This is a genomic window from Paenibacillus sp. A14, from assembly GCF_036864815.1.
Classification (GTDB): Bacteria; Bacillota; Bacilli; order Paenibacillales; family Paenibacillaceae; genus Fontibacillus; species Fontibacillus sanfengchensis.
This window is the reverse complement of the sequence record NZ_JBAGJD010000009.1, coordinates 57,672-173,014: the sequence shown is the minus strand read 5'-3', so window position 1 is coordinate 173,014 and position 115,343 is coordinate 57,672. Positions and strand designations below refer to the sequence as shown.

General features: G+C 53.6%; 103 protein-coding genes (1 of these 103 only partly in view). 21 read left to right on the top strand and 82 right to left on the bottom strand.

What is annotated here, in order from left to right; all coding sequences use genetic code 11:
- Positions 1–94: 94 nt before the first annotated feature.
- Entirely contained in the window at positions 95–2,413 is a 2,319-nt protein-coding gene (gene yicI / locus V4U88_RS21315) for an alpha-xylosidase (RefSeq protein WP_334075268.1), read from the bottom strand.
- A gap of 139 nt (positions 2,414–2,552) precedes the next feature.
- On the opposite strand from yicI, the gene V4U88_RS21310 reads away from it, so the two are divergent.
- The gene (locus V4U88_RS21310) at positions 2,553–3,455 is read left to right on the top strand and encodes an AraC family transcriptional regulator (protein WP_334075267.1); all 903 of its coding nucleotides are present in this window, start codon (positions 2,553–2,555) and stop codon (positions 3,453–3,455) included.
- A gap of 62 nt (positions 3,456–3,517) precedes the next feature.
- Here the strand turns inward: V4U88_RS21310 and V4U88_RS21305 are convergent, their stop codons facing one another.
- The 6 genes from V4U88_RS21305 to arfA form a co-directional block, all read right to left on the bottom strand.
- Positions 3,518–5,065 (bottom strand): response regulator transcription factor, encoded by a 1,548-nt coding sequence (locus V4U88_RS21305; RefSeq protein WP_334075266.1) that lies wholly within the window; start codon positions 5,063–5,065, stop codon positions 3,518–3,520.
- A 320-nt stretch (positions 5,066–5,385) separates the two neighbouring features.
- Positions 5,386–6,354 carry a glycoside hydrolase family 43 protein gene (locus V4U88_RS21300; protein WP_334075265.1) on the bottom strand — a complete coding sequence of 323 codons (969 nt, stop codon included), beginning with the start codon at positions 6,352–6,354 and terminating at the stop codon, positions 5,386–5,388.
- Positions 6,355–6,409: 55 nt separating this feature from the next.
- Positions 6,410–7,243: a carbohydrate ABC transporter permease gene (locus V4U88_RS21295; protein ID WP_334075264.1), complete on the bottom strand. Its 834-nt coding sequence runs from the start codon at positions 7,241–7,243 to the stop codon at positions 6,410–6,412.
- 4 nt (positions 7,244–7,247) lie between these two features.
- Positions 7,248–8,141: a carbohydrate ABC transporter permease gene (locus V4U88_RS21290; protein WP_334075263.1), complete on the bottom strand. Its 894-nt coding sequence runs from the start codon at positions 8,139–8,141 to the stop codon at positions 7,248–7,250.
- A gap of 70 nt (positions 8,142–8,211) precedes the next feature.
- Positions 8,212–9,552 carry an ABC transporter substrate-binding protein gene (locus V4U88_RS21285; RefSeq protein WP_334075262.1) on the bottom strand — a complete coding sequence of 447 codons (1,341 nt, stop codon included), beginning with the start codon at positions 9,550–9,552 and terminating at the stop codon, positions 8,212–8,214.
- A gap of 28 nt (positions 9,553–9,580) precedes the next feature.
- A complete protein-coding gene (gene arfA / locus V4U88_RS21280; protein ID WP_334075261.1) occupies positions 9,581–11,092 on the bottom strand; it encodes an arabinosylfuranosidase ArfA in 1,512 nt (503 codons plus the stop codon).
- 371 nt (positions 11,093–11,463) lie between these two features.
- Between arfA and V4U88_RS21275 the strand changes: the two genes are divergently transcribed.
- On the top strand, positions 11,464–12,381 hold the full coding sequence (locus V4U88_RS21275) for an ArsR/SmtB family transcription factor (protein WP_334075260.1): 918 nt from the start codon (positions 11,464–11,466) through the stop codon (positions 12,379–12,381).
- A gap of 412 nt (positions 12,382–12,793) precedes the next feature.
- Here V4U88_RS21275 and V4U88_RS21270 read toward each other — a convergent pair whose 3' ends face one another.
- The gene (locus V4U88_RS21270) at positions 12,794–13,534 is read right to left on the bottom strand and encodes an SDR family NAD(P)-dependent oxidoreductase (RefSeq protein ID WP_334075259.1); all 741 of its coding nucleotides are present in this window, start codon (positions 13,532–13,534) and stop codon (positions 12,794–12,796) included.
- The gene (locus V4U88_RS21265) at positions 13,518–14,435 is read right to left on the bottom strand and encodes a DMT family transporter (RefSeq protein ID WP_334075258.1); all 918 of its coding nucleotides are present in this window, start codon (positions 14,433–14,435) and stop codon (positions 13,518–13,520) included. Before V4U88_RS21265 ends, V4U88_RS21270 begins: the two co-directional genes overlap by 17 nt.
- A 150-nt stretch (positions 14,436–14,585) precedes the next feature.
- On the opposite strand from V4U88_RS21265, the gene V4U88_RS21260 reads away from it, so the two are divergent.
- Complete coding sequence (locus tag V4U88_RS21260) at positions 14,586–15,521, top strand: LysR family transcriptional regulator (RefSeq protein WP_334075257.1); 936 nt, start codon at positions 14,586–14,588, stop codon at positions 15,519–15,521.
- A gap of 645 nt (positions 15,522–16,166) precedes the next feature.
- Here V4U88_RS21260 and V4U88_RS21255 read toward each other — a convergent pair.
- The 22 genes from V4U88_RS21255 to V4U88_RS21150 form a co-directional block, all read right to left on the bottom strand.
- Positions 16,167–17,309, bottom strand: a complete 1,143-nt coding sequence (locus tag V4U88_RS21255) for a sn-glycerol-1-phosphate dehydrogenase (RefSeq protein WP_442951905.1) — start codon at positions 17,307–17,309, stop codon at positions 16,167–16,169.
- 71 nt (positions 17,310–17,380) lie between these two features.
- Positions 17,381–19,051: a ribulokinase gene (locus tag V4U88_RS21250; RefSeq protein ID WP_334075256.1), complete on the bottom strand. Its 1,671-nt coding sequence runs from the start codon at positions 19,049–19,051 to the stop codon at positions 17,381–17,383.
- A 51-nt stretch (positions 19,052–19,102) separates the two neighbouring features.
- Positions 19,103–19,792 (bottom strand): L-ribulose-5-phosphate 4-epimerase, encoded by a 690-nt coding sequence (araD, locus tag V4U88_RS21245; protein ID WP_334075255.1) that lies wholly within the window; start codon positions 19,790–19,792, stop codon positions 19,103–19,105.
- 142 nt (positions 19,793–19,934) lie between these two features.
- On the bottom strand, positions 19,935–21,026 hold the full coding sequence (locus V4U88_RS21240; RefSeq protein WP_334075254.1) for a GntR family transcriptional regulator: 1,092 nt from the start codon (positions 21,024–21,026) through the stop codon (positions 19,935–19,937).
- Positions 21,027–21,147: 121 nt separating this feature from the next.
- Positions 21,148–22,635 carry an L-arabinose isomerase gene (gene araA, locus V4U88_RS21235; protein ID WP_334075253.1) on the bottom strand — a complete coding sequence of 496 codons (1,488 nt, stop codon included), beginning with the start codon at positions 22,633–22,635 and terminating at the stop codon, positions 21,148–21,150.
- A gap of 728 nt (positions 22,636–23,363) precedes the next feature.
- Complete coding sequence (locus V4U88_RS21230; protein ID WP_334075252.1) at positions 23,364–24,008, bottom strand: ThuA domain-containing protein; 645 nt, start codon at positions 24,006–24,008, stop codon at positions 23,364–23,366.
- Positions 24,009–24,056: 48 nt separating this feature from the next.
- Positions 24,057–24,797: an SDR family NAD(P)-dependent oxidoreductase gene (locus V4U88_RS21225; protein ID WP_334075251.1), complete on the bottom strand. Its 741-nt coding sequence runs from the start codon at positions 24,795–24,797 to the stop codon at positions 24,057–24,059.
- A 185-nt stretch (positions 24,798–24,982) separates the two neighbouring features.
- Entirely contained in the window at positions 24,983–27,295 is a 2,313-nt protein-coding gene (locus V4U88_RS21220; RefSeq protein WP_334075250.1) for a glycoside hydrolase family 3 N-terminal domain-containing protein, read from the bottom strand.
- 39 nt (positions 27,296–27,334) lie between these two features.
- Positions 27,335–28,930: a response regulator transcription factor gene (locus V4U88_RS21215; protein ID WP_334075249.1), complete on the bottom strand. Its 1,596-nt coding sequence runs from the start codon at positions 28,928–28,930 to the stop codon at positions 27,335–27,337.
- Positions 28,920–30,692 (bottom strand): sensor histidine kinase, encoded by a 1,773-nt coding sequence (locus V4U88_RS21210; RefSeq protein ID WP_334075248.1) that lies wholly within the window; start codon positions 30,690–30,692, stop codon positions 28,920–28,922. The genes V4U88_RS21215 and V4U88_RS21210 overlap by 11 nt, the downstream gene beginning before the upstream one ends.
- 32 nt (positions 30,693–30,724) lie before the next feature.
- Positions 30,725–31,555, bottom strand: coding sequence for a carbohydrate ABC transporter permease (locus V4U88_RS21205; RefSeq protein ID WP_334075247.1), 831 nt, complete (start codon positions 31,553–31,555; stop codon positions 30,725–30,727).
- Positions 31,556–31,572: 17 nt separating this feature from the next.
- Positions 31,573–32,448, bottom strand: coding sequence for a carbohydrate ABC transporter permease (locus V4U88_RS21200; protein WP_334075246.1), 876 nt, complete (start codon positions 32,446–32,448; stop codon positions 31,573–31,575).
- Between the two features lie 118 nt (positions 32,449–32,566).
- The gene (locus V4U88_RS21195) at positions 32,567–33,892 is read right to left on the bottom strand and encodes an extracellular solute-binding protein (RefSeq protein WP_334075245.1); all 1,326 of its coding nucleotides are present in this window, start codon (positions 33,890–33,892) and stop codon (positions 32,567–32,569) included.
- 530 nt (positions 33,893–34,422) lie between these two features.
- On the bottom strand, positions 34,423–35,442 hold the full coding sequence (locus V4U88_RS21190) for a glycosidase (protein ID WP_334075244.1): 1,020 nt from the start codon (positions 35,440–35,442) through the stop codon (positions 34,423–34,425).
- 186 nt (positions 35,443–35,628) lie between these two features.
- The gene (locus V4U88_RS21185) at positions 35,629–36,342 is read right to left on the bottom strand and encodes a GntR family transcriptional regulator (protein WP_334075317.1); all 714 of its coding nucleotides are present in this window, start codon (positions 36,340–36,342) and stop codon (positions 35,629–35,631) included.
- 11 nt (positions 36,343–36,353) lie between these two features.
- The gene (locus V4U88_RS21180) at positions 36,354–37,370 is read right to left on the bottom strand and encodes a sugar kinase (RefSeq protein WP_334075243.1); all 1,017 of its coding nucleotides are present in this window, start codon (positions 37,368–37,370) and stop codon (positions 36,354–36,356) included.
- Positions 37,363–38,118 (bottom strand): 2-dehydro-3-deoxy-phosphogluconate aldolase, encoded by a 756-nt coding sequence (gene dagF / locus V4U88_RS21175; protein ID WP_334075242.1) that lies wholly within the window; start codon positions 38,116–38,118, stop codon positions 37,363–37,365. Before dagF ends, V4U88_RS21180 begins: the two co-directional genes overlap by 8 nt.
- 1 nt (position 38,119) lies before the next feature.
- Entirely contained in the window at positions 38,120–39,223 is a 1,104-nt protein-coding gene (locus V4U88_RS21170) for a DgaE family pyridoxal phosphate-dependent ammonia lyase (RefSeq protein ID WP_334075241.1), read from the bottom strand.
- Complete coding sequence (locus tag V4U88_RS21165; RefSeq protein ID WP_334075240.1) at positions 39,189–40,301, bottom strand: amidohydrolase/deacetylase family metallohydrolase; 1,113 nt, start codon at positions 40,299–40,301, stop codon at positions 39,189–39,191. The genes V4U88_RS21170 and V4U88_RS21165 overlap by 35 nt, the downstream gene beginning before the upstream one ends.
- Positions 40,302–40,374: 73 nt before the next feature.
- Positions 40,375–41,940 (bottom strand): DUF4127 family protein, encoded by a 1,566-nt coding sequence (locus V4U88_RS21160; protein ID WP_334075239.1) that lies wholly within the window; start codon positions 41,938–41,940, stop codon positions 40,375–40,377.
- Between the two features lie 143 nt (positions 41,941–42,083).
- The gene (locus tag V4U88_RS21155; RefSeq protein WP_334075238.1) at positions 42,084–42,311 is read right to left on the bottom strand and encodes a hypothetical protein; all 228 of its coding nucleotides are present in this window, start codon (positions 42,309–42,311) and stop codon (positions 42,084–42,086) included.
- Positions 42,301–42,513: a hypothetical protein gene (locus V4U88_RS21150; protein ID WP_334075237.1), complete on the bottom strand. Its 213-nt coding sequence runs from the start codon at positions 42,511–42,513 to the stop codon at positions 42,301–42,303. The genes V4U88_RS21155 and V4U88_RS21150 overlap by 11 nt, the downstream gene beginning before the upstream one ends.
- A gap of 155 nt (positions 42,514–42,668) precedes the next feature.
- Here V4U88_RS21150 and V4U88_RS21145 point away from each other — a divergent pair, with 155 nt between their 5' ends.
- Complete coding sequence (locus V4U88_RS21145) at positions 42,669–42,800, top strand: hypothetical protein (protein ID WP_334075236.1); 132 nt, start codon at positions 42,669–42,671, stop codon at positions 42,798–42,800.
- Positions 42,801–42,851: 51 nt separating this feature from the next.
- On the opposite strand, the gene V4U88_RS21140 is transcribed toward V4U88_RS21145, so the two are convergent.
- From V4U88_RS21140 to V4U88_RS21020, 25 genes are all read right to left on the bottom strand, one after another.
- Positions 42,852–43,418, bottom strand: a complete 567-nt coding sequence (locus V4U88_RS21140; protein ID WP_334075235.1) for a hypothetical protein — start codon at positions 43,416–43,418, stop codon at positions 42,852–42,854.
- Between the two features lie 51 nt (positions 43,419–43,469).
- Positions 43,470–44,315, bottom strand: coding sequence for a glycoside hydrolase family 25 protein (locus V4U88_RS21135; RefSeq protein WP_334075234.1), 846 nt, complete (start codon positions 44,313–44,315; stop codon positions 43,470–43,472).
- Positions 44,293–44,742, bottom strand: coding sequence for a phage holin family protein (locus tag V4U88_RS21130; RefSeq protein WP_334075233.1), 450 nt, complete (start codon positions 44,740–44,742; stop codon positions 44,293–44,295). The genes V4U88_RS21135 and V4U88_RS21130 overlap by 23 nt, the downstream gene beginning before the upstream one ends.
- Positions 44,743–44,834: 92 nt before the next feature.
- On the bottom strand, positions 44,835–45,518 hold the full coding sequence (locus V4U88_RS21125) for a hypothetical protein (protein WP_334075232.1): 684 nt from the start codon (positions 45,516–45,518) through the stop codon (positions 44,835–44,837).
- Between the two features lie 32 nt (positions 45,519–45,550).
- Positions 45,551–47,035 carry a phage tail protein gene (locus V4U88_RS21120; protein ID WP_334075231.1) on the bottom strand — a complete coding sequence of 495 codons (1,485 nt, stop codon included), beginning with the start codon at positions 47,033–47,035 and terminating at the stop codon, positions 45,551–45,553.
- On the bottom strand, positions 47,016–47,651 hold the full coding sequence (locus tag V4U88_RS21115; RefSeq protein WP_334075230.1) for a YmfQ family protein: 636 nt from the start codon (positions 47,649–47,651) through the stop codon (positions 47,016–47,018). Before V4U88_RS21115 ends, V4U88_RS21120 begins: the two co-directional genes overlap by 20 nt.
- Positions 47,644–48,762 carry a baseplate J/gp47 family protein gene (locus V4U88_RS21110; protein ID WP_334075229.1) on the bottom strand — a complete coding sequence of 373 codons (1,119 nt, stop codon included), beginning with the start codon at positions 48,760–48,762 and terminating at the stop codon, positions 47,644–47,646. Before V4U88_RS21110 ends, V4U88_RS21115 begins: the two co-directional genes overlap by 8 nt.
- Entirely contained in the window at positions 48,762–49,220 is a 459-nt protein-coding gene (locus tag V4U88_RS21105) for a DUF2634 domain-containing protein (protein WP_334075228.1), read from the bottom strand. The genes V4U88_RS21110 and V4U88_RS21105 overlap by 1 nt, the downstream gene beginning before the upstream one ends.
- Positions 49,213–49,584 (bottom strand): hypothetical protein, encoded by a 372-nt coding sequence (locus V4U88_RS21100; protein ID WP_334075227.1) that lies wholly within the window; start codon positions 49,582–49,584, stop codon positions 49,213–49,215. Before V4U88_RS21100 ends, V4U88_RS21105 begins: the two co-directional genes overlap by 8 nt.
- Positions 49,574–50,545, bottom strand: a complete 972-nt coding sequence (locus tag V4U88_RS21095) for an XkdQ/YqbQ family protein (protein ID WP_334075226.1) — start codon at positions 50,543–50,545, stop codon at positions 49,574–49,576. Before V4U88_RS21095 ends, V4U88_RS21100 begins: the two co-directional genes overlap by 11 nt.
- Positions 50,542–51,183, bottom strand: coding sequence for a LysM peptidoglycan-binding domain-containing protein (locus tag V4U88_RS21090; RefSeq protein ID WP_334075225.1), 642 nt, complete (start codon positions 51,181–51,183; stop codon positions 50,542–50,544). The genes V4U88_RS21095 and V4U88_RS21090 overlap by 4 nt, the downstream gene beginning before the upstream one ends.
- Before the next feature lie 14 nt (positions 51,184–51,197).
- Positions 51,198–52,916, bottom strand: coding sequence for a hypothetical protein (locus V4U88_RS21085; protein WP_334075224.1), 1,719 nt, complete (start codon positions 52,914–52,916; stop codon positions 51,198–51,200).
- A gap of 44 nt (positions 52,917–52,960) precedes the next feature.
- Positions 52,961–53,104 (bottom strand): hypothetical protein, encoded by a 144-nt coding sequence (locus V4U88_RS21080; RefSeq protein WP_170287060.1) that lies wholly within the window; start codon positions 53,102–53,104, stop codon positions 52,961–52,963.
- A 14-nt stretch (positions 53,105–53,118) separates the two neighbouring features.
- Positions 53,119–53,577 carry a phage tail assembly chaperone gene (locus V4U88_RS21075; RefSeq protein WP_334075223.1) on the bottom strand — a complete coding sequence of 153 codons (459 nt, stop codon included), beginning with the start codon at positions 53,575–53,577 and terminating at the stop codon, positions 53,119–53,121.
- 37 nt (positions 53,578–53,614) lie between these two features.
- Positions 53,615–54,031 carry a phage tail tube protein gene (locus tag V4U88_RS21070; RefSeq protein ID WP_334075222.1) on the bottom strand — a complete coding sequence of 139 codons (417 nt, stop codon included), beginning with the start codon at positions 54,029–54,031 and terminating at the stop codon, positions 53,615–53,617.
- A gap of 19 nt (positions 54,032–54,050) precedes the next feature.
- Complete coding sequence (locus V4U88_RS21065) at positions 54,051–55,511, bottom strand: phage tail sheath family protein (RefSeq protein ID WP_334075221.1); 1,461 nt, start codon at positions 55,509–55,511, stop codon at positions 54,051–54,053.
- Position 55,512: 1 nt separating this feature from the next.
- Positions 55,513–55,731 (bottom strand): hypothetical protein, encoded by a 219-nt coding sequence (locus V4U88_RS21060; protein ID WP_334075220.1) that lies wholly within the window; start codon positions 55,729–55,731, stop codon positions 55,513–55,515.
- A gap of 11 nt (positions 55,732–55,742) precedes the next feature.
- Positions 55,743–56,636 carry a hypothetical protein gene (locus V4U88_RS21055; RefSeq protein WP_334075219.1) on the bottom strand — a complete coding sequence of 298 codons (894 nt, stop codon included), beginning with the start codon at positions 56,634–56,636 and terminating at the stop codon, positions 55,743–55,745.
- A gap of 8 nt (positions 56,637–56,644) precedes the next feature.
- Positions 56,645–56,815: a hypothetical protein gene (locus V4U88_RS21050; protein ID WP_334075218.1), complete on the bottom strand. Its 171-nt coding sequence runs from the start codon at positions 56,813–56,815 to the stop codon at positions 56,645–56,647.
- Positions 56,816–57,114: 299 nt separating this feature from the next.
- A complete protein-coding gene (locus V4U88_RS21045) occupies positions 57,115–58,191 on the bottom strand; it encodes an efflux RND transporter periplasmic adaptor subunit (protein WP_334075217.1) in 1,077 nt (358 codons plus the stop codon).
- A 42-nt stretch (positions 58,192–58,233) separates the two neighbouring features.
- The gene (locus V4U88_RS21040; RefSeq protein WP_334075216.1) at positions 58,234–59,610 is read right to left on the bottom strand and encodes an ABC transporter permease; all 1,377 of its coding nucleotides are present in this window, start codon (positions 59,608–59,610) and stop codon (positions 58,234–58,236) included.
- Positions 59,607–60,326 (bottom strand): ABC transporter ATP-binding protein, encoded by a 720-nt coding sequence (locus tag V4U88_RS21035; protein ID WP_334075215.1) that lies wholly within the window; start codon positions 60,324–60,326, stop codon positions 59,607–59,609. The genes V4U88_RS21040 and V4U88_RS21035 overlap by 4 nt, the downstream gene beginning before the upstream one ends.
- Positions 60,327–60,547: 221 nt before the next feature.
- Positions 60,548–61,693: a hypothetical protein gene (locus V4U88_RS21030; protein ID WP_334075214.1), complete on the bottom strand. Its 1,146-nt coding sequence runs from the start codon at positions 61,691–61,693 to the stop codon at positions 60,548–60,550.
- Entirely contained in the window at positions 61,680–63,152 is a 1,473-nt protein-coding gene (locus V4U88_RS21025) for a sensor histidine kinase (protein WP_334075213.1), read from the bottom strand. Before V4U88_RS21025 ends, V4U88_RS21030 begins: the two co-directional genes overlap by 14 nt.
- A complete protein-coding gene (locus tag V4U88_RS21020; protein WP_334075212.1) occupies positions 63,149–63,859 on the bottom strand; it encodes a response regulator transcription factor in 711 nt (236 codons plus the stop codon). The genes V4U88_RS21025 and V4U88_RS21020 overlap by 4 nt, the downstream gene beginning before the upstream one ends.
- 197 nt (positions 63,860–64,056) lie before the next feature.
- Here V4U88_RS21020 and V4U88_RS21015 point away from each other — a divergent pair, with 197 nt between their 5' ends.
- Positions 64,057–64,593, top strand: coding sequence for an RNA polymerase sigma factor (locus V4U88_RS21015; RefSeq protein ID WP_334075211.1), 537 nt, complete (start codon positions 64,057–64,059; stop codon positions 64,591–64,593).
- A gap of 79 nt (positions 64,594–64,672) precedes the next feature.
- On the opposite strand, the gene V4U88_RS21010 is transcribed toward V4U88_RS21015, so the two are convergent.
- Positions 64,673–65,158, bottom strand: a complete 486-nt coding sequence (locus tag V4U88_RS21010; protein ID WP_334075210.1) for an ArpU family phage packaging/lysis transcriptional regulator — start codon at positions 65,156–65,158, stop codon at positions 64,673–64,675.
- Between the two features lie 263 nt (positions 65,159–65,421).
- Here V4U88_RS21010 and V4U88_RS21005 point away from each other — a divergent pair, with 263 nt between their 5' ends.
- From V4U88_RS21005 to V4U88_RS20995, 3 genes are all read left to right on the top strand, one after another.
- The gene (locus V4U88_RS21005) at positions 65,422–65,784 is read left to right on the top strand and encodes a helix-turn-helix domain-containing protein (RefSeq protein ID WP_334075209.1); all 363 of its coding nucleotides are present in this window, start codon (positions 65,422–65,424) and stop codon (positions 65,782–65,784) included.
- Positions 65,785–65,913: 129 nt separating this feature from the next.
- Positions 65,914–66,513, top strand: a complete 600-nt coding sequence (locus V4U88_RS21000; RefSeq protein WP_334075208.1) for an ImmA/IrrE family metallo-endopeptidase — start codon at positions 65,914–65,916, stop codon at positions 66,511–66,513.
- 1 nt (position 66,514) lies between these two features.
- Positions 66,515–66,856 (top strand): hypothetical protein, encoded by a 342-nt coding sequence (locus V4U88_RS20995; RefSeq protein ID WP_334075207.1) that lies wholly within the window; start codon positions 66,515–66,517, stop codon positions 66,854–66,856.
- Positions 66,857–66,875: 19 nt separating this feature from the next.
- Here V4U88_RS20995 and V4U88_RS20990 read toward each other — a convergent pair whose 3' ends face one another.
- The 8 genes from V4U88_RS20990 to V4U88_RS20955 all read right to left on the bottom strand — a co-directional run bounded on the left by V4U88_RS20990 (position 66,876) and on the right by V4U88_RS20955 (position 76,805).
- Positions 66,876–67,910, bottom strand: coding sequence for a hypothetical protein (locus tag V4U88_RS20990; RefSeq protein WP_334075206.1), 1,035 nt, complete (start codon positions 67,908–67,910; stop codon positions 66,876–66,878).
- 210 nt (positions 67,911–68,120) lie between these two features.
- Positions 68,121–69,104, bottom strand: coding sequence for a pectinesterase family protein (locus V4U88_RS20985; RefSeq protein WP_334075316.1), 984 nt, complete (start codon positions 69,102–69,104; stop codon positions 68,121–68,123).
- The gene (locus V4U88_RS20980) at positions 69,104–70,030 is read right to left on the bottom strand and encodes a dienelactone hydrolase family protein (RefSeq protein ID WP_334075205.1); all 927 of its coding nucleotides are present in this window, start codon (positions 70,028–70,030) and stop codon (positions 69,104–69,106) included. Before V4U88_RS20980 ends, V4U88_RS20985 begins: the two co-directional genes overlap by 1 nt.
- A gap of 42 nt (positions 70,031–70,072) precedes the next feature.
- Positions 70,073–71,680 (bottom strand): glycoside hydrolase family 43 protein, encoded by a 1,608-nt coding sequence (locus V4U88_RS20975; RefSeq protein WP_334075204.1) that lies wholly within the window; start codon positions 71,678–71,680, stop codon positions 70,073–70,075.
- 15 nt (positions 71,681–71,695) lie between these two features.
- A complete protein-coding gene (locus V4U88_RS20970) occupies positions 71,696–73,057 on the bottom strand; it encodes a glycoside hydrolase family 28 protein (RefSeq protein ID WP_334075203.1) in 1,362 nt (453 codons plus the stop codon).
- Between the two features lie 26 nt (positions 73,058–73,083).
- Complete coding sequence (locus tag V4U88_RS20965) at positions 73,084–74,193, bottom strand: glycoside hydrolase family 88/105 protein (RefSeq protein ID WP_334075202.1); 1,110 nt, start codon at positions 74,191–74,193, stop codon at positions 73,084–73,086.
- A gap of 89 nt (positions 74,194–74,282) precedes the next feature.
- Positions 74,283–75,818, bottom strand: coding sequence for an extracellular solute-binding protein (locus tag V4U88_RS20960; protein ID WP_334075201.1), 1,536 nt, complete (start codon positions 75,816–75,818; stop codon positions 74,283–74,285).
- 42 nt (positions 75,819–75,860) lie between these two features.
- A complete protein-coding gene (locus V4U88_RS20955; protein WP_334075315.1) occupies positions 75,861–76,805 on the bottom strand; it encodes an ABC transporter permease in 945 nt (314 codons plus the stop codon).
- A gap of 304 nt (positions 76,806–77,109) precedes the next feature.
- Between V4U88_RS20955 and V4U88_RS20950 the strand changes: the two genes are divergently transcribed.
- Entirely contained in the window at positions 77,110–78,012 is a 903-nt protein-coding gene (locus V4U88_RS20950; RefSeq protein ID WP_334075200.1) for a carbohydrate ABC transporter permease, read from the top strand.
- Between the two features lie 69 nt (positions 78,013–78,081).
- On the opposite strand, the gene V4U88_RS20945 is transcribed toward V4U88_RS20950, so the two are convergent.
- On the bottom strand, positions 78,082–80,334 hold the full coding sequence (locus tag V4U88_RS20945) for an AraC family transcriptional regulator (RefSeq protein WP_334075199.1): 2,253 nt from the start codon (positions 80,332–80,334) through the stop codon (positions 78,082–78,084).
- A gap of 167 nt (positions 80,335–80,501) precedes the next feature.
- Between V4U88_RS20945 and V4U88_RS20940 the strand changes: the two genes are divergently transcribed.
- From V4U88_RS20940 to V4U88_RS20915, 6 genes are all read left to right on the top strand, one after another.
- Positions 80,502–81,509, top strand: a complete 1,008-nt coding sequence (locus V4U88_RS20940; RefSeq protein WP_334075198.1) for a LacI family DNA-binding transcriptional regulator — start codon at positions 80,502–80,504, stop codon at positions 81,507–81,509.
- Positions 81,510–81,600: 91 nt separating this feature from the next.
- Positions 81,601–83,034 carry a tagaturonate reductase gene (locus tag V4U88_RS20935; RefSeq protein WP_334075197.1) on the top strand — a complete coding sequence of 478 codons (1,434 nt, stop codon included), beginning with the start codon at positions 81,601–81,603 and terminating at the stop codon, positions 83,032–83,034.
- Complete coding sequence (locus tag V4U88_RS20930; RefSeq protein ID WP_334075196.1) at positions 83,022–84,524, top strand: UxaA family hydrolase; 1,503 nt, start codon at positions 83,022–83,024, stop codon at positions 84,522–84,524. The genes V4U88_RS20935 and V4U88_RS20930 overlap by 13 nt, the downstream gene beginning before the upstream one ends.
- A 574-nt stretch (positions 84,525–85,098) precedes the next feature.
- Complete coding sequence (gene uxaC / locus V4U88_RS20925) at positions 85,099–86,487, top strand: glucuronate isomerase (RefSeq protein WP_334075195.1); 1,389 nt, start codon at positions 85,099–85,101, stop codon at positions 86,485–86,487.
- Between the two features lie 30 nt (positions 86,488–86,517).
- Complete coding sequence (locus V4U88_RS20920) at positions 86,518–87,252, top strand: rhamnogalacturonan acetylesterase (RefSeq protein ID WP_334075194.1); 735 nt, start codon at positions 86,518–86,520, stop codon at positions 87,250–87,252.
- Positions 87,249–88,127 carry a sugar phosphate isomerase/epimerase family protein gene (locus V4U88_RS20915; protein WP_334075193.1) on the top strand — a complete coding sequence of 293 codons (879 nt, stop codon included), beginning with the start codon at positions 87,249–87,251 and terminating at the stop codon, positions 88,125–88,127. Before V4U88_RS20920 ends, V4U88_RS20915 begins: the two co-directional genes overlap by 4 nt.
- A 53-nt stretch (positions 88,128–88,180) precedes the next feature.
- Here the strand turns inward: V4U88_RS20915 and V4U88_RS20910 are convergent, their stop codons facing one another.
- A complete protein-coding gene (locus tag V4U88_RS20910; RefSeq protein ID WP_334075192.1) occupies positions 88,181–89,071 on the bottom strand; it encodes a LysR family transcriptional regulator in 891 nt (296 codons plus the stop codon).
- Positions 89,072–89,190: 119 nt separating this feature from the next.
- On the opposite strand from V4U88_RS20910, the gene V4U88_RS20905 reads away from it, so the two are divergent.
- Positions 89,191–90,597, top strand: coding sequence for an MFS transporter (locus V4U88_RS20905; protein WP_334075191.1), 1,407 nt, complete (start codon positions 89,191–89,193; stop codon positions 90,595–90,597).
- A 326-nt stretch (positions 90,598–90,923) separates the two neighbouring features.
- Here V4U88_RS20905 and glpX read toward each other — a convergent pair whose 3' ends face one another.
- From glpX to V4U88_RS20860, 9 genes are all read right to left on the bottom strand, one after another.
- Positions 90,924–91,904: a class II fructose-bisphosphatase gene (gene glpX, locus V4U88_RS20900; RefSeq protein WP_334075190.1), complete on the bottom strand. Its 981-nt coding sequence runs from the start codon at positions 91,902–91,904 to the stop codon at positions 90,924–90,926.
- 31 nt (positions 91,905–91,935) lie between these two features.
- Positions 91,936–92,739: a pyruvate, water dikinase regulatory protein gene (locus V4U88_RS20895; protein WP_334075189.1), complete on the bottom strand. Its 804-nt coding sequence runs from the start codon at positions 92,737–92,739 to the stop codon at positions 91,936–91,938.
- A 30-nt stretch (positions 92,740–92,769) separates the two neighbouring features.
- The gene (locus V4U88_RS20890) at positions 92,770–93,387 is read right to left on the bottom strand and encodes a helix-turn-helix transcriptional regulator (RefSeq protein ID WP_334075188.1); all 618 of its coding nucleotides are present in this window, start codon (positions 93,385–93,387) and stop codon (positions 92,770–92,772) included.
- 287 nt (positions 93,388–93,674) lie between these two features.
- Complete coding sequence (locus V4U88_RS20885) at positions 93,675–95,300, bottom strand: methyl-accepting chemotaxis protein (protein ID WP_334075187.1); 1,626 nt, start codon at positions 95,298–95,300, stop codon at positions 93,675–93,677.
- Between the two features lie 181 nt (positions 95,301–95,481).
- Complete coding sequence (locus V4U88_RS20880) at positions 95,482–97,053, bottom strand: Tat pathway signal protein (protein ID WP_334075186.1); 1,572 nt, start codon at positions 97,051–97,053, stop codon at positions 95,482–95,484.
- A gap of 2 nt (positions 97,054–97,055) precedes the next feature.
- Positions 97,056–97,931, bottom strand: coding sequence for an ABC transporter ATP-binding protein (locus V4U88_RS20875; RefSeq protein ID WP_334075185.1), 876 nt, complete (start codon positions 97,929–97,931; stop codon positions 97,056–97,058).
- A 94-nt stretch (positions 97,932–98,025) separates the two neighbouring features.
- On the bottom strand, positions 98,026–99,111 hold the full coding sequence (locus V4U88_RS20870) for a sensor histidine kinase (RefSeq protein WP_334075184.1): 1,086 nt from the start codon (positions 99,109–99,111) through the stop codon (positions 98,026–98,028).
- Positions 99,108–99,827, bottom strand: a complete 720-nt coding sequence (locus V4U88_RS20865; RefSeq protein ID WP_334075183.1) for a response regulator transcription factor — start codon at positions 99,825–99,827, stop codon at positions 99,108–99,110. Before V4U88_RS20865 ends, V4U88_RS20870 begins: the two co-directional genes overlap by 4 nt.
- 1,131 nt (positions 99,828–100,958) lie before the next feature.
- Complete coding sequence (locus tag V4U88_RS20860) at positions 100,959–102,128, bottom strand: MFS transporter (protein ID WP_334075182.1); 1,170 nt, start codon at positions 102,126–102,128, stop codon at positions 100,959–100,961.
- Positions 102,129–102,346: 218 nt separating this feature from the next.
- On the opposite strand from V4U88_RS20860, the gene V4U88_RS20855 reads away from it, so the two are divergent.
- Both V4U88_RS20855 and V4U88_RS20850 read left to right on the top strand, forming a co-directional pair.
- Entirely contained in the window at positions 102,347–103,228 is an 882-nt protein-coding gene (locus V4U88_RS20855) for an AraC family transcriptional regulator (protein WP_334075181.1), read from the top strand.
- Between the two features lie 108 nt (positions 103,229–103,336).
- Positions 103,337–104,617, top strand: a complete 1,281-nt coding sequence (locus V4U88_RS20850) for a glycoside hydrolase family 27 protein (protein WP_334075180.1) — start codon at positions 103,337–103,339, stop codon at positions 104,615–104,617.
- A 52-nt stretch (positions 104,618–104,669) separates the two neighbouring features.
- Here the strand turns inward: V4U88_RS20850 and V4U88_RS20845 are convergent, their stop codons facing one another.
- On the bottom strand, positions 104,670–105,584 hold the full coding sequence (locus tag V4U88_RS20845; protein WP_334075314.1) for an ArsR/SmtB family transcription factor: 915 nt from the start codon (positions 105,582–105,584) through the stop codon (positions 104,670–104,672).
- A gap of 173 nt (positions 105,585–105,757) precedes the next feature.
- On the opposite strand from V4U88_RS20845, the gene V4U88_RS20840 reads away from it, so the two are divergent.
- Positions 105,758–107,251, top strand: a complete 1,494-nt coding sequence (locus tag V4U88_RS20840) for a glycoside hydrolase family 43 protein (RefSeq protein ID WP_334075179.1) — start codon at positions 105,758–105,760, stop codon at positions 107,249–107,251.
- Positions 107,252–107,759: 508 nt separating this feature from the next.
- Here the strand turns inward: V4U88_RS20840 and sigK are convergent.
- A complete protein-coding gene (sigK, locus tag V4U88_RS20835) occupies positions 107,760–108,458 on the bottom strand; it encodes an RNA polymerase sporulation sigma factor SigK (protein WP_334075178.1) in 699 nt (232 codons plus the stop codon).
- Positions 108,459–108,851: 393 nt separating this feature from the next.
- Here sigK and V4U88_RS20830 point away from each other — a divergent pair, with 393 nt between their 5' ends.
- The gene (locus V4U88_RS20830) at positions 108,852–111,152 is read left to right on the top strand and encodes a starch-binding protein (RefSeq protein ID WP_334075177.1); all 2,301 of its coding nucleotides are present in this window, start codon (positions 108,852–108,854) and stop codon (positions 111,150–111,152) included.
- Positions 111,153–111,417: 265 nt separating this feature from the next.
- Here V4U88_RS20830 and V4U88_RS20825 read toward each other — a convergent pair whose 3' ends face one another.
- The gene (locus tag V4U88_RS20825) at positions 111,418–111,966 is read right to left on the bottom strand and encodes a PadR family transcriptional regulator (protein ID WP_334075176.1); all 549 of its coding nucleotides are present in this window, start codon (positions 111,964–111,966) and stop codon (positions 111,418–111,420) included.
- A 184-nt stretch (positions 111,967–112,150) separates the two neighbouring features.
- On the opposite strand from V4U88_RS20825, the gene V4U88_RS20820 reads away from it, so the two are divergent.
- Entirely contained in the window at positions 112,151–113,338 is a 1,188-nt protein-coding gene (locus V4U88_RS20820; protein WP_334075175.1) for an alpha/beta hydrolase family protein, read from the top strand.
- Between the two features lie 227 nt (positions 113,339–113,565).
- On the opposite strand, the gene V4U88_RS20815 is transcribed toward V4U88_RS20820, so the two are convergent.
- The 3 genes from V4U88_RS20815 to V4U88_RS20805 all read right to left on the bottom strand — a co-directional run.
- A complete protein-coding gene (locus tag V4U88_RS20815) occupies positions 113,566–113,763 on the bottom strand; it encodes a hypothetical protein (protein WP_334075174.1) in 198 nt (65 codons plus the stop codon).
- Between the two features lie 32 nt (positions 113,764–113,795).
- Positions 113,796–114,233 (bottom strand): hypothetical protein, encoded by a 438-nt coding sequence (locus V4U88_RS20810; protein WP_334075173.1) that lies wholly within the window; start codon positions 114,231–114,233, stop codon positions 113,796–113,798.
- Between the two features lie 129 nt (positions 114,234–114,362).
- Positions 114,363–115,343, bottom strand: partial view of a hypothetical protein gene (locus V4U88_RS20805; RefSeq protein ID WP_334075172.1) — the final stretch only. 1,749 nt of this gene lie beyond the right edge of the window; only the last 981 of its 2,730 coding nucleotides appear in the window; the start codon falls outside the window, past its right edge; the stop codon is at positions 114,363–114,365.

Sequence of the window (115,343 nt, the reverse complement as noted above, 5' to 3'; positions counted from 1 at the left end):
CCTGCTTTGATCAAAGCGGGGATATTCGGGCGCAGCCGGCTGTCCGGCTCGCTAGGTTCATATTAATTTACTTGCGGACAAGAGGGCAAGCTGATTATTTCAGGGAAATGACCAGTTCGGTTTTGCCCGTAAAGGAAGCCGCTTCAACGATGCCTTCGCCGTTCAGGGTTCCGCCTTCCACGGATGCGATCTCGCCCATGCCGTAAACCGCCGCTTTGAAGGCCTTGCCGGCACCTTCCGCGGTGAGCTTGATCTTGCCGCCTTCGCGAACCGCGGTCACGAGCAGTTCGGTCTCACCCTTGACGTTGCGAACCGCACGCGTTACGGCTACGCCTTCGTCCAGCTGATACAAGCCGAGCTTCACGCCGTCCGCGAAGTCATAATCCGGACGCGTATCGTTCGCACCGATCGGAAGAATACTGTTCGGGCGGACATAGAGCGGAAGTCCGAAGAAGTCGTACTTCTCTTTTTGCCATCTGCCGCCTTCGACCGTTTTGCCGTTCAGCAAGTGAGTCCACTTGCCTTCAGGCAGGTAGTACGAAACCTCGCCGTTTTCGCTGAACACCGGAGCGACCAGCAGGGAATCTCCCAGCATGTACTGGCGGTCCAGCGTGTCGGCGGCCGGATCGTCCGGGAACTCCAGGAACATGGCGCGCATGCTCGGTACGCCTTTCTCCGTAGCATATACGGCCGTATCGTACAGATATGGCATCAAGCTGCATTTCAACTTCGTGTAGAAGCGGGTTACGTCCACCGCCTCATCATCATAAGCCCAAGGCACGCGGTAGGAGCTGCTGCCGTGCAAGCGGCTGTGGCTGGACAGCAGGCCGAAAGCAAGCCAGCGCTTGAATACATGGACCGGCGCCGTGTTCTCGAACCCGCCGATATCGTGGCTCCAGAAGCCGAAGCCCGCCAGGCCGAGCGACAGGCCGCCGCGAAGGCTTTCCGCCATGGACTCGTAATCGGCGTAGCAGTCGCCGCCCCAGTGAACCGGGAACTTCTGTCCGCCTACCGTCGCCGAACGGGCAAACAGAGCGGCTTCATTCTTGCCCAGCTTTTCTTCCAGCACTTCAAAGACAACTTTATTGTAAAGATACGTATAGTAGTTGTGCATTCTAACCGGATCGGAACCGTCATGGTACACGACATCGGTCGGGATCCGCTCGCCGAAGTCCGTTTTGAAGCTGTCGACGCCCATATCCACAAGCTCGCGCAGATAACCCGCAAACCATTCGCAAGCCTCCGGATTGGTGAAGTCCACCAAGGCCATCCCCGGCTGCCACAAGTTCCACTGCCATACGTCGCCGTTCGGTTTTTTCACGAGATAGCCGTTCTTCTTGCCTTCCTCAAACAGGCGGGAGCGTTGGCCGATGTAAGGGTTGATCCAGACGCAAATTTTGAGGTCTTTCTCTTTAAGCCGCTTCAGCATCCCCGCCGGATCCGGGAACACCCGCTCATCCCATTTGAAATCCGTCCAGTGGAATTCACGCATCCAGAAGCAGTCGAAATGGAAGACATGCAGCGGCAAATCTCTTTCCGCCATACCGTCGACAAACGAGTTCACGGTCGCCTCGTCGTAATCGGTCGTAAAGGACGTAGTCAGCCAGAGGCCGAACGACCAGGCCGGCGGCAGGGCCGGTTTGCCCGTCAATTGCGTGTACTTGTCCAGCACATCCTTCGGCTGCGGTCCGTCGATGACAAAATACTCGATCGATTCGCCGGGAACGCTGAATTGAACTTTCTTGACTTTTTCCGAGGCAACTTCGAAGGAGACGCCGCCCGGATCATTGACGAATACGCCATAACCTTTGTTGGTTACATAGAACGGAATGTTCTTGTAAGCCTGCTCGGAGCTGGTGCCGCCGTCCTTGTTCCAGATATCCACGATTTGACCGTTCTTAACGAAGGCCGTAAAGCGTTCACCCAGACCGTAAACCAATTCGCCCACACTCAAATCCAGTTCTTCACGCATGAAGATTTCGCCGTTTGGATCGGTCACATGCGCCATCGATTTGAACGCGCTGCCGGTCAGGCGCTGCGATCCGCGGTAGAAGTCCACCGACCACTGCGCCCCTTTGGAGATACGGACGCTGAGGTCGCCGCTCTTCAATTCGGCATAATCTTCGGTTTCCGTAATAACGGCATGATCGCCGCTTTTCGCAAGTTCAAAGTTCGGGCCGTGATCGACGGTCCCCGCAAAATGGATCAGCTTGACGCCGATCACGCCAGGCAGTGGCGAATGGAATTGCACGGTAAGCAATGTTGTATTAATCATATCCCCGCGGCCGCGAAGCGGTGTAGTCGAAGCGGAGGCTGTCAGCGTTTGATCTTGAACCATAAAATCGTAGGCCTGAACTGCGGTGGAAAGTTTGAATCCTTCGCGAATCAGCCAGTTTCCATCGGTAAATTTCATTGGAGATAAACCGCCTTTCGATTTACAATATTGTTCTTATTCCCACTATAAATTCTCTTACACTTGCATTATACTGATTAAAAAGAAATCATTCTAACATAATTCGATGATAATATGACACAATTTTGAGGTGAACATCATGGATCAAGCTCTGCGACGCTCTTTAAAGGAAAGCCGGGCCCACGGCGACGAGCACCTGCCATTCGGAACCTATTGGTTCCGCTACGGTCCCGGGGAGCATGTCATCGACTGCCATTGGCACGAGGAAGCCGAAATCTTTTACTGTGTGGAGGGGGAAACCCTCTTTCAGATCGATACCGATTACTTTCCGGTCCGAGCCGGGGAAGCCGTCTTTGTGGACGGAAGCGACATCCATGCCGCCCATGCGTTGGGTGAAGCGGGATGCGCCTTCTTTTCCCTCGTGTTCGATACGAATCTGCTCGCCAGCGCCCATTACGACGCCGTTCAGGAAAACCTGATCCTGCCCTTGCAGGAAAGGAAAGCGACCTTCCCGCGACACATCAAGCGGGGGAATCCTTGCGAATCCGGTCTGCTCGATCACATCGTCTCTATTATGAAGAGCTGCAGCGACGAATTGCCCGGATTCGCCGGCGCCGTGAAGGGCCACCTTTATCTGATGCTGGCCGAAACGGTGGGGCAGGGCAAAAGCTGCAACCGTACCGCGAGCAACCGGAGCGAATCCTCCAAGCTGGAACGTTTGAAAACCGTTATCCATTATATCCAGCACAATTACGAGAACCCGATTCGCTTGAGCGAGTTGGCTTCTTTAATCCCAATGAGCGAGGGGCAATTCTGCCGGTTCTTTAAATCCATGACCCGGCAAACGCCGATGGATTATATCAACTCCTACCGGATTCGCCAGGCCGCCGAGTTGCTCCGGGATCCGGAACGCAAAATTTCCGCTGTCGCCCTTGAGGTCGGCTATGACAATATCAGCTACTTCATCCGGGTTTTCCGGAAAACGATGAACTGCTCGCCTTCGGAGTTTCGCAAGAAACTCCTTACCGGAGCCGAAACCTAGAAGCTTAGTTTTTATCGGGCGCCGCCTTTTTAACCAAAGAAAACCGGCTGATCAGCCGGTTTTTATGCATGGTTTGCCGTTTTCCGGTAAGCGGACGGAGAGGTCCCCACATACTTCCGAAATTTGCTATGGAAATAGTCGACATTGGTATATCCGACTTTCTCGGCAACCTGGTAAACTTTCAGTCCCTCTTCCAGCAGGGATTTGGCCTTTTCGATCCGGACTTTGTCCAGGTAAGTGTTGAAATACTCGCCGGTCTCGTTCTTGAACAGTTTGCCGAGATAGGCGCTGTTATAATTAAAAATGCCCGACAAGGTTTCCAGCTTCAAATTGTCGCTGAAATTGCGGTGAATCAAATCCAGCATAATTTTGACTTCCCGGTGCTTACTGCCTTCGCTTAACTGGCTCATCATCTGCTCCAGAAAAACTTCCGTTTTGACGTAAAGCGCTTCCAGCGTTCGGACCTTGTAAATTTCGGAGAGGCGGTCCGAAAACTCCTTGCTGCGGCTTTGCAGCTCCGGCGACTGCTTCAACCCTTTACCAAGGATCGCCGTCAACAGTTCCGCAAACCCCCGCTTGATGTCTCCTTCGCTCTGCCCTTCGGCTACAAGAGACTGCCCTTTGCGGCGGACCAGCGATTTCACGATCTCCCGGTTGCCTACTTCGACCGCGTAATAAAGCTGTTCATAAAACTCTGCCGATCCGAAATCCGTCGGCGGCACTTCCTTCTGAAGCTTCTCCAACATATCGCAGGTAAGCAGCCTGTCGTTGCCAAGGAAAAAGTGATGCTTACTCAATTCCCGCGCCGCCTGAAAGGAATGAACCACTTCGGTCAATCCGCCAACCTTCGGTCCCACCGCAGCGGTGAAGTCCACGCCAGCCCCGGATACGGCCTCGCAAATTCCCTGGTAGATGCTGTCCGTTTCAACCCCAAGAATCGGGGCTTTTAATAGTATGCCGATATGCGTATGGAAGCTGAATACGCAGCCCCGCCCGGTCATTTCAAACCTTGACACCATATTTTGCCGCACATGGCTGGCGATTTCGGGATCGGCTTCTTCGTCCATATGCAGGGTGATCAGCAGAACCTGGTAGCTCTTCCATCGCAGATCAAGCTCATCCGCTCTCTGCTGCAGCTCGGTTTCTTCCTTCTCGGCCCCGGCCAGAAGCCCTTGAATGAAAGCATCCCGGCTCCATTCTCTGGTCACGTGGTTCCACTGCTCGGCTAGCCGTTCCTGCTGGATTTGCAGCTTGATTTTCTCGATATATTCGATTAATTCGTCCTCGTCCACTGGCTTCAGCAAGTATCCGTCCGCGCGCTGCGAAATGGCTTTCTTGGCGTAATCAAAATCGGCGTAGCCACTCAGAATTAAAATATGAAGCATCGGATTAAGCTGCCGCAGCAGCCCAATCAATTGCAGCCCATCCATCCCCGGCATCCGGATATCGGCAATGACCAGATCGGGCGAGTGCAATTTATACTTCTCCAACGCTTCATTGCCGTTGGCAGCCGTGTCCACGACGGTATAGCCGTAAGCGTTCCAGTCTATAAATGTCCGCAAACCTTCACGAAGCTTAGGTTCATCGTCCACAATCAGCACTTTAATCATGTATTGTTCCCCCTGCCGGAAGTATTACCGTATTCTGTCCAGCGTTCCCTACCCAACATGGGACACTTAATTAAACGCAAAAAAACCTTTCTCCTCAGAGAAGGAGATAAAGCGTTTACATGAATTATTATAATGATATTTCCAGTTCTTACAAACATTATTCTGTGCATTTGTTGTACAATTTTGATGTTTGGACGATTGAACTTTGCTCTTGGTCAGACGTATCAGGTAGCAAATCCAACGAGTATATACTTTCTGATAATCTAAAAAAAGACCGCCTCGGCCAAATGCCGCAGGCGATCCCCGCTGTCGCGCTTTCTTTATTTGTTTCGGACTCCGTCCCTCACCGGAATTCCGAAATCCGGCATTCCGTCTTCCGTCCAACCGAACACTTGCGCTCTAGTGTGCCGGTTCGGGTCATAAAGCGGATCTCCCGTAATCTCCTTGTAATTCCGGGCGTGATAAATCATAACGTCCTCGCCGTCCTCCGATACGGTAAAACTGTTATGCCCCGGCCCGTACTGTCCCGTTTCTTCGCATGTCCGGAAGACCGGCTCCGGAGATTTGTTCCAGGAACGCGGATCCAGCAAATCGGCCGATTCGTCGGCCCACAATAGTCCCATGCAGTAATGATGATCGGTCGCACTGGCCGAATAACTGATATAAATCCGCCCGTTCCGCTTCAGAACCGCGGCGCCTTCATTGACTCGGAACCCGATGATTTCCCACTCGTATTCCGGTGTTGAAATCATGACCTGCTCTCCTTTAAGCGTCCACGGATTCTCCATCAGGGAAATGTACAGGTTGGAATTCCCTTCGATCTCCGGATCTTTCTGCGCCCAGACATAATACTGCTCCCTACGATGTTCAAAGGTGGTGGCGTCCAGCGCAAAACTTTCCCAACGGGTTCGAACCTGTCCCTTCTCCACCCAGGTCCCTTCCAAAGGATTGGCCGCCTCGTTCTCCAGCACGTACATGCGGTGATCAAACAGGCCGTCCTGCGTTTCGGTCGTCCGGGCCGCCGCGAAATAAATGTACCATTTTCCCTGAATATAATGGATTTCCGGGGCCCAAATATTGGCGCTGAGCGGGCCTGTTTCGTATTTCCGCCACGCCACCACAGGCTTCGCCTCGCTTAAGCCCTGGATAGTGGCAGAACGCCGGAGCTCGATCCGGTCGTATTGGGGAACCGAGGCGGTAAAATAATAGTAACCGTCGCTATGCTTGTAAACCCACGGATCCGCACGCTGTTCCACCACCGGATTGACGTATTCTCGTTTTGTGTTCATCCCTTTTTCTCTCCTTTTATCTATGTTCTATCTATAAGGTTGAACGCAAAAGGCTCTAGCCTTTTACGGCACCTGCGGTCATACCGTCGATGAAATATTTCTGGAAAGCCACAAACAGGATAAATATCGGCAGAATCGAAAAGAAGGAGCCGACGATCAGCAGATCATAGTTGTTCCCGTAAGGGGTCAGCAGCGTCTTCAGCCCGATCGGAAGCGTGTACTTGCTGGCGTCGCTCAGGACCATAAACGGCCAGAGGAAATTGTTCCAGCTGTTCATTCCGTTCAGGATCGCCATGGCCGCGAACGAAGGTTTCATGACGGGCAAAATCAGACGCATGTAGATGCCGTATTCCGAGGCCCCGTCCACCCGGCCCGCCGCGATGATCTCCTTGGGAATCCCGCTCAAATACTGTCTGAAAAAGAATATGGTCGCCGCGCTTGCGATCCCCGGCAAAATAATCGCCGAATAGCTGTTCATCAGCCCGATATTATGGGTCAGCGTATAAAGCGGAAGCAGCAGAATTTCAAACGGAACCATCATGATCAGAAGCACGCATATAAAAAGGAAGTTCTTTCCTTTGAATTCGTAGGCCGAAAATCCATAGGCAACCGTGGCGCTCACAATCAAAGTTAAAGCGACCTGAACGACCGTTAACAGCAAGGAGTTAAAAAACCAGCTGAAATAAGCGTGTTCGCCCGTAAACAGGTAGACGAAATTGTCGAAGCTCATGACTTTCAAATCAAAGCGCAAATTCAGACCGTACCGGACCAGGTCCTCACCGGGCTTGAACGAAGCGATCGTTACCGCATAAAACGGGATGAGAATCAGAAGGCAGAGGACGGCAAAGAACAGAAAGAGGGACACTTTAATGGCGGTATCCTTTTTCATGGGATCAGTCCTCCTTCTTAAACATTCCGGAGAATGTCAACTGCGTCAGATTGATAATCATCGTGATGGCGAGCAGAACGATCCCGACCGCGGCCGCATAGCCCAGGTTGTTCTTTTCGATCCCTTGGCGGTACAAATAACCGACGATGGTCAGGCCGATATTTTTCGGCGAGTTGTTGCCGTTCCAAAGCATCATGCTCTCGATGAACATCGCCAGGCCGGCATAAATGCTGATGGTGAGCACATAGATGGTCGTCGGCTTGAGCAGCGGCATCGTGATTTGCGTAAACTTCTGGAAGCGGGTCGCGCCGTCGATCGAGGCGGCTTCGTAATACTCGTCGGGAATGCTCTTTAATCCCGATAAAAAGTACAGCATATTAACCCCCGTCCACCTCCAAGTCGCCAGCGCAACGAGAGCGATATAGCCTGTGACTTGGCCCTTCAAAAACTTGACCGGGTCTATGCCGAAGTAGCCAAGTATACTGTTGAACAGCGAGCCTTCCATCTCCCCGAACATGAGGCGGAAAATCGTCCCCGCGACGACAACCGAGGTCAGCGCCGGGAAAAAGAAGGACGACTTGAAAAATTCCCGTCCCCACATGAATTTACTGTTGATTAATACGGCAAACAGCATCGGAAAAGGGATCAGAATGACCAAGGTGAGCACCATATAAACCGCGCTGTTGATGAGCGCTTTAAGGAAGATGCCGTCCCCCATCAGCTTGGTGTAGTTATCCATGCCTACCCACTGCGCTTCCTGCCCGAGAGTCAGCTTCTGAAAGCTCATGGTAAAGGAGCTGGCCAACGGATAAGCCCAAAAAATAACAAAAACCAAGATAAAGGGCAGCACAAAAACGTAAGGAGCGACCTTTTGCGAATATAGAAATCTTTTTATCATAGTCCCTTACTCCTTTGGGAAGAGAGCCGCTCCCGTAACGGAGCAGCTCCCTGGTTTGGATTCGTACCGCTTATTTCAATTCCTGCAAAATTTGGGCTTGCGCATCGTCCAACGCCTGCTTAATGTCCTTGCCGTCCTCAAAAATCTCATTTAATGTCACGGTGCAGAGCACGTTGTTGATCGTCGGCGAAGCCGAGGTGGACTTGATCATCCGAATTTCATCCTTGATTTCATTCAGGACGTCAAACGGGTTGTTTTGGAAGTACTTCACAAACGCATTCTCCGGGTTATGTGTAACTTCTTTTTTGTTCCAAATATCCATATTGACCGGATCAAAGCCGAGCGTGTTCCAAATTTCAATGTTGGCATCCTCGGACAGCTTGGCGAAAGCAAGGAAGTCCTTGGCCAGTTGAATGTCTTTGGCCGTTTTGGTTACGACGGTCCCCGTACCGCCGCCGCCGACGGATCTCGGCATGCCTTTCTCAATGACCGGAATCGGAGCAAGGGCAATTTTGCCGCTCAGTTCGGGCATGTAGTTGGTGTATCTCGACATCTGCCATAAAGGCATGAATGCGGTTGCGTAATTGCCGGCATTGAATTCGCCATAAGCTTCTTCCGTATCCGGCTGGCCTCCGGCGATCGTGGCGATGACATTGTTGTCCTTCAGATCCTTGAGGATCGTAAGGGCTTTGACCATCGCTTCCGAATTGATTTGCGGATTGCCCTGGTCATCCGTGAAGTCTGTGCCCTGCTGGGCAAGCAGTTGGGATAACTGCCAGGTTGCGCTCGTATCAGCTGTGCCCATGTATTTGCCGGTCTTCTCGTAAACTTTGATGCCCGCCTGCTTGAAATCTTCCCATGTGACGATGTTCTTGTAATCGACGCCCGCTTCCTCCAGAATCTCCGTGTTGTAGAAAGCTACCGAAGCGCCTACGTGAGTAGGAATGCCATAATTTTGGCCGTCTTTGCTGTAAATGTCGATTCTCGATTTGACGATGGTATCTCTGTAAGGATCGATAACATCGTTCAGCGGCACCAACTGCGGCGTATCCTTCAGGAAATCCGGGAATTTCCCCAGTTCGATATCGGAAATGTCCGGGGCACCCACGCCGGTTTGGACGGCAATCGAAAGTTTATTGTGCATATCGTCATAAGGCATAACGGTGACATTCAGCTTGATTTGGCGGTCCGGATTCGCTTGATTCCACTTCTGAAGCATTTTCTCGAAGTGCTGGCCGTGAAGTTCGACAAATGTCCAATAAGATAATTCCGTAGCCTTTTCCCCTGCTCCCCCTTCGAGCACGGTCGTTTCCCCGCCCGCTCCGGCTGAGGAAGACGATTTGCCGCCGCATCCCCATAAAGCCGTTGTCATCATCAGCGCCAGCAGTGTGATAAACCACTTTCTCTTCATATTTGACCCCTCCGCTTCTTTAGTTGGCCTAAGCCTTTTTCAAACGCAACACATTCCAGGAAGCTTTAGCAAGTCTGCCGGTGACATAGCCGTCACGCAATGAAGCTCCTCCCCCGGAATGAGGTTTGACCTTCTCCTCAGCCGCGGTGTTCACCGCTTTCAAATCTTCATGCTCAAGCACGATATGCTCGACGAGCCGGTAGCCTGCGAAGCTGCGGACATCGCATTCCAGATCCAGCGCTTCATGCAGATTCCGGTTGACCGCAAAAATCGTAACCTCTTCTTCCGCCTCGTTGTATACAACGGCGGTATCGAGATAAGGAACATCGGTGTAATCCTGTGCGTCATAACGCGGAGAGTCCACAATCGGCTGCAGGGAAACGCCGCGTCCATACAGAGAAGCGTGCAAATACGGATAGAAGATCGTCTGTTTCCAGGCGCGGCCACCGTTCTCCGTCATGATCGGCGCGATGACATTAACCAGTTGGGCCAGGCAGGCCATCTTCACCCGGTCGGCATGGCGGAGCATCGTTATCAGCATACTGCCGACCAGCAGCGCGTCTTCAAAGTTGTATATATCCTCAAGCTGCGGAGGGCCGATGGTCCAAGGTTCGATTTTGGCGTCGGCATCATTGGAGTGATACCATACATTCCATTCGTCGAAGCTGAGATACATCGTCTTCTTGCTCCGCTTCTTCGCTTTGACATAATCGCAGGTTGACGCCACTGTCTTGATAAAATGTTCCATGTCCATCGACCTGGCCAGGAAATTGGCCGAATCGTTGTCCCGGTTGCCGTAGTATTGGTGCAAGGAGACGTAATCGGCAACCTCATAGGTATGATCCAGCGTGACCGCTTCCCATTCCGGGAAGGTCGGCATACCTGTGCTGGAGCTGCCGCAGGAAACAAGCTCTATGGACGGATCGACCAGCCGCATCGCCTTGGCGGTTTCGTACGCCAATCTTCCGTATTCTTGCGGCGTCTTCTGTCCGATTTGCCAAGGTCCGTCCATCTCGTTGCCGAGACACCAGGTCTTGATCCGATGCGGCTGTTCATAACCGTGGCTCCGGCGCAAATCGCTCCAGTAGCTTCCTCCCGGATGATTGCAGTACTCCAGCAGGTTTCTTGCCGCATCCACACCGCGCGTGCCCAGATTCACGGCCATCATCACTTCGGAACCGACTTCACGGGCCCATTTCACGAATTCATTGGTGCCGACATGGTTCGGCTCAACGGTTCGCCATGCGAGCTCCAGCCGTTTAGGCCGGTTCTCCACCGGTCCGACCCCGTCTTCCCAGTTATAGCCCGATACGAAGTTTCCCCCGGGATATCGGATAATCGGCACATTCAGTTCCCGGATCAGTTGTTTGACATCATTGCGAAAACCAGCGGCATCGGCGTCCGGATGGGAAGCTTCATAAATTCCTCCGTACACGGCCCTTCCCAAATGTTCGATGAAGGAACCGTAAATCCGCGGATCGATCTCGGAAATCCGGAACGATTTGTCCACTATCATTTTGGCTTTTGATCCTGCTGACATTGGCGCCACCTTTTATCACCTTCCGTTTTAAATTATCTTAAAATTTTTCGATTAAACTTGAATGAATACGCTTACAGGTATAAAATAACACATAACAAAGGCGCTGTAAATATATAAACCTAAAACTTTTTATGTTTTTATAAAACTAAACGTTTTTTCGCTATATTTCAGCATAATTCGAACTGTATATTAGGCATTTTTATATCATTTGTTTCATACTAATATAAATACTATGCATGTTTTTTGTTGGGTATTTGCCTTTTCCCTTCTTTTTCTAGGGTTATGGGATATATTTCTTTATTATAAAGATGGGATGATTTATAATTATTTAAAGTAAATGGTGTCTACTATAAGCGGAAGAGGGTTATCTTATGATTTACATCAAGGATTTGATGAGCGGGATCGATATTTTTAAAGCATTGAGCTCGGAGATTCGAATTCAGATCCTGGAGTTGCTGGCCAAAAATCAAGCCTTGAACCTGAATGATCTCGCGACGCGGCTGAATCTCAGCAACGGGGCGATTACGATGCATATTAAGAAGCTGGAAGAAAGCGGTTTGATTGAAATCAACACGACGGTCGGGAAACACGGCATCCAGAAAATTTGCTACCTTAATAAAGACAAGCTGATGGTCGATCTGAAAAGCAAAGAGGTTGAAAATCTGTACGAAGTGGAAATCCAGGTAGGCCATTACAGCAATTATCAGGCCTTGCCGACCTGTGGGCTGGCGACCAAGGACAGCATTATCGGCGATTTTGACGACCCCCGGTATTTCGCCGACCCGCAGCGGATCGATTCGGAAATCATCTGGTTGACCGAGGGGTACCTGGAATACCGGATCCCGAACTATCTCAAGCCGAACCAGACCTTCCGCGAGATTCAGTTCTCTATGGAACTGGGCTCGGAGGCACCCGGATATTGCGACAATTACCCGTCGGACATTTATTTTTATGTCAACGGAATTGAAATCGGCTATTGGACCAGCCCGGGAGACTTCGGCGATGCCCGCGGCACGTTCAATCCGGACTGGTGGCCTCCGCATCTGAACCAATACGGCATGCTCAAGCTGATCCGCATTAATCATGAAGGAAGCTTTATCGACGGCTGCCGCATTTCCGACGTCACTTTGGACCAAATTCAGCTCGACTACAAGAGCGAGATTACGTTCCGCATCGCCGTAACGGAGAAATCGTTCAACAAGCGCGGACTGACCATCTACGGCAGAAACTTCGGCAATTACAGCCAGGACCTGCTGGCGCGGGTGCTGTACGATGTGCACGGCGATTGACATAAGCCGGAGGCAGGCGCGCTAGCCCCCCCCCCCCCCCGCAACAAAGAGCCCAAACTCGCGAGTTTGGGCTCTTTTTAACGTCGAAGCACCGACGATCCCTTTTGGGAGAATCCACAGTAACGGAAGCTACGGCAACGGAAGCTTTAGCAGCTATTTCGTACTTATAGGGCGAATTGAGATTCTAACGGACGTATTAGCGGCAATTTCAGCAAAACGAGGCCATTCGGACGCTAATATGCACAATAAGGCGCTATGGCTTCCGTTAGAATTCCAAAAGTGCAACTTTGCGCGAAATAGCGTCTATTACGTCCTTGGGAGCAGGAGTTAAGTTGGGTGAGCAGCAGGCCCAGACGAAGCCCATCGCCACCGCCCTAGCTTCCAAAAGCGCCGGTAATGCGGCGGCCGACGCTTACATTGTCTGGCCATTGTCAACCGTAATGATCTGTCCCGTGATCGAGGGCTGCTCCAGCAGGGCGCAGATCATGTCGGCGATTTCTTCAGGCGGTGAAATCCGCCCCAGAGGCAGTTGAGTGATTAACGAATGCATCCGGGCTTCCTGGCCCTCCCACCAACGGGTCGTGACCGCGCCGGCGGCGACACCGTTCACCCGGATTTCGGGGGCGAGGGCATGAGCCAACGACTTTGTCAGACCGTGGACGGCCGATTTGGAAACGGCGTAAGGAAGAGAGGAACCCTTGCCGGTAAGCCCCGCGATGCTGCCCACATTGACGATCGCCCCTGCGCCGGAGGCCTTCATGTAAGGAGCCACGGCCCGGGCGCAATAAAACATGCCGACAACGTTGACTCCAAGAAGCTCCTCCCAGACCTTCTCCGTAACGGCCTCCAGATCATCCATGGCGATATGCCGGGTGATACTCGCATTGTTGACCAAAAGATCCACTGTCCCGAATTCCCGCACGACTCCTTCAACCATCCGGCTGACGTCCCCATTCCGCGATACGTCCGCCTGGAAGGCCATCGCTCTTCCGCCAGTCTCCGTGATGGCGCGGACGGTTTCCGCGGCCTCCGCGGCCGACCGCGAATAATTGACGGCGACGGTCGCTCCCCGGCTAGCAAGCCGCAGACTGGTCGCTCTCCCGATGCCGGTGCCTCCGCCGGTGACCAAAGCTACCTTATTTTCCCATTCCATCTGTGATCCCCATCCCTTCGTTGATATGGACAAGACTGCCTTTACGTCCGCCATCCCAATTGACCATAAATACGCCCGCGCAGATCAGTGCCCCTCCCGCATAAACATACCAAGCGATCCGTTCGTCAAGCAGGATGAAGCTGCAAAGCACCGCAAAGAGCGGCACGAGAAACAGAAAAGCGCTGGTGCGGGCCGGGTCCCCGTGCTTGAGCAAATAAAACCAGAGCGAGAACTGGACGATCGAGCACATCACCGCGAGCCAAAACAGCACGAGCAGCGAAGCCGCGTTCACAGCAAACCGGGGTTCTTCCGCGAGCGAGCTCAGGATAAGCAGAGCGATACCGCCAGCCAGCATCTGATACGCCGCCAGCACCGTCATGTCGAACTCCGGGCCATACCGGTTAATCAGGAGCGTCGCGACCGTAAAACAAACGGCGCCGGCAAAACAGATCAGCGTTCCCGGTTCGATCCGGACATGGAGCCCAAAGGTCAAGACGACGCCGGCAAAGCCGATAACAACGCCCATCCACTGACGCCAACGGTAGACTTTCCCGTAAAGAACAGCTCCCAGCACGATCACCATAAGCGGACTTGTGCTTGTAATAATGGCCGATTCCCCCGAATTGATCCAGCGCATGCTGAAAAAGACGAACCCCATGACGCCTGCGGATTGAAACAATCCCAACACGGCGGCTTGAAGCCACTGTTTGCCGCCCTTCGGCTGCTTGCGCTTCCTCACGAAAAAGGCCAGCAAGCCTCCGGCCAGAACAAAGCGGAGTCCCATCAGAAAAAAAGGCGATGCGTAGGATAGCCCCATTTTTCCGACCGGAAACGCCACCCCCATTAAAAAGGTGGTCAAAAGGATCAAAACGGTAAATTTGGACCTGCCTATACTCATCATGCAAACCTCCTTGCGATCTTGCTGTCGTCGATCATGATTGTATTGTAGAGGAGTCTTGCGTTTATGTATAATGAACGTTAAAGATATTTGATATCACTAAAATAGATACCAAGTCAATTTTATACCGGAATGATGAAAGGAAGATGAATTGTGGAAAGTGCGGACCTGCGTATTTTTCAAGCGGTGGCCTATGAAGGCTCGATTACTAAAGCCGCGCTGCGGCTCGGCTATGTCCAGTCCAACGTCACCGCCCGCATTCGCCAGTTGGAGAGCGAAATCGGCACGGCGTTGTTCCACCGGCATAACCGGGGGATGACCCTGTCCTCCAGCGGCCAAACCCTGCTGGTGTATGCCGACAAAATTATCGGCCTGCTGGAGGAAGCCGCCCTCGCGCTTTCGCCGTCCAGCGAGCCAAGCGGGCCTTTATTGATCGGGGCCCCGCAAACCACGGCGGCCGTCCGGCTGCCCAAGCTGCTGAGCCGGTATTATGAGCTTCATCCCAAAGTGGAACTGACGCTTACCACCGATTTGTCCGAACGACTGATGGAGAAGGTGCTGCAATATGAGCTGAATGTCGCATTTATCAGTACGCCGTGCCGCCATCCCGAGCTTACGACGCTCTCCGTTTTCGACGAAGAGGTCGTCCTCATTTCCGCCCCCTGGATCACCGAACCGGAGGACGCCCTGACCAAGCCGAATCTCGTGTACAGTAAAGGCTGCTCGTACCGCGAGATTCTGGAGAGTTGGCTGCACTCCCAGGGAGTCCGGCAGCTCAAAACGATGGAATTCGGCACCTTGGAAGCGATTTTGGGCGGCGTCTCCTCCGGACTCGGCATTTCCCTCGTTCCCCGGGTCGTCGCCGAAATACCGGGAACCGCAGGCTCCCTGCGAATTCATGAAGTACCCGAGGCGATCCGTCACATGAAAACCGAGCTGATCTACCGCAAGGATGCGTACATGACACCGGCTTTGCGCGCATTGCTTAAGCTTTTGGGTTTGAACCCGGGGGGACAGGAGCAGGGGCAGGAGCAGAAGAAGGAGCAGAGGCTGGCGAAGGAGCGGGAACAGGTGCAGGTGCGAAAGTAGGAACAGACCTACCCCGAATCATTGCTCTTAGGCTATAAGCCTTTATTACTCCGGCTCGCGTCTAAAGGCGCTAGCTTTCACTTCGTTCAAGCGACTATGCTGTTGCCGCTTTTGCCTACCCCAGAAGGGGTACGTTTATTGCTAGTACCCCTTCAGCAACCTTGATAATATAGAATTCCTGCATATGTGCATGTTTTTTTCTTGTTCGTGGCCAAAAATTTCAAAATTTCTGCAAATCTGCAGGAATTTTTGACGAAACCGGCTCGTTTCTCTAAAATCGCTAGTAATTCCTGCAGATTTGCATCTTTTTTCGCATCCCCTCGCGGATAAGACTAAATACCTGCAGATTTGCATCTTTTTGGAGTTAGAAGTTTGGAAGCACGCTAGGCGCCTCTTTGTATGTGACATATCACTTCGATTAGCCATTAAGCTTACCTTTTCGTTTCGTTATACATAGTAGCTTGAACACCCCTATGATAACGAACCCATCAGGTGTTTTTTTTGCTATAAGCATCACTACATCACCCGCATAGCAGGTGATTTTTTGTTTCGCACGCTTCGCGTGCTAACTGACTAAAGCCACTAACCAAAAACGAGCTGACGACGGGTATCCCTCGTCAGCTCGTTTTTGGGTTGGCGGGCTTTTTACAGCGTGCCCGCCTCGTTCAGTGCCCGCAGCAGCGTATGGCGGTCGCGGATGAGATGCGCCTCGCGGAGGCTGGCCGCCAGCAGCTCGTCGTCAATTCCGAGCTCCTGCCGGCTGGACGGCCCGCCCGCGAGCCGGAGCAGCTCGCGGATGGCCGCCTCGTCGGGCACGGCAGCCAGCCATTCGCGCACCTGCCCGCCGTGCTCGCGGAGCGCCTCCGGCTCGCCGCCCGGATAGACGCCGCGCTCGGCGGCGTCATGGTAGAGGCGCGAAATCTCGGCGCAGGCCGCGCCGACCTTGGCGCCGTGCAGCAGCGCCCGGCGGCCCCGGCGCAAATACTCCATCTCCCAGTAATGGGAGAGATGGTGCTCCGCGCCGGAAGCGGGGTGCGACTGCCCAAACAGCAGCATGGCGATGCCGGACTCGATCAGCGCCGTCATCAGCACGGTGATGCCGCGTTCCGTGCGCGCGCCGATCTCGCGGGCATATTCCACGCAGGAAGCCAGCGCCCGCTCGGTGATCAGCGCGGCCTGTTCGTTGTACGGTTCACCCGCCGTCAGGCTGGAGAACTTCCAGTCGAACAGGGACGTGGTTTTGCCGAGCATATCGCCGAATCCGGCGGCCACCAGCGGCTGGGGCGCCTGCATCAGGATGCGCAGATCGGCGAAGATCGCGACCGGCGGCACGGCCGGCACGGTCTTTTTGGTCCCGCGGATGATCAGCGGGGCGCCGGCCGACGTAAACCCGTCCACCGAGGGGGCCGTCGGTACGGAGACGAACGGGATCCCGCTCTTGTGCGCGGCGAAACGGACGATATCGTGAATCGTCCCCGAGCCGACCGCCACCAGCGCCTCCGTCATTCCCGGTTCAATCGCCAGCAGCAGTTGGATCAGCGATTCCTCGTCGGCCACCACATCGCCCGTTTCATTCGGCGCAAGCAAGCAAAGCGCCGGTTCCAGCTCCGCCTCGGCGAGCATCCGTTCGAGTTCCCGGCCCGCGGCTTCATAGGTGTTACGGTCCGCCGCCAGCAGGAGCCGGCGGCTGCCGCGCTCCCGCAAATACGGCGCCACCTGCGACAGCGCTCCCGCTTCGAGGACGATCCGTTCAAAAAACGACGTTTCTTTGACCATGGACATGGACATTCCGATTCCTCCCCACTCCGTTTACGTTCTTACTATAACGAAGTACTCTTATAACGCGGTCCAGGGTTCGGTTATTCCGCGGACTTCTTGATGGCCTTCAGCCGCTTCATCACATCGTTCTCCCCGCGGCCGAAGTAATCGTGCAGCTTGCTGTATTCCTGATACAAGCGCTCATAGACTTCCACGTTCGCCGGGATCGGCTTGAACGTTTCTTCCTTGACCCGGGCCATTTGCGACGCAGCGTCAATGATCGTATCGTAGCCGCCGGCTTCCGCGCCCGCAGCCACCGCCGCAAACATCGCGGCGCCGAGCGCCGGCGTCTGCTTGGAATCGGCGACAAAAATTTCGCGGTTCGTAACGTCCGCATAAATCTGCATCAGCAGCCGGTTCTTTTGCGGCAGCCCGCCGCAGGCGTACAGCGCATCCACCGCCACGCCGTTCGAGTGGAACGCGTCGACGATCTTGCGCGTGCCGAACGCGGTGGCTTCCAGCAAGGCGCGGTAAATTTCCTGCGGCTTGGTCAACAGCGTCATGCCGAGGATCAAGCCGGTTAAATCCGTATCGACCAGTACCGACCGGTTTCCGTTCCACCAATCGAGGGCGAGCAGTCCGGTCTGGCCCGGCTTGTATTTTGCCGCTTCCCGTTCCAGCCATGGATGAACACCGATCCCCTCTTGGGCTGCCGCTTCCCTGACGTAGGCCGGCAGAGCTTCTTCCACGTACCACTCAAAAATATCCCCGACCGCCGACTGCCCGGCCTCGTAGCCGTACAGCCCCGGGATGATGCCGTCTTCCACGACGCCGCACATCCCTTCGACCTGCTTCTCCTCCGTGCCCAGCAGCATGTGGCAGATCGAGGTACCCATCGCCATAACCAATTTGCCCGGCGTGACGACGCCGACCGCGGGAACGGCGGCATGGGCGTCCACGTTGCCCACCGCTACGGCGATGCCCGGTTGAAGGCCTATGATGGCCGCCATCTCCGGCGTAAGTCCGCCCGCGCTGGTGCCGAGCGGGATCACTTCGCCCCGCAGCTTCGTGTCCGTCAAATCTTCCAGCCGCGGGTCGAGCGCTTTGAAATACGCCTTGTCCGGGTACCCTTTCTGCTTATGCCAAATCGCCTTGTAGCCCGCGGTGCAGCTGTTGCGGACGATTTTGCCGGTCATTTGCGAAATGACCCAGTCCGTCGCTTCCAGGAACATGTCGGCCCGCTCGTAAATGTCCGGTGCCTCGTCCAGGATTTGCCACACCTTTGCGATCATCCACTCGGAGGAAATCTTCCCGCCGTAGCGCGGCAGGAAGTCCTCGCCCCGGGCGGCGGCGATTTCATTGATTTTGTCGGCTTCCGGTTGAGCCGCATGGTGCTTCCACAGTTTGACCCAGCTGTGCGGCCGTTCGGCGTATTCCGGGTCAAAGCACAGCGGCTCGCCCTTCTCATCGATCGGCAGCATCGTGCAGGCCGTAAAGTCGATGCCGACGCCGATCACGTCGGACGGATCGATTCCGGATTCGGCAAGGACCGCCGGAACCGATTTCCGCATAACCTCCAGGTAATCATCGGGATGCTGCAGCGCCCAGTCGTGTTCGAGCTTGATGCCCGAGCCCGGCAGAAATTCGTCGATGACATGGTGGGGATAAGGCGTGACATGGTCGGCAACCTCCCGTCCGTTGGACAGATCCACCAGCACGGCGCGTCCCGATTGAGTCCCGTAGTCGACGCCGATCGTATATTTTTTGCTCATCGCTAACCCTCCTGAACCGTTCAATTAATTTTATAAGTTCATGGCTATCCGTTATTTCTGGCCGTAATAAGCGTTGGCCCCATGTTTACGCAAAAAATGGCGGTCGAGCAGCGTTTGATCCATCGGCGGCGTGTCCGGATTGATTTGCAGCATCCGGGCGGCGATTTTGGCCACCTCCTCCAGCACAACGGCATTATGCACCGCGTTATGGGCGTCTTTCCCCCATACGAACGGGGCATGCGAGTGGACCAACACCCCGGGCACCTGATTCGGATCGAGGTCTTGGAACCGCTCGACAATGACATTGCCGGTTTCCAGTTCATAGGCGCCTTCGATTTCTTCTTTCGTCATCGGGCGCGTCACGGGAATCTCTCCATAAAAATAGTCCGCATGCGTCGTTCCGTAAGCCGGCAGCGCCCGCCCGGCCTGCGCCCAGCTCGTACCCCACGGCGAATGGGTGTGAACTACGCCCCCGATGCCGGGGAACGCGCGGTACAACACCATATGCGTCGGCGTATCGGAGGAAGGACGCAAATCTCCTTCCACGACCCGGCCCTCCAGGTCGACGACGACCATGTGCTCGGCTTTCAGCTCCTCATAAGGAACCCCGCTTGGCTTGATGACAAACAACCCGGTTTCCCGGTCAATGCCGCTGACATTTCCCCACGTAAAGGTAACCAGCCCGTATTTGGGCAGCTCCAGGTTGGCTTCCAGCACCTGCTGCTTCAGCGCTTCCAGCATGTTCAGCCACTTCCTTTCCCTTTTTTGATCGTTGCTCTTTCCTTATTCAAAAATATTATTGTACGTACAAGTCACCCGGCAAGCTCCCCCTTCCCTTCCTTTGATACGGAAGAGAAGGGATCACCCGTTTTTCTTTTAACGTTTATTTTCTGGTAATAACCGAATCCCGTTCAATCAGCTCGGGTTCATACAGAATGTCTTCATATTCGGCTCCGTCCTCGATCATTCCCACCAGCTGTCTGGCGGCCGTCTCGCCCATTTCGGTCTTCGGATGGGTGAGCGTAGTCAGCTTCGTCCCCGAGGCAACCGCCAGGCTGGAATCGTCGAAGCCGATCAGCGACAAATCTTCCGGAACGCGAAGCCCGCACTGGGCCGCGGCCTCCATCAGCATGACCGCCAGCTCGTCGTTGTAGCACACAAATGCGGTTGGCCGCTCCCCCCGCGGACTGCCGAGCAGTTTCAGGGCTTCCTGAAAGGGGAGGTCTTTTTTCTGCTCAGTCGTATAGGTAATCACCCGGTTGGAAACTACAGGAATGCCGTAGTCCTTATGGGCGGCCAAAAATCCCTTTAACCGGCCGACTCCTTGCAGGTCGTCTCTTTTGAAGAAACCCGCAATCCCCTCATGTCCCCGTTCGATCAAATACGACGCCGCTTTATAGCCGCCGCTTTCGTCGTTGACTTTCAGGCAGGGACACTCCAGTTCCCGGTATTTCTCGTTGATCATCAAATAAGGGATGCCTTTGGCCTGCAAATCCAGGAAGAACCGCAGATTCGGATTGCCTTCCGCGCTTCGGGTCGGCTCGATGATCAGTCCGCTGAGCGGTTGGCTGGTCATCAGCTGCAGGCTCTCCATTTCCTTCTCCTTGGCGTTGTCCGTGCTGCTGAGAAGGAGCCGATATCCCCTGCTGCGCAGCTCCGCCTCCGCCCCCCTGACGAGATGGGGGAAAATATAGTCGGAAATATACGTCGTTATAATGCCGATCGTCTTGACCTGTTCGCTGTCCCTACGCTGCGGGTTCCGGGCGAATGTGCCTTTTCCCTGGATCCGTTCCAGCCACCCGTCATTTTCCAGTTCGCCGAACGTCTGGCGCACCGTTTGCCGGCTGAGGCCGAACTGCTCCGCGATTTCGTTCTCGGAAGGGAACTGCGCGCCCGGCTGCAGTCTACCCGATTGCAGCCAGGACAGCAGCTCGCGCTTCAGCTGCATGTACTTTGGAATTTTGCGATTCTCCATATTTTGATCCATCCTTCATTTACTCCGGCCGCCGTACTGGTTGATGCGCGGCGCGCCTTTTGCACTCTAACCGCTATTGTATCACAGGCGGGGGCAAATCCGGAGGGGAGCGGTCAGGCGGTTATCTTAAGCGGTAAGCCGCGTCGCTCCAGCGGAGCTCGTTCTTGAAGCGGCGGATATCGGTGTCCTTGTCGATAATGACCGCTTCGATGCCGGCCAGGTCCGCCCAGTCGCACAGTTGATCGGCCGTCATGGCGAAAGACAGCACCGTATGATGCGCACCGCCGGCCAAAATCCAGGCCTCGGCGGATTCCCGCAGCGACGGCTGCGGCTTCCACAGTACGCGGGCCACCGGAAGCTTCGGCATCGGCTTCTCCACCTTCACGCCGTCGACGACGTTGACAAGGAGCCGGAAGCGATGGCCCAGGTCCACCAGCGAGGCGTTGACCGCCGGTCCATCCTGTCCGTCGAAGACGATCCGGGCCGGGTCTTCCTTGCCGCCGATGCCCAGCGGATGCACCTCGATCGTCGGCTTCGTCGCCGCGATGGTCGGACATACCTCCAGCATGTGCGCGCCGAGAATCATATGATTACCCGGCTCGAAGTGGTAGGTGTAATCCTCCATAAACGAAGTGCTCTTGTTATTCGCAAGCACCTTGAGCACGCGGGTGAGGGCTGCCGTCTTCCAGTCCCCTTCTCCGCCGAAGCCGTAGCCCGCTTCCATTAAGCGCTGCACCGCCAGTCCCGGAAGCTGCTTCATCCCGTGCAGGTCTTCAAAGGTCGTCGTGAACGCGCCGAACCCGCCTTCTTCAAGAAACCGCTTCATGGCGATTTCCGTCCGCGCCTGGTATGCGATGGATTCGCGGACCGGCCCGTCGCTCAGACCTTCTTTGGTGATCGTGTACTTGTCCGCGTATTCCTCCAGCAGCGCCTTCACTTCGGCGTCGCTGACTTCGTTCATCACTTGGACCAGATCGCCGATCCCGTAGCCGTTCACGGACCAGCCGAATTGGATTTGCGCGGATACTTTGTCGCCGTCCGTTACGGCCACTTCGCGCATGTTGTCGCCGAACCGCGCCACTTTCAGGCTGCGGCTTTCGGCATGCGAAACCGCCGTCCGCATCCAGGCCGCGATATCGCCGCGAACCTCGCCGTCCTCCCAATGGCCGACGACGATTTTGCGCGCGATGCCTAGACGGGCGCCGATATGGCCGTATTCCCGGTCGCCATGGGCGGATTGATTCAGGTTCATGAAATCCATATCAATCGATTCCCAAGGAATATCGCGGTTAAACTGGGTATGCAGATGAAGCAATGGTTTTTGCAGCTGCGCCAGACCGGCGATCCACATTTTGGCCGGGGAGAAGGTATGCATCCATGTGATTACACCGGCGCAAGAAGGGTCGCTGTTGGCCTGCTGCAAGAGATTGTAAATTTCATCCGGAGTTTTTACGATCGGCTTGAATACGACAGGGGAAGAGAACACCGGGTCCTGATCGAATTGCTCGGCGATAATCCGGGAATGCTCGGCGACCTGCTCGAGCGTTTCCGGACCGTACAAGTGCTGACTTCCGGTAACGAACCAAAATGAATACGGTTTCAATTTCATGTCTAAACGCCTCCTATATAAAGTAAAATGTTTCATCCCTTGTACATACAATAATTTGGATAACTTGATATATTATATTGTTGTACGTACAACTTCTGTTGTTCTTATTTTATTCCGACTTTGCTCAAATAGCAAGACTTAAAAAATCAATTTTAATAACGGGAAAACCTGCCGGTAATTTTCCGCTCTTGGCCATGAATGAGATTTACCTGAAAAAGCTCCAGCTATCTCACGGCCGAACCGCCGCTACGTTGCCAATATCCACAATTGTAGATATAAAGCGCCAACGTCGGAGATCTACACATTAACGGGAAAATCTCCCGTTAATGCACCGCTCTTGGCTCTTGGATCGGATTTAGCTGGTTAAGCTCCAGCTATTTCGCGACCCAATGGCCGATATTCAGAATTTCAGGCGAATTAACAGGAGGTTTTCCAGCTAAATTACCTCTCCCGCCGCATACGCACCAAATTAACGGGAAGAATTCCCTTTAATTCGAACCAAACAATAGTTCAGCCTATATAGCCGCAAATTCGGACGAATTAACGGCAGCTTCTCCGGCAACTTGCCCCTTGCCTGCAGCAGAGGCTCCCGATTAGCGGCGGAATTCCCGGTAATTGGATCGCTTTCATAACCAAAGCAGCCCCTGATGCTGATGCTCCCGGAGTGCTGCCGTTATAGTTGCATACCGCCTTCTGAACCCCGACAAGTGGGACGGCGCTTTTCCGCTTTAAATGCGGTGGCCCGCCCAGTCGGCCGCGTTTCGGATCAGTTTGCCGTAGCCGGAATGCTGGAAGGACGCCAGGTGATGTCCCGGCATCAAAAAAACGATCCGCCCGAGTCCGAACCTACGGGCCCAAGCCGCCGGCCAGTCGCCGCCTTCATCATCCCGGTAAGTCAGCAGGATTTCATGATCGCTGAACGGGTCGAATTCGAACCGGTATGGCTCCTCCTCCATCGTGAACGGAATTATGCCTTCCATTACGGGATGGGACGGACTGGCGACTTTAAACTCAAGCTCCCGGTATGGGGGATGTCCGGTAAAACGCGCCCCTATCATTTGGGCCGCCTCGGGTCGCGCTTGCAGGGAAATACCGCTGTGCAGCACCAGCAACCCGCCCCCTCCGGCGACAAAAGAAACCAGCCCCGCCGTCTGCTCCGACGTCGCCGGACGGTCCCAACGATCCGCATACGAGATGCAAAGTCGGGTCCCGGCGATTTGATCGCCGGTCAATTGCCCGTAATCTTCCGTCGCGGCAAACTCCCAACGTTCCTCCAAATGCTCTCGCAGCCGCCCCTCCACCGCGCCGAGCGGATGATACGGCGCTTCGGCATAATCTCCAATCAACAGTACCTTCGGCTTTCCGTTTGTCATCCCGGTCGTTCCCCTTTCCTTCTCGTGATACGAACTGTGATACCCGGCCTACCAAGGCAATGGCGCTCCATACGCATCAATGTATTCAGGCTGTTCTCCGTTCCTTGCTCCTTCGGCACTCCGACGCATGCGTTCCCTGATCAGGGAGATGATGTTCTCCGCCGATTCCGCCGGCGTCAGGTCCGCAGCCGCATCAAGTTCTCCCCGCATGTAAGTCCGGACCCACCCGGGATGGATCACCAGCACGCGTCCTCCCGCTTCCTTGATCCCGTTGAATACCAGGCTAGATTGCATATTGAGCGCCGCTTTGGACATGCAGTAAGCAAACCAGCCGCTCCGCTTGTTTTGCCCGATGCTGCCGGCTTCCGAGGAAATATTGGCGATCATTCTGGCTTCACCCTTCAACAGAAGCGAAAGAAACGCCTTGGTCACCCGCAAGGCCCCGAGCGTGTTGACATTGTAGACTTTCAGCATCTCTTCGAAATCCATCTTCCCTTCCCGGATGGTCGCTTCCGTGTCCCCCAAAATTCCCGCGTTATTGATCAAAAGATCAAGCCGCCCCGTCAGCTTTTCTACTGTTTCCGCCGCTTCCCGCACACTGTCATCGCTGCCGATGTCGAGCGAAACCGTCGTCAGACGGTCCGGATACCTCCGACTAAGCTCGTCCAACGCCGTTTCGCGGGGATTGTACCTGCCGGCAAACACGCGGCCGCCTTGCTCCAACAGCGTTTCGGCCAAGGCCAACCCGACGCCGTGATCCGCCCCGGTAACCAATGCCCTGATGTCCATGAAGCCTGTCCTCCTTGTAGAAGATCAAAATGAGTGCTGCTCAACTTCATTGTCCCCATTCCCCGCAGGTTTTGCAAGCGCTTTATTTTCACTTTCAACTTTCGTATCTGATTGCTTTGCACCAGCCCCCTAGCCGGACAAATGCCGATTTGGGCCAAAAAGATGCTAAAATGCAGGAAAAGCGGCTAACCCGTAACCCACAATTCCACGCCCCTCGTATCCCTGGAGTTCCCGCCCACCATAATGGTGACCCGGCAGGGGACCACGCCGAATGTCATATCCGGCTTCCAGACGGCCAGCTCTTCCTTACCCAAGCTGAACGTGATATCGCGCTGTTCGCCCGGAGCAAGCTCCAACTTCCGGAACGCTTTAAGCTCGGCGAGGCGGCGGGTAATTCCCGATTCGCGGGCCCGGATATACAGCTGAACGGTTTCCGCTCCGATCCGGCTCCCCTTGTTTTGCAGCCTTACCGTTACGGCTACTCTGCTGCCCTCCTCCAGAGCGGCTACGGAAATGTCGGGCTGCGACAGGCGCGGCTCTCCATACTCGAATTCCGTGTAACTCAACCCGTAACCGAACGGATACAGCGCCGCCGAGGGCATATCCACATAGACCCTTGGCCGGCCGGGATCTTTCTGATTATAGTAAACCGGGAGTTGTCCGGAAGAACGGGGAAGGGAGACCGGCAGCTTGCCGCTGGGGTTCGCCCCGCCGAACAAAAGCTCTCCGATCGCCCGGCCCCCTTCTGTTCCGGGATACCAGGCGCAGAGGACCGCCCCGCAGCTGTTCTCCCAATCGGCGATCACATGCGGCCGGCCTTGAATCAGTACGGCAACCGCCGGAGTTCCCGTTGCCGCCACTTCCCTGACCAATCGGGCTTGAAGCCCGCCGAGCGAAAGATCCGCCAGATCGACGCCTTCCCCGCAATCCATCTCCGCGGGATTTCCTCCTTCGCCGACCACAGCTTCTCCGTTGCTGTCAAAAATGCCATCAAACCTGCGCGCACTGCTGCCGCCCAGCACCAATACGCATACATCCGCGCCTTTCGCGGCCTCCACGGCCTCCGTCAAGCCGTCTTCGGACCCGTCGCGGATACCGCAGCCCCGGGCGTAGACGATCTCCGTACCTTCCGGCGCCATCATCCGGATTCCTTCAAGAACCGTCGTGCCGATTCCCTCGCGTTGAACGCTCGTATAGTCGCCCAACTGGTTATACAAGCGATCGGCATTGGGACCGATCACCGCGATTCTCGCGGACTTCGGCCCAAGGGGCAGCAGTCCTCCCTCGTTTTTAAGCAGCACGGCCGATTCGCGGGCCACCTGCAGATTCACTTCGCGGAGCTCCGGTTTGCCGACGACCGAGATCGCCCGCATTTCACTGACATAGGGGCGATCGAACAAACCCAGTCTGAATTTCAGCCGCAGCACCCGCCGCACCGCCCGATCGATCAACGCCTCCGAAATAAGGCCCTGCTTCACCGCCTCTTCCAGCGTTGAAAACGCCATATCCCACAAGCTTAGATCGACCCCTGATGACAGTGCAAGCGCAGAAGCGGACTCATGGCTTCCCGTCAGCGCCAGCAGCCGGTCAACCGCACATCCGTCCGCCATAACGATGCCGTCAAAATCCCATTCCTCCCGCAAAATCCCGGTCAGGAGACGCTCGTTCGCATGGCAGGGAATGCCGTCGATTTCGTTATAGGCGGCCATGAAACCGGCCGCACCCGCATCTTTCCCCGCTTTGGCGCCGGGCAGATGGATTTCGCGCAGCTCGCGCTCGCCGATCGGAGCCGGGCCGGCGTTGCGTCCCCCCAGGGCGGTGCCTTGCGCGCATAAATGCTTGAGAACCACCGCCACTTTTTCGGTCCCGGCCAGGTCGCCCGGGCCTTCACCCTGCATGCCCCAAACGGCCGCCTCGGTAAACCTGGCGGCCAAATACGGATCCTCGCCGAAGCATTCTTCGGAACGCCCCCAGCGCGGATCGTGAAGAATGTCCAGCGCCGAGACCAGGCCCACATGGGCACCGCGGCTGCGAATTTCGGAGGCGACCATGCCGTAGGCCCGCTTCATCAACGCCGGGTTCCAAGTCGAGCCGACGCCCAAATTGACCGGCAGCATCGTTCCGTCCAGGGCCTGATGCCCATGGGGGCACTCTTCGGCGAGCAGAACGGGAATCCCGAGCCGGGAATGCTCGATAACGTACCGCTGCACCATATTGACCACCTTGGCGCTGTCCGCGGCCGGAATGCCGTTGCGGTAGTCCACGCCGGACCAGGGATCGCTCCGGAACAATCCGTAAAGGGCCCCCATTCCTCCGCCCCAGGCCACTTCCTTTTTGAACTCTTTCGTAAGCTCGTATCCGTCTCCCATCTTGCGGTAAGCGTTCCAGCCGTACATCCGCTGGTTTAATTGTCCCACTTTTTCGGCCAGCGTCATTCTGCAGAGCAGATCGTCGATGCGTTCCTCTTCCGCCACGCGGGGCGATTTGTACTTTTCCATTCCACGTCTCCCTCGCTTCACAACAAGTAGTGCAGGTCCTCAGTCGATCTCGGCTGCCGCATCTTTGGACGCGCTGAGCCCGCGATATTCCTTCGGCGTCATCCCCGTATACGATTTGAACACGGAGACGAAATACTTGTATTCCTTGTAACCTACCTTGTCCGCGATTTCAAAAACCTTGTCGTGCGTGGTAGCCAGCAAAGTTTTGGCCTGTTCCATCCGCATTTCGTTCATGTATTCCGTAAAGCTTTTTCCCGTTCCTTGTTTGAAAATATAACTGAAATAGCTCGGTGTAATTTTCAACCAAGCCGCCACCTCGGAAGCTTTCAAATCCGTACCGTTCTGCTCGTTCATATATCTCTTCGCCTTCTCGATGATCCAATAGGATTTATCGATGCCATGCCGCTCGATTTGCTCCATCAGTTGGCGCATTTCTTCCCGGACGGCGTCTGCCAGGGAACCGTAGGTGTTAAAAATATTCAAATCCAATGCTCCGCGGTGCCCGTATTCCAGCTCGGTCATTCCGCTTTTGCGCAGCCGCTGCCGGAGCAAAGCGGACATTTCTTCGTACAAGCGCCAGATTTCTTCGGGCAAAAAACCTTCTTGGCGGAAAAAACAAAATAGCTCGGCAACCCGGGCGTCGATCCCCGCCGCATCCTGCCTCAGCATCGCCGTCATCAGACGCTGCGCCGCGTCGGCCGCGTCGAAGGCGGGAATCGACCGGTCGCGCGCGGCAGCTTTCCGATCTTCCGGCAGCAGAATAGTCTTGTTCTCCAGCACATGGAAAGGGAGCAGTCCGCCGGCTTCGCCGCAGCGGCTGGCCGTTTCCTCAAGGTCGTCATACGGCTCCGACATGCCGCAGTATAGCTGGGCTTCCCGGAGCTTCGGGCGCAAGGCCTCGAGCCACGGGTCCCACGTGGCCCGATCCATGTGCACATCGGATACGACCAGTGTAATGAGCAAGTTCTCATGGTCAAAAACGGAAACCGCGCGGAGAAACGGACGCGTGATTGCGGCATGCAGTTGATCGATCCAGGCCTCCTGGATCTCTTCGTGCCCTTCAGGCGGGTGCTCGCCAAACCGCTCGTAAAAACGGTCGAGCTGCGTCGCCAAGATCCGGAACTGCGCGCCGCGCAAAGAGGAGGGGGCTTGCTTGCCGTAAGCGGTGCCATGGCGGGCCATATTCGACAGCCACAGTTCGATTTCGCGAACACTCCCTTCTTTCGCTGCGGACCCGAGCGACAGGACGACTTTTTTTACCACATCGGTCAATTCGTCGATCTCCACCGGTTTGAGCAGATAATCGCTGACCCCCAACCGAATCGCTTGCCGGGCGTACTCAAAATCCTCATACCCGCTGATCATGACCACGCGGACTTCCGGAAACCGCTCCTTCAGACACTTTGTCAATTGCAGCCCGTCCATCCCCTCCATGCGGATATCGGACAGTACGAGATCTACCCCGCGTTCCTGAACGAGCCGCAGCGCTTCCGTTCCGTCATAAGCTTCGCCGACCACCCGGACGCCAAGCTTCTCCCAGTCGATCGTACAGCGCAAGCCTTCGCAAATGACGGGCTCGTCATCCACAATCAGCATGTTCACCAAGCCGCTTTTTCTCTCCAGTTTATTGTTCATGACGCTCACCACCATGATCTTGACTTTCTCCCGCGGGAACCCTCAAGCGTATCCACGTCCCCTGGGCGGAAGTGCTGATGACCTCCAAACCGTATTCCGATCCGAAAAAAATCGACAACCTCTCGTGAATGTTGGACATCGCCCCCTGCTTGTCTCCTTTTTTCCTGGAGCCTTGATCCATCCCTTTCCCGTTATCGATGACATCGATCCAGATCTCGCCGTGGGCCGCATAACAGTGCACCCTGATTTCGTTGACCGCCTTGGTCCGGTCGAAGCCATGCTTCAAAAAATTCTCTACCAGCGGTTGAATGGTAGCTTTCAGCATCAAGGTATCCTCCAGGCCCGCTTCCGTATACAGTGCATATTTCAGCTTATCCCCCAAACGCCGCTGCTGAAGGTACAGATAGGACTGTACAAACTCCATCTCCCGGCGCAGGGTTGTCTTATAACTGCCGTTATTGACGCTGGAACGGAAAAACTTCGACAGCATTTCGATCAGCTGGCTGGACTTCTCCGCCTTTTCCAGCCTGGCTGTCCATCTTATCATATCCAGCGTGTTGTACAGAAAATGGGGGTCCATCTGATTTTGCAGCAGCTTGAGCTCGGATTCGCGCTCCCGCAGCTCCAGCTTGTACTTATGCTCGATCAACCGCTGAATCGTCGCGACCATCTCGTTGAATTTATGGTTCAATTCCGCGATTTCATCCCTGGATTCGATCGGGACGCGTACCGTGAAATCGCCGTGCGTCACCCGGTACGTTTCTTTCTTTAGCCGCAGAATCGGCATGATAATCGTATAGTGGAACCCGATCAGCGCGGTAAGACCAAGCAGCAGGATGGCACCCAGAATAAGCAGCATCAGCAGTTTGACGCCCTTAAACTCTTCCGACACCGTCGTCTCGGGGATCATGGCCACGATATTCCAGCCGGTGTTATCCATGGAGGAGAACAAAGTCATATAGGCTTTTCCGTTTACCTGATAGAAAAAAAATCCTTCCTGCCCCGAGTCAAGCTTGCCCAACATCGCTTCATCGGGAACAAAACGATCGCCCAGTTCATCCTTCGACCGCAGGATCACCCGCCCTTCGGGACCGATGATAAAGACCGTCCCCGCCCCGTCCTCGAAAATTCCTTTTTCCAGTAAATCCACGATGCTCGCCTCATCCATCCGGATGGTCAGCCGGCCCGTCGGTTTCGTGATTTCACTGTAGGAATTCAAAATCCGGAACATGGAGAGAATTCGAACCCCTCCATTCCAATCACTATTCAAGCTGTATCCTTCCGTCCAACTAATTCCGCCTTTACGGGCCTCAGCTTGTCGTTCCCATCGGGACTCGTCACCGTGGAACGGCTCGCCCATCTCGATAAAACTTCCGTTGTAACCGGCGATTTCGATCGAACGGATATAGCTTCGCGACATGAGCTGGAAGGTAAGAAATTCTTCAATATTCTTCTTGAGCTTGTCCCGCTGATCGCTGGTGAGCGGTGGGGAGCTTCTCAGAAACGACCGCATGTCCGGACTCAGGATCAGATAGTTGGCGATGTCCTCGACCCTTCTCGTTTGCTCTTCGAGCTGATTGGCCACATTGTCCAAATTTCGCTTCGTGGAGTTCACAAACTGATCCCTCAAAATTTGATTAAACTTGTACTGCACCACAACGCCGACGCCAAATGTCGGCAGGATCACAAACAGCAGGAAGATCACCAGCGCTTTCCGCTTCAGTCCGAAGTTCCCCAGATATTTTCGGTAATGTCTCTTCATGGTGACTCTTCCCTTTCGTATGCCTCCCCGGATCAGCCCTTGACCGCTCCCGCCGTCATCCCGTTGACCAGTTGTTTTTGCAGCAGCAGATAGAAAATCAGGATCGGAATCAACGCGATCGTGAGCGCCGCCATCTGCAGGGTCAGGCTGGCGGTTTCAATGCCGACGAAGTTGGCCAGCCCAAGCGGCAGCGTCTTAAGTTCCGTTGAAGTGATCAGGACGAGCGCGAACAAATACTCGTTCCAATTATATATAAAATTCAAAATAATAACCGTAGCCAGCGCCGGTCTCGTGATCGGCAATATAATCGACCAAAAAATGCGGTACACGCCCGCTCCGTCCATAACTCCCGATTCTTCCAGGTCTTTAGGAAAGCTCCGCATGAATCCTTCCAGGATAAACACGGTCAACGACAAGTGAAACGCCGTATAAGGCAAAACCAGCGACCAATAGGTATCGAGCAGACGAAGCTTCTGCATGATCAGGAAGATCGGGATCAGGGTGGCATGAATCGGCACCAGCATTCCCAGCAAGAATGCCCCGTAAGTCAGCCCGCGCAGCTTGAACTTAAATCGGGACAAAAAATAAGCGGCCAGCGCCCCGAGAAGCACGGTTATGATCAGGGAGGCGAAAGTAATAATGATACTGTTTAAAAAGTAAACGTTCATATTCGCCACTTCCCAGGCCTTTGCGTAATTGGCGAACTGCAGGGTTTTTGGAAACGAAAACGGCCCCGCGGCGTATTCCTGCTCGGTCTTGAAGGAGTTGACCACCATCCAGAAGAGAGGAATTACATTAATAATAGCGAACAGGCACAAAAATGTGTATGCGAATAACCGGAACAAGCCCGACTTTCTTTTCATCCCGCGTCCCTCCTTCCCTAAGCCTCTTTCTCCCGGCCGAGCCGGTTGATCACGGAAATGACGAGCAAACTGAAGAGCAGAACCAAAATGGACACCGCGCTTCCGTAGCCGTAACGCATATTGATAAACGCGCTGTTGTACATGTAAATCGTCATGACTTCCGTCTGATGCGCCGGGCCTCCGCCCGTCAAAATCTGAATCAGGTCAAACACCCGGAAGGAGTTGCTGATACTGTACACGACGCCCACCATAATCGTTCCCCGGATCATCGGAATCGTAATGCGGAGCGTCCGTCTCCACCCGGTAGCCCCGTCGAGCTCGGCCGCCTCATTCACTTCCTCCGGAATATTTTGCAGCGCGGCCAGGAAAATAACCATGTATAACCCGCAATTCTGCCAGATGTACGCGATGCTGATCGACAGCATCGACCATGTCGAATCGCCCAGCCAATTCCGTCGCCAGCCGTCCAGCCCGACCATACTGAGCAAATTGTTCAACATGCCGTATTCCGTGTTGTATACCATGCCCCAGATCAGGGAAACCATGACCGAGGAAATGACGACGGGCATAAATCCGATCGTCCGGAATATCCCCGAGCCCTTCAGCCCGCGGTTGAGCAGCAGCGCCAGGAGCAGGCCCAGCGGGAGTTGGCCGATCAGGCCGGTGACCATGATGATGACATTGTTCTTCACCGACAGCCAGAAGGTGTCGTCAGTTAAAATTTTCAAATAATTATCGAAACCGGCAAAGGTCATCGTGCCGATCCCGTTCCAGTTCATCACCGAATAGTACAGCGACAACCCGATCGGAACGATGGCAATCCCCAGATAAATGACCAGCGCCGGGAACAAGCCAAGAAAAATCGCAAATTTGGTCCCCTTTAAGGTCTGCATTCGGTTTCCTCCTTTATCCCTCCCGTTTTCAAACCCGAGGAATGAAGAAAACCCGGTTTATCGGGTTTTCTTCATCGGCTGCGGATTCTGCTTCGGATGATTGTTTGCTCCGCCTAGGTCAGTTCAGGTTATCCATCGCTTCCTGGACTTCCTTCGCCAACTCTTCCGGCGTTCCCCGGCCTACCGTCAGCGCTTGCAATCCGTTTTGGAGCACATCCACCACCTGGGTCGGAACGACGCTGTCAAATACCGGTGCCGTGCCGTTGCCCGTCAATTCCAGCATCTCTTTCAAATATTTGCTGGCATCCTCGGGAATTTCCACCTTCGCCGGCACCACGATGCCATTTCGGATCAATTCTTTGTAAAGGTCTTCGTTCACGAAGAACTTCAAAAACTCCTCGGCCGCCTGGCGTTTCTTCTCATCCAATCCGCTCTTGATCGAAATGCCGTACTGCACCACGCCGGCGCTCTTGGCCGGATCGCCTTTGCCGCCGTTCACGCTCGGGAACAGGGCGATCCCGAATTTCTCCCCTTCGCTGTTGGTAATCCGCACTCTGCCGTCAACCGTAGAGGAGGAGATGTGCATGGCCGCTTTTCCCTGAATAAAATAGTCCTGCGCCTGAACCGAATCCATATTGTTCGCGTCGGTGTTGAAGGCGTCCAATTTCGTCAGTTCATCGACAACAGTCAGCGCTTTAACAAATTCCGGATCGGTAAATTTCGCTTTCCCCGCCAGGACGGCCGGCAGGAAATCACTGCCCGTAAAGCGGTCGCCGATAATCGAAATATAGGACGACTGCAGCGGCCATTGCTCCTTATTGCCCAGAGAAATCGGCGTGATGCCCGCCGCTTTCAGCTTTTTGACCGCATCGATAAATTTATCGTAAGTGTCCGGGAATTGATCGTAGCCAACTTGGGCAAACATTTCTTTATTGTAGTAAATAATGTCGACAAAAGTCTGTTTGGTCGGAACCGCATATTGTTGGCCGTCCACGTTGAAACCGGTTAGCGCGCTCTCCGGAAGAATGGAGGTCCAATTCTCCATTAGATCGTTAATCGGCTCCAGTAAATTTCCGGCCACCAGCGGGTCAAGGTCGGCTCCCGGCCATACGACATTGATATCGGACAAGTTGTTTCCGGCGGCCAACGTGCGCAGCTTGGTTTTGTACTGGGCGGCGGGGACGCCGTCCTGCTTAATCACGATATTGGGATGCTGCTTTTCGAATTCCGCGATCCGGGCTTTGTATACTTCATTGTCCACGTTTGGCGAAGTCCAGGGATGCATCATGTTCAGCGTAATCTTCTCGGACTCCGTTCCGGCACCGCTTCCGCCGCTTCCGCCGCTGCCCTGTGCATCGTTCTTGCCACATGCCGCGGTAAAAAGTGTAAGCAAAGCGATAAGACCGAGTAGCAGCACTTTCTTGCTTTTGTTTGTTTTGTTCATAACCAACCCTCTTTTCGTGATATTGGAATCGATAAATAAAACCTAACAAATCATGACGCGTTTCTTATCTTTTTTCGTTATATAAGTGATTATAAATCTGTTCCTTATTTGTCTATATCCCATAAATTTACGATATTATCCAAATCAATTAAGATAAGTGATAATTATACGTCATGAAATATAACATAATATAGCATGGGTGAACTAGAACATTGGCGGTCTGGACGCTTGGCCACTTAATTAACGGGAAACCTTCCCGTTAATTTTCCGCTATTGGGCCTTTGTCTCGATTTAGCTGGAAAAACTCCATCTATTTTGCGCCCCTAACCTCGATAACCCCAATTTCAGATGAATTAGCAGGAGGTTTTCCAGCTAATTTGCTTCTGTAGTCTCATAATCACCAAGTTAACGGGAGGTTTTCCCGTTAACTCTCCCACCCCCTCTCGCGTTATTTCAAGCATACGGTAAGCGGTTACAAATCACTTGGAAAGTAACCGCGCTACGGCGGTCAGTCCCATATTTACTGTTATTTAATTTTCCGGCTCGCTCAGAATATAATCGACCAGTTCGTCCAGCGGGACTGTGGCCAGCGCGATCGCCGTGTCGGTTACCCCGTAGTAAATGTACAGCAGTCCGTCCTTCACCACATTGCCCGTCGGGAAGATGACGTTGGGAATCTGATACCCAAACTTCTCGTAATAGGTTTCCGGCTCCATGATAAAATTCCGCGTCCGGGCGATGATTTTTTCCGGGTTCTCCAAATCCAGCAGCATAGCTCCGACCCGGTACACGACTTCGTCATCCACCCCGTGGTAAAGGACCAGCCAACCGCGGTCCGTTTTCACCGGCGGCGTCGATCCGCCGATTTTCCGCGACTCCCAAGCGGGATTTTCCCCTTTGGCCAGCAGCTTCGGTTCATCCCAATGAATCAGGTCGTCGGAATAGGTGATCCACATCCCGGCTTTTTCCGTGCCGTATTTTTCGCCGACATATTCCTCTGGGCGGCGCAGCAGCACGTAGCGGCCGTTAATTTTTTCCGGGAATAAAATATTGTCCCGATCATTGATATCCAGCGGCGTCGTATCGGCCAAAAACTCCCAATCCACGAGATTTTTGGAGGTCAGAATCGAAGAGCGCGTCAGCCAGTGCCCTTTCTGCTCGCCCCAACCGTCCGGGTATTTCGGGATGGAACGCTTAGGTACGCCCCGGCCCGTCGGGTAATAGCTCATCGCACACGGACGCAGCGCATAGTTCAAATAAAAGGTATTCTCTATTTTGACAATGCGCGGATCCTGCACGCTCCCGTACGGAAATCCCAGCATATCGGGAGTGACGATGGGCTCGTCCTTGACGTGCGTAAAGTGAACGCCGTCCTCGCTTTCCAGCAGGCCCAGGTAATTTTTGCACGGTGTCAGCGATCCGGCCGTCCTTTCGATCATATAGAACTTACCGTTATCGATAATCACCGCAGGGTTGAAAACGGTTACCATCCGCCATTCATAACCCCCAGGGACCACGATCGGATTATCCGGATGTCTCTCAATCTTCATCTGCATACCTCCTCTTGAACCTCTTATAGGGCTATTATAAAACGCATTCAAAACGCAAAATATCCTGTAGACTTTAGAAAACGTCCGAATAATAGGGGTGTTTTTTGGCAAACAAAAAAGCGGGACCTCTTGGCGCCCTGGCCAATCCGTCCCGCAGCTTATGGGCAAGCCCATACAGGCTCACTTTTATACGTCATAGTTCACGATATAATTTTGTAGTCCGGTATTGTAATAACCGATGCTGAGCTCGATGATCCTTCCCCGTCCGTCACGGGAATAGCGGCTGCGTTTCAGGACGGGGGTTCCCGCCTCCAGCTCCAGCCTATCCGCCACCGCGGGCCCGGCCGCCTCTACGCCGAATTCGTCCCGCAGCCGGTCCAGGGACAAGCCCTGCTCTTCCAGCAGTTCATACAACGATTGTTCTTTCATATCGGCCAGTTCCAGGCCTTCAAGCTCGATGGTCAAATAGTGCACGTAAAAAATATACGGAATATCGTTCAAATCATAAAGGCGCTCCATCCTCAAGCAGCGCGTGCCGAACGCCCGGTACAGCTCCGTACCTTTCTCGTTCGACACGATTTCCGTCCGCAGCCACCGCTTGCGGATCCGGTGTCCGGATTCCACGAGAATTTCCGTGAAATGCTTCCACTTCGACAGTTTGGAGGCCGCTTTATTCCGGATGACTTTCGTGCCTTTCCCGCTGCCTTTTTCCAAATAGCCTTCCTGCACCAGTTCACTGATCGCCGCCCGTACCGTTATTTTGCTGACGGAAAATTCTCTCTCGAGCAGCGGTTCGGACGGAATGTTGCTTCCCAGCACGTAAACGCCGTGCAAAATACGATCCTTTAAAATTTGTTTGACTTGCAAATATAACGGCCGGTCTTTTCGGGACAAGCTCATGTTCACTTCCACTACCTTTCCACATCGCCTATACGGCTGTCGATCGCCCGGAACACCTCCGCCTCGGAAGCCATCGGGGTATCGCCGGCGACCGTATGGGCCAGCACCCCCGCCGCAGCCGCGAAGTTTACGGACCGCTCCGGCGGAAAGCCCTCCATTTCCCCGTGAATGATGCCGCTGGCAAAAGCGTCTCCGGCCCCAATCCGATCATGGACTGAGAAGGTCAGCCGCCGGGAAAACGCAAATTGTCCGTCTTTGTAAATAAAGCCGCGCAGGGAGTGGGAATTATCCCCATGGATATCCCGGTGCGTTCCGGCAATGACTCGGATTGCGAATTTGTCGGCCACCGCCGGAATCAGCGCCTTAAGCCGATCCTCCCGCGTCTCCTTCTCCGTATTCATGCCGAGGGTGAGCAGCGCGTCCTTCTCATTCATCATGACGATGTCCGCCAGCTCCAGCATTCGTTCGTAATGCGGCCGTGCGGCGAGGTAGCCTTGCTCCCCCCAGAGTGAGGGACGGTAGTTGCAGTCGAACACCACCGCGCCGCCCCGCTTTTTGACGGCTTGAGCCATGGCCAGCATATGGCCGCGGACACCGTCGTTCATGGCCAGCGTGATGCCGCAAAAATGGGCCGCGTCGACGGAGGCCGCGATGCATTCCCAATCATAGGTCCCTTCCGGCGCGGTGTTGAAACTGCTCTCCAGCCGGTTGGTATAAGTAACCCGGCTCGGCCGGACGCCGAAGCCGTTCTCCAGAAAATACATGCCCAGATAGCTTCCGCCCCGCTGCACGAAATCCGCGCCGATCCCGAGCTTCCGCAAATAGGCCGCCGCCGCGTCGCCGAGCGGTCCGGCAGGCAGGCGGGTGACGAGGGACCCGGCATGGCCGAACCGAGATAACGCCGAGGCGATATTTACGCCGGTTCCGGAAAAAGAGTAATTCAGGACGCTGGATTGCGAAAGCAGCTCAACCCCCGGCACCTGCAGGCGCATCATCACTTCGCCGAACGCCGCGATCCGTTTAGGCATAGGTATCCGCCAGCTTTTTCATCGTGCCGAGCAGGGTGCGTACGTCCTGAACCCGGGTTTCGCCCGTCGCCTTGTCGATAATGGAGGAATACACGTGAGGAATGACCTGTCTTACGCCCGCCTCCAGGGCGATGCGCAAAATGGCCTCGAAATTGTCCATATCGATGCCGCCCGTCGGCTCCAGCGCAAATCCCGCGTCGGCGCAGGCCGAGGCGACCGCCCGGTACTCCTCTTCCCGGCTAAGGCCCTGCATCGGGAAATATTTGAGCGCGTCGCCTCCCATATCGCGCACGAGCGCAATCGCCGCAGAGACCGGTATGATCGCGGCATCCCCACCGGCCGCGCTGACCGGCCCCGTGGAAATGTTCACGTACCCCGGACGCCCGGTCGGGGACACCAGGCTGTTGATCCAGCTGTCCTTCCCGCCGAGGTTGGCCCGGGTCGCCCCTACCGCCGGAAACACCTGGTTGATGTGACTCCCCGGGTAATGCTTGGCGATCTCCGCCACAACCGCCGCCTGCCGGTTATCTCCCGCGCCGAGGCCGATGGAGACGGCTTCATCAATTTCCTTGCCGTAGGCCTTCATCGCGGTCACGGCTTCTTCGACCGTGGGATAAGCCTTGGAAAGCACCCCCACCAAAACATGGCCTTCCGCCGCCGCAAACACCTCCTTGGCGTTGGCGATATCCTTCGCCAGTACATTTAAGGCCACACGATCCTTATAGAAACGCTTTGCGATTTGCGACATCTCACTTACCTCCCGTCAATTTTCGGATTTCGGACTCGATCACCTGGATGTCGTCCCCCAGCAGAGGCCGGGGATCTATATCGAAATACCCCTGTCTTACCCCGTAATCCCGCGTATATATGGCGATGTCCCCCTGCTGAAGAGCCGCGGCGACTTCCTTGGCGGATACGCCGACGGCCGCCGGATCGATATGAACGCGCCCGCGGTAAATGGCCCGTCCGGCTTCATCCTGCACGATCGTCACCCGGACCCCGGGAATGTCGTTCAGCGCCATCAACGCTTGCAGCGACGCTTTTTCCTGTTCGCTCTTATCTTCTTTGACCATGTATTCATCCAGGGCCTGCAGAAGACCGAAGATCGTTTCCTTGCCGACCTTCATACTGCGCCCGATGGCATGCAGCTGCACCTTGAGCCAGTCGATGTATTGAGGCTTCCCGGCCACGATGCCCGAGGTGGGACCTTCGATCGCTTTGGAGCCGCTGTAAATCGCCAAATCCGAGCACGCCACATACTTCCGCAAGTCCTCTTCGGCCGCCGCGTCGACGATAAGGGGGACTTCTTTGTCCTGAGCCACCTGCCAGGCTTCTTCGACGGAAATCATGTTTTTCTGGACCGTATGATGGGATTTCACATACAGGATCGCCGCGGTATTGTCGTTCACGGCGTCGGCGATATGCTCCGCCTTCCCTTCATTGGCATACCCGACTTCCACCAGCCGGCCGCCTCCCAAATGAACCATGGTCTCGACGGGTGCGCCGTACTGCACGTTGTGTCCCTTGAGCAGGATAATTTCATTGCGGATGATGAATTCCTGGTGCAGACGTTCACTGAGTCGCCGATTTCCCCGCGTGACGAGCGCGGCCACGGAAAGAGCGATGCCGCTGGACGCCGAATTGACGACGACGGCCGCCTCGGAGCCGATCTTGTTCGCGATGTAATCCCCCGCCTTATCCACCAGATCGGCGATTTCGACATAGCTTTGTCCGCCTTGCTTCATGGCTTCCATCACCGTATCGCTCGGCGCGGACACGCCGAGAATACTCATGCGCCCGCTGGCGTTGATCACGCGCTTAAGGCCATATTTCGCATTCCATGAATTCCCCATTCATCACAACTCCCTTGGCTCGAATAATTTGCTTCGCCTGCCGCTCTTCGCCTTCCGAATCGCGCAGCACCGCCGGGCCTTCGTCCAGACTGAACAGCGTCAGGTTGGCGGTCTCTCCCACGCGTATGCGCGCAAGCTCCGGTTTGCCCAGCCAGGCCGCGGCCCGCGTGGTCACCATCGCGATGACTTCTTCCAAGGGATATCCCAGAAGAAGAAATTTCGACAGCACGCTGCTCATGCTGTACACTGGCCCGTTCAACCGGTTGCCGCGATAGATGTCGGTGCTGATCGTGTCCGGCGCTATGCCGTACCGCTTGGCCGCTTCCGCCACCCGAAAGGAAAAGCTGGCCGTACCGTGCCCCACATCCAGATGAACGCCCCGCCGGATCGCGTCGACCAAAACCTGAAGTGGACGACCCTCGGCATCGAACAGATTGTTCTTCTTCCCATTCAAATAATGCGTGATGATATCTCTACCCGCCAAAAGCGGAACGACCTCCCGGATATCCGGCGGCCCCGATCCGATATGGACCATCAGCGGCAGTCCCGTTTCCCCGGACAGCTCCCGCGCCGCGCGCAGCGGCGCTATGCCGCTGTCTCCGACCACGCTCCGGCTGATGCGGGCCTTCAGTCCGACGATGAAATCCCCGGCGGCATCAACTGCTTGGTTGATTTTTTCCCGGTCGATCCACTCCATCCGCGACAATTCGTCGACACGGCTCAGACCGATGCGCGAAATATTCAAAAAAGCAAACACCCGCGTCTTCGCCCGCTCCCCGTCCTTGAGGAGGTCGGCGATCCGGTCCGCCCCGCAACTGCCCGCGTCCACGATCGTGGTCACGCCTTGGCGGATACCGATCTCATCGATCTCGTCGCCGTAGGGGTCGAACTCGGGAAACGCATGAACATGCATATCGATCCAGCCGCTCGACACGTATAACCCTTGGCCGTCCCGTTCCTCCGGAGCGCGGCCCTGACCGGGCCCCGTGATCTCCGCGATCCGGCCGCGGTCGATCACGATATCGACCTCTTCCCCGCCGACTCGCTTTACGCGGCGAAGCACCCATGAATCTCCCATGATATTCACCTTTTTCTTTTATAACATTATAATGTTTAATTTAGCATGAGGGGTAACCGAAGTAAATATAACGTTATAATGTTTGAGATTGCAGTTCCAAATCAAAGCCGATCTCAAACATTCGGGTCCAAGGAAAATGCAGACGGGCCAAACGGATCTCTCCATCCCGAATACCTTGGAAATATTCCGCCGTCAGCCACTTCATCTTCACTTCCAAAATCGTCTGTACCTCATCCAGGCAATGACCTATCTCGTAGTAGCTCGCGTTCAGCCCGGGCAGATCATTCTTCAGCATGTCCTGGCGGACGAGGGATTGATAAATAAAATCCTCCACGAGTCTTTCATAATAAAATTTCCGGCTTTCCCGGAACGTTTCGATCCCGGCTGTCTGTTCCGGATGCTCCAGATAGTAAGAAACGATGACGAAATGGGCGATGACCGTGCCCAGGGCGTTGCCCGAGGTGTTCCAGCCCGCATAGGCCGTTAACCGGTCCAGCAGTCCTTTGCTCCTCAGCAGCCCGATCAGCACCGGATCGCCGCCATTGCAGGTCGCCACATCGCCCAATGCGACATGTTTTCCTTTCCGGAGATAGTTTTCCGCGGCCTCCACGATTTCGCGGTACTGAATCTCGGAGAAATACGAACGGTGCCGCTCCCGGAAAGGGATCTGCTCCGCCATCCCCGCCTGGTCGACGGCCGGCGAATGGACGATCAGCACCAGCGGCGTTTCGCCGGAATGATCCGCCAGCACGGCACCCGCCGCGGTCAGATGGGATTTAACGCTCTCGTTCAAGCTCCGGTCCTCGTATTTCGGCTTGATGAACGGTCCTTTTGTCGAAGAGTAACGCACGAAAATTTCCGGCTTGTGCCCCTTGATCTCGCAAAAAATATGCGAAAACATCGTGCACCCGACCTCATCGGCGCCGGGATAGATCATAACGCGGTCCATGATGCCCAGCTCCCAAGCCCGGCCGATCATAAGCTGCTGTTCCTTCGGGGAAAAACCGTACTCGGAATTGTCGTCCAGCGGAATGACCAAATGGTCGATCACGCCCTGGCGCGCCAGCTCCAAGGTATGGTGATTTACCTGCTGGTTGACCTGCCTGCGCCCGACGAAATCATTCAGATATTCCGGGGGAATCAGGGCCTTTACCCGTTCCAGCTCCTCCCGCTCCGCCTCGCTAAGGCGGTCCCGCTCCTCTTTGTCGCTTAAAAAGCTGTATTTAAAAATTTGCCCGCCGTGAAATTTGTAATAGTCCGGCTCTTCCTCGTCCTTATTGTTGTTCGGCACCCGCATGATCAGATTGAAGGCGTGAATCCGCAGACCGGGCCGGAGCTTCTTGATTTCCCCGAGCACGGACAAGCGCTCCAGACATTCCTCGAAGGTCAGGTGATGCAGGCGCGACGGGACGATGCCTCCATAAACCAGCAAGTCGATCGACACGAGCAGATAGTCCGCATCCGCGGCTTCCTTCAAAAGCCATTGCCGCACCGCCGCCGTATCGGCCGGTTTCTTTTTTTGCCCCAGCAGCCGGATGTCCGGCGCAACAAGCTGCAAATCGGTCATCCCCGCAAGCCGCTGCGGAAACCGGCAATTGCAGGGTCTTTCGTCCAATGGCAGATAAACCAATTTTGACATGAGTGCGCTCTCTCCCTTTCACTTAGGAAATTAATCGTTTTCATTGCAGTGTACGCTTACTGCTATCTTAGCGCTCCCGGCAGCAAAGAAATATCCCACTCATTTACGAAAATATCCAAAAAATACTGAGGCCGGAGGGAACCTCAGAGAGATCCCCGCTCAAAAGCCTCCAGCACCAGAATGTCCTCCAATTCCGGCGGATTCGGCCAATGAATGTAGCGTTCCCGCTCCAATTGACGCAGCCCTTCGAGGATGTCTTTTTTGCCCCGGCCGGTCATCCGCTCCAGTTCGCCCATCATCGGCATCCTTCTGCGTTGGATGGTGAAATTAAACAAGATGCGCAGCAGCTTGCGCTCAAGATCAGGAAGCATGGCTTCCGCCCCCTTTCGCCGGGGAACAGGCCAGGATTTGACTCGCCCGGAAAGCCCGGGGAGCCCCGCTGGTCAAGCAAGTGGCCCGCACCAAATCGCCTCTGACCGCATGAACTTCAATCCGCCGCTGCGACACTTTGCCCTTCCGGTCCAGGTAGATGATCTCTACGATTCGTCCGATGTATTTTTCCACGCGTCTCATCTCTAAATAAGAACATTTGTTTGTATTATATGCGAACACACGTTCTTTATTCAACAAGAAAAAATCACCGGTTCTTCCGGGAATTCCTTGAGCCGCCATGATTCCGTTTAAAAACACGAAGATTAACTTAAGTTAATTAAAAGGAGTTGAGTGGAATGGGAAAGTGGAAACCCGGTGAACGATACCGCAGTTGGGGAAAAGCCGTCCTATGGATCAGCGCGTTTGCCATTTTGCTGGGCTGCGGATATGTAATGTACATTTTGTTTTCAGTGTACTGGGGAGATTAAACGTGGAGAAGGCCCGTCCTTACATAAGGGGGGGCCTCCTGTTCTGTTTTGTTATATGATCCGTTCTTTACTTTTGTTGAGTTCCTCGTACATGAACTTATAGAAGCCCAATACTTCCGGACTTTTGGGAATCAGCAGCAGCTTTTGTTCCAGCTTCTTGTTAAATTCCCTCGTCATACCTTCTCTCCCGTCGAGAGAAAAAAACTGCGCCAAAGCCACTTCCCCCTGCGAGTTGATAAAGGAAATGTTGTACGGAAAGATCCATCCCGTCTTTTTCTTGACGTCCGTTTGTTTCTTAGTGACGGCATAGTCCTCGAAAAATCCCTTGTGGAACGTCGTTTTGGCGGACTCCTCTTCCACGTAGTAGTCTTTCCTCACCACTTCAGCGGATGCGGCAATGATATTCTTGAGCGGGATTTTAAAAATATTCTCCACCACCCACTTATGCCCGTTCTTTCTACCTTCAACCACATTCAAAAACTCTTCGTCAAAAAACAGCTGCAGCTCATTTTCCGGGTATTTAACCGGCAAACCGGAAACGATTTTCACATAAGTATACTTGGACACGACGTAAAAGCCCCCCCAACCGATCATGCATCCTTTTTCCAAATTATACACGACGGTTGGCGGGGCTGTCTTATTTTTTTGTCACTTGTTCGAATTTTCGCCTCAGCTTTGCTTCAATGCCGACAATATTTGCTGCCGCAGCCGGTTGACCGCAACCGCGGCCTCCTCCCGAGTTAACGGCGCCCCGGGGCGTTCCCCGTCAAAGATGCCGCATGCTTTCGCTTCGGCCCAGTCTTTGGCTGCCCAATCACTGACCTGCTCAATATTGCGTTCCTGTTTGGAAATATCATTCTCCTCCTCTTGCCGTGGGTTATTGAGAGCAGCGTATGCTCCCTTCAATTCCTCCACTGATCCGCGGTACACGTTTAAATCGACATGCCCGCCAATTCCGGCGATCCGCCCGCTGTCGCTATACTGCCAAAAATCCCACTTCTTCCAGGCCGGAACATCATAGGGTACAGCAGAGCTGTAGCGCGCGATCCAAAGCGGATAGCTTTGCAGCGTTTCGTCAAACTGTTGGGCGAACGCATTCCCCGTATAAATGATCGGGCGGATGCCGATCAGACGCTCCACCTCGGACAAAAATGCCCGGGCAATTTGGTTGATCTGCGGTCGGCTTAACCCTGCGGGGTTGTTTTCGTAGTCCATGACGGGCGGGAGTGTAAAGGGCGTGCCTACGCCTTGCAGGGTTCGCACAAAATGCTGCGCCTGCTTCCTCGCGGCTTCGGGCGAGACCGCGTCCACGAAGTGATAGGGGCCGGTAAGCAGCCCCGCCTTGTGAGCGCCCGCGGCGTTGCCGCGAAATTTCGGGTCGACCCAGGCCGTTCCCTGGGTCGCTTTGATAAATGCGAAGGAGATGCCCGCGGCCTTCACCTGCGGCCAATCGACCTCCCCCTGCCAATGGGAGACGTCGACGCCGCGCGCGTTACGGTTGCTTTTTACCTGCATGATCCTTGGTCCCCTCCTCGCTGTTTTCTCCGCTTTTGGATTGAAAAATCTTCACGGCGCTCCGCAGCACCTCCGGCATGGGAATCCCCATCCGCCCCACGTTTTCGATGATGGACAGCAGTTCCGTCGCCAAATAAAAAAAGATCACGGCATCCCGGATATAATTTCCCTCGCCCAAAATCCCGTCAATGAGATTGGCAATGGCGACCAGGATAAAAATCGTGACCTTGCGAATAATGCCTTCATGCCCGATCCGGCTGCGCAGCTCCCCGTTCATCCAGGCGGCGATCCAGCCGGTAATCCAGTCGGCGATGACGAAGACTAGTAGAACCTGGAGGAGAAGGGTCCAACCGCCGACCATGTAACCCATCATCGCTCCAACAATAGAGGCTGTGCTGGTGGTGAAGTAATCTAAGTGGTCTTTCATGTCGGTGGCCTCCTTGGGATTAGTGGAAAAGAAAAAGCCCCCTGAATGGGAGCATCCTCAATTTTATTCTGCAAAACAGTGTACTGATGCACCTACTCAATTGCCCACCATGTGACATTATTTGATGTGCCATCTGCGTGAAAAGAACCTTCTGTGTCTTTCCTATAAAGGGATAATGTAAAACCATTAGAGTTAAGTACCATATTAAAACCAAAGCTAACTGATCCATTTTTATCAGCATAGTTCGATGGACTAATAACATCAGGAACATACAAAATTAATGTAGTAATCCCATCACCACTCCTATTGTGGAAGAAGACTCTTGTCCAAACAAAGACTAAAGAGGGTCGGAAGTCGAGTGAATTTACTACTACTCGGGTCCCTGACAAAGTCTGACCTGTAGCTATATAATCAGCACTTCTTAATGTTCCAGTAGCTAACCTTTTTCCTGTAGGAATTTTCCAAATCTTCTCGGATAGTTGCTTTAACGTTTCGCTCCCTGATGCCGGAACTCCTTTGTCAGTAATGGCGGAAGCGACAGCGTTTTTCCCATCACTGACATTTGTAAAAAGCTCATTGATCGCAGCTACAGCATTGGATTTATCCGTTGTCAATAAACCTGAAAGAGGGCCAACCGCGTCATCAACCGTACTTTTCAAAGCTATATCATTCCCTGTTGCTGGAGCCGCTACCTGAGCACGCCCCATACTATCTTTAACAACCAATCGACTTGTTGCTAAACTATCCAATTCCTGCAAAGTTATCCCCTTCGCCATATTTATCATCCCCACGTTTTTTTTATCCACAGTTAAGTTCCAATTACCGTACAACTACTCAACCTATAATCATATTTGGAAGCCCCGGAGGAAATACTAAAGGTAACCCCATTATCATTAAAGACCACATTTTCAACATAGCCCGAAAAAGATAAACTACTATCTCGCTCCGTCTTAACGTCTCCTCTAAATCCGCCAATTGAACCCTTATCCCTTGAAAAAACAACCGCACCCTCACCATCTATACGCGTCCAATAAGAAGTTCCTTTTGTAAAATACATGCTTATTCGCACCATAATGATTTCAGGTTTAAACGGCAGATTTGAGATTGAGAAAGGACCGGGACCAACCTCACTAAAACTCACGGTTTGAAATTGAAGCCCTGTTCTAATTTGTGCTATTTTTTCTGCAAGCTGAGCGTTTGTATCAGAAGGAGATGCCGAAACACCCTTAGAGGCAATTGCTGCAATCATAGCATCTCTATCAACCGTGGTTAATCGCTCCAAAGCCCCTTGAACTCCAAACAAAGCCACATCTTTTGGGAGGTTTGTAGGGGTGAGAGCCGGATCACCTACTACATATCCGCCACCATTGTGGTAACCCATAGGGATCGCCTGATTCATCGTAGAAGGTGTAATCACAACTCCTCCTCTATTAGGCATAGTTCCCGTAAAGGATCCATTTAGATTAGACGCTGTTTTACCTTCCAGTAATTCACTTGCGCCCGCATTTCCAGTAGCCTTAATAATGGTGGCCATTTTATCTATCAACAAATCCCAGCTCTCCGAAGCGGATGCCGATATCCCTAAGGCAACAAGCGCGGCAACCACTTCCGCTTTACGCTCATTGCCAGCTTGAAAAACCTCATTCAGTTGCGCTTCCAAACCGCTTACCCGGTTCATCGGCACAGTATCTACGGCCAGAACGGCTCCGTTAATTGCCCCGTCCGAACCAATAGGCACATTTTTGAATACCATCATCATCAACTCGGTCGACGCGGCTACCCCAGACAAAAGGGTGATTTGGGCCCGCCGGGTAACCGTGCCCGATTCATCTCTGACCGTGTTGGATATCGTGTACTGTGTCGAGTCCAGGAAGGCCCTATTAATCGCAAGAAGTAAGGTGTCCGTGTTCGCATCAAAAAGGTCCAAAGGAATTTCAAAAACCGTCTGATTGTCAACGGTGGCTACGACTTTCAATGGATAACTTACCAGTTTGGGAATTCCCGTTTCCGTCACCAGTCCAATCTGCTGATCCGTGTAAGACTTGGCTTCCAGCGTAGCGTCCTTAACGGCTTTTGGTGTGGCGGCCATATCCTCAGCGCTGCTGTTTGTAGCATTGGAAAGTTGGACCTTCCCTTTCTCAGTCAAAGAAGCATCGGGAATGCTTACATTCCCCACCGCCGCATCAATCTTATCCCAGTTCTCATTCAGCATCGTCTCAATATTAAACGTGTCATTCCCGTCCGCGACGGGGTCTTTTTTCAATAAATCAAGGTTAGGCGTTTTGCTGGCCAAGGGAACCACCTCCTGCAAATTTGGATAAAGGGAGCTGCTGCATCTCGCTCAATGTTTTGACGCCGTGAAGCTCTTTGATCACCAAATAACTGAATTCATACTCTACCGCCAGATGCGCCGGCTTGATCTCCTCGATCATCGCCCGCAAGTCGTCCAGATTCGGCGGAATGCCGATCGTATCGATGAACTTGATAGTGAAACTCCACTCGGAAGGCGCGAAAGTCACGTCGACCGTTCCGCCATCATAGGCTTCCGCCACGTTTTTCACCAGGCGTCCGGAGAATTGCCCCGCCCCGCGCAGCTTGGACTCCACCAGAGCCCGCCGCTGCTCCAACGGCTTTTCCCTGTCTGTGGCCAAACCCAATTCCTGTTCCCATCGATCCAGCCCCCAGGTCGCCGTCCGCACAAAAAACTGATCCAACGTCTCATTCAGCGCCCGATAAAGCTCATCCAGTTCAGCGCCCTTCGCGTTTATATCCGAGCTCATCACTCGCGAGTTTTCATAGTATCCCGGCAAAAATGAAAACATCTCGCGCCCCAGAGGACTGGAGATTTCATGGACGCTCCCGGTTGCCGGGGCAACCGCCGCACTCGCCGTAACTCCCGCACTACTCATGAACTTCCACCGTCCCCGGCACGGCGACCTGCCCCGGCAAAATCTCGATGTTCGCATCCGCCTTGCCGTTCACCGTCAGGTCGGTATAATCGATGATCGGCGGTATATCGAGCAGGATCGCCGCAATCCGCGTGAATCTCACCAGCGGATCGGCAAAAGCGAGCAGTTTCAAATATCCCCGCAAACCGCTTTCGATCTGTGCTTTGACCTCCGGCAGGGTCACCCCGCTGGCCAGCGTCAGCTTCACGGAGATCGCGATCGGCACCTCTTCCGCGGCCATCACCGTCACGACGGGACCTGCCGGAGCCATGCCTTCGCCCTGACCATCCATCGTCGGATCGATATGCTGCTGAGCCGCGGCCACGATTTCAGCGTTCGCCGCCCGTTTGTCCGCGTCCAGCAAATAAATCCCGACGGTGCCCGGGCCTTTCCAGAGCGGCCTGACCTGCACCCCGCCCACGCCGGGCACTTCGCCGGCCCATTTCATGTACTGCGCCTTGTTGCCACTGGTGCCCTGATTGCGGACCTGGGCGTAAAAACGCTCCAGCAGCAGCTCATCCGATTCCGTATTGGCGCCGCCGCGCGTTTCCTCCGGGTTGACCACGGCAGTAATCCCGCTGACCGGCGTTGACATCAGCGTAATGACGCCCGCCGGAACGACGCCCGAACGCCCGGGCACCAAAGCCCGGATGGGAGCGCTCCCCGTTCCGTCCGTCGCCAAAGTCACCGGCTGCGTCGTCTCATACTCCACGGACGGCTCGTTCGTCGCTTCGTCCGCCGGTGTCAGGACAACGGTTCCCGCCAGAACCAGCGTCCCCGGGGCGCCGGTGAAGCGAACCGTCCCGACCGCGGCCACGGCAGCCCTCCGGGCGACCCCGTGTTCCGCCGCGCGCAAATCGAGGTACGACCCGAAGGTCGTCCCCGCGAAACCGCGCTGCAGCACCTGCTGCGCCCAGCCTGCGGCTTCCGCCAGCACAAAGGCCACCGGGGCCTGGGCGTCCCAAATAAAAGAGCCCTCGGATTTGTCGATATCCGAAGGCACCCTCGCCAGCATCCGCTGCATAATATGTTCTTCCGTTTGTTCCTGCAAAAATAATGGCAGCTCCGTCATCAACTCACGCTCCCTTCCAAAACTATCGCTTCTTCCTGAACATTCATCACCCGGCAGGAAAACCGGCATTGCTCTCCCGCCCAGTCAAAAACAAACCCTTCCACGCTTGCCGTGCGGGGATCGACCATTAACGTTTCCCTGGCGATCCGCTGAATCTCGCTCTCCTGAACGGCCCGGCCGTATCCTCTGCCGATCAGATCCTCGAATTCCTGTCCGTAATTCCGCGAATAAATAAGATGCCGATAGCGCGGTGTCCGGATCGCCTTTTGGCACCACATCACCCAGGCTTCCGTGCTGTCGGCCGGGGCAACTTTTCGCGAAGGCGTCAAGACGAACTCCCCCCGGTCAAAGTCAAACCGCCAGCTTCGTCCGAACGGAACCCGCTCATCCGCCGGCTCCTCCCCGGCTCCATCGGCGGTCCAGGCCTGCTCCGCATCCACCGGAAAAAGATTATCCACCCACGCTCACCACCTTGCAAAGCACGACCGCATCATGTCCTCCGTTCAGCGGAATGACCAGCACTCGGTCTCCAGGTTTGTAGACCGGATTCAGGACCGCTTCTTCCGTTTCTGAGGGCTCGAATATGAACCGTTCCTTTTTTTCAGTCACGCCTCCCGTCCACTTCAACTCAGGCAGCTTTAAAGTCCCCGGAAACTCCGCCACAAAGTAATCGCTAATCTCATGTTTGAAATGGTCCAGCTTTAGCCCCGAAGAGGTAATCGTACCCAGCTCGGCTGCGGTTCCGGAGATGGCTTCCTTCGTTTTGCTCCAAGCCTGTTCGCGGAAAGCGGCGGCCAGAGCCGCATAAGGATCAGTGCCCAAGAAAATACCTCCTTTTCACATCTTCATACGTAGCCAACTCCAGCGTCATATGGCCCGGATCGCCGAGTTGATGGCTGACCGAAGTCACGATCAGGTCCAGGCCGTTAAAATTCACTTTGTCTCCGGCCCGAACCGTATTAAGATCGATGCAGGATACGCTGTAAGTCAGACCTTTGCCGGTAAGCAGCGATTTGGCCAGTTTTTTGGCGGCGTCCGCCGTTTTGACATCCTCATCCTGAACAATCCGCTGCAATACCCCATACTCGGTGGTTTGTCCCGAGGCGATGGCCAGCACCTTGGAAGGAGCGTTTTCCCCGGCTGACGAACCCAGCACTTTCACCCGGGTTACCGTTTCCTCCAACGTCCGGCTTTGTGTTGCTTCCTCAATCCCTTCCAGCCTCCAAACGGTTTTGTTCCCGCCGATCTTGAACAGCTCAAGCCCGGCAGACGTCATCCGCGGGATGAACATGTCGCCTCCCGATTTTACCGTTTCCCTCAGGTCGGCCATGATCATGCTGTAGATCGTTTGCGCCCGGTAAACGGCCCTGTTCAGCTTGGTTTTCGTATCGGGGACGGACGCCAGCTTGATGCTCCAATTGGAGGCATGCTGTTTTAACCGCTGAGAAGCAGTTCCTCCTTTGGCAAAAAGACACTCGTCCTCCGATTTGGCCAAATAAATCGTGCGGTCATACACGGTAAGATTCATGTGTTTCGTCTGGCCGGCCGTGCTGCTGCAATCCCAAACGACCCCCGGATGCAAAAGCGGCACCCGGTTCGAAGAGCCGAAAGGCACGCCGCTAATCCGAAGTTCGTGGCCGGGTTCGATTCCCGGAAAATTCGTCGGAACTTTCAAGGTGATGGAAGCCTGATAAGCGATCTGGTCGAGCGAATCGCTCAGCGTTATGCTCTCGACCAGTTCGCGCAGATAATACTTGTTTTGTAGCACCACCTCATAGCTCATGAAGGCATCACCAGCTTTTGGCCCGGCTTGATTTTGTTCGGGTCCTTCCCGATGGTCTTGGCGTTGGCGTTATAGATCGCCTGCCATTTGGCGCTGCTGCCAAGCTCCAGCTTGGCGATTTTCGACAGCGTGTCCCCGGTTTTCACCGTATACGTTTTGGGCTTTGGCTTCGTGTCTGGGCGGCTGGCTTGCCTCGTCGACTTTCCCGCTGCCGCTGCCGCATTCGTATGAACCTTCATGTCGCGCCACGTCCGTGCAGTCAGTTCAAAATAAACATCCCCCGGTTCCCCGCCTTTAAACGTGGTATTATGGGCCGAGACCATGACCAGCACATTGACCGCCGTCCCCGTGATGATCAGCCGCACCGGCTGTTTACTGTTCATCATCTTGGTTAGGAGGTTCATCGCTTCCTGAGGATCGGGAATCTCACTATAATTGCAGTATCCTGCATCATACACCGCCGGAAAAAAAGAAGAGAAGGCGATTTCCTTCACCTTCTCACCTGCGGGAAAGTCGTATTCTCCAAGAGACAGAATATTGACAGTCTCCAGGGCCTTCCCCCGGGATATCGTGATTTCCTCGGGATTGACGGGGAAATGAAAGACATTTCCCGCGCCATCCTTCAATTGAATTTCCATGCGCGCTCCCCTCCTTATTTGAGGTTTTGTTGAGCTTTCTGTATAGCTTCTTTTATTCTCAAACCTGTCAAATATACAATATTGTCGACGTCGATTTCTTCTTTATTATTTAGGTTGATCATACCTGAAGACATGTTTACATTTACTGTAACTTGTTGTTGTTTTGAAGAAGCTAATTGTTTTTGTACCAGAGCAAGTTGTTCAGGAGACATTCGTGAAGGGTCTATAGCCGCAATCGAACCATCATCATTATAGCTCACGCCTAAAGGCCCCATGTAACTAGGTCCTTCCACTAAGGGGCCTGTCAATCCTTGTTTTTTTCGCTCCTCTGCTCTCTTTTTCAACCTATAAAAAGTGTCCCATTGTCTACTAATCTCCCTGCGATTTAGGTATGCTTTATGTTCTTCATAAAGAAATCCGCCAATGGATTTACCGACAGCAGAGAGACCTAACATTCCGGCAACTCCGCCAACAGCACCACCAATAACAGTTCCAGGACCTGGAACAACTGATCCAGCGGTTGCTCCCAGCTGTGCCCCTCCCCAAAGTGATGTTAAAGCTGCGCCTATTGAAGCTCCAGCCCATGATCCAGCCCATAATCCAGCCCAACTACCAGCAGTTGCTCCAACCGTTTCAGCACGATCTTTTCCAGGATTTGATGTAGCAATCATATAAGTGTCGAGAGCCAAACCTAAAGGAGCTGCCACTTTAAGTGCTGTTTTGGAGATATTACCAAAAAGCTCCAACTCCTTTGATGTTAGTTGTAATTTCTTTGCCCCAGGGACTTCAGCAGGCCCCTTACTTTTGGCCCCCTTTTCTACAATAGATTTCTTTGTCTCCGTCACACTATTTCCTGTTTTATTTGAGGAGGGCTTATTCGGCACCTTCTTCTCAGTCACATTTTTTTGTGTAGCACTACTCAAATCGCTCACTATTTTCTGGCCCGTCTTGTTGCTCCATTTATCTATCTTTACTCCCAACCAGGATGAAAATAAAGATACCCCAATATCTTTAGCAATGTCCAAGGCTTCCTCTTCCCATTTTGTCTTCTTATCAGTCTTTTCACCAAGAGATTCACTAAGCTTATCAGCGATTTCTTTTGAATCAATTGTAGATAAAAAAGCTTGAAAGAAGGTTTCCCCCGCTTTCCTACCTGCTACCGCATAAGGAGATTCATTGTTTTCCTTCAACAGCTTACGATCCTCTTCTACTAGGTTAAGCCAACGTATAGGAATCACCTCTTTAGGTGCGTCAGCCAATCCAAGAGCTCCCATCATCATGTCTTTCAACCCGCCTCCGAGTGAAGACCCGATAGAAGAAGAGATTTGCTGCAGTGTCTCCTTGCCTTTGGAACCCATCCAATTTGAAAAAGATCCGCCGACCACCCCATCCCAATCCACACCTTCCACCCGGATGCGCCAGGGCGCTCCGGTGAGACCCAGCAGGGAAGCGCGAATGCGCGCAGCTGCGGCGGTTACGCCGTCCGTCAAACCAACGATGGGGCTGACGGTCATGCGCTTAAGCTTGGAGAGCCTGCGCTCCACCTTATCCGCGGCTGCCGAAAATCGATCCTCCAGCGTGATTTTCGGCGCGATTTTGGTCTTGCCCAAAACGGATGCCCGCCGCTGGGTTTGCTGGAGCAGTTTATCCAAACTGCGAAGCTTTTTGTCCGCTTGATCCAGTTCGCGGCTGTCCATCTCAAAATCCAGGTCAATCACTTCTTTTTTAGCCATATGCCACCTCCTTTCTCCAAATCCGGTGCGCCCGCATCTGGGCCCTACGGCGAGGAGGCCGAAGCCATCAACTCCAGCTCCCTCTCCGAAAAAGCCCGCAGCAGCAGGCGCTCCCCCTTGGGGAGTGACCAGAATTCCCCGGGGCGAAGATGATGCCGCGTCCACAGATGGAACAGCAGCGTCGTCACGCCGCCGGAGTCGATCAGTTTTTTACGTCGTCGATGTCCACCCCGAAGCCGGAAATTTCGAGCACCTTATCGCCTACCGCGTCCAGTTCCCCGGCAAGCAGCATTCGGCGCACGGCTTCTTCACCGCCGGACAGTTTCAAGCGGCTGATGAGCCGGTCGTCTCCCCAGCCGCTGAGTTTGACGCATTGCTCTCCACCATCCTCCAGCTTTTTGACGACCTCCAGAGCCGCGGTCGCTTCCTTGATCAAGGCGGCGTTAAAAAGCTCACTGTCGATTTTTTCGGTCACCTGGCCTTTGGCCGTTTTACGGACCGTACAGCGTTCGCGGATCGAGTCCACCTTGCTGGAAGTCAGCCCCCGCAGTGTAATTCGCAGGCTTAAACGCCCAATAAAAATGGTCTCTTCCGGCAGATTGGCCGCCGTCTCGAAGAGACCGTCCAAAATATCCTGTTCATTCCATTGTTCCGTGCTCATTTCATCGGATCCTCCTTAAACTTCGGTTTTATAAAAATCAGGACACGGTAATCGGGTCCAACAGTTCGTAAGATTCAAACGTAAACGCTGTTTCCTCCGCCACTTCCTCGCCTGCGGTCCAGTTGGCCAACTGGATTTTGTCCACCATGCAGTTGTTCAGTTGAATCCGTTCAAACCCGTAAGTTTCCGGATCGTCAAGCTTGTTGATAATCGAGAACTTCTGGAAACCACGGGAGATCATCTCGGACGAGACTTTGTAGCCGCTCATCGTGCCGGTCCCTTTTTTGCGCCCCAGTTTAAAAACGGTGTAATCCGTGCCGACCAGATTCAATTCACGTTTTTCCGCTTCAACATTGGCCTCCAGATGGTTCAAGTTCGACTGCCATACCCCATCGATAAAAATCTGGCCGAACGTCCCCATAATGACGCGGCCTGGATCAAGATATTGTGCCATTTGCTATTCCCCCTCTAAATTATTGCACGTAAAACGTGCCGAAGATTTGTTCCATCACATCGGTGTCGTCCGCCGTCCACGTCAAGTAAACCTGATCGTCCTCCGGCTGGATTTGCGGCGCGCTTCCGTAATAACGCGGATCCAGCGTCACATCAAATCCGGCCGGTTCGATGACATTTTCCATAGCCAGAGATTGCAGGTACTGCTTTCCGGCGCCGATCAGCGCAAGCCGACCTTCCTCGGTGTTGTTCACCTTGCCGATATAATGATCCTCGGCGGTGCGCTGCAAATCGGCATTGATCTGGTCCAGTACGCGGATTTTGCGGATTTTCTTCCAGCCTTTGTTCTGGCCCTCCCGCAATGTAACAAGGCTGTTCACACCCCGCAGCACCTTGACCTTCCGGCCGTCATGCACCAGCAACAAGACCCCGTTCTGCACGCCCGCTTCCTGCTCGGACCGCGTCCAGCGCCGGGTCACATCCTCAAATGGGGAGACGGCGTACGTGGCCGATTCCTTCAGGGACTGGCCGGCGATCAGTCCGGCTACCCAAGCCGCCACTTGGGCGGAAGAGTACGATTTGCCGTTCATTTTGGCCCCGGTGCCCACATTGACAATCCCCTCAAAATCCAGAGCAGCACTGCGCGCAATCGCCTGGTTGACCGCATCCGCACCGGTATCCTCGGCGGCCGTACCGCCCAGCGTGGCGATAACGCCTTTTCCTTCGCCGCGCACCCGTTTCAGCCAGGCGGCCATGCTGGCGCGAAGCGCCGCATCCGTTACGCCGTCCAGCGTAAGCACGTGGAAGTCCTGGGTTTCGAACGCTTCGGTGGCTTTCACGTAATCCGCATTCGTAACTCCCGAAATACCGCTCATCCCGCCGGCGAAAGACTCCCCGGACACGTCGGCCAGTGTACCGTCGGCGATTTTTTCCGCAATCACCCACCGGTTGCCCGTGTCCTCGTTAATCGCCGCTGCGGCCTTGGCCGCCCCCCCGTCGCCGATGGCGATCGTCCGCAGCAATGTCCCTCCTTCGTATAGCTTCAGCTCTTTCGTCCCCGCCACCGTGAGGCTCGGCTGGATCGTGACTTTAAAGCTGTTGCCGCGCTTGCCCGGGTACTTGGCTTTAAGCAGCACGCTGTCTTCGGCAGCCGCCGCGTTTTTCAGCGTCAGCGCCGCGGACGCGGCCGTGCTGTCCGCGATCCGGTAAGCCAGCAGCTTTTGGGAGCCGCCCAACAAGGCCAAGTACAGGGTTGTAAAAGCCGTGGCCCCTTCGGATTCATCTTCCGTATAGAACTCGCGGATCGCCGCTTCGCTGGCGACCTCCACGAATTGCCCGACCGGTCCCCAATGGGACTTCACCGGCGCGACCACCACACCGCGGGCTCCCGGCTGAATCGCCGTTCCCGCCGCGCTCACAAAATTCATGTACAAACCGGGAAGTTCCGGTTGATTGGTAACGTTCCAATTTCCTCCTGCCATATTACTGCACCTTCCTTTTCAAAAATTGTTGGACCCGTTGTTTGGCCTCTTTTACGCTAAAATTGTCCCGCGATGCCCCATGCACCGCCCCCAAGAGTACTTCCGATTTCACGCCCAAAAGAGCGGCACTGTGTTTCGCCAGTTCATCGAGGGGATATACAGCTTCCCCCGGGGCCTTGATGTTATTGGCCGTCTCGGCAAGCTTTTTGTTCGATTTCACAATGGTTCACCTCAAATATGAGATTGATAATAAACGTGCTGCATGAGCGGAGCGTCCGCGGATGCCTGCGTCACCCTCCGGCTTAAAGTCACGCTTAACGGTCCTTCCCCCGTCGCGGAATAGCCGTCCGCCACGGTTTTGGTGTTTACCTGTGCTCCGGTTACCTTCACATAGGTTCTTTCCTCCGCTACGAGCGGAATTTTCGCCGCCGAACCCAAGCCTTCCAGCAGTTGCAGTAATGTGGCATGCTCCTGATCGGCATCCGCGGCATGAAAAAAAGCGGTCACCCGCTTCCGCACTTCAAAAACCTTCGTCCCCTGGGGAACGGCGCTCATCTCGACTACCCGCCATAAGATCGCGGGGGAGCCCGCCCCAATCGGCCAGTTCCCGGTGTGTACGGACCATGCACGGCCCAGCCGCTTTTGCGTCCAATCCGCCAGCGCCGTAAGCCAAGGGTCGCTGACGACCGGTGTCTGCCCGGCTAAAGGTTTGGGCGACACCAAGGCGTAATGCAGCGTTCTTACCGCGGCTTGGCGCTCCTCGTCCACCCGGTCCGGGTCGGCAGGACCGAGGGAGAGCAGGGCGAACTTGCCAATCGCGTCGTCCTCCAGCATTTGCTTATCCAATGCCTCGTTCAAAGCGGCGGTCAGCGTCTGCAAAGGGTCCGATGACTGCGATTGTGCCGGGGAAGCCTGGGAAACGTAAAGGTCGATATTCATCAGATGCCTGAAGCCTTTCCAAAGGCCGGATCCGGGACTTTCCCCGCTATCATTTCCCGCGGCCAATACCGCGAAAGGCTTCGGCGCATCCGCTCCGGCAGGCGGGGAGTGGAAATAGACTTCCCGCAATTCCGGGATAGAGGTTCGAAGCTTGTCATAGGTCGTCCTAATCATGGAATCAAGCATGATCTAACTCACCTCCCTTCCACCGGGCGGCTTCCCGCCGCGACGCATCTCGGCAGGCTGCAAAACTGCCGGCTTCCTTCGAAGCGGCCCCAAACGCAGCGGACGCACCGCTCCGGCCGGGTCCAATCCGCATCGGTCCGAAGCGGCGGATTTTTATTGTTGCTGCTGCGGTTTCGCAAATCGCTTCCCTCCCATAAGAAAAGCCGCTGAACGGGTCAGCGGCTTTCAAGTTTATTTAGAGTGATCAGGAGGCATTTACTTTACCGCCCGTCCACTCGATTTCCACAATATAAATTTACCATGCCTAAAGTCGAGCGAATGGACACACACTGGGCAAAAACCGGACAAAAACAGGAACGTGCGTTCTTGTTTTCGTTCTCCTCCGCTTCCGCAGGGACGCAAACGGCTTCGCCGTCAAATTAACGGGATTTCCTCCCGTTAATTAGGCGCACTCCGCCTATCCCGCATCCAAGAAGCTCTACGGAATGAGAACCACATCGCCCGATTTCAAACCGTCCAGTACCTCCGTTAAATCGTCCACTTCGAGCCCTGTCCGAATCACGCGTTTTTCCGGCTCCCCTTTGCCCTTGTCCAGCATAACGTACGGGGTTTCTTTATCGCGCATAACGCCCAGAGACGGCACGGCTATCACATTTTCTTTCCGCAGCGTCTCAATTGTCCCCTCGAGACTCAGGCCTCCGATCAGCCCCGGGACAGGCTTCAGATCAATCACCATATCGAATTGGGAAGGCAGCTTCGGATCCGTGTTCGCCCCTTTTTGGGCAAACTTGGAGATACTGCTGACCTTGCCCGACAGCTTCAAGTCGGAATTGCCGGTCGCCTTCACGCTCACACTCATTCCCGGTTTGATGCGAAACAAGTCCGTTTCGGAAATGGAGGCTATGAATTGAAGCTTATCCGTATTCACGATCGTCCCCAGGACCTGCCCCTCCGAAGCCATGCGGGTCTTGTTCTCCGTATCGTACAGAACGAACACCCCCGCTGCCCCGGCATGAACCGCCGCGTTTCCGATAATCGCCTTTTTGGCTTGCAGCTCCTTCATTTTCAATTCCAGCGCCTTCTCATTCAACGTTTGGGCTTGACGTTTGGCTTCCCTGTCGGCGTAAGCCTTTTTCCGCTCCTCCTCGGTGGCCCCCGGGGGCTCCGTATCCTCCGCCGCATTTATGGTCAGCTTGTTCAAGTCCAGCTCCACCCTGGATTTCTCGATTTCGCTCTCCAGCTGCTTCGCTTCGCTCTCCAGTGTCTGGGTATCGAGCGTGAACAGAAGATCGCCTTTTTTAACTTGCTGACCGTTCTTCACCCGCCACTCCCGGATCTTCGCCGAGAAAGGCGCGAAAACTTCGGTCTGTTCGGCATAGGAAGATTTACCTTTAACTTGCACTTTCTGGGCCAGTGTCGCCTGAGTGACCTGAAATGTAATCGGGGCTGGCGCCTCCACCGGAAGCTCCGGCTCCGGCTTGTACTTCTGATAAATCCAGTACCCCGCTCCCGCCAAAATCACGATGGCGAGAATCCCTTTTATCCATGTCTTCATCTCTATAATCCCTTTCCTCATCATTTCTGCCGATTAAACTCGTTATGCCGACTTGATAACCCGCAGGGCATTTGTCCTGGAGGCGCTGATCGCCGGGTAGATGCCCGCAAGCACCCCTACCACCACAGCAAAGACCATGCCGGCGGGAAGTGTGGACAACTCAATCACCACCGTCATGGGGCCTCCTTCCCGCGACATCATCTGACTGGCGAGAAGCGCGTTCACCTGGTCGACGGCCAGAAACGCAATCACTATCCCGACCGTCCCCCCTAGGAGTCCCAGTAAAGCGGCCTCAACGATGAACATCTCCCGGATCTGCCACAGATTGGCTCCCAGCACTTTCATGACGCCGATCTGCTTGCGCCGTTGATGGGTTGACATAATCATCGCCACAATGATGGACAGCGAGGCCAGCATCATAACAAACAGGCCGATGCCCATCGCCGCTTTCCGGTATAAGTCCAACTGTTCGCTCATGGCCTTCTCCTGAAACAAATTGCTTTCCGTCCGCAGCGTCAGCCGCTGGATTTGCTGTTCCACCTGGGCCACGTATTTCTTGTCTTCGACTTTTACAAGCGCCGAGTTAAGACGGCCGCTTCCGGCGGAACCCGTCTCGCTGTTTTGCAGCTGATCTTGGAGCATGCGTGCGGTATCCAGGGAGACGTAAACTTTTTTGTCGTACATTGCATTGTTCGCATTCGTTCCTTCCTGAAGCTTTAGTACACCCATCACCCGCAGGGACGTGCTTGTCCGCATCTTCGTCATATCGGCCGGGTCGGGGCTTTTGAACTGGATCTGGTTCTGATATAAGTCGGCGGGAGCCGACATTAAATCCATAAATTGTTGCAGCAATTCGTCATTATACGGGTCCTCCGACAGCTTCTCCTGCATCTGCTGTATGACCTTGGGGTCCACCAATCCGTACGTGGCCCCATAATTGACGACGGCCGCACCGTTCATTTCCGAAGGGGCTCCTTGCGCGAAGCGAAAGCCGAAATCGCGTAACGAAGCCAGTTCCGTTCCTATGACCTCCACACCGGAAGAGCGCCCGTCGGACGTCACCATTTCCATATAATCGAGTTTAAGCATGGGAGCCACCGAGACCACATGCGGCAAATTGCGGATGACTTCCAGCTTGCGCGGGGTGAGAGCGCCGCGGTCAAACCCCGAGCTTGAAGCTCCGGTTTTTCGCCCTCCGCCGCCACTCGATATCCCCTCGTTCGGCGATACGGTAATTTCGTCCATACGGTAATTCTCGTTAAGGGTCTTCTCGGTATACGTCTGGACCGATTTCCCGACGTTCAAAGCAATGATCAGGGCCGCACAGCCGATGGCCAAACCGGCCATGCACAGCAAGGTGACCACTTTTCTGCGAATGATCTGCCCCCATGCCATGCGCAACACATCAACAGTTCTCACAACGCTTCTCCTTTTTCCATCTCAAGTTCATTCATCAGTTCATTTGTCGTCTCCCCAATCAATCTTCCGTTCCGCAGCGTAATGACCTTCTGCATCTGGTCAGCCACCTCCGCTTCATGGGTAACGATGATAAAAGTGGTTTGCATCTGCCGGTTCAACCGCTGGATAATGGCCAGAATTTCTTCTTCGGTCTCCGTATCGAGATTTCCGGTCGGCTCGTCCGCAAAAATGACGGATGGCTCCGTAACCAGCGAGCGCGCGATACTGACCCGCTGCTGTTGGCCACCGGACAGCTGTGACGGAAAGAGTCCCGCCTTCCCCGCCAAACCGACCTGTTCCAGAAGCGCTTCGGCCTTTTTCCGCCGGAGGGCGGGCCGCATGCCCATGAAGACCAGCGGAAGCTCCACATTCTCCCTTACCGTCAAATTGGACATCAGTTCATAAGCCTGAAAGATAAACCCGATATGCTGGCGGCGAAATTCTGCCAACTTGTTCTCCCCCAGCCGAACAATATCCGTGTCGGCAATCCAAATGCTCCCTTTATCCGGCTTCATCAATCCGGCCATCAAGTTGAGCAGGGTCGACTTGCCCGAGCCCGAGCTGCCCAGCAGAGCGACCATCTCCCCCTTGTTCACGGTCATGTCGATTCCTTCCAATACGGGGACGACCCCTTGAGCGCTGCGGAAGGCATGACAGACCTGATCTACGCGCAACATATTATCCTCTCCTGACCACGAAGCAAAAGTATGTATTCTTGTCGCCTCTATCCCTCCATTATAGGAGCCGGTTGTATCGGATTTAACCTAAGTTGTATACAGGTTGTAACATCTGCAAGCAATAAAAATACCCCTGAAAGTCCTGGGCACAGTTTCAGCTGTACTCTGGTCTCTCAGAGGCAAGACTCTTCAATAATTCCATACCCCGGGCAGAGGATCTACTACCACGGTCTGAAGGTAAAACGATAGATTTCGCTGTTATCCATGGAGCTGCCCAGAACGAATAGATCGTCTCCCTTCCAGCTTAACTTGAGAAACTGGTCGATATTCCGGTAAACGACCGTATCGGAAGCCAGACCTGTATCTTGAAGATAGGCGACATGCACCTCGTTCGTTTGCTTATCTGTTCCAAGCAGGTAGGCGAGACGGAATTGCTCCTCATCGATCTGAACCCCCCAGATAGGACCTTGTTTCAGGAGCTCATATGCTCCCGATCGGGAATGGTAGCGATACAGCCCCTGAACGTGTGCCACCGTTCCCCGAACCAGCAGATCGCCGTTCTTCAACACCTGAAAGTCCACAATTTCATCGGCCTTCGTCAACAGCGTTCCATCCGGATTTCCTTTTAATGAATACCGGAAAATCCCCGAATGCTCGCCCAACTGAACAAGCATATAAGCCTGGTGATCGTCCGGGCCGGGCGAAATGTAGGATATCGGATAGACGTCTTTGGCTTTGATCCCGGCAGCCTTGGCGATCTCTTCCTGCAGCTGTTCGTAGGTGAACAACATTTCCTTCTTCCCTGTCTTCAGGTCAAATAATCGGTATGTCGAACCGTCGAAGCCGATGTACATCTCATCCCCTACGCGGTTCATTAAAAAGGCTTTGTCGGATAACAGCCGTTTCTTTTGCCCCGATACCGGATCGTAAGCATACGTCTCCTGCGTTTGATTCGAACGGTACCGCGAATAAATCAGCGTGCTGTTCCAAAAGGAAAACGTGTTATACAAAACACTGGAATCAATATCCTTCACCCGGTTGTCATCCAAGTGGAGCAGGGATAGCTTCATTCCCGTGTAGGAGGAATCGGCCCGGTTCAGGACCAGTGTATTATGATTCAGAGCTTCAAAGTTATAGACGGCAAAATCATTCGGCAGCTTCGTCGCCGACTCGATCGAAAAGGCATCGCCCGGCTTGAGAGGCAGGCTGTTGTCGAACTGGCTGCCGGGCAGCTCGATCGTACGCGGCTGGATATAGATCAGATTGAACAGATTGTCCAAACTGTAAATGCCCCCGACTCCGGCCATCAGAATTCCGGCAAGGATCAGTTTGTTCCGGTAAGTTGCCCAAAATTTACGTCGTCCCATGTCTGTCCTCCGGCAACAGGATTTTGACGCGGGTCCCTTTCTTCAATTCGCTGTCCATCTCCACCCGGCCGCCATGGGATTCCACCGTTTGTTTGACAATGGACAAGCCCAAGCCGGCGCTGCCTTTTTCATTCCGATGTTTCTCACTCACCCGGTAGAACGGTTCAAATACAAGCTTCAGCGCTTCGGGCGAAATCCCCTCTCCCTGGTCGGTGATCAGCACCGCCACCATGGCATCCTCCCGAAATGCTTCCACAATAATGGAAGAGTTCACATAACCATACTTGATCGCATTATCCAACACGTTCAGGAAAACCTCCTTTAGTTTGTGGCGGTCTCCCTGAACTTCAAGCCGCTCCTCCAGTTTATATTGAATATGAATATTGTATTTGTTCGCCTTAATGGACATATCTTCGCAGGCTTCCCACACGACCTTCGCGGCATCGATCACTTCGAACCGGTAAACCGGCAAAGGATTCGATGACACCGAGACCTCCAAGATGTCGGCAACCATCCCGTTCAAACGCCGGCTTTCTTTAATGATATAATCCAATCCCTTGTCAAAATACACCCTGTCGGTAAAACCGTTGTCCTTGAGAATTTGCGCGTAACCCAAAATGGTGGTCAATGGCGTCTTCAGTTCATGGGTCACATTGTCAAAAAAGGTCTTGCTGCGCGCCTGCACCTGTTTCACCTCATCCCGCTCGCGCTCGATGACGTCGATCTGTTCCCGAATCCGCCGGATCATCGCCGCGAAGCTGGTTGCCAGTTCACCGATCTCGTCCCGGGTCGTGATGCGGATATCCGCGACGAGGTTTCCTTGCGCCACCTCGGCGGAACGTCTCGTAAGTACGCGGATCGGATTCGTTATTTTTTTGGAAATCAGCACGGAGGCCAGGAACACAAACCCGAAGATCAGAGCGGCGAAGTTTTTGATCGTCTCCTGGTACCGGACGTGACGTTCGTACAGATCGCTGTAATCCTTATCGAATTGAAGAATACCGACAACCGAATTGCGAGCTGTCAAAGGAAAGGTTAGCCTCGCGATCATCCGGTTATTCTCCACGTAAGTCGTGTAAACTACCTTGCCTTCGCCATCCGTTTTCGTGACATCCGACCGGGGTTGCAACGGCACTTCACCCGACGCATCCCCTTTTTGTAAAGGGGTTCCGTCCGGGCGGAAAAGAGTCACCTTCCCGCCGACGGCACTGCCGATTTGGCCGGTAAGCTCGGCATTCTCCATCGCCAGCGTTTTCTCGCTCATCCGAAGATTATGGATCAGGAAATATTGGTTCACCGCGATATCGAGGTTCTTTTTGAAGTGACCCATATCCTCATCCACTTCCCCGTAAAGGTTATCCACCCCGACTTTGCCGGACAGCATAATCAGCACGGTAAACCCCAAAAAAACGAGACCCGAGAACAGCAGCACCAGCTTGAACTGGATCGTCCATTTCATGACTGCACCGGCGCGTTCAATTTGTAACCCACTCCGAAAACCGTCTCAATGATCGACATTTCCGAATCGTCCCGATCCAGTTTCTTCCGGATGCGCTGCACATGGATATCCACCGTACGCGTATCTCCCGCAAATTCAAATCCCCACACTTTGTCCAACAGTTCGGACCGGGTGAACACCTTATGTTGGTTTGCGGCAAGAAACAGCAGCAGATCGTATTCCTTATTCGTCAAGCCCGCCCGCTCGCCGTCTTTTAAAACCTCCCGCTCATCCTTGCGGATTTCGATATGCCGGCCCAACCGGACGACATCGAACGCCTTTTTCTCCACCGTCTCGCTGATTAGATCAATTCGGCGAAAAATCGCGCGAATGCGCGCGACAACCTCCCGGATATCAAAAGGCTTGGTGATATAGTCGTCGGCTCCCAATTCCATCCCCAACACCTTGTCCAGCATATCGGATTTGGCCGTGATCATAATGACCGGAATTTTCCACTGTACGGACAGCCGTTTGCATATATCAAAGCCGCTTATGTCCGGGAGCATCAGGTCCAGCAGCACCAGATCCGGCCGCTCCCGTTCCATCCACTGCAATCCTTCCGACCCGCTTGCGGCCTGATGAATGATGAAACCTTCTTTGCTTAAGGAGTAAGACAAAATATCCCGAATGGAGTCCTCGTCCTCGATAATCAAAATCCTCTTCGACATCTTGATGCCATCCTCTTTTCCTTGTTCCTAAGACGTTGATATGCTCGACTCTCACACTCCCCGTACTGACAGGGTCTGTCCATATTTTGAATGCAAGAAGCCGGTTTGAACAGAAAAACAACTGAAATGTTACAAATCGGATACAAATATCCATGCTCTGGATACATAAGCCCATTATACTGTGTTACAGCCAAGTCATGTTTGAAGCTGAGTGCTGGAAATTTATGCTTAAAGGGGAATTCATGTTTATGCTGGACCAAAGACATCTTAATGAAGCTTATATTCAATATAGAGCGGAACTAATGAGGTATTTATCCCGGATACTGCGTCATCAGCAGGATGTGGAGGACCTTGTGCAGGATTGCTTCATCCGTCTGATGAATGTGAAATCAGAACTTGAAGAATCCCGTATCCCTTACTATTTAAAAGTGATTGCCCGGAATCTGGCCATCGACGCGTTCAGAAAAAAGGTACGGACAGCGAAACGGGATAGCCGCCTTAATTCCCCCCGCTTCTACCAGGATACCTTGGAGTTGGAAATCGAGGAGGGAGTTCACGAGATGGTCTCACTGATCGGTAATCAACAACACCGCCGGATCGTGGAACTTCGCATCATTCATGGATACACAATAAAAGAAACGGCGCAGCTGATGAATTGCAGCGAAAGTATGATCAAATCTTCCGTCCATTCCGCAGTCAAGCGAATGAGATCCAAACATAAAGTAATCTCCTGAAAATTGCAATCATCTTAATGGCAGGAATTTACAATCGAAAAAAGCCGGCGTTCCGGCCGGCCTTCTCCTTCTTCTCCTCCTACCCCTCCCGCGCCTCCGGCACCGCATCGTTCGCGCACATCTCAAGCTTCATCGCCAGCGCGAGGATGCGGATCGCGTCGGCTTTGATGCGGCGGTAGGTGCGGTCGCTGATCCCCATTTCCCCGCAGCTGATAAAGTCGTACTCGCCCTCGTCATCCAGATAGCTGCGCTCGATCACTTCGCGCTGAATCTTTGTGAGACGCTCCATCGCCTGATCGAGCAGCTCCGACTTGCGGATCAACTCGGCCTCACGGTCCACATTCCGGATGGCCGTTCGCTCTGCCGGCTTGCTGATCACATGGGTGGCCCCGTGGAACCTCGGTTCGTAGTTGACCGTCATCCCCGCTTGCTGACGGACAAAACCGATTTGCCGGAACTGCCGCACCTCCTCCAGCCGCTTTTCGACTGCTGCCCGCGTAGCGGCATAATCAATGGACATGGTATCAAATACGGTTATAAACGGATGTGTACGTCTTCTTCCCACGGCGATCCCTCCCTGAACATATTCCCATCAATTACTTGCCAATTTGGTAACAACCATCCCACCACTGCTTTTCTAAAAAACAGTTTTTCCTCCTAAACATTCTCAATAATCTATTGTGATTTGCCATTATGGTAACTTTAATCTTATTTTATATTACCAAAATGGTAATGTCAATTATTTCCCAAACTTATTTACAAACTTGATTTACCATTTTGGCAACTTCGTGTTATACTAAAGGAAACCATAAAAAACGGGGAGTTCCAATGCAGAGTCTTGGGGATCGGATCAAATTCCTTAGGGAGAAAAAGAATATGACGCAAAAAGATCTCGCATCCGCAGCGGGATTAACCGTCGTTCAACTGTCCCGGTACGAAACCGGCGACCGGAAGCCGGATCCCGAGGCGCTGCGCGGCATCGCGGACGCCTTGGACAGCAGCGCGGACTACCTGCTCGGCCGGACCGAGGTGCCTTCGGAGTCTTACGACAAGGGAGCGAGCATGTCTTTTTACGGAGGACCCGAAGCCTACACGTCGGACGAAATCGCGATGATGGAAGCCGCGCTCAAGGCCTACCGGGAACAGAAGAAAAAGCTGCTCGACGGCGGCAACGAAAATACAAAAAATTAAAGGAATTAATAGAGGCGCGTCGAATAAGTATCTTCAGACAAGTCTACAACCAGAATCAGGCCCTTCATGACTAAGGGCCCTTCTTTTCCGTTACATACCGAACATATATTCTCTTTTTGAGGTGATTTCATGTTATTCTCCTACTATAGGGAAACCGAGTTGGAGCAATGGATCAGCGGCAAATATTTGACTCATGGCATCATTAGTCCGGCGGAGCACGATATTGAACATATCGCGAACGCCTTCGATATCGATCTGGTTTATGAGGAGTGCCCGTCTTTTTCCGACAATGAAGAGCGGGTGATTTTCCTGAACAAGCATGCGGACGATGTAACCGCCCGGGTAATTTTTTTCCATGAATTATGCCATGTCCTCAGGCATGCCGGAGATCAGCGAATCATGCCCGCTATGTTCAAGAGCGCCCAGGAGACGGAAGCGGAACAGTTCGTACTCTATGCGGCCATTCCTTTCTATATGTTCGCCAAGCTGCCGGTGCCGGATCAGCGCTCCGAAGCGATCGCATACTTGGCGGAAACCTTCCGAGTACCCTGCGGGCTGGCGGAGCATCGTCTGGACCAAATCCAACGGCGGGTGCTCCACGGCAGCCTGATCGCCGCCGCCAAGGAAGCGGACCGCCAGAGGCAATCCGTCTCCCCATGGTCGGGGGAAACCAAACGGATCATGGCTCAGTTGGAGCGGCAGCTGAGCGGCAATTCCGGAGGAAATTAAGATGAAGCTCGCTCTCTATTGCGACTTTGTATCCGAGGAAATCCGGCCGCTGCAGCTGGTTATCAGGTTCGATCCGGGAGAGCCGAACTGGAGCGACATCTTGTATTTGCCGCTCCGGGGGCCTTTCGAGCCGTTTGAACCCGAAGGCTTCGAGGACCGGATCGTCGCCTCCGTTCTCCTGGAGGACCTCGTCCTGAAGCGCGACGACGAGGAAGAGCTCGGCATTCTGCTGCCTAATCTCGCCCGCCGCCACCCGGCGGCCGACATTACGGTGCTCGTTGTGCAGATTGCCGACGCGGAGGAGGTATTGGGGGTTAAGTGGGGAGACCGTCTACTTCGGTAGCGGTCGTATTCGTATTTTTTTACCCTGTACCAAGTTTGTATTTGGCCGTATGTTTATCCGCTATGGAGGGATTTAACCGATCCTCGGGAATATTTTCGTGGAGGATATGTTCCAATCCTGCTTGAATTACAAGTTCGCGCATGGCTGCAATTCGTTTCTTATTAAAGTCAATGAAACGAAAATCCAGTTCCCGCAAATGTTGCAAATGAAGTATCGGTTCGAAATCGCGGGCTTTGATCGCTGGAGAAATCTCGCACAATTTTAAGCTCTCCAAACGCTGCGCGGTTCGTAACAAATCGATATTCTTTAATGATTTCATCCGATTAAGCTCCAGTTGCATAAGCTGCTTCATATTAGAAAAATCGCATAAAAACTCCACTTTGGGTAGCGATAAGTGAAGAAAATGAAGTTGGTGCAGCGATGCCAATGCGTCCAAACTAAGCAAATTGCGTATGGATGCCAGGCTAAGTATCTTGATATTTGAATCCGCCAATGTGCTCAATGGACTTTCCAAGCTGCAATCATGAATATAGAGGCAGTGAATCAGTGGCAGGCGGCTAACGAAACCTAGTTCATCTATAGTACAGCGCAAAATCAACGTATCCAGCCGAGAGCAATTTCCGACAGGACTTAAATCGGTAAATTGCCCATCTAGCGAAAGGAATCGCAATTGCTTAAAGTCGGTCACAAAATCGAGGCTAATCGTTTTTTTACTAGCGATAGATAGATAATTCAAATGACAAAGCTGACTTAACATACTCAAATCGCAGCTTTGATTTAAGTTCAACTTTAGGGCAAAAACATGTTTTAACTGTGCTACAGTTCTCAACAGTTCCGTTGTATAACGACTTTTCGTGTCCACGCAACTGATGGATAAAATCAAATCCTGACGTTTTGCAAATACATGTTGATCCAAATCCAATAAATCCTCAATTTTGTCGATATCAATGACATATGAAATGGTGGCTCTTGGTTCTAACAACTTAATGGCCTTGTTCATTTTGTTTCTAGTCCATGGCGCACCGTTCATTGAAGCCGTCCACGTTTCTCCCAACTTTCCAACCCTCCCAATTCCAAAAGATGCAAATCTGCAGGTATTTAGGCTGATTTACGAGGGGATGCGATATTTGCTTTGTCCGTTTCGAACAGCATTTCGTTCTATGAAATCATTATAACTGGGATGCAATCGCAAAGGAAACGGAACCGAATCTTTGACCCCTATTCCATTGTCTAACTCAAATCGGCCGGGATTTCACTTGCATATTCACGGTCTATCTCCGGCTTTCTTCCCCCAAGAGCAGGCCAGGTCATCGTCGCCCCCGACTGCTCCATCTTCCCCGGAGCAGACCGCCCAGGGAACCCGCTGCAGACGCAGCCGCTTGGCATCGCTTACGCCGAATTCGCCGTAATAAACGGTCGACTCATTGGCGGGATCGCCCCAGTTATGCCATCCTTGGGGATGGACATGCCCGCCCGTCCGGCAATTCACGAACACCGTCTTGGCATGCTTGCGCCAAGGCCGTCCCAGGTAGACCGAAGCCTCGGGGACCCCCGGGGCGGCGGTCAGCCAGCAATCCCGGAATACGAACCCGTGCCGCTGGCCCTCCGGGGTGGAAGCGGCGGTGATGTATCCGGGATGTCCCGCTTTCGCGTGCGGAAGGCTGCGAATCTCGCAGCATTCAAAGAACGCGGCTGCCCCGCCGAAGATAAAATCGACCGTGCCTTCAATCAGGCAGTGCCGGTACAACTGCCGGCATCCGGACCAGCGGTTCCGCAGCGGAATACCGCCGAACGGTTCGCCGTTTTTTTGCACGGGCGGCAACGGTCCCGTACATAACGTATCCTGGTGCCCTTTAAAAGCGCAATTCCGAAACACGGTCTTGTCGCAGTGGGCATAGACGGCGAGCGCCTGACCCACGTCATCCCCCTGCCCCGCCGTATTGGACAAGGTCAAATTTTCAAGGATCAGCCCGGTCCCGCCCAGGAATAACGTCGGTGTGGCGAACGTGCCGATTTCGCGTCCGCATTCATCCAGGTCTTTGGCGCAGCGATCCATCGTGATTTCCACCGGGCCAATGCCGGTAAGCCGGAGATGGGAGCGATAAATCCGCACCGCCTCCCGGTAAACGCCGGACAAGATATAAATACGCACCGGCTCTGCTTCGGGGATGCATTCCGCGGCATCCACCGCCGCCTGAACCGTGGCAAAATCACAATAAGCTTCCGCCCCTACCAACCATTCGATCATCATCCGTCCCCCATCAGGTGCCGGAGCAAGAACGGCTGCCAGGCCGCCCGCAGCTCCGCCGTCTCCATATGCCCGCCGCCCCCGATCAGCGGCTGCCAATGATCCGGCACGCCGGCGGCGGCATAAGCTTCGGCTAGACCCGCCGCCAGCAGCTCCACGCCTTCGGGCGGGCACAGCCGATCGTTCCGGCCGGTCAGGCTCATTCTGGGGCGGGGCACGATCAGCTTCTGAATGTCCAACGTGCTGAAATGCTTGAGCAGCCCCGGGACATAGGAGTAGAAGCCGTGGTGATCCAGGCCCCGCTTGGCGATGAGCGTCGCGGCCTCCACCTGGCCGCATATATCGACCGTCACCTTGATGCGCTCGTCAAGCGCCGCCAGCCACCAGGCCATCAACCCGCCCATGGACATCCCGATCGTGGCGATTCGGGTGCCATCGATATCGTCCCGGCAGATCATGTAATCGAGAAGGCGGCGGTTGTCGTACAGCATCATGCCCCACATGACCCGGCCGTGCCACAGCATCTCCTTGACGAGCTCGCTCTCGGTTTTGCCGGCGCGTTCGTTGAACGCCCACATATCGATGCAGCAAACCGCGCAGCCCATGGCGGTCAGCGCCTTGGCAAACGAAGGCTCCTGCAGGTAAGGGCTGCTCTGGAGCAGTTCCCTGCGGCCATTCGCATAGTTGCCCCCGTGGGAATGATTGAAGATCACCAGCGGGAAGGGGCCGTCCCCCTCCCGCGGTTTAGCGACATACGCCGGGACAGGCTCGATCCCGTTCAGATCCAGCAGCAATGTCTCCAGAAAAAAACCGTCGTACTCCTCCCGCTTCAACAGCCTGGCTTCTATCGGCCCGCCATCGGGAAGATCTCCAAGGAGGCCAAGCAGTTGTTCCCGCGCATGATCTTGTCCACGGTTCCGATCCATGTTATCCTTCCTCCCTTGCCGTTTTTGCACCGGTCCGCCAGATTATTCGGCATCCTCGTTGTCAGGCTTGCCGTCCCTGCCCCGATACCGGAAGTAGGCGAAGTCGGCGAAACTGCCGCCGAACCGGTTCATATCGTGAGCCGCGATGCCGATAAAATTGCCGGTAAACCCGCCGGACAAGAACCCTATGTTCCATGTCGTGCCCAAAGGGCGCCACGGTTCCCCATCGTCCTCCCGATAGAAGAATCGGCCGTCTATTCCATTGACGTCCACGGCCAGTTGAACCGCCCGGGCCCCCCTAAGCTCAACGGCATCCGCATCGAGCACGAATTCATCCTTTTCGCAGCGCATCAGCCGCAGCACCTTGCCCAGGCCCTCTTCATAACTGACGCAAGCGTACCAATAGTTATCTTCGTTCAAGTAAAGCATCAGCCCGGCCATTTGCAAATAAGAAGCGGGACTCGATTCCACCTGCGTTTCCGCGCGGAACGATTTGTCCGTCTGACGAATCGCCAGAATATGGTGGCGGAACAAGCTTTGGACGGACTCGCCCGCATAAATTCGCAAATAGCCCCTACGCGCGGCCAGCGAACACCAGCTTTCGTCCGCCAAAATCCGCAGCGTGTTCCAGTTTTTCTTCAGCCCGGGTCCCGAGAAATCATCTTCAAAATCCGTTGACATCTCTTTCGGCGTAACGCCTCCGGGCAGCGGCACCTTGAGCTGTGGAACATTCCCGTCCGCGCCCAGACGAAGCCAGCCTTGCTCATCCCAAACCACCCGCTGCAGGGCGGTTTCTCTCCCCAAAATGGCGTATTGCCCGTCAACCGGACGCGTACACAAATGCGCCATGTACCATTCGCCGCCGGGCGTCTGAACCAGACTGCCGTGACCCGCGCACTGCAACGCCAGTTCCGGATCATTCCGCGAGGTCAGCATCGGATTCAGCGGATCGACCTCGTAAGGGCCAAGCAGTTCCTTCGAGCGGGCTACCGTAACGGCATGCCCGGAGCCGGTTCCCCCTTCGGCCGTGATGAGATAATAGTAGCCGTTTTGCTTATAAATGTGCGGGGCCTCCGTTTTTTTCAACGGCGTGCAATCGAACAACTTCTTCGGTTCGCCTACCAGTTGACCCAAACGGGGGTCATATTCCTGGATGACGATCCCGCTCGATTTGTTGCTTTCGGTAATGCGGTAATCCCACAGGCAATTCAGCAGCCATTTGCGGCCATCGTCATCGTGGAACAGGGACGGATCAAAGCCGCTGCTGTTGAGGTAGACCGGCTCGGACCACGGACCGTGAATCGACGGAGCCGTAATTAGATAATTGTGGCAGTCCTTAAAAGGACGCTTCGTGCTTTTCACATCGGTATACAACAGATAAAACAATCCGTCATGATAGCTCAGTTGGGGCGCCCAAATGCTGCAATTTTTCGGATTCCCTCTCAAATCCACCTGATGGGTCAAAATATCCGTGCAATGCTCCCAATCGGCCAGATTGGACGACTCGTACACCCGGACACCGGGGAGCCATTCAAACGTGGAAACGGCAATGTAATACACGTTCCCCACTCGCAAAATACAAGGATCCGGATTAAACCCCGGCAGGATGGGGTTATGTACATAACCCGCCATTTTTTCTTCCGCAGTCATCGACGTGTTCTCCTCCTAAACTCCCGCATTCTGTTGTTCGGGCGCGACCGTCACCTGTTCCAACAGCTTTTCGGGACGCTTCGTATTTCTGGACTCGCAATGTTCGACCGTCACCTGCTCCCCATTTTCCACATAAAAAGCGGGTCCCTCATGGTTCTCGATCGTGACGTGATGAAACCGCACCTGCCTGACATTTCCGAGGAAAAAGCCCCTGCCTGTCATCTCGCCAATGCCCGCCATCATGGCCGGGACCCCGGGAACGGCATCCTCCGCCATGGAGATATCGATATGATCAAACGTAATCTCGGAAATGTATTGTTCGGCCAAACCGTACAAAAAACCGGCGGCCGCCTGCACCCGGCGGGCGGTAATGTTGGCGAAGTGAATGCGCCGGAAACACGGCGTTTCTTCCGTGACGGGGTATGGATTTTTGTCCCATACGTACTTGTCTTTACCGCGCGGCCCGCAAAAATAGTACAGATTCAGGATGAACGGACAGATCACGTTATCCATAACGATATTGCTGATGCGGATATCCTCCACGACCCCTCCGCGCCCGCGCCGCGATTTCAGACGAATCCCGCGGTCGGTATGCTGGAATACGCAGCCGGTGATCGTGACATTGCGAATGCCGCCGCTCATCTCGCTGCCCAGCACAACGCCTCCGTGTCCGTGAACCATCGTACAATTCGTGATCGTAATATTCTCGCAAGGAATCCGCTCCGCGGTATCCTCAGTACCGGCTTTGATCGCGATGCAATCGTCCCCGACATCGATGTGGCAATTGCTGATCCGCACATTCCGGCACGATTCCGGATTGATGCCGTCCGTGTTCGGCGAATCGGCGGGATTCAGAATCGACAAATTATCGATCGTGACATCGGAGCAGAGAATCGGATTCACCGTCCAACTCGGGGAATTGACCAGGTTCAAATCCCGCAGCGTCACCCTGCGGCAGCCGTGAAAACTGATCAGCTTCGGCCGCGGGAATTCCAGCTCCTCCGGCGCGGTCCGTTTCTTGTCCCACCACGGCTGGCCGTTACCTTCAAGCATGCCTCCGCCCGTGATCGCGATGTTCTCCAGACCCTGCCCAAAGATGCAGGAGGCGTGAACCTCCCGCAACACGCCCTCCCATCTGGAGTTCACGACCGCATAATGGGCCGGGTCCGTACTGAAGGACAGCACGGCACCCGGGCTCAGCCGCAGCTCGACATGGCTTTTCATCAAAATTGCACCGGTTAGAAACGTACCGGATGGAACGAAGACCGTCCCGCCCCCCGCCGCATTCGCGGCATCGATGGCGGATTGAATCGCCGCGGTCGCCAAGGTGACTCCGTCCCCGGCCGCGCCATAATCGATAATGCTGTATATTTGCATCTGTTCTCCTCCTGTTCGCGAACTTCTCACAACCCACGAAGTCCTTCATACTCTGCACTAGCCTGCAAAAAGGCGCCGACTCCCTTAAGATCGTTCGTAATGATCGGTTCGCTGATATAATACGCAAAGGTTCCGTCCCGGCGGTCATCTCCGCCCAAACCGGCTACCTGGCAGTTTTTGTTCAAATTGACCCAGCCTTCCTTCGTTTCCGTCACAAATTCCGCGATCAGTCCCCGGTAAGCCGTATCCAACGTTTCCTGCCACGATGGTTCCGCCAGTAATCCAAGGCGAATTCCCTTGGCTATGGCCAGCGTAATCATGCTGGTGGCCGATGCTTCCAAATAATTGCCTTTGCGGTCGCCCAGATTCACCACCTGGTACCAGACTCCGCTATTCTCGTCACGGTAACGGTTCAAGGCCGTCAGAACCTCGCGGAAAATCCGGACGAGTTCACCGTAATCGGCGTGGCTCTTCGGCAGCATTTCCAGCACATCCGCCAACGCCATCACATACCACCCCAGGGACCGGCCCCAGAAATTCGGGGACAACCCGGTGGCGGGATCGCACCAAGGCTGAACTCTTTTTTCATCCCATGCATGATACAACAGTCCCGTCTCGGGATCTTTCGTATGCTTCTCACAAATGATAAACTGTCTGGTCACATCATCCAGCCCGTTTCCGTCCTCAAAGGTAAGCAAGTATTCCAAATAAAACGGCGCTCCCATATAAAGACCGTCCAGCCAAATTTGATAAGGATAGATTTGCTTGTGCCAAAACGCCCCTTCCGATGTGCGCGGATGCGTGGCCAACTGCGATCTCAGCAGGGCAGCCGCCTGACGGTATTTCTCCAGCCCCGTTTCCCGGTACAGCAAAAACAGCAGCTTCCCGTTGTTGATGTGATCGATGTTGTATTCATCGGGCCGGTATCCCCGTACGCTTCCGTCTGCCTCGACAAAGTAATCCATATTATCCCGGATATACTGAAAATACGCTTCGTCCCCCGTCATCTTCCACAGCAGCGCAAAGCCCCTTAGCACCACGCCGTAGTCGTAAGACCATTTGCCACGGTATCCGTTTTCGTACAGTTTCGGCGTCCGTTCCATCACGGACCTAGCGGTCTTCACAGCCCATTTCATCAGTTCCAAACATCCTTCCCGGTTAAAAAATGACGGTCCCTGCCATAAATTCATGGTAAGGACCCGTTTATAGGGTGTTGCCTTAAAAATCAGGATTTCGCTTCTTTGTAGGCGGCTTCATATTCGCTGATAATCTTGTCACCGCCGGACTTTCTCCACTTTTCTACCTCTGCCTTGAAGCCCGCCATATCCAAGGAGCCGAGAATGTACTTATAAGTGGCGTCCGTAATGATCTTTTGCAGCTCCGAACCCATCGTCGTATAGGTTTCCGATTCCAGCGAGTATACCGGATTCAGAACCGCATACTTCTCGTTCTCTAAAATAAGTTTGCTGGCTTCGACTTTCAATGGATCCTTATCGTGAATTTTGTATCCGGGCTCCTTCGGACGGGAAGAGGAGAACGGCTGCACTTCCTGTTTCCATAAATCATTATCCAGGATCGTTACCGCCATATCCGCATCAACCGTGTAGTGGACGCCTTCAATGCCATAAGTCATCAAAGCGTAAATTTCTTCATCCATCAGATCATTCACGAATTTCAGAATACGCTTCAGCTCGGCTTCGTCTTTCACTTCCGATTTAGGGAAGGCCAGCAGACCGCCGATCCCGTTGTTTCCTGCCCAAATTGCCCGGTCGCTTTCATTGCCGGTAGAGGTAATATTGTTGACGAGGACCAGTTCCATGCCGTCCTGAACGCCTTTACTCAAATTCAGCAGATTTTTACCGTCAAACAAAGCACCCACATAGATGCCTGCCCTGCCTTGAGCGAACGCCTCCTGCTGGTCCGTCTTGGCCGTCACGGCAAAATCTTTGTTAATGTATCCGTTGTCATATAAGGTTTTCATAAAATCCATCGTCTTGGCATACCCTTCGGTTTCGAACTCCGGTGTCAATTTGCCGCTTTCGTCCACCTTCCAGTTGTTAGGGGTTCCGAAATAGGAACCGAGGGTTTTGAAGGCACCATAGATCAAATCGTTGCGGTCTGCGAACCCGACGGTGTCCTTGACTCCGTTACCATCGGGGTCCTGCTCGGTAAAGGCTTTGGCTACAGCCATCAATTCATCGGTCGTTTTCGGCACCGACAGTCCCAGCTTATCCAGCCAATCTTTCCGGATAATGACGCCGTTGCGAGCCATGTCCTTCTGGAACGGCACGCCGTAAAGCTTGCCGGCAATCGAAGCCGACCGCCGTTTGTCTTCGGAAATCGTCGCCAAATTCGGGAATTCATCCAGATAAGGCTCCACTTCCCAAAACATGCCCGATTTGAGCGCGTTCCGAACGGACGAGTTATCCAGAATCGTCAGGGTAACGATATCGGCCAATGAGTTGGACGCGAGCGCGGTATTGATCCGCTCCTCTTTGGACGCATCCGGAATCCAGGAAAACTTGATTTTCGTATTTGTCTTCTCTTCAATCATGGATTGGACTTTGCCGGTAGGAGTGGAAGTGGTGTGCAGCATATTTATCCAGGTGATATTGGCCGTGCTGTCCATTGCCGCCTTCCCGTCCCCCGCGCCGGTCTTCGCCTCTCCGCCGTCCCCTCCGCTGCCTTTTCCGCCGCAAGCGGACAACAGAAGAACACTGGAGAATAACAATACAGCCAACTGCTTCATTCTCAACTTCATTTTGTCTACCCCTTTTTAAAAGAAATTTATTTGGATGTACATTTAGTACACGCCATCTTCTCCAAACTTCTTGGCCAGCTTGTTGGACAGCATAACCAAGGTCAGACCCACCAGGCCCTTAAACAGCCCTACCGTCGTACTGAAGCTTAATTGCCCGTTCTTCAGGCCGGCCGTATAAATGTAGGTGTCGAAAATTTCCGCAACTTCCCGGTTCAAGGAATTCAGCAGCAGGTACATATGCTCGAAACCGAGATCCAGTGTGCTGCCGATCTTGAGAATTAACAGGGTAACGATAACGGGGCGGATCGCCGGAAGCGTAATATGCCACGTTTTTCTCCAGCGCCCCGCACCGTCCATTTCGGCCGCTTCGTACAACTGCGTATCCACGACAGTGATGGCGGCCAGATAAATGATCGTCGACCACCCGAGCTCCTTCCAGATGATTTGTCCGATGTACACGGTACGCAACCATTCCGGAGCGGTCAGGAAGCTGATCTTGCTGAAACCGAGCGAGGCCAGGAGTTCATTGAGCACGCCGCCATCCACATTCAGAAACACATACGTAATCGAAACGATAATGACCCAGGACATAAAGTGCGGAATATAAATGATGGTTTGAACTGCGCTTTTGAACCATTTTTTTCGCACTTCGTTCAGCATCAGCGCCAAAATGATCGGCAGCGGGAAGAAAAATACGATGTTCATCGCAAACAGGATCAGCGTATTGCTTAAGAGCATAAAAAATGTGGGCTCCGTAAACAGACGCTCAAAATGCTTGAGGCCTACCCAAGGGCTCCCCATAATCCCCTGGTAAGGCTGATAATCCTGAAAGGCGATCACCAATCCCCCCATGGGCAGGTACTTAAATACAATGAAGTACAGGAGCCCGGGAAAAATCATGAGGTATAGCAGTTTGTTCCGCTTTAAACTGTTGAGAAACAATGGGGAAGCCTTTCGTTTGAGCTTGGGCTCCAATTTCGCCTTCATCGGTGCGACACTTGATGATTTCACTAGTGCAACCTCCTTGGAACTTCCTTTTTACGTTTTCTAGCGTAATGGAAGAAAAGCGTTCCGTATATAATCATTAGATGTTAGCGGTTACAATCCGGCATGCCAGCGGGCTTTTTCCGCTCTTTCCCCTAAGTTGGTGATTACCTGCTAAGCTGTTGAGTATCGGCTTAATTTCACTCCCCGGCATCGCCCGCCAAAGACCTAAAATGGTGATTATATACGTAATCCTCCTATCCGTTGTAAGGTGAAATTGTCAATCGACGAAGAGGAGGATACACAAGTGGCTCAAACTCAAACATTAGGAACGAACAAACGAAAAAAACAGTCCATCGGCGATCGCATTTTTACGATTGTCAACGGCGCCCTGCTGGCTCTCATCGCTCTGGTTTGCCTTCTGCCCTTTGTAAATGTCATCGCCAGTTCGTTTGCTTCCACTCAGGAACTGGTGGCAAAGAAATTCATCTTGTTTCCGACCACGTTTTCCCTTGATGCTTACAAGTACATTATGTCAACGCCAACGATATTTAGGGGATTAGGCGTCTCGATCGGGGTGACCCTGGTCGGAACCCTCTTGAGCATGGCCCTTACCGCCTTAATGGCGTACGGCTTGTCCCGCAGATATCTGTACGGCCGAAATTCCATCAATTTTCTCGTTGTTTTTTCCATGCTGTTCAGCGGCGGAATGATTCCGACCTTTCTGGTTGTCAAAAGCGTTCACCTCATCGATTCTTACTGGTCTATGATTATTCCGACCGCCATCAATGCATTCAATCTGATTATCATGCGCAACTTCTTTCAGTCGCTGCCGGAGTCCCTGGAGGAATCGGCCAAGATCGACGGATGCACCGATTTCGGCGTCTTCTTCAAAATTATGCTCCCCTTGTCGCTGCCGTCGATCGCCACGATCTCGCTCTTTTACGGGGTAGCCTACTGGAATACTTATATGAACGCCATTTTGTATATCAACGACTCCCTTAAATGGCCGATTCAAGTCCTGCTGCGCCAAATCGTCATCGTCTCCAGCGGTATGCAGGGAGATAACAGCTCCGTGGATATCATTCCGCCCGCTCAGACAATCAAGATGGCGGTTATCGTCATAGCTACCGTGCCGATGCTGATCGCCTATCCTTTCGTCCAGCGCCATTTCGTCAAAGGGGCCATGCTCGGTTCGGTTAAGGGCTAGGAGAAACAGCTGACAACCCCTCAAAAAAGAAGCCTTTCTCTTAGCGGAAAGGCTCCTTTTTTAAACGGCTTAAACGGCCTGCCTTGCTTTTCTATACTCTCCCGGGGTGACATGTTCCTTTTTCCGGAACGAGCGAATAAAGTTTTGCGGCTTATGATACTGCAGCCGCTCGGCGATCTCCTTAATGGTCATGTCCGTTTCGGTCAACCATTTCTTGGCCATATCCAGACGGTAGCTCATCAAGTATTCGGTGAAGGTCGTGCCGTACTCTTTTTTGAAAATGCTGCTCAAGTAGTTGGGATTATAATGCAGGCGTTCGGCGATCATATCGAGCGACAGCTCCTGGTCATACTCGGCTCTAACGATGGTCGCGATCTCTTCCGACAAACAGCGGAATTGCTGATTCGTTTTGTGCTTCATGCTTCGGACCATCGGGAAAATGACTTCCTCAACCAGCATCCGTTCGATTTCCTCCGGATTGCGGGTATCGAGGAGGACATGATACAGCGCGTAATTGTTCTGCGTCAGCAGCACCTCAATGCCGAGCACCTGTTCCAGTTGGATCAGGTTATTGACAAACCGGACCAGGGCTACCTCGAAATTCATCGAGTATTTGTTCTTCTTCATCATCTCGGCCAAAAGCAGGTACAAGGTTTGGCTGACCTGCTCCTCATCCCCCAGGCGGATCGCGTCGAACAGTTTGGACTCCAGCTCCACGGGATAATGAAGCAGCACCGGGCCGGAAACCACGTTGGAGATGTCCGCATAGAAGATGATGGACTCTTTTCCCAGATTCAGCCGGTGATGAAGCGCCAGCTTGCTCATCTCGCAGGCCTCCTTGCTTTCCAGCAAGCTGCCGTACGATTTGCTGATGCCGATGCTGACGGAAATCTTCAAATATTCGCGCACGCTCTTCATCAGGCTGGTAGCGAGCTCCAGCGTCTCCTTGCGGATCTCCTGCTCGCTGATGCTGTTGTCGAACAGCAGGATGGTGGCCTGCGTCTTATCGTTTAAAATAATCGGCAGCATGCGGTGCTCAGGCGGAATTTGCTCTTCCGTCAGCTTGTTGATCGCCAGCAGGAGCACGTCCTTATCGGAAGCTTCGCGCTCACCCAGGCTGTCGAGTTGGATCAGCAGCGTCACATATTGGATTTCATCCGTTTGCCGGTATCCGAGGCGCGGCAGCTTCCACGCCAGTTCCTCCGGGGTGACCCTGTTTCGGAACAAATTGAGGATCAGCTGCGTTTCCAGCTGCGGTTTTTCCGCCTCCATCAGGTTTTTCAGGCTTTCTTTTTCCGTAATGATCGTGTCGATGGAGTGAAGAATCCACTCCACTTCATTCCTGGAGGCGGCGGGCCCGTCATCGGGCAGGCTGCGCTTGATGCGCTGAATCGGTCTCGTAAAGTAAACGGAGAAGATGTAAGCCACAATCACGATCAGCAGCGTCAGGACAGCCCCCATCGTGATAAGCCCGAACAGCGTCAGCTTGAGGGCATCGGCGATTTCCGAACGATCGAGCAGTGTGAGATAGATCCAATTGTTGTACTCCGACTTGGCGTAAATGACCTTCATGGGCGTGGCCGAATGACCGGCTCTGTCCAGCGTCAGCATTCCCGTCGGCTCCGCCCCTTCCATCCTGCGGGCAACGTCTTTGAGGTCTTCGGTTTTGAGGAAATTCTGCTCCGGGTTGGTCTGATACATCAGATCCCCCTGCCGGTTCAGAATAAACACGTCGCTGTGATCCTCCGTCCGGATCGTTTGGTCCAGGGAGTTTAGCGAAATGTCCGACAGGGCGATCGCCTGCTTTTTCTTGGAGAAGACCGGCAGTGTGTTGACAAAGCGGATGCCTATATCCGTCTTGATCCAGAACAGGCTTTGATCCTTATCTTCAATATACGCCCGAACCAGAGCCTCGTGCTCCCCGGCACTCAGTTTTGACAGCTTGCCGTTCGAAATCTGCCAGTCCCGCTCCAGGCTGATCAGCGAATACTCCGTCCCTTCCATGCCCATGGTGGCAATGTAATTCAGCTGTGAGTTGACGTTCCGGTAAGCGATGAAATCCTGTTCCGTTATCGGATGCGTTACGGTGTCGCTGAACGAAGTGGTCGTACTGTAGGTATCGAAGGCGTATTCGATGGATTGGATCTTGTTCTCCAGATTATTTTTCGTCTGGGTGATGAAATTTTGCTTGCTGTCGGCGATCCGTTCATGAACGGAGTTCACGGTGTTGATATAGATGTAACTTCCAAAACTGGCTACAAGGCCAACTCCAAGCACGAGAATGGGGATGAAGATTTTGTAAAACATACTCCCTTTGTTCATTGGCGCTGCTCCTTTGACCGTATGGTATCAGTTATTATAGCGCTTACATTCGTTCACTGACAATGATAATTTTAACGTGTGCATAATATATTTCTCTTGATTTTAACAGGATATAAAAATTATAATGAAAACGTGAAACTAACACTAATCCGAAAACAGAGGGTCCAATGGTCACGATTAAAGACATTGCAAAAGTCGCCGGGGTTTCCCATACGACGGTCTCCCGGGCGCTCAACGGAAATCCGCTCATCAAGAAGGAAACGCGGGACAGGATCGAGCGGATCGCCTCGGAACTGAATTACGTCCCCAACTTCAACGCCAAAAGTCTCGTCATGAAGAAATCGTATACGATTGGGCTATTTTTTTCCAGTATTGACCAGGGGACATCGGCCAGTTTTTTGGTCGACGTGATTAAAGGCATCCATCATATTCTGGATGAGAACTACAGCCTGACTGTCCACGGGATCGATAACATCCGGCATCTGGACGGCATCTCCGCCCGGCGGTTCGACGGTATTCTTGTCATGAGCCAAAGCGACGCGGATAACGATTTTATATATCATATCAAGAATGCCGGGATTCCGCTCGTCGTTCTGAACCGTCATCTGGACGATCCGGGGATCATGAACGTCGTGGCCAATGACCGGGACGGTGTGCGGGAGGCGATCGACTACGCCATCGCCCGGGGACACCGCCGCCTGGCCATGATTGAAGGCAGGGCCGGATTCAAGTCGACCTCGGAACGGAAGCAGGGCTTCCTCGACAGCCTGCTGGCTCACGGGCTCTCCCCCCGTGCCGATTATTTCGTCGGCGGCGATTACAGCATCGAAAGCGGCTGCCTGCGGATGACGGAGCTGCTGAACCTTCCGGAGCCCCCTACGTGCGTGTTTTGCGCCAACGACGACATGGCTGTCGGGGCCATGAACGCCTGCTTCGCCGCCGAGATCCAAATTCCGCGGCAGATGTCGCTCATCGGTTTTGACGATATCGTGTTCGCCAAGTATACCAACCCCGCGTTGACAACGGTCCGCAGACCGATCGTCGATATCAGCGAGCTGGGCACGAAGAAGCTGATCGAGCTGATGCAGCATCCGCAAACGACGGCTCCCGAACAGGTTCTCGTAAAAACCGCGTTAATGGTCCGCCACTCGGTGGCGCAAATACAAATACCATAGGTTTAGAGAAAGAGGTTTTCCTCTTTTTTTAAATAAAAATGTTCACGTGTGCATCATTCATTCTATTATGAAAAGGAGCGAAACATGACTCATGACACAACGACTTTCCCGAGCCGCCTATCCTGATTTGCCCAGTTACCCCGAAAAGATGATCCAGTTCGGCGAAGGCAACTTCATGCGCGCCTTTGTGGATTGGCAACTGCAGCAGATGAACAAGCAAGGACTGTTCCAGGGCAGCGCGGTGCTGATTCAGCCGCTGGAGAACGGCCTGGGCGGCCTGCTGGCCGAACAGGACTATCTCTACACCGTGCTCTTGAACGGCATCCATGAACGCCAAACGGTCAATGACCGCGAAATCGTAACCAGTGTCAGCCGGCTGATCAATCCCTACACGGATTACGAAGCTTTTCTGGCCCTGGCCGAGGACGATCAGCTGGAATTTATCACCTCGAACACGACGGAAGCCGGCATCGCTTACCGCCCTGAAGATACCTTGGATGGCGGACCGCAGATCAGTTTTCCGGGCAAATTGACAGCGCTTTTATACAAGAGGTTCCAACTTGGAAAAAAAGGCTTCGTGCTCATCCCGTGCGAACTGATTGACCGAAACGGCGAAAAACTGAAGGAGATCGTGCTCAAGTATGCGGAGGACTGGGGACTCGGCGAGGACTTCGTCCGTTGGCTGCAGCGGGAGAATACGTTCTGCTGCAGTCTGGTCGACCGGATCGTGCCCGGCTATCCGCGCGACAAGGCGGCGGAGCTGGAACAGGAGCTCGGGTATCGCGACAGTCTCATGGTAACCGCGGAGCCGTTCTTGTTCTGGGTCATCGAAGGGCCGGCCTGGCTCAGCGAGCGCCTCCCGCTTGCCGCCGCCGGTTTGAACGTCGTCGTCACGGATGATATGACGCCTTACCGTGAGCGCAAGGTTCACCTGCTTAACGGGCCGCACACCGCGATGGTCTCCCTGGGACTGCTCGCCGGGCTTGAAACCGTCGAAGACGTGATGAACGACGAAGTCTTCTCGGCATTCGTCGACCGCCTGCTCCAGGACGAACTGATCCCGATGCTGGATCTGCCGCGGCCGGAGCTGGAATCCTACGCCGAATCGGTGTTGGAACGGTTCAAAAATCCGTTTATCCGCCATGAGCTGACATCCATTTATCTGAACAGCATCTCCAAGTTCAAGACGCGGCTTCTGCCGGTGCTCCTCCGCTATGTCCGGGAACGCGGAGAACTGCCGCCGCTCATGTCGCTGGCTTTTGCCGCCCTGCTTCTGGGGTATCGGGCCGATCGTTTGAAGCCGCAGGACAGCCCGGAAGTGTTGACCGTATTCCGGGAAGCGTGGAGCCGGCCGGATGAGTTTATAAGCGCAATTCTTCGCAAACCGGAGTTATGGGGCGAAGATCTCACCTCTGTGCCCGGGCTTGAGGCGAAGCTGGCTTCCATGCTGAAGCTGCTCGAGGCTTCGGGAAGCCGCGCGGCCCTGCAGCAAACGTTAGGAGGCGAAATCGTATGCAGCGATTGATGAAGATGGATGTCATGAAAATGAACGCCCGGGACACGGTCGCGGTCGCGCTGCGCCCGATCGAAGCCGGGGAGCAAATCACTGTGGAAGACCGCGTATACACGGCCAAACAACCCGTTCCGCAAGGCCATAAAATTGCGCTAACCGGGTTCCGGGAAGGTGAGGTCGTCACCAAGTACGGCTACCCCATCGGGCAGGCGACGGCCGTGATCGAAGAAGGCGAATGGGTGCACACCCATAACCTGAAGACCAACCTGGCCGGAGAAGAGACATACACGTACGAGCCGGACCTCCATCCCGTCCTTTATCCCCGCCGCCAGTTGACCTTCCAAGGCTACCGGCGCAGGAGCGGCAAGGTCGGCATCCGCAACGACTTGTTTATCGTGCCGACGGTCGGCTGCGTGAACGGGGTCGCCGAAATGATGATCGCCGAGTTTAAGGCGAAGCATCCCGACCTCGGAAGCTTCGACAACGTCACGGTGCTGAAGCACCCGTACGGCTGCTCGCAGCTCGGCGACGACCACCGGATGACCCGCAGCATTCTGCTGGATGCCGTCACCCACCCCAATGCCGGCGGGGTGCTCGTCTTCGGCCTCGGCTGCGAGAACAACATCGTCGCCGAGTTTCGCAGCCTGCTGGGCGACTACGACGACAGCCGGATCAAATTCCTCGTCGCCCAGGAGGTCGGCAACGAGGTCGAAGCGGGACTGGCGCTGCTGGAGGAGATTTTTGAAGCCGCCCGCGAAGACCGGCGCGAGCCCGTGCCGATCAGCGAGCTGAACGTCGGGCTGAAATGCGGCGGGTCGGACGGATTCTCGGGGATCACCGCCAATCCGCTTCTGGGCGCCTTCTCCGACTTCCTCATCGCCCAGGGCGGAACGACCGTGTTAACGGAAGTGCCGGAGATGTTCGGCGCCGAGAAAATGCTGATGGCCCGCGCGGAGAACCGGGAAGTCTTCGAGCAAATCGTCGCCCTGATCAACGATTTCAAACAGTACTTCCTATCCTACGGCGAGCCGGTCTACGAGAATCCGTCCCCAGGAAACAAGGCGGGCGGCATCAGCACCCTGGAGGACAAATCGCTCGGCTGCACCCAAAAAGCGGGCACCGCCCCGGTCGTCGATGTGCTGCAATACGGGGAGAAGCTGCGCAAGAAAGGCCTGAGCCTGCTGCAGGCACCGGGCAACGACCTGGTCGCCTCCTCCGCCCTCGCCGCGGCCGATTGCCAGCTTGTTCTGTTCACCACGGGGCGCGGCACCCCGTTCGGCAGCTTCGTCCCGACCGTCAAAATCGCCACCAACAACGAGCTGTACAACAACAAAAAGCACTGGATGGACTTCAACGCCGGACCGCTGCTGGAAACCCCGATGAGCGAAGTGTTGGAAGAGTTTATCGAGTACATTATCGCCGTAGCCAGCGGGCAAAAGACACGAAACGAGCAAAACGACGTGCGGGAGTTGGCGATTTTTAAAACGGGAGTTACGTTGTAGAGATAAAGCGCGGGTACCGGAACCCGTTTACGGGCTTAACCGCCTATTAACGGGAAAATCGCCCTTTATTTTACCGCCCTTGGCCCTGGACCCGGTTTAGCTGGAAAAGTTCCATCTATAATTAGCAGCCAACTGCCGATCTACGCCGTTTCTGGCAAATTAGCGGGAAGTTTTCCGGCTATTTGCTTCAGCAGCTGCCTAGTGCTCCATCAGACAAGACAACCTTGATAACATTGAATTCCTGCATATCTGCATGTTTTTTTCTTGTACGGAATAACAATTTCAAAATGCCTGCAGATTTGCATCTTTTTTCGCATCCCCTCGGGAATCGACCTAAATACCTGCAGATTTGCATCTTTTGGAGCTGGAAGGGTTGGAAAGTGCACTAGGAACTAGGCACCCTGATCGCCGTGGGCCTTCATACGATTTGGATGTCTGTGGGCGTGAGAATGTATTCTCAATTTCTCAATTTCTCAATTTCCCCTACTACGATGTCTGATTGGGCACTAGGTTTGCATTATTTGGTTATAGTCATATCCATAGGAATCTCAAACCATATAAAGGAGCATGCCCCATGGTTCTAAACGATGATTTTTTGTTGTCCACCGACATGGCCAAGACGCTGTATCACGAGCACGCCGCCAATATGCCGATTATTGATTACCACTGCCATCTCGATCCAAAAGAAATTTACGAAAACCTGCCTTTCCGCAACCTTACCGAAGCCTGGCTGGCCGGGGACCATTATAAATGGCGGCTGATGCGGGCCAACGGTGTGCCGGAATCCCATATTACGGGGGACGCCTCCGACTACGACAAGTTTCTCGCCTGGGCGAGAACCGTGCCGAGAACCGTGGGCAATCCGCTGTACAGCTGGACGCACCTTGAGCTGCGCCGGTTCTTTGGAGTTCAGGAACTGCTGAACGAAGAAACAGCTCCCCGAATTTGGGAGGAGGTCAACGCCCAGTTGGCCGGCGAGCGCTTCAAACGGCGGAATATCATCAAGCATTCCGGAGTAAAGCTCGTCTGCACGACCGATGACCCCGCCGATACGCTTGAATATCACCAATTGCTGCGGGAGGAAGAAAAGGACTTCCGCGTCCTCCCGACCTTCCGTCCCGACAAAGCGCTAAATGTAGACGCCCCCGGGTTCCCGGATTGGTTGAAGCGGCTGGAGGATGCGGCGGGGCAAAAAATCGGCTCTTACTCGGCATTGACGGAAGCGCTTAAAGGGCGCATTGCCTTTTTCCACGAACAGGGCTGCCGCCTGTCGGACCACGCGCTCGATGTGCTGAAGTACCGGGCCGGCGACGCGGCGGAAGTCGAGGCCGTCTTTGCCAAGAGGCTCGCCGGCGAAGCCTTGTCCCCGGACGAGATCACGATGTACCGCACCGAGCTGCTGTCGGCGCTGATCGGCATGTACCGGGAGAACAACTGGACGATGCAGCTCCATATTCACGCCTTCCGCAACAACAACACGCCGATGTTCCGGCGGCTCGGGCCCGATACCGGCTATGACGCCCTGAACGATCTGCCGCTCGCCCAGCCGCTCTCGCAGCTGCTGGACCGGGCCGAGCAAGGAGCCGGGCTGCCGAAAACGATTCTGTACTCGCTGAATCCGAACGACTACCCCGTGCTGCTGACCTTGATGGGCTGCTATCAAAAAGAAGTGCCCGGCAAGCTCCAGCTAGGCTCGGGCTGGTGGTACAACGATACGCGCAGCGGGATGCGCCAGCAGCTCTCCCTGTTTGCGGAGCACAGCCTGCTTGCCGGATTTGTCGGCATGCTGACGGACTCGCGCAGCTTCCTCTCATACACGCGCCACGAGTATTTCCGCCGCGTGCTGTGCGAGCTGCTCGGCGAATGGGTTGCCCGCGGGGAGGCGCCGGATGACGCGGTTGTCCTCGGCCGGATCGTCGAGGACATCTCTTACAACAACGCGGCGTCGTACTTCGGATTTTGAACACTTTGACGGGAAGGAGTGAAATCAGCGATGTCTTTCAAGCTGTTTATAGCGGGGGATTCCACCGCGGCGCTCAAAGGCGCGGCGGAAAAACCGATGACCGGTTGGGGCGAATATTTGCAGGATTATTTCGGTTCGGCGGTGGAGATCGACAACCGGGCGGTGAACGGGCGCAGCACCAAATCGTTTTTGGCCGAGGGAAGGCTGGCGCATATTGAAAAAGACCTTCAGGCCGGCGACTACCTCTTCATCCAATTCGGCCACAATGACGGAAAACGGGAGGATCCCGCCCGCTATGCCGATCACGATACGGAGTACAAGGACAATCTGCGGCGGTTCGTGGATGCCGCCCGCAGGGCGGGTGCGGCGCCGGTGCTGCTGACATCGGTCAGCCGCCGCCGCTTTCTGGCGGACGGGACGCTTGACCCCGACGCGGTCGGCCCCTACCCGGCCGCGCTGCGGCAGGTCGCGGCGGACACGGGAACGCCGCTGCTCGACATTTTTGCGGCGTCGCAGCAGCTCTTCCGGGCGCTCGGGGCCCCGGGCTCCAGGCATCTGGTGATGCATCTGCCGGCCGGGGCCCATCCCAATTACCCGGAAGGCGTTCAGGACGACACGCATTTCTCCGACGTCGGCGCCCGTCAGGTGGCCCGCCTGGTCGCCCAGGCGATCCGGCAATCGGACGCACTGGCCGAGCTGCGGGCCTGCCTGAAAGGCACGGCGGCGGAAAGTCTGTTCTCGGGGAAGGCGGTGGAATGCCCATGAGCGCAAAAAAAGAAACTGCGGAAACCCCCTATGCTTATCCCCCGCTCAATCTCGGCGTAAGGGCCCATGATTTCGGGCAGGTCCCGTTGGATACGCTGATTTCCAAAATCCGGAACCATTCCTTTACCTGCATTCAGTTCGCCGTGAAAAAATCGTTCCCGGACAGCGTCCCCAGCTTTTCCGCGCTGAGCCCCGGCACCGCCGCATTTTACGGCGGCGCCTTTCGCCGGGCCGACATTCACCTGGCCGTGCTGGGATGCTACGTCAACATCGTTGCCTCCGACCCGGCGGAGCGCAACCGGGCGCTTTCCGATTTTGCCACCCACCTCCGCCTGGCCCGCGATTTCGGCGCCAGCCTTGTCGGAACCGAAACCGGGAGCGTCGGGAATGGTTATACGCCGGAGAATTTCACGGAAGAGGCGTTTCAGCGCGTGGTGGAATCGGTCCGGTGGATGGTGGCGGAAGCCGAACGATTCGGCGTGACGATAGGGATCGAGGCGGGCCTCCATCATCCGCTCTACACGGCTCGGTTGACCCGCCGGCTCCTGGAGGAAGTTCCGTCGCGGAACCTCCAGGTCATTCTGGACTGTGCCAACCTCATCTCGCCGGACAATTACTTGCAGCAGGAGGACATTATAGCGGAAGCTCTGGACCTGCTCGGCGACCGGATCGCCGTCCTCCACTTGAAGGATTTCAAGGAAGAACAAGGACGTCTCGAAATCGTTCCCGTCGGTCAGGGGCAAATGCAGTTCCGCCCATTGCTGCATTATATGAAATACAATCGCCCCCATATCCAGGGCCTGCTCGAAAGCACGCCGGAAGAGGACATGGAGGCGAGCGCCGCGTATTTAAGACAGCTGTATGAGCAGGTATGACCGGCTGCCGGGCTTTGCCCGGACCGGTCTTTTCATCTAGGGGTCCGGGCGGATTATGACCGGCTTTCAGCGAAATGCCGGGCCAGAAATTCCCGAAACCGTTCGGCCGCTTGCGGCAAATATCTGGATTCCAGCCAGGCCACCGAAAAAGCCCGGTGACAATCCGGCGATACAATCGGGATTAGCTTATATGCTTGCGTTACGTCATCCCCTTTGCAGGTCGGCATGAAGGCAACGCCCAGACCGGCCGCCACCAGGCCGGCAAGCGCCGACGGTTCCTCCACCTCGCACACCACTTCCCTCTGAATGCCAGCGGACTCGCAAAAGGCATCGTTTATGCTCCGAAACGGATGGCCCGCTTTATATTCGATAAAAGCCTCGCCCCCGGCTTCCCGCAGATGAATCCGCTCCCGCCCTTCGAGGCGATGTCCGGGCGGCACCGCCAGACGCACCTCGGCATGCAGCACGTCCTCCTCCTTGACGCGGGGATGATTCAAAGATGCCGCTCCAAAACACAAATCAACCTCCCCGTTCTCCAGCATCCGGACCATCTCCGCCACGGAGCCTGGGGCCACTTGGACAATCCGGAAGTTCACCTCCGGGTACTGTGCCCGAAACGCCCCCAGCGCCTTAGACAGACGATTCAAAGTCGTGGTGGCTATCCGAATCGTCCCCCGCTCTGCACCGGCAAGATCCGTAACTTCCCTTTTCCCCTCTTCCAGAACCGACAAAGCCGTCTCCACGCTGTTTAGAAACGCTTTTCCGAACGGATTCAACCGGATTTGCCGATTTTGTCTATCGAACAGCGGCACCCCCAATTCTTCCTCCAGGCGGGCGATGGTTTTGCTTAGCGCAGGCTGGGCGATTTGCAGTTTCTTTGCGGCATTAGTCATATGCTCCATTCGCGCCACCGTTTGAAAATACCGCAGTTGAAGCAGTTCCATGTCCGCTCCTCCCTTCAATTCATATCTTCTAGTATATTGATTTATAACAAAATATATATTTTTAATTATTATAAATCAATTATAAGATAAGGTTTGAAAACATCAAAGGGGTGATCGTTATGAGATTCGGCCGCAAACTAACGGCGGCGGACAAGTTGATCCGTGTCCTGGCGTTTACGATGGTGCTTTCGTCGATGAGCGCAACCATGTTCAACATCGTACTGCCCGAAATCAGCCAGCAATTTCAGCTGTCATTCGCCCAGGTGAGTTGGGTAACTTCAATCTACTTACTCATCTATGCGATCGGTTCCGTGATCTACGGAAAACTGTCCGATATGTTCCAGCCTAAACATCTGCTGACCGTCGGCCTATTCATTTTCTTCGTTGGGTCCATGATCGGGCTGGCGTCATCGGCGTACTGGATGGTTCTCCTCGCCCGCGTTTTGCAGGCTTTGGGAGCCGCCGTAATCCCGGCGATGGCGATGATCATTCCGGTCCGCTATTTTCCCGCGGAACGCCGCGGCCAAGCCCTTGGCATTACCGCCACGGGATTGGCCATCGGGAGTGCGGTAGGTCCTGTCGTATCCTCCCTGATGGTCAGCGTGTTCCATTGGCGATGGCTGTTTATAATCCCCCTGCTCATTTTGATAACCCTGCCCATGTACCGGAAGCTGCTGCGCGACGAACCCGCGGCCGGAGGATGGATCGATTGGCTGGGAGGCGGGCTGCTGGCGGGGACCGTCGCTCTCTTCCTCTTGTCGGTCACCCAAAACGGGGGATGGTTTTTCGGCGCGGCAAGCCTGATCCTTCTGGCATTGTTTATCCTGCGCATCCGCACGGCCGGCGAACCCTTCATCCCGCCTCGCCTGTTCTCGAACAAAAGGTATGTTTGGGGCGTTGTCCTGGCCGTAGTATTGGTGGGGACCAGCTACTCGCTGCCCTTTTTGACGCCGCAGTTGTTGGCCGATCTGAACCGGTTGAGTCCGGGGTGGATCGGATTTACGATGGTCCCCGGAGCCGTCGCCACGGCGGTTCTCGGCAGCACCGGCGGCAAACTGGCTGATACCCGGGGAACATCCTTCCTTTTTCGCTTCGCCATATTGCTGAACTTGCTTTGTTTTGCGCTGTTGTCCTCCTTCGCCGGGATGTCGCCGGTCGGCATTGCCGCCTTTTTAATCCTGGGCAATATCGGTCAGATGTTCATACAGATTTCCATGACCAAAACGATTTCGTTGTCGCTCCCCAAGGAGCAGACCGGCGTTGGCATGGGGCTGCTGTCGATGATGAATTTCCTGGCCGGCGCGGCCGCTTCCGGCATTTACAGCAGAACCGTGGACCTCGGGTCATCGTCGGTCTGGAACCCGTTCAATCCGTTTCCGGCATCCGCCGCCTACAGCAACATTTACTTGGTGCTTGCCGGAGTCCAAGCGGGCGCGATGCTGCTGTTCTCCCGGCATTTCGGCGGGACATCACGGGCACGTCTTGTTCAGGAGGCATCCAGCCCATCCAGCCCATCCGGCTCGTAGCTAATGCCTCATCAGCATCCAAATCCGTATTAAGCCCACGGGCTACCAATGTGCCGAGCGCACTTCCAATTCCAAAAGAGGCAAATCTGCTAGCGATTTTAGAGAAACAAGCCTATTTCGTCGAAAATTCCTGCAGATTTGCAGGAATTCTATGTTATCAAGGTTGGCTGACGGGGCAGTAGGCCTCGAAGTCCGCTATTCCGCGTCTCCTGGCCGATTCGGCAAATATAGCTCCACTGGGCCGAACCGACCGGCCAACCGAAAAAGACCGGCCCAGGGGCCGGTCCATGAGACACGAAACGAACGAATGGATACCCGCCGTCCGTTTAGATCGCTTGCTCCGCGAGCAGGTCCATCCGCCCGCGTCCGGCGAGATGATGGATGGTCTGCAGGTAGCTCACCGTGCGGTTCGAGGAATGCATAATCACGGAGTGGGTTTCGGCTTTCTGGTTAGGCAAATACCGGACCCCGTTCAGCAGATCCCCCGGGGTCACACCGGTCGCCACAAACAGCACACTGCCGCTGCCGACCATGTCCTCCATGGTCAGGAGGCGCCGCGGATCGCCGAGCCCCATTGCCCGGCAGCGGGCCGTTTCCTCCGGGGTTCCGGGCAGCAGACGGCCCTGCAGCTCCCCGCCGAGGCAGCGGAGCGCCGCGGCCGCCAGCACGCCCTCCGGGGCGCCGCCGGAGCCGACGTAGAGGTCGACGCCGCCTTCGCTGGCCGCCTCGATCGCCCCCATGACGTCGCCATGGCTCAGCAGCTTGATCCGCACCCCCGCGGTACGCAGCGCCCGAATCATCTCCTGGTGACGCTCCCGGTCCAGGATGGACACCGTCATGTCCTGCAGCGGCTTCTTCAAGATGCCGGAAGCCTTCGCCAGCGTAACGCCGATCGGATCGTTCAGCGACAGCTTTCCGGCCAACGCCGGTCCAACCGCCAGCTTCGCCATGTAGATATCCGGCGCATGCAGGAGATTTCCCTGCGGCGCGGCGGCGATCACGGAGATGGCATTGTTCAGGCCATTCGCTACCGTCTCGGTGCCTTCCAAAGGATCGACGGCGATGTCCACCTTTGGACCGCGGCGGTTGCCGACTTTCTCGCCGATATAGAGCATCGGGGCTTCATCCATCTCCCCTTCGCCGATCACGACGGTGCCATCCATATCCACGGAATGGAACAAGCTGCGGATGGCGACGGTTGCCGCCTCATCCGCGCTGTGCTTGTCTCCTCTTCCTGTCCATTGCGCCGCCTCCAGGGCGGCGGCTTCCGTAATGCGCGCCAGTTCCAATGCCATATGACGTTCCATGATTTTCCCTCCGTTTCAGTTTCCCCGTTCTCTATATTTGTCTCATTATCAAAGCAGCGGTTTCTTCAATCGCCTTATCCGTCACGTCAATCACCGGACAGCCCAGGGCGGCGAACAGTTCCTGCGCATATTTCAGCTCATCCTGGACCCGCTGAATGGAGGCATAGTGGGCATCGTCCGGCAGCCCCATCGATTGCAGGCGCGCCGAGCGGATCTTCACCAAATGCTCCGGATTTACCGTCAGTCCGACGATTTTGCCCGGATTAACTTCCCGGAGCTGAGTAGGGGGCGTCAGCTCCGGTACGACCGGATAGTTCATCACCTTCAACCCTTTGTGCGCCAAAAAAATCGACAGCGGCGTCTTCGACACCCTGGAGGCCCCGAGCAGAATCAAGTCCGCCTTCAAGATCGCTCCGACATCCTTGCCGTCGTCGTTGTTGACGGCAAATTCCACGGCTTCCACCCGTTTGAAGTAATCCTCGTCCAGCCGGTGCAGCAGCCCGGGGGTGCGCTTCGGCGTATCGTTAAACGTATCGATGAAGGCTTGCATCATCGGGCCCATGATATCTACCGCCCGGACATTCAGCCGGACCGCTTCTTCCCGGATCGCCTCCCGGAGCTCCGGCTGCACCAGCGTATAAGCGACGAAGCCTCCCCGGCGGGCGACCTCTTCCATGACCGCGCCGATCTCGTCTTCGGAGCGGACGTTCATGATGCGTTTGATTTCCGTATTCGGCAGTTCGAACTGCCGAAGTGTCGCCCGGACGACCGCTTCGGCGGTTTCGCCGATCGAGTCCGAGCAAATAGCTATGAAGTGTGACTGCCCCTGGTTCATCCCATTCCTCCCGTGATTTCCGTTTGTCTCTTATTTCTCTTCCAGCGTGTCGAGCAGCATTTTAATGATATTCGTTTTGGAAATTCGTCCCACGACGTTCAGTTCCCCTTCTCCGCCAGAAGGGGCCGGCACCACCACAGGCAGGCTGTCGACCTGGTGGGCGATGATGATGCGGGCCGCTTCCAGCACGGTATCCTCCGGGGATACGGTGATGACGTTCGGCCGGCGGGTCATGATGAAGCTCACCGGCATGGTCGAAGCCGAGGCATTGCCCAGCGTCACCTTCAGCAGGTCTTTCCGCGAGACGATGCCGGCCAGCCGTCCCTCTTCATCGGTGACGATCAGATGACCGACATTTTCGAGAAACAGCGTGACGACCGCGTCATGGATCGTCGTCGTTTCCCGCACGACCACCGGGACCCCGTGCACGTCGCCGACCTTCATGTCCAGCAGCTTAAGCCTGCTCTCATTTTCCGAAAGTGCGCGTTTCCCGAGAAAATACCCCACCTTCGGTTTGGCATCGATATAATCGAGCATGACCAGCACCGAAAGGTCCGAACGGATCGTCGGGCGGGTCAAGTTCAGCATTTCCGCGATTTGCTCCCCGGTGATAGGGGCGTGTTTTTTTACGATATCTACAATTTCCATTTGACGGGATGTCAGTTTGATAGTGGATCCCTCCGCTTTATTCTCGTTCTGCCCGTTTGCCGGGCGAATTGAAGTTCCTCCTCTCGTTTGGAAGGTTTTTCTGAATATATAGTACGTCATATATTCGAGTTTTGCAATATATAATACGTACTTTATTTCGATTATGGTGTTTTAATTATCGAAACAAGGTGGCATATTTCTTCCGGCAACCGGCCAGGCCGGTGGAATGTTTCTTAGCCACAAAAAAAAAGCGGAAGGTCGGACACAAGCCGACCTCCGCTTTAGATTTAGGAAATTTTGTACTTGGCGATATATTGTCCAAGCTGCCGGGAAGCCTCGTTCAGAATGACGGCCGACTGCGCCATCTCTTGAACGGCGTCCTTCTGGGCCACGGCGGCTTCCGCCGTACTTTGACTGTTTTTGAACGCCTCTGCCGCAATATGCTCCAAAGTGTTGAACGAGGCGGTAATCTGTTCGGCACTGGCCGACAATTGCTGAGAAGCGGCGGAAACCTCCTGAATCTGTATCGAGATCTCCGAGGTGGAGCCGGTGATCAGGCCGAACGCCTCGCTTGCGGAACGGATGGACTCCCTTCCCGTCTCCACTTGTTTGACGCCATGCCCCAACGTGTTTACCGCCTGCTGGGTGGCGCCTTGGATCAGCTCGACGATTTCCGAGATTTGATCGGAAGACGCCTGGGATTGTGCGGCCAGTTTGCTGATTTCCTTGGCGACGACCGCAAATCCCTTACCGTGCTCACCCGCCCGCGCCGCTTCAATCCCGGCATTGAGAGACAGCAAATTGGTTTGTGTCGTAATCGCCTTGATGACCGAGGTGATTTGGTCGATATTTTTGGAGTGCTGATAGAGCTTGTCCACCGTTTCGGCAAAACCGGCTACCGCTTGGTGGATCGTGTCCATCTGCACCACGGCGGAGGTCAGGAGATCATTCCCTTGTTGGGCCTGCTGTTCCGTAGCTACGGAGAGCTGCGACACCGTTAAGGTGGAATCGGAAATCCGCATGACGCCTTCCGAAATTTCCTCCATAGCCCGTGCGGTCTCGGATACTTTTTGCTTTTGCGTATCGGCCCCCTCCGCAATGCTTTGGGAGGCCGAAGCCGACACTGCAATTTGTTCCGTCGACTGCCGCGTGCGTTCGGTAAGCTGCTGGCTGGAGGCGGCTACCTGATTGGAGGCTCCCTGCGCCGCTTCGATAAAAGAAGCAAGACTTGACCGCATCTTCTCGAAAATCGAGGTCAACGACCCGATTTCATCCTTCGTACGGCTTATCAGCGGCTCACTCAGGTCTCCTTCGGCGATTTTGTTTGCCGCCTGCGTAAGTTTCCGGATGGGTTGATGAATGGAGCGAGCCAAGATGAAGGCGGCGCAAACGCAGAACAGCAGACCCAATCCTTGGACAATCACTAGCAAAAGATTGGACTGTGCGTTGGATTTCATAATCTCTTCCATGGTGAAGACGACTTCTTCAGTTTCCGACTTGGCAAAATCGTTGATGCTGTTGGTAATATCCGTGATGACCTGCATATTTTCTTCGTCGTTATGCAAGGCTTTATCCAGTTGGGCGTTAATGGTGTCGATTTCGGATTTGTCCTCGGGGTTCAAGACCAGGTATTGTTCCAGATTCTTATGAAATTCCCCGGTCAGATTGTTGATGGTATCCTCGCTCTCTTTGGGGCTGAACCAACCGGTCAAGGCAAGGAGCTGCTGTGTCTGAATCTGGGATAGTATCGCCTTGGTTTCGGTAGCATAGTTTAGAGAACGCAACGATTCGTTTTTCACCTCCAGCAAGCTTTCGCTTTGAATATTCGATTTGTACAGCTGATATGTAACGCCGGCGATCAAAAATATAAACAAAATCCCGAAATACACAAAAATTTTTGTTCTGATTTTCACATAAAATCCTCCCTTCCGCATTATCAAAGTCAAGAACTGTTACTTTTTATATCGGAATTATGAAAGAATTTTACAAACTATATATTCCTCGCCCCCTTGGAACTCCCACATGAAGCCGATTACAATTACAAAAGGCGGCCCCAAAGCACTTAAGCTTTGGAGCCGCTGCCTGGAATTCCTCCTACCTTTGTTTCACTTGCCAGCTTCTTACGGCATAAGCCGCCCCGACCATCCCCAAACTTAGAAGGAAGTACAGCCCTCCCGCTTGTTCGGCACGCCAATCCGACACCCCTCCACCCAAGAAATCGAGAATCGGGGTTTTATTAAACGGGCCCAGATACCAAATCAGCAGATACAGCACCTCGAACACCCGATGGGTACGCGTCAACACGCCGCACACCAGGCCTAAGGACGGGATCAGCAGCACCGCAGAAACGGCATAAATCAACTGCGCCGTGTCCCTCTCCAGCAACAATCGAATCAGCATTCCTCCTCCTGCGAACAAGGTTGCGAGAATGCCGGCAAGCCAAATCGCCAGCAACTGGCGGGTCGCAAAACGGGGGCTGGATAAAGCCAGAAATTCCGTGCGGTAACGAGTGTCCCGATTCCCCATGCCGGACCATAGGGTCAGCGGCCAAATCCAAACGAAAGGCCAGATCATCCATGTACGCGAAACCTCGGCCGGCAGAAACAGGCACAGGAGCGATAGCAGGAAGGTGACGATAAACCAGCCCATAGAAGCCCCTTTCCTCAGGAGCCGCAATTCCCCGGCAAGCAGCGGCCAGAATCCCCCGGCAGCAGGTACGGGTGTAAGCTTAGCGGCACGGATCGTCGATGGTTCGCTTCGCGTAACCGCGGAATCCACTCCGGTGATCTCCCCAGAAGCCTCGCCGGTCGATCCTGACCGAACCGGTTCTTTAAACCCGCGGAACAGAAGCGCAGCTAACAGCAATAATACCGCGGCAGCCGCCAAGGGGATGAGGTGCTGTAAAATCAGACCGCCCGTCCATTCCACCCCCTGATACTCGAACCGTTGGATAGGGGCATGCGGAAATAAGATGCCGATACCGTAACTGTCCGAAAAGGCGGGGGCGACTTCGTGCAATTCCCGCATCATATCCGAAGTATAGACGGAAATCCCGAAGGGCAGCGAATCTATCATTGCGGCATACAAAATAAACAACGCAAAGTACACGACATTTCCGAGTCCGCCCCGCAGCATCTTCCTGGTCTCAAACAGCAAAGCCAATACCGCAACGACCGCCAATACCGGCAGCACCATAAAAAGGAAGGGGGACACCAATTCCCAAACTTCAATCCGCCGGACCTCCCCCCGGTTCCACTGCATCGCGGCGGCTACCCCCATAACGGCTGCCGCGATGAGGGACAGTACGGCAAAGTTGCTTATGGCCTTTCCCGTGAGGTAGTACAGCTTTTTTACCGGTGCGGATGCGATAATTTCTCCTACGCGGGTGCGCTTATCCCGCTGAATGCTGTTTTTGACCAGGTAAAAACCGAACAAGCTGAGAAAGAGTAGACTCGAGATGGCAACGGACGCCCCTATCCAAGCGGAATTATATTCTCCACGGTATACACCTCCCAGGTGCACCGTTACATAGCCCGCATCCGCAGGGGGCACACAGAAATAAGCGGCCATCATCGCTAAGCCAAGCGTCACCAAAAAGGAAAAATGCCTTGTCCGTTCCAGCAGGTCGGCGCGGGCAATATAATAAATCATAGAAATTGCCCGCATTTTTATTCCCCTTCCCCGCCGCACATCCTGGCGTAAAGATAAGCGTCTTCCAGGCTGGGCGTCAACGGGGACGCCAGCGCATCGGGCGGCGATTCCGAAATGATGCGAAGCTCCAGCCCTTCCAATCTCCGTATTGTGCCGTTAATCGTCCAGGTTGCTCGGGCCTCCTGAAGTTTATGCTCCGGAATCAGCAGCGACCATACTTTTCCCTGCACCGTGCGCAGCGCCTCGCCAGGATCGGCCTTCATCAGCAGACTCCCTTTGGACAGGATGGCGATTTGGTCGGCGGTCGCTTCGATATCCGACACGATATGGGTAGAAAGGAGAATAATTCTTTCCCCGGACAAATCCGTCAGCAGACTCCGGAACCGGACCCGCTCCTCCGGATCCAAGCCGACGGTAGGCTCATCGAGAATCAGCAGCCGCGGGTCGTTCAGCAAGGCCTGGGCGATGCCGATGCGCTGACGCATGCCGCCCGAGAAACTGCCGATCGGCCGGCTCCGGACTTCATGGAGATTCAAGAGTTCAAGCAGCTCCAAAATCCTCTTTTTGATTCTCGGCCCGCTAAGTCCCTTTAAAGCCGCGGCGTATTGCAAAAACTCCACCGCATTCAGGTGGGGGTACACCCCCACATCCTGCGGCAGGTAGCCCAATTGGGCCCGAAGCGCATCGGCCCGCTTGCTTATGTTCTCTCCATCCCAGGTAATCGTCCCCTCGGTCGGCCGCGAGATCGTGGCCAGCATGCGCATCAGCGTGGACTTTCCGGCGCCATTCGGTCCGAGCAGCCCGGTAATCCCCGGCTGTAGCGTCATGTTTATTTTTTGCAGCGCCCATTTTCCTTGTTTATAGCGTTTGCTTACATTGTGCAATTCCAACATCTTGAAGGTTCCTCCCGACTTTTTCCTCTGCTCTCAAAGCATTCTAGAGAATGGAAATAAAATCGAGGTAAACAGCAGGTAACGTATATCCTAATTATTTCCCCAAAGGCAACGACACCGTTATTGTAGTCCCTTCGCCTACACGGCTGGAAACGTTGATGCTGCCTTTGTGGGCTCGTACGATTTGATCGGCGATTGCCATGCCCAGGCCCGTACCCTCGGAGTATTTTTCCGTCGTGGTTCCCCGGAAATATTTATGGAATAGCTGCGCCACTGTATCCTCATCCATGCCGGTTCCATCATCGGTAATCGCAATCGCGAGGAAAGAAGTCCGCTTCAGCATTTGTATCCGCACATGGGTTCCGGGCGGATTATGCAGCACGGCATTAATAATGAGGTTATGCAGCGAGCGCTGGAGCAGCTTCTCATCGATCCGCAGCACCGCCCGCGAGACATTCGCTTCGAAGCCAATATGGCATTGGACGGCCCGGGGATCATTGGCCACATCGGCTACGATGCGCCGCACGTATTCGACCAGCTCTTTTTTGACCAAATGCAGCGGCATCTCTTGTCCTTCCAGCCGAAAAGTCAGGCTCAAGTCCCCGATCAGTTCCTCCATATGGCTGGCTTTCGTCTGGATTTCGGTGATAAACTCCGCCTGCTCCCGGGCCGTCCATTCGTGAGAGGAGAGAAGCATATCGGCATATCCTTTGATGTAGGTCAGCGGGGTTTTCAAATCATGGGAGATGCCGGCCATCCACTCTTTTTGCAGCTCGTTCAGCCGGCCCCGTTCCCGTTCGCTTCTCTCCAGAGTTTCCGAGAGCGCCTGCATCTGCAGGATTAACTCCTTCAAAAGACTGTAGGGGGCCTTGATTTTCCTTCCCTCACCGGTACCCAGGCCTTGAAATTTAACGGGATCCCGATAAATGCCGTGTGCCAAACGTTGGATTTTACCGATAACGTAGATCAGCGGCAGCCCGAAATACCAGCCGCAGACAAGGATATAAATCGTAATGAGAACCGCCACGCATATAATGACCCCGTTATCTTGGCGTGCTCCCCCCTCGGGGACCAGGACATCGACCACCGCCAAGCCAAGGCTGATACAGCCGACAAGCAGCACCAGACTGACCAGAAAGTGCACGGTGAGCCGCAAAAAAAATCTGATGCTCAGCCTCATGCCGGTGCGCCCATTTCCGGAGGGATAAAGCGGTAGCCGATTCCGCGCATATTAATGATGATTTTCGGATTCGAAGGATTGGCCTCCAGTTTTTTTCGCAGTCTGGAGATATGGATGACCACCGTCTTTTCGTCCCCTGTAAACGCCGTCCCCCATACCTGGTCGTAAAGCTGCAGGGCGGTAAAGACCTGATTCGGGTGTTCGCACAGAAACGTGAGCAACTCGAACTCCTTGGCCGGACAAGGCGTCTCCCGACCGTTGATGAAGAGTTGGCCCGTGCTTTTATCGATGCGGAAGCAGCCGAAATTCATAGCTTTGCTTTTGACGGGCGGCTGAGTTTTGTAGAACTGCTCTCTTCGCAAATGAGCCTGAATCCGGGCCACCAGTTCCAAAGGGTTAAAAGGCTTGGTCACATAGTCGTCTCCGCCGAATCCGAGTCCCATCACTTTATCCAAATCCCCTGACCTGGCTGTAACGAAAATTATCGGCATATTCGTCCGGCTGCGGATTTCCCGGCACAACTCGAACCCGTCCATATCCGGAAGCATCACATCCAATACGGCGAGATCGAAATCATGAAGCTCCATCAAACGCAGGGCCTCACCCGCCGAGGCCGCGGTAGCGATCCGCTGAAAACCTTCCTTCTGGAGCAGTTTTTCGATCATGGTTAAAATGCCTTTTTCATCATCTACCAGCAAAAGATGCTCTTGTCTCATCACAACCACTACTTTCTTGCTATATTCATCAAAACGATACTTCTAAAATATTGACAGCATTTTCCGGTACGGTCAACGAGGTTTATCAACCATGTAAAAGAGCCGCTCTAGTGGAGCGGCGGACTCTATACCCGTACGGGTGCCAAGGCAAGCGCACCGTGGCCCAGGCGGCGAATATCGCCACTCGGGTAGCCACGCTCTCTGATGATGGACTTACGGGTATGATTGTTTGATGACACCGGGCCGGTTCCTTGGTAGTGAAAACAACAGAAGTTCTTATCCGGTCGGTCGAACTGGATAAGAACTTCTATTCTTTTTATAGAAGAAATAAAATTGGCGTTTGGCCAGGATGTGATAGGGTTTCGGAGATACATTGCCAACATCGACAATTGTAGATATAGAAGCGCCACCACCGTCGGTCGGAGTCTACACACTAACGGGAAAACCTCCCGTTAATTTAGCTTGCTTGGCTCTTCGCTCGGATTTAGCTGGAAAAGCTCCAGCTATTTCGCGGCCCAATGGCCGATATACAGAATTTCAGGCGAATTAACGGGAGGTTTTCCAGCTAAATCACCCCTCCGGCCGCATACGCACCAAATTAACGGGAAGAATTCCTTTTAATTCAAACTAAACAACTAGCACCCCATCAGCCAACCTTGATTAACATAGAATTCCTGCAAATCTGCAAGTTTTTTTCCTGTTCGGAACAAAAATTTCAAGATTCCTGCAATTCTGCAGGAATTTTCGACGAAATAGGCTCGCTTCTCTAAAATCGCTAGGAATACCTGCAGATTTGCATCTTTTTTCGCAAACTCTCGTGGATCGGCCTAAATTCCTGCAGATTTGCATCTTTTGGAGTTGGTAGTGCACTCGGCACCTTGATAGCCAGGGGCTTAATACGGATTAGGATGTCTGTAAGCTTGGGACTGCGTACTTATCTATTACGTAAATCAATAGTTCAACCTATATAGCTTCGAAATTGCTAAAAATTTTTTTCACCCAGGGAATATACCGATTTAATAACTTTGACTGAAATAGATGAGAAACTATCGTATTTTTACGTATAGTCTTGCCTGCTCTTATAAAAGGCTTCGTCATACAGAACTCTTCTGCAGGGGATTTTGCTTCCGGTCAGGAATGGCCTGGCTTTATTAAGTTGTCTTGATGGGCAGCATTCGGGTCTTTGGGAAGCGCAACGAGCACCAAGGGGATCAATGCGGTCATCCCTGCCACGAACACAATATAAGGGACAACATGGCCGAAGGAATCAAATAAAAAGCCCCCCAGCGCGGGTCCGACAATCATGCCGATATTGGAGCCTGTGGAATATTTGCCGTAGGCATCGCCAATGTTATGCTCGGAAATGCTCTTCATAAACATTGCATCCAGCGAGAATTCCAGCATGGAAAATGAAAGGATAAAGCCCATCCAAAACAAGGCGAATATGCTCAGTCTGGAGGAAAACAGAAGGGCGGCAACCGTTATGCCGGACATCACGGTCGATATAACAACCGTCTTGCGGTAACCCATCCGATCGCCAAGTTTGCCCAGATAAGTACCCGAAAATGAAGACACCAGCAAAGGCACCAAGAAGGTAATGGCGATCTCTTCAATATCTGCTTTAAATACAGCTTGCAGGTAAGGAATCAACAAAACGATAATCATGCTGGAGATCAGTCGGAACAGCACATTCACCGTCCAGACTTTGCGTTTCTCGGGTGATAAAACAACACTTTGCGGAATCATCATTCGCTTTGGCTCTTCCGGTCTTAAAGTAAGAGCATAAAGAAGCGCCAACAAGGCGGCTGCTCCGCAAGCTGCGAACAACACCTTCCATCCCTGCAGCAATTCGTAGTTGCTTAATATGTAGAAGCTTAATCCGACGCCGATGAACCCGCCAAGGTTGCGTTTGCTGTCAAAGTGCCCCAATTGTTGTGCTAAATTCGTATTGGCATCGGCAATAAGCCCGAAGACGGAAAGGGTCAGCAGAATGTTTGCGATGCCGTTCAACACTCTTGCGGTCAGCAAAAGCGATAATTGATCGGCCATAGCAAATGTAAAATAGGCTGCGACAAAAAACAAGAAGGACGCAATAAAGATGGAGCGTCTGCTATATTTATCCGACAATTTGCCCAGTACAAGCCGCATCATCAATTGGACGAGTGAGAACACGGAAAACAGAAGGGTAAATTGAAATGTAGTATATCCAAGTTCCTCAGTATACAGCGGCAACAAAACATCAAAAAAGATAAAGGGTAAAGATATAATTATAACTGGAATCGATAATTTTTTATACGGCATTTCCCCACCTCACTTCACAACCTTCTTGCAATGAATACTACCTCAAAGGCCAGCAGTAAATATGTGATTGATTTCTCCCCATAAACTAGCTCGACTTGCCGGCAAAACAATGCACTGTTCAAATCCATGAAGTTCATAGCAAGAATACCGGTTAAGTCGTATGATTAGTTACATACCGCTCTCACCATGGAGGCATCTTCACTACTAGGAGGACATTTATGGACATCCCCAGAGGCACCTACGGCTTTCGGTTCGCCGAAGACAAGGATCTCCAGCTGTGCGTGTTATTTGCGGCCGGCTATGATTCTATCACCGATCCTTCTTATCGCTGGGACGGACTGGAGCGGACCGATGGGCCTCTCCTGCTGTTCCAGTACACTATCTCCGGCGAAGGCGTATATGAGTCGGGGAACCGGACTCACCGTGTCACCGCCGGACAGGCTTTTCTCGCCGAAATTCCGGGACCCCATCGTTATTATTACCACCCGGAATCAAAAGAGCCGTGGGAATTCCTGTTCCTGCTATTCCGGCCCAATCTTATACTGCCTCATTGGCGCAAATTCCTGCGTGAAGCCGGGGAAGTTCCTCATCTGCCCATGGACTGTGCGCCGGTCCGGCTGTCACGAATGATTGTGGTCGATGCGGGAGCGAGCAGAATCTCCGACCCCCTGATCGCGTCGTCTTGCGTCTATCAGTTCATGACGGAACTGGCCCGAATGCCGGCCACAACTCTGCGGGACAGGGAGAACTGGCCTCCGAACGTAAGGCGCGCCGCCGAATATATAGAGCTCAACTATTCCCGGATGATCAGTATCGATCAGCTTTCCGAGCATGTCTCCCTGTCCAAATACCACTTGATCCGCCGGTTTTCGGCCAGCACGGGCCTGACACCCTGCGCTTACTTGACCCGCGTCCGTACCGAGAAGGCCATGGAACTGCTTCGGGGAACCGGCCTTAGCATTGAGGCCATCGCCGAGCGGATTGGCTACTCCAGCGGAAGTTATTTTATCAAAGCGTTCCGCGGCTTGACGGGGCTCACGCCGGGAGAATTCCGCAGCGGGAGCGAAAGCCTTGCGTATCGCAAGCTGTTCTTTGATTAACCGCAATATTTTACTATCGGACTTTCAAGATTACTATAGATATTGCTAATCTCCTTTATTATGATGAACGTGGCAAGAGCAATAACGAATCAGTAAAGGAGCGTTATAATGGATCATAAGCTTACAGCGCCTACTCCGCCGCTAGGCTGGAACAGTTGGGATTGCTACGGCGCGGCCGTAACGGAAGACGAGATTCGGGGCAATGCGGAATACATGGCGAAGCATCTCAAAGCCTTTGGCTGGAGCTACATTACCGTGGATATTCAGTGGTACGAGCCCGAGGCGAATTCCTCTCAATACCGGCCGTTTGTTCCGCTCGTGATGGATGAATATTCCCGGCTGATGCCTGCTGAGAACCGGTTCCCCTCCGCAGCGGGCGGCCAGGGCTTCAAGCCGTTAGCCGATTATGTACACAGTCTTGGACTGCAATTCGGGATTCATATCATGCGCGGCATTCCCCGGCAGGCCGTCCACGCCTCCGCTCCGATTCTGGGTACAGCCGCGACGGCCCGCGATATTGCGCATACAAACTCGATCTGTCCATGGAACACGGATATGTACGGCGTGGATGCCTCAAAGGAAGGGGCTCAGGCCTATTACGATTCTCTCTTTGAACTGTATGCCCAGTGGGGTGTCGACCTGGTGAAGGTGGATGACATCGCGGCCTCCAGGCTGTACGACACCCATCAGCCGGAGATCGCCCTGATCTCCAAAGCGATCGAGCGCTGCGGCCGGCCCATGGTGCTAAGCCTATCCCCCGGACCGGCTCCGGTGGAATACTCGGCGTTCTTCGCCGAGCATGCCAACATGTGGCGAGTCACGGACGACTTCTGGGACCAATGGCCGCTCTTGCTGGATATGTTCGACCGTTGCCGGACATGGCAAGGCGTGCCGCAGGCAGGTTGTTGGCCGGACTGCGACATGCTGCCGCTCGGTCACATCGGTATCCGCTCGGTGGATGGCGGGGGTTCGGACCGCTGGACCCGGTTTACGCGCGACGAGCAGTTGACGATGATGTCGCTCTGGAGCATCTTCCGCTCGCCGCTCATTTTTGGCGGCGAATTGCGGGACTGCGACGACTGGACGCTGTCGCTGCTGACCAATCGCGAGGTGCTGCGCATGCACCGGGAGAGCCGTGGAGCCAAGGAAGCGCTCCGCGAGGGGGATCTTATAGCCTGGACGGCCGAAGGCGCCGAAGGCTCCCGCTACGCTGCCGTATTCAACATCGGCGAGAGCCCGCTGCCGCTGGAGCTGGCCGCCCCACAGATCGGCCTGACAGACACCGCCGCAGGCGCCGAGCTATGGAGCGGAGCGCCAGCCGAGTTTGCGGGAGACGCCTTGCGGACCACAGTGCCGCCGCACGGGGTACGCCTCTACCGTTTCTCTTGAGAATAGAACTAAACAAGAGATCTGCCCGCGACGGGACAGATCTTTTTACATACTAGTGATCGTCGTTAAGGTACACGCGAATTACTATGTCTTGATCGTGATTGCCGAATCCGGAACCGTACAGTGTCAATCCCCCTACGTTAACAGCCTGCTCATCAACCGCGAACCGAAGCGTCCAGAAAGGTTCCCGCAGCTTGATATCCGCGAGGGTCACCTCCGACATTTGCTCACCATCTATAAATGTACCCGACGCATCGATGCGGATCGTCTTCAATAACCCGTATTGATTCACATTTCGATGCCACCATTCGGGTGTATATCTCCCCCGCGCAGCTCTTCCGAAGTCGGCCGGACTTGTCCATATGCCAAGAGAGATGCCGTTGAAGGTGAACTCAATATCCGAAGGCCAGTAATCTCTTAAGCCGGGAGCTTCCGAAGCAATCTCCATGGAGATTTCGATGGCATCCGCCGTTTGATCGGTAAGCAAATAGTTAGGCATTTTGTATTCAACATACCCCCACCCAAACCATAGAATGGCGGCGTGAACCCGCTCGGGATCAAGAAAGTAGCGCGGGTCGTCCCAAACTCCGATTTCTTTCTCGCGCGTGCCCAGCCCGCAAGTAGGATGGACTTCAAAAGCGGTGTAATGGCCGACCGAAATACTCTGCTCTCTGATCTTCGCGGTGCGGCTGGCAGACGGAAGCTCAATCTCGACGTTTTTTTGTTTGAGAAAACACATTTTGTGCGTCCCCCCATTCAGCCGTACCCTGTGACTTCCGATGAGCCCGGCTTGTTCGAGTTTTCGGATATGCATGGTGACGATCGAAGGGCTGAGTTCCAAACGATCCGCGATATCCTTCACATTCATCTCTTGATCGGCAATGAGACTCATGATATTCCACCTTACTTCGCTGGCCAACGCTTCGTATAACGGTATAAATTCCGGGTCCCCGTTCGCTTTGATGATCATCATAGTCTCCTGACCGCATTTATTGAAATCACATATATATTAATTTAAAAGATTTAACATGAACCTTCAAGCCTAATTCATTGTATGACTTTAAACAATGGTGTTTAATTTTCTTAGCTGCTAATCGCGTTAGATTTATATATATGTGAATTTATTAAAGAGGTGGTTCTATGAAATACAATAACCCGGTCATCAAAGGCTTTTATCCCGACCCCAGTGTATGCAAGGTAGAAGATTTCTATTATCTGGTTTGCAGTTCCTTTCAGTACTTCCCCGGCGTTCCGGTTTTTGAGAGCAAAGACCTGATTAACTGGAAGCAAATCGGTCATTGTCTAACCCGAGAGAGTCAGATTCAGCTCGGCGAGGTGGGCAGTTCGGGCGGAGTTTTCGCTCCCACGATCCGGCACCACAACGGGAGATTCTACATGACCACGACCAACGACACCACTCGTCAAAATTTCTATGTTTGGACTGACAATATCTACGGGGATTGGTCCGAACCGATCTATGTGGATCAGGGAGGAATCGATCCCGATTTGTATTTTGAAGACGGAAAGGCCTTCTTTATGAGCAACGGGAAAGACGATAACGGGATTAGCGGAATTGTTCAGTGTGAAATTGACATTGAAACAGGCGGCAAGCTGTCGCCAAGCCGTTCGATTTGGCAAGGAACAGGCGGACGATATTTGGAAAGCCCCCATATGTACAAAATAAATGGCCGGTATTACCTCATGGCCGCTGAGGGCGGAACGGAGTACGGTCATATGGTGGTTTATGCCCGGGGTGAGGCGATCTCCGGTCCGTTCGAAGCCTATCCGAACAATCCCGTACTGACCAACCGCAATCTGGGCGGTTACGAGCTACAGGGGGTTGGCCACGGCGATCTGATTCAAGATCACGACGGAAATTGGTGGATGCTCCATCTGGGCTTCCGTCAAACCGGCCAATGGCTTACCTACCATCACCTTGGCCGCGAAGTGTTTCTTACGCCGGTTACTTTTGGCGAGGACGGCTGGTTTACGGCGGGGCATCACGGCACCACCCTCACGAGTTTTGAGACCGAGCGGATCTCAATTCATGTCGTCCAGCAGGAGAAAAAGACCTTCACTTTCGAGAACACGGATTGGCATTTAGACTGGTGCTACCTCCGTCATCCTGTCACGGAGAACTATCTGTTGGAATCCGACAGAATAAAGCTGAAAGGGACCGGAGTGACGCTGGATGTTCCAGCATCCCCAACATTTATCGGCATTCGCCAAAGGGACTTCAACGCGGAAATCTCTTGCGAGGTAAAGCTGACAACAAGCGGAGAAGCCGGCATCACACTCTATATGGATGAAAATCATCATTATGATTTGGCTGTACGTAAAGAGGAGAGCGGATATAAAGTGATCGAGCGCCTGAATATCGGTGATGTCAAATCCGTTGAGCATGAAGCTGACCTGGAAGGCAGCAATCATGCTACTCTGGTGATCCGGGCAGCCCATGAGCGCTATAGTTTCTTCCTTCACGCAAACGGTGAGGACATCTGCTTAGGCACGGCGCAAACCAGATACCTTTCCTCTGAAGTTGCGGGGGGATTTACGGGCGTACTTATCGGTTTATATACTGTCGGTGAAAGCGCTATGGCCGAGTTTTCCGAATTTAAGTGCGATTATCTTTAAGAAAAGGGCCACCAAAAACGCAAAGCCGGTTGCTCATGATTTAACCTGGAACCGGCTTTACTTTCTTTTTGTCATCATAGCTTTCATTGGAGCCGCTCCGGTTTAGGTTGCCGGATCGGGGATCATGAGGACGGAATGGCCAATCCTCTATGATCCCCGCTTTTTGGATTTAGGAGCACAATGCGAATGAAAAAAGAGAAACTCAACGTCTTTGACATGAGTTTCTCAACAATCTGACCGATAATACTCGGTCATAAAAGTGCTTTATTTGGGCTCTACTCAATTTAAGTTTTTTAAGTCTGATTAGAGAAAGCAAAATCTGTACTCGTAAAGCCTACCAAGGTGTTTTTATCAATACATCTTCATTGCTCATTTGTACATAAATCTAGTTTCTCAAGAATTTATTTAAGGAAAAAAGGTCTTCTCTTTTCAATTTTTCCGCTTATAATTTGGTATTCCTGAATGGCAAAATTCATGAATATCTATATATGAAAATGAGTCAATCCCCTTATTTCTTCTTATAAAACTCATGATACAGCTTCATGAGCGCTCTTTTCTCGATCCGTGACACATAACTCCGGCTGATGCCGAGCTCCTTGGCGATTTCGCGCTGGGTCCGCTCCTCGCCACCATGCTCCAGCCCGAAGCGCCCCTTAATCACTTCCTGTTCGCGTTCATCCAAAATATCGAGATTGCGGTAGATCTTGCTCTTCTCCATTTTGAGCTGGACCCGGTCCACGACGTCGTCGGCTTCCGTGCCGAGGATGTCAATCAGCGTGATCTCGTTTCCTTCCTTATCCATTCCGATCGGATCGTGCAGGGACACGTCCTTGCGGGTTTTCTTGAGCGATCTTAGATGCATCAGAATCTCATTTTCGATACAGCGGGCGGCGAACGTGGCCAGCTTCGTACCCTTGTTCGGCCGGAAGCTTTCGATCGCCTTAATGAGCCCGATCGTTCCAATGGAGATAAGATCCTCCAGGTCCTCGCCGGTGTTATCGAATTTTTTGACGATGTGCGCCACCAACCGCAGGTTATGCTCGATCAGCAAATTGCGGGAAACCGCATCGCCTTCGGCCATCCGCTGCAGATGCCTCGTTTCCTCTTCCTCCGTTAAGGGCTGGGGGAACGCGTTGTTTTTTACGTAGGACACAAGCAGAGTCAGTTGTTTGATAAACAATGCAATGGCAGTAAACAATCCGGGCAAAGAAGACACCTCCTGCTGAATCTCATGACAATGAAACAATCGTTCTTCATGTGGGATCATTTCATTCTATGTGGGCAGGGGCCCAACCGTGCCTGTACGGGGAAAAAGAAACATCGGATATTTAAACAACCCCCTAGCCATGATATCTACGGACGAAGTAGCTTCGAGAACGTGGAGTGAGCGGCTCAAGGAACATCCGCGAAAAGCGCCATGCCTCTCAAAATATAGTATTGACAAATTGTAAAATCAATGAAAAAATGGGATTGTCCAGCAATCGAAATGCAAACGTTTGCCTTAAAATGAAAGCGCAATCATTCGACACACCCTCTCTTATTTACTCCTAATCTCTCAAATGAGATTAGTTGTAAAATAAATTTTAAAGGAGAGTGTAGTATGAGGAGAAAGAAAAGGCCCGGCGGGGCGCGAATCTGGAGTATTGTTCTGTTTGTAGCAATGTTATTGCAAACGATCGGCTTTACTCCCGAAGCACGGGCGGATGCCGATGTTCGGCAGTTGGGCGGTTCGGATGCCCAGCTAACGGCTGCCGCGGATTACGGACTCCCGGAAAGGACGAAGGACGGACTTATTTTTCATGCGTGGAACTGGTCTTTTGACAACATCACCAGGAACCTTCCGGAACTGGCTCAGGCGGGATTTAAAGCGGTGCAAACTTCGCCTATCCAAGGCAGCAAGGAAGGATTGACAGAAGGCAACAAGTGGTGGATTTTATACCAGCCCGTTAACTTTAAAATCGGCAACTCGCAATTGGGGAGCAGGGATGATTTCAGACGGCTTTGCCAGGAGGCGGAAAAATACGGCATCAGTATTATCGTTGATGTTATCGCCAATCATACGGGGAATGCGGGCGGCGGAAATCAGCAGTATCACTCGGCGCATAATGTCGATCCGGAGATTAAGAATAACCGCTATTTCTGGCATGAAGCCAGAGGCGTGGAAAACTGGAATGACCGTTGGCAAGTCACACAGTGGGGAATCAGCCTGCCCGACCTTAATACGTCCAACCAGGAATTGCAAAATATCATTATCAGTTTCCTAAATGACGCCATTTCCTTGGGCGCCGACGGCTTCAGATTCGACGCCGCCAAGCACATCGAGCTGCCCAACGATCCTGCGGGCTCCAACTTCTGGCCCCGAGTCCTAGGTTCGTTGAACAACAAAGACAGATTGTTTAATTATGGCGAAGTGCTTCAAGGTGGAGCCGACAACTTTGCCGGCTATGCCAATTATCTCAGTTTGGCGGCCCCCAACTACGGAAACAGTATCAGAAGCGCCGTCGGTTATCACGGCGGTATCCATGTTGAGGCAGCCAAATCTTTTAACGCCAATAATGTAAGCCCTTCCAAATTAGTCACCTGGGTTGAATCGCACGACACTTATGCCAACGACAACGGCGAATCAACGGGAATGAACGATTGGCAGATCAAAATGGGCTGGGCCATCATCGCCTCCCGGGCGGAGACGACCTCCCTGTTCTTCAACAGACCGGCGGGCGGCGGGAAATTCGCTCACCGGCTCGGCGACGCGGGGAATACGCTCTGGAAAGACCCGGATATCGCCGCCGTTAATAAGTTCCACAATGCCATGGTAGGTCAAGACGAATACCTTAGAACGCAAGGCAATCAAATCATGCTGGTTGAACGCGGAACTAAAGGTATGACAATTGTGAATCTTGGCGGCAATGCTCAAATCAACTCCCCCACCAGACTGGCGGATGGCGTTTACCAGGACAGTGCCAGCGGGGGTGGATCGTTCACGGTATCTAACGGCAGAATCACCGGTCACCTGGACGGAGGCAGAATCGCCGTACTGTACAATACGGCACAACAAACTCCGACAGTATCCGTGGATCCCGCGGACGGTGCTTTCTTTACGGATTCTGTTAACGTCAGAATGAACTACTCCAATGCACATTCGGCAACCTACACGTTGAACGGGGATCCTGCGACTCCGTTCAGATCGGGAGATTCGGTCAGCATAGGCGCCGGGGCTCCTATCGGATCGACGTTTGTCTTGAAAATCGTCGCTGCGAACTCGTCCGGCCAAACCGAGAAGATATTCAAGTATTCGAAGGAGGACCCGAGCACGGGCGAAGAGATGAAGGTTTATTTCTATAAGCCGGCGGATTGGGGTGCTCCCAACATTTATTATTACGACGAGACGTTGACTCCCAAGAAGGAAAATGCGGCCTGGCCGGGAGTTCCGATGCAAAGCGAGGGGAACGGCTGGTATTCCCATACCATTTCCGGCTGGAGCCAAGCCAATGTTCTGTTTAACAGCGGCGGAAAACAAATGCCCGGCTCCGGGCAGCAAGGTTACCTGATTAGCGGGACCTCCTGGATCAAGGACGGCATTGTGACGGAGGAAGAGCCCGTTGCCGGCAAGGTGCCCGTGACCTTCGTCATCAAAAATGCAAACGTTTTCCAAGGCCAAAGTGTCTATTTGACCGGCAATATTCCGGAGCTTGGGGACTGGAATCCGGTCCATGCGGTCGAATCGGCACAAAATCCGAATTCCCAGGATTGGACACTCACGATTAATTTGTCGGAAGGCGAAAATATCGAATTCAAAGCAATCAAGAAGTTTGAAAACCAGGTTGTGTGGGAAGGAGGACAAAATCACCGCTACACCGTCTTCAGGGACAACCCTGTGGTCGAGTTCCATTTTTACAATTAGGGTCTAAACTTTGCGGAGATGAAACAGCCTTCCGGGCAGAAACATTGGTTCGTTACGAATGAAATCGGAGCGGATATTTTGAGCCGGGTCGACATGGGCAACCGGGAGAGAGTACCATGGACGTAACATTTTGGGTAGAGGTAAGGAAATTCCCCTTACCTCTTTTTTTGTTTTTCAACCATAAGAAAGGGACGGTACGATGTTGGGGAAAAGAATTTTGGATGGCAATCCAATTTTGCCGAGGGTTCCTTGATAAGGCTCGGATTTACTTCGTAGGCTCCAACTGTGACATCAATTTTTCGCACCATTTGATATAAAGCTGCTCATATTCTACGCCGAATTCAATCACTGAAATACTTGATATGAGCGGAGCTTTATCGTCCATTCCTTGAACCATCTCCCTGAGCTCAACAAGCTTGTCCTCGTATTCATGCAGCCTTTCCTCATGCTGCTGTTTCACATCCGTAATGCGGCCGATCATCTTATCCGGTTCAATAAGCCAAGAGTTATACACTTTGATCAGGAAATCGTCGCGAATCCGATCTAATTCTCCTGGAGCGATCGTCCATTCAATTAAGGAGTCCTGTCCCGCTGTCGTAATCTCATATATCTTGCGAGCAGGGCGATGCGTATGCTGTTCTACGCGTTGTAATTGAATTAGTCCTTCCTTTTCCATTTTGGCCAGTTCTGGATAGATTTGATTGCTTCCGGCTTTCCAAAAAGGACTGAAGCGGTTCATTTGCAGTTTAATATCGTAACCGCTAAGCGGTTCGCGTGACAATAGGGAGAGCAACGCGTATCTGATCAAGCTCAATCCACTCATCCTTTCTGTAATTCCCTTTATTTTAGCATAAGTCCCAATTCATTTGTTTTCTAAGCTCAATTTAACCTATTTCCTTTACATCTAAAGTTTTATATGTTAATTTTGATATAGGTCAATTACGACTTATTGATTCTACTTATTGTAGCATCCAGTCTGAGATTTGGAGGAATGAATCATGCGGCTTATTTTTCAAGATCCTACCTTTTCGTTCGAGTTACTTCGCACCTTGGGGTACTCCCCATATGGGGGGGCGGATATCGGGGAATGCCTGTCCACTGCTTATCGTATTGAAGAGGGCAATTTTGACAGCTGGCATACCGAATGGCTGAAGACTGCGGAGCGGGTTTTCGCATTGGGCCAAGAAAGCATGAATCGAGGTAAAAAACAAAGTGCCCAAGAATGCTACCTGCGTGCTTCCAACTATTATCGTACCGCGGAGTTTTTCTTGCATGAGAATCCCGGCGATCCCCGTATGTTGAGAACATGGGATCAAAGCAGGCAGGCTTTTCGGTTGGCGCTTCCATTATTGAATTGTCAGGCGGAAGAAGTAAATATCCCCTATGAAGGGCGTCATCTTCCCGGATATTTTTACCGTCTAGACGATCTTCCCAGACCGACACTGATTATTCACGGCGGCTATGATTCGACCGGGGAAGAACTTTATTTCGGAGGAGCGGCCGCAGCATTACAGCGCGGTTATCACTGTCTAACCTTTGAAGGCCCCGGTCAAGGAGCAGTAATCCGTGAGCAGTTGGTTCCGTTCCGTCATGACTGGGAGCATGTTGTCACGCCCGTTGTTGATTACCTATTCAGCCGTCCCGAGGTGGACAAAAGCCGGATTGCCTTAATGGGCATTAGTATGGGGGGATATCTGGCGCCGCGAGCCGCAGCCTATGAGCATCGTCTTGCGGCCTGTATCGCTAATGACGGATTATTTTCTTTTCAGGTCGGAGAACTCAAAAACCTGGCCCCGCATATTGTCCACGACAGACCCGATCAGTTGGAAGCCTATATTGAACATCTGATGTCCGTCAATTCGTCAATCCGTTGGGCGATGCATAATGGATTGTTTACTTTCCAGGCTCGCTCCATAACCGAGCTGATTAACAAAACGGAAGTTTTTACATTAGAAGGCGTCGCCGAGCTTGTCAAATGCCCGGTCCTTGTCTGCGAAGCTGAAGGGGACCATTTTTTTGGCGGACAACCCGAGAAATTGTACGATGCGCTTCAATGCAGAAAAACAATGATCCGCTTTACAGCGGAGGATGCCGCTGAGGAGCATTGTCAATTCGGCGCACTGCTGTATTTTAATCAACGATTATTTGAGTGGCTTGATGATACTCTAGAGGTGAAGTATGAGTAGATGTATTACTCTGGGATATCCTCTCTATTAATTGGATAAGTAAGCACAACGCGGCTTCCAGAGGGGTTCGAAGGCCGCGTTTTTTGTCAAAGCCGGTCCCCCCTGAATCAAAGCAGGGCTTTATTTTGAACATAGGCAGCTGTTTCTTTTAATAAATATTGAGCATTTTGGAACGTTCCACCACAAAAAAACACTGCGCATCTCAGATTGAGATCGCAGTGCTTCATTCATTTAAGAAAATGAGCGAACTTATCCGGCGCATTCCGAATATCTTGTGCCAACTTCTCGTATTCCGCGGATAATTTGATCGAACGAACCCAAAAGCTCATGTCATGCCCCCTTGATTCAAGACCGATCTGATGCTTACCTCTGATCCTCGTTGCCATCGCTGTCATCTGACTGAATTTTTCGATGACTAAATCCATAGGGAAATAACTCTGTTATTTTTCTCCCAGAGTTAACTAAATACTCCCCTTAGATCCGTTAAAGTAATTGAGGTTGAGCAGCCGTTCTTGTCAAAAGCAACCTGAAAAATATATACTTTCTCTGCTGCCTCTTTATCTTGCGCAGATGGTGGCACATCGGTTAAATATGAATTAGTCTCCGAATCATAGACCCAACTCAGAATATCAAAGTCAGGAGCCTTATGACCGTATATCTTTCTGACTTCTTCTTTCGTCATTCCCAATCTTACACCGTTGCCAGTTTCGTAATCGTTCGAAAAAATCGCTAAAGCCACTACTCTATCATTTCGATACCCAATCCTCACTCCCGACTTATATTTAATATAACCATATGATCCGGGAGTTCCTTCGCCAACAATTTTCTCCGCCTCTGTCCTGCTCATCCCATATTCAACAACTTGTTTCTTATCATTTATTTTTCGAATAGCCATGAGATCTGAGGACGAAGTAGATTCTCCCCCACACCCTGTAAGCAATAAGACAACCGCGAACAATCCCATTAACACTCTGTTCATTTCAGACATACTCCAATCTCCAACTTTTCCATTCCATCATCCATGTTAACAATAGTATGGATCTTTTAATGCCTGGATTGTCATATCCAGAATACGCAAATATTCCGCACGGTTCCGAGTTCCTCTAATAAAGGATGTCTCCATGCCCGACCTTCTTAGTTTCTCAATCCAATCTAAAGCGGCCTCTCGCCCAATGCCTTGTTGCAGCATCCCGTAATATATGTACACCAATTCATTACTGACATTAGTGTTGAAAATCATAGGATCATCGGAGTTAATATTCACCAGAATATTTGATAGATCCCGGTTTCCAGCTGACTGAATTTTAAACAACTGGTTGCCAAACATTGAGTTTATCTCTCCGATGGCTTCATTGGAGGAAGGATTAACCTCTATGACAATGCCGATGGATGCAACTTTTTGAATCAAGTAATCTTGCATGTCTTTAATCATCATTTTCTCTATTGCATTCATATCTACATAAATAGGTTCATACATTTTGATTAGGGTGTTTTCCTGGTGATAGCATAAAAACAGCCGTTCTTCATCATTATTCTCCTTACAGTTGGCCCTCTGTACTTCGTCCTTTATTCTCTTGAAGCGTCGTTTATACGTTTTAAAAAGAGAAGACGCGCGAAATTCACTCGCAGGAAGAATCCCGTCAAAAATACAGCCTGCGATTTCATCAATCTGTCTCTCCAGATAAACCACCGTCTCTGTTCGCAGTTGGGTTGTACGGCTGTATACTCCCCATACCCACAATAAATTATCGAGATATTCACCGCGCGGCATAATGACGATTGGGTTGCTTCGAATCCACTCCTCAACATCTACCCCAAGTGCAATTCCATGTCCAATCCGATCTCCGGCATGCAGCTTACAGAAATCAATAACTTCATCCATACGTCTTAAACCCGAATTCAAATGACGAAATTCTTCTCCAGCATGAAACGTGAAGAACAAGCTCTGTCTTGGCAGAACATGGCCTTCAGGATCAACGATCCTTAATGAGTCATACTGACTATC

What these genes read in the sequence shown, in the direction of transcription:
- V4U88_RS20820 (WP_334075175.1), top strand. Translation starts at nt 112,151, where the DNA reads ATGCGGCTTATTTTTCAAGATCCTACCTTTTCGTTCGAGTTACTTCGC.
- V4U88_RS21275 (WP_334075260.1), top strand. Translation starts at nt 11,464, where the DNA reads ATGATTTACATCAAGGATTTGATGAGCGGGATCGATATTTTTAAAGCA.
- V4U88_RS21110 (WP_334075229.1), bottom strand. Translation starts at nt 48,762, where the DNA reads ATGACGGAGCTGCCATTATTTTTGCAGGAACAAACGGAAGAACATATT.
- V4U88_RS21285 (WP_334075262.1), bottom strand. Translation starts at nt 9,552, where the DNA reads ATGAAGAGAAAGTGGTTTATCACACTGCTGGCGCTGATGATGACAACG.
- V4U88_RS20865 (WP_334075183.1), bottom strand. Translation starts at nt 99,827, where the DNA reads ATGAGACAAGAGCATCTTTTGCTGGTAGATGATGAAAAAGGCATTTTA.
- V4U88_RS21180 (WP_334075243.1), bottom strand. Translation starts at nt 37,370, where the DNA reads ATGCCTAAACGGATCGCGGCGTTCGGCGAAGTGATGATGCGCCTGCAG.
- V4U88_RS21165 (WP_334075240.1), bottom strand. Translation starts at nt 40,301, where the DNA reads ATGGGAGATTCATGGGTGCTTCGCCGCGTAAAGCGAGTCGGCGGGGAA.
- V4U88_RS20935 (WP_334075197.1), top strand. Translation starts at nt 81,601, where the DNA reads ATGACACAACGACTTTCCCGAGCCGCCTATCCTGATTTGCCCAGTTAC.
- V4U88_RS21065 (WP_334075221.1), bottom strand. Translation starts at nt 55,511, where the DNA reads ATGGCAGGAGGAAATTGGAACGTTACCAATCAACCGGAACTTCCCGGT.
- V4U88_RS21205 (WP_334075247.1), bottom strand. Translation starts at nt 31,555, where the DNA reads ATGAAAAGAAAGTCGGGCTTGTTCCGGTTATTCGCATACACATTTTTG.
- V4U88_RS21190 (WP_334075244.1), bottom strand. Translation starts at nt 35,442, where the DNA reads ATGAAGATTGAGAGACATCCGGATAATCCGATCGTGGTCCCTGGGGGT.
- V4U88_RS20895 (WP_334075189.1), bottom strand. Translation starts at nt 92,739, where the DNA reads ATGAACCAGGGGCAGTCACACTTCATAGCTATTTGCTCGGACTCGATC.
- araD (WP_334075255.1), bottom strand. Translation starts at nt 19,792, where the DNA reads ATGCTGGAAGCGCTGAAGCAGCAGGTGCTGGAAGCCAACCTGGAGCTG.
- V4U88_RS20930 (WP_334075196.1), top strand. Translation starts at nt 83,022, where the DNA reads ATGCAGCGATTGATGAAGATGGATGTCATGAAAATGAACGCCCGGGAC.
- V4U88_RS21150 (WP_334075237.1), bottom strand. Translation starts at nt 42,513, where the DNA reads ATGAGACGCGTGGAAAAATACATCGGACGAATCGTAGAGATCATCTAC.
- V4U88_RS21220 (WP_334075250.1), bottom strand. Translation starts at nt 27,295, where the DNA reads ATGGAAAAGTACAAATCGCCCCGCGTGGCGGAAGAGGAACGCATCGAC.
- V4U88_RS20995 (WP_334075207.1), top strand. Translation starts at nt 66,515, where the DNA reads ATGAAGCTCGCTCTCTATTGCGACTTTGTATCCGAGGAAATCCGGCCG.
- V4U88_RS21145 (WP_334075236.1), top strand. Translation starts at nt 42,669, where the DNA reads ATGGGAAAGTGGAAACCCGGTGAACGATACCGCAGTTGGGGAAAAGCC.
- V4U88_RS20870 (WP_334075184.1), bottom strand. Translation starts at nt 99,111, where the DNA reads ATGAGGCTGAGCATCAGATTTTTTTTGCGGCTCACCGTGCACTTTCTG.
- V4U88_RS20955 (WP_334075315.1), bottom strand. Translation starts at nt 76,805, where the DNA reads ATGAAGGCGAAATTGGAGCCCAAGCTCAAACGAAAGGCTTCCCCATTG.
- V4U88_RS21160 (WP_334075239.1), bottom strand. Translation starts at nt 41,940, where the DNA reads ATGTCAAAATTGGTTTATCTGCCATTGGACGAAAGACCCTGCAATTGC.
- V4U88_RS21210 (WP_334075248.1), bottom strand. Translation starts at nt 30,692, where the DNA reads ATGAAGAGACATTACCGAAAATATCTGGGGAACTTCGGACTGAAGCGG.
- V4U88_RS21305 (WP_334075266.1), bottom strand. Translation starts at nt 5,065, where the DNA reads ATGATTAAAGTGCTGATTGTGGACGATGAACCTAAGCTTCGTGAAGGT.
- V4U88_RS21200 (WP_334075246.1), bottom strand. Translation starts at nt 32,448, where the DNA reads ATGCAGACCTTAAAGGGGACCAAATTTGCGATTTTTCTTGGCTTGTTC.
- V4U88_RS20985 (WP_334075316.1), bottom strand. Translation starts at nt 69,104, where the DNA reads ATGATCGAATGGTTGGTAGGGGCGGAAGCTTATTGTGATTTTGCCACG.
- uxaC (WP_334075195.1), top strand. Translation starts at nt 85,099, where the DNA reads ATGGTTCTAAACGATGATTTTTTGTTGTCCACCGACATGGCCAAGACG.
- V4U88_RS21125 (WP_334075232.1), bottom strand. Translation starts at nt 45,518, where the DNA reads ATGGCGAAGGGGATAACTTTGCAGGAATTGGATAGTTTAGCAACAAGT.
- V4U88_RS20830 (WP_334075177.1), top strand. Translation starts at nt 108,852, where the DNA reads ATGAGGAGAAAGAAAAGGCCCGGCGGGGCGCGAATCTGGAGTATTGTT.
- yicI (WP_334075268.1), bottom strand. Translation starts at nt 2,413, where the DNA reads ATGAAATTTACCGATGGAAACTGGCTGATTCGCGAAGGATTCAAACTT.
- V4U88_RS21195 (WP_334075245.1), bottom strand. Translation starts at nt 33,892, where the DNA reads ATGAACAAAACAAACAAAAGCAAGAAAGTGCTGCTACTCGGTCTTATC.
- V4U88_RS20960 (WP_334075201.1), bottom strand. Translation starts at nt 75,818, where the DNA reads ATGAAGTTGAGAATGAAGCAGTTGGCTGTATTGTTATTCTCCAGTGTT.
- V4U88_RS21225 (WP_334075251.1), bottom strand. Translation starts at nt 24,797, where the DNA reads ATGGACATCAGGGCATTGGTTACCGGGGCGGATCACGGCGTCGGGTTG.
- V4U88_RS21270 (WP_334075259.1), bottom strand. Translation starts at nt 13,534, where the DNA reads ATGGAATGGGAAAATAAGGTAGCTTTGGTCACCGGCGGAGGCACCGGC.
- V4U88_RS21005 (WP_334075209.1), top strand. Translation starts at nt 65,422, where the DNA reads ATGCAGAGTCTTGGGGATCGGATCAAATTCCTTAGGGAGAAAAAGAAT.
- V4U88_RS20905 (WP_334075191.1), top strand. Translation starts at nt 89,191, where the DNA reads ATGAGATTCGGCCGCAAACTAACGGCGGCGGACAAGTTGATCCGTGTC.
- V4U88_RS20875 (WP_334075185.1), bottom strand. Translation starts at nt 97,931, where the DNA reads ATGTTGGAATTGCACAATGTAAGCAAACGCTATAAACAAGGAAAATGG.
- V4U88_RS21230 (WP_334075252.1), bottom strand. Translation starts at nt 24,008, where the DNA reads ATGACAAACGGAAAGCCGAAGGTACTGTTGATTGGAGATTATGCCGAA.
- V4U88_RS20880 (WP_334075186.1), bottom strand. Translation starts at nt 97,053, where the DNA reads ATGCGGGCAATTTCTATGATTTATTATATTGCCCGCGCCGACCTGCTG.
- V4U88_RS20890 (WP_334075188.1), bottom strand. Translation starts at nt 93,387, where the DNA reads ATGGAAATTGTAGATATCGTAAAAAAACACGCCCCTATCACCGGGGAG.
- V4U88_RS20940 (WP_334075198.1), top strand. Translation starts at nt 80,502, where the DNA reads ATGGTCACGATTAAAGACATTGCAAAAGTCGCCGGGGTTTCCCATACG.
- V4U88_RS20850 (WP_334075180.1), top strand. Translation starts at nt 103,337, where the DNA reads ATGGATCATAAGCTTACAGCGCCTACTCCGCCGCTAGGCTGGAACAGT.
- V4U88_RS21155 (WP_334075238.1), bottom strand. Translation starts at nt 42,311, where the DNA reads ATGCTTCCTGATCTTGAGCGCAAGCTGCTGCGCATCTTGTTTAATTTC.
- V4U88_RS21295 (WP_334075264.1), bottom strand. Translation starts at nt 7,243, where the DNA reads ATGAAAAAGGATACCGCCATTAAAGTGTCCCTCTTTCTGTTCTTTGCC.
- V4U88_RS21070 (WP_334075222.1), bottom strand. Translation starts at nt 54,031, where the DNA reads ATGGCACAATATCTTGATCCAGGCCGCGTCATTATGGGGACGTTCGGC.
- V4U88_RS20965 (WP_334075202.1), bottom strand. Translation starts at nt 74,193, where the DNA reads ATGAAATGGGCTGTGAAGACCGCTAGGTCCGTGATGGAACGGACGCCG.
- V4U88_RS20810 (WP_334075173.1), bottom strand. Translation starts at nt 114,233, where the DNA reads ATGGCTATTCGAAAAATAAATGATAAGAAACAAGTTGTTGAATATGGG.
- V4U88_RS21055 (WP_334075219.1), bottom strand. Translation starts at nt 56,636, where the DNA reads ATGCTTGATTCCATGATTAGGACGACCTATGACAAGCTTCGAACCTCT.
- arfA (WP_334075261.1), bottom strand. Translation starts at nt 11,092, where the DNA reads ATGTCAGCAGGATCAAAAGCCAAAATGATAGTGGACAAATCGTTCCGG.
- V4U88_RS20840 (WP_334075179.1), top strand. Translation starts at nt 105,758, where the DNA reads ATGAAATACAATAACCCGGTCATCAAAGGCTTTTATCCCGACCCCAGT.
- glpX (WP_334075190.1), bottom strand. Translation starts at nt 91,904, where the DNA reads ATGGAACGTCATATGGCATTGGAACTGGCGCGCATTACGGAAGCCGCC.
- V4U88_RS20970 (WP_334075203.1), bottom strand. Translation starts at nt 73,057, where the DNA reads ATGCAAATATACAGCATTATCGATTATGGCGCGGCCGGGGACGGAGTC.
- V4U88_RS20975 (WP_334075204.1), bottom strand. Translation starts at nt 71,680, where the DNA reads ATGACTGCGGAAGAAAAAATGGCGGGTTATGTACATAACCCCATCCTG.
- V4U88_RS21090 (WP_334075225.1), bottom strand. Translation starts at nt 51,183, where the DNA reads ATGGAAATTCAATTGAAGGATGGCGCGGGAAATGTCTTTCATTTCCCC.
- V4U88_RS21240 (WP_334075254.1), bottom strand. Translation starts at nt 21,026, where the DNA reads ATGGAGAATCGCAAAATTCCAAAGTACATGCAGCTGAAGCGCGAGCTG.
- V4U88_RS21015 (WP_334075211.1), top strand. Translation starts at nt 64,057, where the DNA reads ATGTTTGAAGCTGAGTGCTGGAAATTTATGCTTAAAGGGGAATTCATG.
- V4U88_RS20855 (WP_334075181.1), top strand. Translation starts at nt 102,347, where the DNA reads ATGGACATCCCCAGAGGCACCTACGGCTTTCGGTTCGCCGAAGACAAG.
- V4U88_RS20815 (WP_334075174.1), bottom strand. Translation starts at nt 113,763, where the DNA reads ATGGATTTAGTCATCGAAAAATTCAGTCAGATGACAGCGATGGCAACG.
- V4U88_RS21020 (WP_334075212.1), bottom strand. Translation starts at nt 63,859, where the DNA reads ATGTCGAAGAGGATTTTGATTATCGAGGACGAGGACTCCATTCGGGAT.
- V4U88_RS21215 (WP_334075249.1), bottom strand. Translation starts at nt 28,930, where the DNA reads ATGAACAATAAACTGGAGAGAAAAAGCGGCTTGGTGAACATGCTGATT.
- V4U88_RS20860 (WP_334075182.1), bottom strand. Translation starts at nt 102,128, where the DNA reads ATGCCGTATAAAAAATTATCGATTCCAGTTATAATTATATCTTTACCC.
- V4U88_RS21290 (WP_334075263.1), bottom strand. Translation starts at nt 8,141, where the DNA reads ATGATAAAAAGATTTCTATATTCGCAAAAGGTCGCTCCTTACGTTTTT.
- V4U88_RS20910 (WP_334075192.1), bottom strand. Translation starts at nt 89,071, where the DNA reads ATGGAACTGCTTCAACTGCGGTATTTTCAAACGGTGGCGCGAATGGAG.
- V4U88_RS21130 (WP_334075233.1), bottom strand. Translation starts at nt 44,742, where the DNA reads ATGAAAGACCACTTAGATTACTTCACCACCAGCACAGCCTCTATTGTT.
- V4U88_RS21310 (WP_334075267.1), top strand. Translation starts at nt 2,553, where the DNA reads ATGGATCAAGCTCTGCGACGCTCTTTAAAGGAAAGCCGGGCCCACGGC.
- V4U88_RS20945 (WP_334075199.1), bottom strand. Translation starts at nt 80,334, where the DNA reads ATGAACAAAGGGAGTATGTTTTACAAAATCTTCATCCCCATTCTCGTG.
- V4U88_RS21045 (WP_334075217.1), bottom strand. Translation starts at nt 58,191, where the DNA reads ATGAAGACATGGATAAAAGGGATTCTCGCCATCGTGATTTTGGCGGGA.
- V4U88_RS21135 (WP_334075234.1), bottom strand. Translation starts at nt 44,315, where the DNA reads ATGCAGGTAAAAAGCAACCGTAACGCGCGCGGCGTCGACGTCTCCCAT.
- V4U88_RS21300 (WP_334075265.1), bottom strand. Translation starts at nt 6,354, where the DNA reads ATGAACACAAAACGAGAATACGTCAATCCGGTGGTGGAACAGCGTGCG.
- V4U88_RS21030 (WP_334075214.1), bottom strand. Translation starts at nt 61,693, where the DNA reads ATGGGACGACGTAAATTTTGGGCAACTTACCGGAACAAACTGATCCTT.
- V4U88_RS21025 (WP_334075213.1), bottom strand. Translation starts at nt 63,152, where the DNA reads ATGAAATGGACGATCCAGTTCAAGCTGGTGCTGCTGTTCTCGGGTCTC.
- V4U88_RS21170 (WP_334075241.1), bottom strand. Translation starts at nt 39,223, where the DNA reads ATGGGGAATTCATGGAATGCGAAATATGGCCTTAAGCGCGTGATCAAC.
- V4U88_RS20920 (WP_334075194.1), top strand. Translation starts at nt 86,518, where the DNA reads ATGTCTTTCAAGCTGTTTATAGCGGGGGATTCCACCGCGGCGCTCAAA.
- V4U88_RS21115 (WP_334075230.1), bottom strand. Translation starts at nt 47,651, where the DNA reads ATGAGTAGTGCGGGAGTTACGGCGAGTGCGGCGGTTGCCCCGGCAACC.
- V4U88_RS21035 (WP_334075215.1), bottom strand. Translation starts at nt 60,326, where the DNA reads ATGTTGCGCGTAGATCAGGTCTGTCATGCCTTCCGCAGCGCTCAAGGG.
- V4U88_RS20915 (WP_334075193.1), top strand. Translation starts at nt 87,249, where the DNA reads ATGAGCGCAAAAAAAGAAACTGCGGAAACCCCCTATGCTTATCCCCCG.
- V4U88_RS21075 (WP_334075223.1), bottom strand. Translation starts at nt 53,577, where the DNA reads ATGAGCACGGAACAATGGAATGAACAGGATATTTTGGACGGTCTCTTC.
- V4U88_RS21085 (WP_334075224.1), bottom strand. Translation starts at nt 52,916, where the DNA reads ATGGCTAAAAAAGAAGTGATTGACCTGGATTTTGAGATGGACAGCCGC.
- araA (WP_334075253.1), bottom strand. Translation starts at nt 22,635, where the DNA reads ATGAAATTGAAACCGTATTCATTTTGGTTCGTTACCGGAAGTCAGCAC.
- V4U88_RS21000 (WP_334075208.1), top strand. Translation starts at nt 65,914, where the DNA reads ATGTTATTCTCCTACTATAGGGAAACCGAGTTGGAGCAATGGATCAGC.
- dagF (WP_334075242.1), bottom strand. Translation starts at nt 38,118, where the DNA reads ATGTCGCAAATCGCAAAGCGTTTCTATAAGGATCGTGTGGCCTTAAAT.
- V4U88_RS21095 (WP_334075226.1), bottom strand. Translation starts at nt 50,545, where the DNA reads ATGAGCTATGAGGTGGTGCTACAAAACAAGTATTATCTGCGCGAACTG.
- V4U88_RS21185 (WP_334075317.1), bottom strand. Translation starts at nt 36,342, where the DNA reads ATGAGCTTGTCCCGAAAAGACCGGCCGTTATATTTGCAAGTCAAACAA.
- V4U88_RS21250 (WP_334075256.1), bottom strand. Translation starts at nt 19,051, where the DNA reads ATGAGCAAAAAATATACGATCGGCGTCGACTACGGGACTCAATCGGGA.
- V4U88_RS21255 (WP_442951905.1), bottom strand. Translation starts at nt 17,309, where the DNA reads ATGTCCATGTCCATGGTCAAAGAAACGTCGTTTTTTGAACGGATCGTC.
- V4U88_RS20980 (WP_334075205.1), bottom strand. Translation starts at nt 70,030, where the DNA reads ATGGATCGGAACCGTGGACAAGATCATGCGCGGGAACAACTGCTTGGC.
- V4U88_RS21265 (WP_334075258.1), bottom strand. Translation starts at nt 14,435, where the DNA reads ATGATGAGTATAGGCAGGTCCAAATTTACCGTTTTGATCCTTTTGACC.